We start from the raw sequence: 100,265 nt of genomic DNA, 5'->3' as shown, positions 1-100,265 counted from the left end.
CGCCGCCAGCGTTCATCCTGAGCCAGGATCGAACTCTCACGTTTAAATGTTTTGTTCAATCCGGCCAGAACTAAAAGCTTGGCTTTAATGTTCTGTCCGTTATTACTTTTGGTTTGTTAATTCTGAATAATTCTCTTGGAAATTTTCAGGGTTGCATTACTGTTTATTTGTCAAGGTGCAGGAGCCTAGAATCCGCTCCACTACTGCCTTTGCGAGCTTTTCGATGTGTCTTGTCCGCAGCGGCAACGTAGATAAATATATCACTGTGCAATATAAGTGTCAACACTTTATTTAACGATTTTTTTCACACTAAATATCAAACCGGTTTTTTCATGCGTTTTTCTTAATTACAATGGGCCATATAACCGTGGCAAACAGCGTAATAAGACTAAATGAGATCAGGTTCCCCCAATGCTTGCCAAAAGCAGCGGTTATAGTAGCACCGGCAAACCACTGGTTCCAGGCCAGCAGTATTCCAAGTCCTATGCATGTAAGGATTGGAAGATTAGTTGAGCCTTCAGGTATCTCATAATGAATATAATGGCGTTCAACGTAGCTACCCACCGACAATCCAAGCAGCAGTCCACATCCCTTGAAGGTATCGTTCATCATTTTCTGAGGATCAACCAGCAGCACTCCGTCTATGTAGTCCATGGGATAAGCCTTAAGCTGGATATATGCCAGCGTAGCGATGACCGCAACAATTCCTATAATAGAAAGAATATCCTGAGCCTTCTCGTTGCCTTCAACCTTTTTTCCAACTATTCCTATGATAAAAATCAGAAGTGAGGAATGAAGGAATCCCACCAAAACGTCCTGAGGAGTATGAACGCCAAGGAAATTCCTGGAAAATCCCGTCAGCAGTATCAGCACCGCACAGAGTATCGCTACGGCCTTGCGCTTATTTTTTTGCCATACGAAGGTTGTTCCGTACATGGTGGTGGCGCACATGGTATGGCCACTGGGAAAAGAGTACCCGGTCGCCGCTACTTTGGAATCCCCCGCAGGTTCTATCAGATCAGATCGGATCCAGGGTCTGTAGGCACATACCGTCAGCTTGATGATTCCGTTGATGACTTCGCCGCAGCTTAATGTAGACATGAAGCGATAGCCCCATTTCTTATCCACTGACCAGAAAATTATATAAGGTAAAAACGGTAGAAGATCCACCGCAAGTTTGGACAGCGCATTAAAGAATTCATCAAAAATTCCGCCTGATGCCCCTCTAAGGCCCTGCAGAAACAGCAGATACTGAATATCAAAGCTCATTATCATTCCCTCCTATAACATATCATTTGTTATAAAAATCAAATATTCTCTTATTAAAATCCCTTGCTTCGTTGTAGGCTTCGTGGCTAAGCCCTTTATAAATGTGGACCTCACAGCCAAGTTTCCTTGCTATTTCGGCTGAGGCTTCACCCGTAACTATTTTATCTTCGCTTCCTCCCAGCACCAGAACAGGGCATTTTATGGAGTCCAGCTTGTCATAGGTGTCGACGGACAGACAGGCTTTAGCCAAAGTGATGAAGCTCTCTTTTGGCATGAACCTCTGCGTTTTCAAAAGAAGAGGAAGAGCAATGCGGTATTTCTTCATATATTGCTCAGAATATCCTTTTTCAAGATAGTCCTTAACTATGTCTCTAAAACGCCCTGCCTGTGCCAGTTTTATCCAGCCACCTATGACCGCTTTCATGGTGTCGTTGGGCCTTGAGGCAGTTACGCCAAGCACCAGCTTTTTGACATATTCAGGGTGATTTATGGTAAGATCCTGGGCTATCATACCGCCCTGGGATGCGCCAAAAAGGTAAACTGACGAAAGCCCCAGCTTATCCAGGACTTTTTTCACATCTTCGGCCAGATCATGAATGGTGCAGCCCGTCGCCGGCGGAAACTTCCTGTCAATCACATATATCCGATAGCTTCGTCCGAATATGCGATAATACCAGGAAAGCGGCTGCGCCCCGCCGTCTATCGATGCAAACCTCAGCCCCGGAATCATGACAAGGGGCTTATCTCCTGTGCCGAAGGATATTACTGTTACCTTTCCATCTTCCAGTCTGACCGGAAAATCATTCGCATTGTAAGGCATCTTTTACCTCCGTCCGTCTTCTAGTATATCAAACATTTATGTGCTATATAAAGTGCATTTATGGATAAAAAAACTCCGAGCCGCTATATAAACGACTCGGAGCCGAAAAATATACTTGAATAATTACATGTTTTTGTAAGGATTCTCAAATCCATTTTCTTCAAGTTCAGCCGCCATAAGCAGATCCGTGAATCCCCTCTTTTGCGCTTCCTCCCCCATAATTTTGTTGATGATCGCTTTTCTTCGTATTCTCATTTTAATTCCTTCCCCAAGTAAACTTATAGCTCATGAACATGCAAATATTCTATCCCAAGCGGGCCATTACGGCGACATACAACCAGGTTCTTGTTCCGGATATTATCATATAGCCTGGGTGTTACATTACATTTATATCTGGTAAAATCCTTAAGCTGTACCGTTACATAATAATCGGGTATGAGATGATTCCTGTTGCCCCCCTCGTATGATCCGGATACATATGTGCACTCTTCATGGATTTCAGGACCACTCAGGCAATAACAGACAGTTACTACAGTAACCCCAATAACAGCTAACATGGTCATGCCATAATGGATGACCTGACTTACTTTATTCTCGCCTTTGATTCGAATACAACCAATCAGCACCATTATTATAAAAGCTGCTACAGTGATAATTGCGATTGTCTTGAATCCTTGTGATGTCTGCGCCTCAATCTTTAATGTGAGCAAAAGATACAACATCACAAGGACCTGAACAAGCATGTGCCACCTTTCCCAGATTCGTATATGAGTCTCTTCCCACAGCTTTTTCGATTCATCCGTTTTCCAATGTTCATCTTCGTCCCAGGAGGCTACTTCAGGATAGATCAATGCAAATATATGCTTGATCCAAGGAACAAGCGCCAGTGAAAGTAGCATAGCTATTTGCGAGGTGAGGATTTCCAAATGATATAGAACAATTATGAGCACTTCAACAAGTAGTGATATCAGCCGGATGGTCTTACCTATGGTAACAAGTTTCTTGGCTCTTTCAATATCATAAGAATCATTCATTTTAGATTTCCAGCTTCTCCTTTATGTAAGACAGTACTCAAGCTCTATGTCCCTGCCGATATTTTCCGGTGACCAGGGAATATAGTGGTCTACAGGAACACCTTTATGTGCAAGGCCTTTCCCATGATCAATTCTTATATCTCTCGAAGTTGGATAAACCAACTTGAAATCATCAAAGGAAATCATAGAACAGTTCGAATAATCCGTGATGCCCATGGTGGGCCTTCCTACTATAGTAACTTTGGGAGAAAAAGACATCACTTCCACAAATGAATCTCCTGAAGAAGCGCATCCCTCATCAGTTATGATAAATACCTTTTGAGGCTCCTTTCTTCCGACAATACCGGCCACGAATTCATCTTCCTCGCTGACAATGAAACCTTTTCCCATATTTTCCGTATTATCAGCAACCATTTTGTTCACCATCGGAGCCATATCCTCCGGAATGTTATCTCCAAAAATGGTCTTCAGAAGCTGTATTCGATCCTTGCAATTTCTGACAGAATAATTGATCTCAATAGGATATTCAGGTTTATAATAATCCGTAACGGAATGTCCTTCAGGAAAACAGTACTCCAGAAGTGGTACAAACGCAGAATCTGCGCCTCCTCCATTTCCTCGTACGTCCACAATCAGCTTTTTGCATGTATCAAGAGCATTTTTGCAGTCAGCATACAGCTGACCTATTGAATTCATGTCCACAAAATCTGCCAGCTTAATATAAAGAGTGTCCTCTCCATATTTCTTAAAAAAATATCCGGGCTCCTCTTCATCTTTGGAATCAGTAATAATGGAAATGTCTTCTTGTGTATCATCCTGATGGATTACAGTAATATGCTTATAAAACTTCAGCACAGAAGGCCACATTTTGCCTTCACGTTCAGAAGTTTCATTCATAAAGAAGCTGCTTTCCTTTTGCGCAATATCATTTACCGATTCCCCATCGATTCCAACTATTCTGTCCCCGGGAACAAGACCGGTATCAGCATTTGCTTTTACCACATACAATGTATCTTCCTGTCTCATCACTGAAAATCCTATTGTTCCAAGAGTTTCATCCGTAAAACTTAGATGTCCTTCCACTCCAAAGGCAGAGAGATACTCCTGTACCAGATGTAGGAACTCCATCCGATCCATACCATCAGTTATTTTACTCAGGTAATCCTTAAAATCTCCGGCTCCATAATCCTTGCAGGTTGCAGAATCCTCCTGCATAATCGCAACTATTTCTTTGAATATATCTGTATAAGTCATTTTTTTCCCCCTTCTAATCTATTAGGTTGATTATTTTACTTTTGTCCAGCCAAACTGCTCGTATACTTCCTCAATTTTCTCTATAAGCCGGGCTCCATACACCCATACCTCCTCTCTCCAGGGATGTCCTAAGTATCCAAAAGCAAAGTTTTCTTCGATAAAAAAGTAATAATCTCCGTCCGGAATAAAGCCTATTTTGGGTTCTTCGGGATGTCTCGGATCATAGAGATATGCCTCATGATGCCAGTCAAGGGCGTACATGCGCTGCCCTTCATTGGTTGTTTCAACAAAAATCTTTTTCATTATCTCAGGGACAAGGTCTATCTGATCGTCTGTCATATCGTCACAACCATATATGGCATAGGATTCTTCCAACTTAATGTACTTCGACCATCATATTACTGCATTATAGCATTGCATGACCACTAATAGGGGATTTTCTGACGAATGACATTTGAAATGGGATGAATGATACTTTGTCTCCTTGAGAATAAAAAAACCATCACTTTGCATAAACAAAGTGATGGCATAAATATACTCAATATGCTTTATCCCTTAGGGGTTGCTTCTTGCTTCATAATAGCCTTGATCTTGGGATTCTGCATCAGTTTAATTGACTCAACGGCACATCTGTAGATCATAGCCATTTCTCTCTGTGAACTGTTGGAAGCATCACATTTTTTCTCAAGCATCTCAAAATGCTGAATTGCCTTATCCGCTATCGACTTGGAAATAACCATTCCGTTGCAGTAAAGTGTCCCCGTTTCTGCATCAAATCTAGCTTCCTCAAGTGTCTTAGTTGCGAATTGTCCTGCTCCCATTGATGCTGCAAGCTGATTAATTAAATCTGATCTGTCTGCCATTTTCTTCACCTCAAAAAACTTTATTTTTGACTCATTTCTATTGTCGATGAAAAATTATAGTGTAATCATCTAAATCGTTCAATTTTAATATACACTAAAATCCAATATTTAAAAATGTTATTTCGAAAATGCCACAATCAAAATGAAACTAATTATTAATTCATAAAAGTCAAGACGTTAATTTTTTTTGTTCCGGTGATAGAATAAAAAAGATTTTGAAACAGGGGGGAGAACATGAATCAATCACACGCAGATGCAGAAAACATCAATAAGGAGAACAGCCTTAGCACCTTTGATCCGGATGCACATGTCATGCTGGACTACGACGATCAGCCCTATGGCGATGACAACGTGCTTGTTCGCTCATTCAAAAGAAGAGCATTTCTGTCAGATCTCTGATCATATGCCTTTCAGGCAGTTCTTCAAATAATCCATGTACTTATAATATTCCTCATCAGTACTTAGATGTTCCAGGATAATGGGCATATCCTTATATGCGCCGTCCCATATGGGGCCGAAGGCTCCCGCCACGTTGACGCAGCATCTGGCTCCGACGAAATCCGCCAGCCTTAGCTGCAGCACCGATGTCATTGCCTGAAGACAACCCAGTTGTGGGACCAGGGAACAGGGAGCCCAAACAAAGTTTTTACCTTGCCTGTGGGACAGCGATACCAGGAATAGTTCCAGCCGGCGCCCATGTCCATATATACCGCATTGGTGACGCCCAGCCTCTGCAGCTCTTCCATGAATTCGTCAAAATGCAGCATCTTCACTGAGTCAATGATGCACAGCTGCCCGTTAAGTTCCGCCAGAGTCCTGTAGCAGCGTGCTCTTGGCCTGTCGAAGTTCATGACCACTTCTTTGTCCCTGATAAGGGCAAATTGCATGAATCCGGCTCCTCCGGCATCCGCTGCCGTCTTCATAGCTTCTGTTTTATTCTCAAACTCGAACCTGAAATTCCCATCATAGAACACAAATGCGGCAAAAGCGTCCTTGTCGTAGGGGCTATCGTAGAATACGCCGCCCGATGCATGGTCGCCTTCTATGTCGTCCTCATCAAAGCCGATGCTTACAGTGTGCTGAAATGCTGCTCCCGAGCACCATGTAATGCTTTTGTCAGACTTGGATGGCCTGTCCTTACGCACAAGATCCACTTCAGAATACTTGGGGAAAAAGACATATACCGTCCCCGTGTTGTAGATCACTGTCTCATCCCCCGGGAGGATCTCCTCTACAGCCATATTTGACGCATCAATACTCGCCGGGATACTTACATGATACTGTGAGATCAGCCCCATGAAGATAAATATAAAAGCAGGCAGTACCAGTATAGACGACGCATATAACAGGTGATATAGCAGCTTCAAAGGCTTAAAAGCTATCTTTTCCGGTCCCCAGAGATACATTATAAGAGCTGCGATCTGCATCAACATAAGGCCAAGATATACCGCATGCAAGAGATTAAGCCACATCTGAGCTACAAAAAATGCGGTATAGGCTCCCAGGGACAATAATGTCATCCCCATGATCCACATTCCTTTTAGACGTTCCGATACCTTCATTTCTTCTTTCTCCTCCTGCGCTTTTGCTCCACAATCTCCTGCCGCAAAACCTTGAGGGAATCCAACTGGGATTCTATACATACTATAAGAAGCAAAATAGCTATGTCCGTCAGATACTGAAGCGCATTTTCCCACCTGATAGTGATATCAAAGGATAACATAGCATTTGATATTATTAGCGCAAAATATATGACAACCTTAAAAGAGATTGCCATCTGATTAAAGATAACATTCTTTGGATTGCCTTTTTTGGCGTAATTTATAAAAAAGTGATTGACGGTAATAATGATCGTAAGCAGAAAAGACATGCCTGCAGCCGCCAGATAGACGCTCCCCTGAACTCCCACCACAAGGTAAGTATCAAAGTCCTCCTGCCCCCAGAGCCTCTCCAGTACCAGATCTCCCTCCTGAAACATCAGACAAAAGAGTATTCCTCCCATGAGGCCCTTGGCCACGTCCCATCTGTAGTGATAATACGCAAAATACATTGAGATAATGGTGATGACCTTCACCAGAATGATAAAAAGAGTGAAATTGTCCCCCATACGTCTGTTAAGTATCAGCGCGCAGATGCTGGTAATAATTGCAAATATGCTGGCAGCGGCCATTAGATATTCACTTAAGAATACAGATTCCTTTCGATTTTCCATATATTCATTGTACCATCCTATTTCTTAACCAAATAATTAAGAATTGGTTAAGAATTGTGCAAGAGACAGGTTAAGACTTCCGTATTTCATTGCGGTAAAGTAACAACAGTAGCAAACATCAGCATAACGAAACGAGGGACATTAAAATGATCAGACTTTTAAATAACAAAAAAACTACAGCCGCAATAATAGCAACAGTTATTGCCGCAGCCGCAGGTATCGGAGGCTACTCCGTAAGCTCCAACGCAGCCATGGCGGTTGATGCCTACACAGTGGACTTTGGAGGTCTTGAAAGTGAGATTGAGGTAAACGGCACCGTGGAAAGTAACAAAGATATGGTCTGCTATTCAGAAATCGCAGCCCGTGTAGGAAAGATCCACGTCAAGGAAGGCGACTTTGTTAAAAAAGGTGATCTCATCATATCCTATGACCTTGAGGAACTTGAGCGTCTGGAAACAATGACAGACCTTCAGGCCAAAGCCGATCTCGGAAGCTATAACAACTCAGTTCAGACCGGCAACAGAACCGCAGGTCTCTACGGAGAGGCTAAGAGAAACCTGGCAACACTTGAGCAGCAGATCTCAGATACCCAGGAAGCCATCACAAGAACCCAGAACGCTCTCACCGAGAGAAAGGCCGCACTTGCTGATTTTGGAGCCAAGCTCCAGATATCTCTTATAGATTGGGCCGACCAGCCTGACTCAGATGAATACGAGAATCTTCAGAAGCTGGTTCAGACCAACGCCTATGAGCAGCAATACGCTCCCGACATCGTTAAGCTCCAGGAAGAGTTGAATGTCCTCAACGTTCAGCTGGCCAATCTCAAGGAGTACAAAGCCGAGATGACAAGCCAGAAAGCCAGCACCGTGATGAATCTCATGACGGAGGGTGCCAAGGAACAGCTTGAAGCAGTCAAAGAAGCCAACGATATAAGCAATAATGAAAAGCTTGCGGATTACGCCGCAGCCAAGGAAGGTATCAAGGCTGAATTCGACGGCATCATCACACAGATCGGCGTCATTGAAGGAAGCGATATTGCAAGAGGTACCAATCTTTTTACACTTAAGTCCTCTTCCGACATAATTATCAAAAGCACAGTAAACAAGTATGATATAGTTAATATTGAAGAAGGCCAGCCCGCCAGTGTCAACATCAAGAACAAGGACTATCAGGGCGTGGTTTCAAGGATTGAGAGAATGACCAAGGACTCGGGAACTGGCACCGGAATCGGCGTTGAGATAACTCTTCTAACTCCCGATGACGACATCATTCTGGGGCTTGAAGCCAAATCAAAAATATATACAGCCAGCCTTACACAGGTTCTCAGAGTCCCGGTGGAAGCCCTCAGTGAGGACGAAGAAGGCAGCTATGTATTCGTTGCCAAGGATGGAAAAGCAGAAAAAGTATTCGTTGAATGCGGCATCCGAAATGACGACATGGTTGAAATAACAGACGGTCTTGATGAGGGAACTCTCGTAGTCTGGAAGGATTCCGAAGAACTATCCGAAGGTATGGGCGTAAAGGTGAAATAATAATGATTACTGAAAAGAGAAGAATATTAAGCGCAAAGGATTTATCCAAGACATTTTCCAACGGTTCAGTGCAGCAGCACGTGCTGAAAAACCTGAATCTTTCCATATACAAAGGAGATTTTACCGTTATCATGGGAAACTCCGGCTCCGGCAAGAGCACTCTCCTCTATGCCCTGTCCGGAATGGACCGCCCCAGCATGGGCACCGTCACCTACTACACGGATCAAAGCGGCGCCGAAACAGAGATATCAACCTACAACAACGACAAGCTGGCGACTTTCCGCAGAGACCACGTGGGCTTCGTTTTCCAGCAGAATTACTTGAACGACAGCATGAGCGCCCTTGATAACGTCATGGTCTGCGGTCTTCTGAAAAACAGCGACAGAAAGGCCCTGGCAAAAAAGGCTAAGGATCTCCTTAGCAGCGTTGAAATCGAAGAAAACGACTACAGGAAGTTCCCCACTCAGATGTCCGGCGGCCAGCAGCAGCGAGTTGCCGTGGTAAGAGGCGTCATCAACAGCCCCGAGGTTCTGTATGCCGACGAGCCCACCGGCGCTCTTAACTCTCAGAACACAGAAAATGTTCTTAATATATTATCCAGCCTAAATAACGAAGGTCAGAGCATCGTCATGGTAACCCACACCATTAAGGCCGCTGAAAGAGGCAACAGGATCATTTACCTCTCAGACGGAGTCATCAGCGACGAAATAGACCTCGGTCCCTACGCAGGAGACTACAAAGATTCCGCCAACCCACAGCTTGAAAAGGCCAAGGAGCGCCACCAGCGCCTCAAGAATTTCCTCCAGGATATGGGCTGGTAATCAGAACCAGCAACTTGAAAGGATACTACCGTGTACAGATTTTTCTTTATCGCAAAGAATAACATAAAAAAGCAAAAGAGCGACATGATTACCTTCTTTATCCTGTCGATGCTCTCTTCTCTCTTTATCTTCATCAGTGCATCTTTCCTTGCCGATACCGGCAAAGTCATCGACACCAACAGGGAAAAGATCAATTCAGCAGACATCATGGTTCTTGCAACCTACAACGAATCAATGCTGAATAAACTGGAGGAAATCATCAAGGGTAATGTTTATCTTAAGAACTATGAAGTCCAGGACTACCTTAACTGCAATTCCAAGTACAGGAAAAAAGGTGATAAGAACTGGATTGAGTACTCCTTCCACCTCTACAGATATGAGCAGGAATGCAAGATTCAGACCATGAGTACCAAGGCAGATGGTCTTAGCGGCAATGCAGCGGTAGTCCCCATTTCACTTAGCAATGCCTATCCAAAAGGCTCTGTCCTGCAGCTCAAGATCGGCGACAATGTCTATGACCTTAAAGTGGCAGATTACAATGAGGACAACATCTTCTGCTCTCCCATGAATCTGGGAACCTACAAGGTATATATTTCCGATGATCTCTACGAGACAATACGTTTCGAAAATCCTATGGACGCCTACGATTCCAGGTGCGTGAAGACTCAGATCACCGACACAGCAAGGAAAAAGCATATCGACACCAATAAGCTGAATGATGAGCTGGGAGATGAAGTCCTTACCTGGTACAACGAATATGTGAAGGATCATCCCGATGCTGTCATAAACATGAATTTCCTTCCGGCGGAGCTTATGAAAACCGGGTCCATGATTCTTCCTTTGATCTTCGTTGCGCTGATATTCCTTTTTGCCGTGATAATTCTTGCAATAGCAATTGTTATTATAAATTTCAGTGTAAAAAACTTTATCATGACCAATATGAAAAACACCGCTATTATGGAGGCTTCAGGCTACACTGTCCGGGAGCTGGTACTGATCCTTTTATTCCAGCTGCTTCTGATATCGGGCCTGGGCGCAGCCATTGGCATTTTAGCAGGAGCTCTCCTTCTTGATAAGATTGGTATCATCATACTTATCACCCTGGGACTTAAATGGAATCAGCCCATCAATATCGCGGTTATTCTGGCTGTTTTCCTTAGTATCTGCCTGCTGGTGGCAATTCTCACCGTGATTCTTGGCAGGGAGTACAGCAAAGTCAGCGTTCTGTCTGCATTAAAAGGCGGCGTTAACACCCACAGTTACAAAAAGAACCTCTTTTCCTTCGACAAGACTTCTTTTTCAATACCTGTGACCCTTGCCCTCAAGGACACTTTTGGCAAATTCAGCAATCAGCTGGGCGTTATCTTTATCATGATGATCCTTGCGGTGTCTTCAATCGTGGCCTTTGGAATGGTTGATACCTACGGAAGTGATGAAGGCGTTCTGGAAATGGGCGGCTTTGACGTATACGATGCTTATTTTACCGGCGATGCTGCCATGGAAGAATCGGTTGCTGCCATGAAAACAGTAGCCAATACCCGCCGCGAGATATGGAATGGCCTTAATTTCTACAACAAGAAGATCAAGCAGTCCATCACCACCAGAGCCATTTCCGACACCTCCAATATCATCGGTGGTTCCGTCATAGAGGGACGCTGGCCCAAATATCCAAATGAGGTCATGCTGGCCACCAATTCTGCCGGTAAACTCGGACTGTCCGTGGGAGATGTGGTCACAGTAAGGAATGATATGGCCACCGAAACCTATATTGTCTGCGGTATCAGCCAGACCATGAACAATATGGGCATGATGGCTTACATGACCACCGAAGGCCTTGCCAAGGTATTCACCCTTCCCGATTCCATGAATGTCTGCATTAACTTCAAGCCCGGTGTATCTTTCGCAGATTTTGAAAAGGAGTTCAAGGATGCATATCCTGAAGTAACCGTTACTGACTACACCGAGGCAGCACACCAGACCGTTGGCCTTATCACAAGTGGTCTTAAGATGTTTGCATATTTCGTCGCTTTTCTTACGATCCTCATCGTTGCCTTTGTGGAGTCCCTCATCGTCAGGACCAACATCAACAAACAGTGGCGTAATCTCGGCGTCTGCAAGGCGCTTGGCTTTACCTCAAGACAGCTCATAGTTCAGGTCATGATGTCCAATCTGCCTGCAATACTGATAGGCGTATGCGTTGGTCTTTTGCTGTCTCCTTTCCTTGGCAGCAAGCTGATGATCTCAACAATGCTGATATTCGGCTTTAAAAAGATCAACTTCAGTATCGGACCTGTTTCCTATATCCTCACCGCTCTTATCATCTGCGGAGTGGCTCTTGCAACCGCAGCTTTTATGGGAAGAAAAATTAAAACACTTGAACCGGTGAAGATGATTACCGAAGAATAAGCCCCTGTGGTACAATAATCCATGTGGAGATGACATAACTATGCACTATAACTGCCTTATTGTGGATGATGAAATTGAACTTGCGAAGATGACCGCCGAATACTTCAGGATGTTCGACGTTTCCACCTGCTATGTGGACAGCGCTACCTCCTGCTACAACTTTTTTGACGAAGGTAACACCACAGACCTGGTGCTTCTGGACATTAACCTGGGTGACGGTTCAGGCTTCGAAGTATGCAAGAAGCTCCGCGAAGATATGCAGCTTCCCATACTGTTTATAAGCGCAAGACAGAGCGACGACGATGTTCTCATCGCCCTGTCCATCGGCGGTGACGACTATATCAAAAAGCCCTACAGCCTCTCTGTTCTTCTGGCCAAGGTCAAGGTTAACCTTAAGCGAATTGAGCAGATGAAGAATGCAGGCGCTCTGCAGGCACACAGCCCTGTAGCTGACACTGCAGATACTGATACCGGATTTCTTATGGACTATCCTACCATGTCCGTAATAATAGATGGAAAGAGCATTCCCCTAAAAGCCAAGGAGTATGCTCTTTTGGACTGTCTCTACAAGCACCACGACACCATAGTCAAGAAGGAGGTCCTCTTCGATGAAGTCTGGGGAGATACCTTTTTCAGTGACAGCACGCTAAACGTCCATATAAGGAAACTACGGGAGAAGATTGAAGAAAATCCAAATGAGCCAAAGCTCATCAAAACTGTTTGGGGAACGGGGTATATTCTGGAACTGTCATGAAAAGTCTAAAGCGCATCTTTATTTCTTTTACCATATTTATGATAATCACCCTTATCTTCTTCGGTAATCTAAGTCGCAAGACTGAATATGGCAAAAGAGACATTGTCTATTACAACGACCTTCTTCACCGGGTGGAGAAAGACCTTGAGGAGGGAGTGCCTGAAGCCGATGTGGAGGCCAGATACTCCTGTCTTATTGTCATGTCTACCAAGATCAATGATCCCGAGCTGGCAGATCTCTACACCAAAGGTGCCCTTGTTATGGACCTTGCGGTGAATGATGAATATGTGGGCAAGGTCGCCTGGAACGACAGAGAGGAGAACTTTAACAGCAGCAGATACAAGTTCCTGACAGCCTCTGTCCTTCTGTGGATGGCGGTTCTTGTCTGCGGATATCTGCTAATGCTCTATATGTATACAGTCTTTTTGAATCCCATTGAAGAACTTAAGGATTTTGCCTCTGATATCGCCAAAGGAGAGCTTGATAAACCTCTTCCCATTCACAAAACAAATATGTTCGGAAGCTTCGTTGAAGGCTTTGACATGATGCGCGAGCAGATAAAACTCTCCATGGACAGGGAGCGCAAGGCTGAGATTGCAAGAAAAGAGCTGATTCAGGGTCTGTCCCATGATATCAAGACTCCCCTTGCTGTTATCAATGCAACCTGCGAGGTTCTGGAACTCAAATTTTCAAGAAAACTTAAGGAACTGTCCTCTGCCCCGTCCCAAGACGCCTCCACGCAGTCGCAGATAGCAGAATGCGACGATACACTGGACAAAGTAAGGATCATCTCTTCCAAGGCCGCAAACGTAAGCAATCTCATGAGCGATGTTATGCATGCTAACCTCGAAGAGATGGAAAAGATTGAAATAAATGTAAGCGAAGAAAACACAACAATTCTTGAGGAGCATATAAAGAACCTGTCCACCTTCGGAAACATCATTCTGGAGAATCATATCTACCCATGCCTTGTCTACATGGACAGACAGCGTATGGAGCAGGTAATTGGCAATATCATCGATAACTCCGCCAAATATGCAGGCACCGATATCACTGTATCCTTCTCGGAGACCGAGGATATCCTCATGGAAAACGGCAAAAACGGCCGCTTCATCAAGATTAAGATCCGGGATAACGGCCCCGGTGCCGACAAGGATGATCTGCCGCTTCTTGCGGAAAAATACTACAGAGGCAAGAACGCTTCTAACAAATCAGGTTATGGCCTTGGCATGTATCTGTGTAAAACCTATATGAACAAGCAAGGCGGCGGTATGGAATATTACAACGACAACGGCTTTGTCGTGGAGCTGCTTCTTAGAAAGGTATAACTTTAAGATTTAAATCCGTATTCTTTTTCGATGATTGGCATGGATGTTACCTTCATAGACTCAATGGATATGAAGGTTCCCTGCTCTACCATCTGAAACACCTTATCTATCTGCGCTTCCGTCCCCTGGATCTCCATGGAGACGGAGCCGTCCGGGTTGTTTTTCACCCAGCCGGTGGCACCCACCAGACCGGCAGCGTGAATTGTTCTGTATCTGAAGCCTACGCCCTGAACCGAACCATAGACCGTTATGGCTTTTCTTATTATCTTTTCATCATAATCTGACATATTTTTTCCCTTATCATTTCGGTTTTTTTCCATTTTTGACGAATTTGCATTTTCTATTATATATAACATAAATTTTTTGTCCAAAAACCTCAACAAAATGGTCAATTATTCCATATTGAAAGGTTCCTTTCCTTGTTGTAATATACATTTCTGTGCATTTTTTGAGAAAAGGAAGATTAGACAAATGGATAACCAGTTATACTCTTACGAAGAAGTATGTGAGATCATTCAGGACAAAGGACTGAAGATGATAATGAAGCGTGATGAGGATCTTAACAAGATCTGCCAGTTCGGCGATCGCGGTTCAATTTTGAATGTAAATACACTTTTATATAACCGTTACCAGATTCATGCCACAGAAAAAGATTATAACGCCATCAAGAGAATGGCAGAATCCGAAAACCTGGCAATCGTCCTTAGAGAGAACGACAAGGACGAGATTGAAGATGTAATCTCAGGCTATGAAGAAGTAGGAAGCAAGGCTGTTCTGTTTATCAAAAACGGTAACCGTCTCCTGCAGCTAAATGAAACCGAGAAAAATCTGCCTCATGAGATAGTATTTTTTACCAATGAGAATCTTGTCCTTATTCTGGACTGCCTCTGCGAGAACGATACTTATAAGCCCAAGAGCAAATCCAAGGTAGCAGCTCCCGTAGTAGTTGCACCCAAGGTTGTGGAGCCTGAGCTGTCCGACGACGAGATCAAAGAGGTCTATCCCGAGGGTAGCACCGTCTCACACGTAAAATACGGAGAGGGCGTAGTTAAGACTGTTGCCGCAGGCAAGATCACCGTTGCTTTTGCTGATTCCGTAGAAAAGATCTTCGCAGCCAAGGTCTGCATTAAGAATAAACTGCTTACTGTAGTCTAATAAATATCAGCCATTATTTATAAATTAAAAGGGGTTCACACCACTATCGTGTGAACCCCTTTTATAATTGAAGTACGTATTTGGTTAAATTATGCTTTCTTCAGTTCTTTGAACTTGCGAATTGCCTTAAGCTCAAGGAAGATCAGAAGTGCAGCAAGGATAATATCCACAACAATGAAAGCAATCTGCCAGCTGTAGAGACCTGTGTGAAGGTTCTCAGGCTCGTAAGCACGGCTGTTAACAACAGTGTACATGATGTTCTTGGCTGCTGTTCTGAGAGCCTTGATTCCTGTAGCGCTGGTCTGATCGTTAACGGTGTTGTCGCCCATCTCATAAGCTACGAGCATAAGGTCGTTACCGTTTCTGATGGCAGCGTCTGCATCCATGAAGTTAGCGCCAAGGAAGTAGTCAGTGATAACCATTCCTCTGAAGCCCCACTCATCACGGAGAACCTTGTTAAGAAGGCTGTCATTTGCACCTGACCAGTGAGGTCCGATGTAGCTGTAGGAGCTCATTACGGCCTGTGCGCCACCCTCTTTTACTGCGATCTCGAAGGGCTTCAAGTAAATTTCTCTGATTGCCTGCTCGGGAGCCCAGATGGAAACCATGTTCCAACGGTTAGTCTCCTGATCGTTCATAGCAAAGTGCTTGATGTAGCTGTATACGCCGAATTCCTTTGCGGCGATAACTTCCTGTGCGATCATTGTTCCTGAGAGAAGTCCGTCCTCTGAAACATATTCAAACTCACGTCCGCCAAGGGCAGCTCTGTGGGTATTGATGGCAGGTGCATACCAACCTGAAGCATCCATCTCATCGCACATCTTACCCATGATATGGCCATATTCATAGCCAAGCTTTTTGTTGAAGGTGCAGGCAAGTGTTACGGATGATGGCATACCGATTGAATATTTGCCGGTAAAGTTGTTGGTGATTGATGCAGGGCCGTCGCAGTCTGTTGTTCTGGCCTTCTGTACTGAAGGAACCTCAAGAGTCTGGTAACCGCCAAGACCTACAAGAGATACCATCTCGGATACCTTGAGCTGATCAAGGAGCTGCTCCCATCTCTCATCATCGTAGGAAGCTCCTCTTAAGTCCTCAAGCTTAAGTCCGTTATCTGCGCCTGTTACAGGCATTACATCACTGTCGTTATTGTATGCTGTAGGATTGTAATTAAGATTGCATACATACTCAGCCTTAGCCTCATCTGACATTGAATAACTTGCAGGTGCAGCAGTTGCCTCTTCATAGTTGGCAAAATGATCTGCTCTTGATAAATATGTTGCGGTGCCGAGTGCTGAATCAAAATGGTTGGTTGCTGCCACGCTGTCTGAAGAGCGCTTGTTTGACTCGTCAAATACAACGGTTGAATCTACTGTATAAGTCTTTTCATCAATAACTGTATGAGCATCTGCTCTGAGTGAGATCACATAGTCACCTGCCTCAAGAACATAGCTCTTTGCGTTCTTGTCATCGTAGGATGCAAGTGATTCCTCAGTAAATGAAAGTGTAAGTGTCTGTGAGTTACCGGGCTGAAGAAGATCTGTTTTCTCAAAAGCAACAAGATTAACTGCAGCCTTCTCAATACCGCCGTTGGTATAAGGTGGTGTATCATAGAGCTCTACAGCGGATTTACCTGCAACAGAGCCTGTATTTGTTACTGTTACGGAAACAGAAATTGTTCCGTTCTCTGCTGTGAGGTCTCCCATCTTCTGCTCGAAGGTTGTGTAAGAAAGTCCGTAACCGAAAGGATACTGAACCTCCTCATCATAATTGATAAGACCTTCAACAGCAGCTGTCTCGTAGAATCTGTAGCCTACATAGATTCCCTCTACGTAGTTAACGAAGTGAGGCTTGCTTACTCCAAGGTACATATCACCTGAATCAAGTGTGAACTCATCAACGTTGTCAAATGCATAATCACCGAAGTTGTTGAACCAGGGTGACTTATCAATATGTCTTACAAATGTATCGGAAGTCTTACCTGAAGGGTTCTTCTCTCCGCTTAAGATATCGCCGAGAGCAGGGAAACCGCCCTGTCCAAGACCCTGGCACCAGATAAGTCCCTTGATGCTGGGATATTCATCCACAAAAGACATCTCGAAGGTGTTGGCACCTGTGTAAACAACAATTACATTCTCATAGCTTCCGCAAACTGTATCAAAGAGATCTCTCTCTGTCTTGCTGAGCTGAAGGATATGCTGGCCTTCTGAGAAATCGTTATACTCAGTGGAATTCTGATTATATGTAAGTCCCTCAGCTGTCATGTCCTTGGGAAGGTCTGCGCCCTCACCGCCGGAACGGGCAAATACAATAACAGCTGTGTCTGAATAATTCTTGGCATTTTCAAGCATCTGTTCCGGATAAGTTGAAAGTGCAGGCTCAGGAAGAGTCCAGTCCTGACCAAACAGTCCGATCTCAGGTCTGTCTGTTCTGTAAGCTGTGTAGAAATCAGAAAGCTCCTGGTTGGTTTCGAATCCTGCCTGATGAAGACCGTCAAGAAGTGATGTGGTCTCGAAATCTGCTGAGAATCCGCCTGAACCGGTTCCACCGTAATAAGGATTGGTTGAGGACCAGCCGAATACGTTGAGCTTTTTCTGGCTTAAAGGAAGAATTCCTTTATTCTCAAGAAGTACGATTCCTTCTCCTGCGACATCCTCAGATAAAGCTCTTGCTTCATCAATTGTCTTGTCGCTGATTTCACCGTTTCCGGTTGCAAGTGTGATCATGTTTGACATAGGGCCAAAGCAGATCAGGTTAGCTATTGCCACAATAGCAAGAAGGAGTGCGAGCAGAGACTGTCTGCGCATCATGAAGCGCGTAGCCTTCTCTCTTCTGCCGGCAATAATAACTACTGCAATTGCAGCTACCAGCACTACCCCTAGTGCGATCAGATATGGAGCGATCAGCTTGAGTACGTTGATCACGTCCGCCATGTTTACAGTTAACATTTTTATTACCTCCCTTTTTTCGATAAATCGCATTTTAGGCAAAAAAATTTTGAGTTTCAACAAAATGTCCTATCCTGTCATTTTGAATCCCTCTTTTGTCAAAATTCGAATTTTTCCTATGGTATAATCTTTTTGTAACGTAATTAAGGAGGTTTTCATGCTGAATATTGCATTGGTTGAAAACGATAACGCAGATGCCAAGCTGTTTACCGATATAGCCAGCTCTTATTTTAATGCAGCAGGTGAGCAGTTTCATATAGAGACCTATACCACCGGTGAAGCTTTCCTTGCAAGCTATCAGGGGCAGTTTCAGATGGTATTCATGGATATTGAGCTGGATGGTATTAACGGCATGGATACCGCCAAAAAGCTAAGACAAAAAGACAATAACGTCATCCTCATCTTCCTGACCAACCTGGCCCACTATGCCATCGCAGGCTATGAGGTTAACGCCATGGATTACATCCTTAAGCCGCTTAAGGCCGATGCCTTCAGGCTTAAGATTCCCAAGGTTCTGGCCCTTGTCCATCAGCAGGACAAAAAGACCATTACGATTCTGTCAAAGGGGCAGCTTCACACCTTCTCAACCGAAGAATTGTACTATGTGGAAGTTCTGTCTCACCGTCTCTACTACCATACGACCCGTGGCGAATACGACGTAAGAGGAACCATTTCCGACGCAGAAGAAGAACTGTACAAATACGATTTCAGAAGATGCAACAACGGATACCTGGTGAACCTTCGCCTTGTCACCGGAATAGAGGGAAATGACGTAAAAGTGGGGCCCCACGTCCTTCCCATCAGCCGCCCCAAACGCAAGCTATTTGTAAATGAACTGACGAATTACCTAGGAGGACAGCTATGATAGCCTTTCACCTTTCACCTTTTATAGTGCTGGTAGAGCTACTCGCCACCACCGGCATACTTCTTTTTTATCAGGAAAAAAGAAAATATTTCCCTCTGAGGCTCATCCTGACCCTCTTTGTTCTTGCCGGTTTTAACTTTCTGTGGGGACTTATCCCGGAGCAATTTGATACTTTTACCTATGTTCTGCAGTTTTTCCTGCTGGTTATCGGTATAACAGTCTGCTTCAAACTGAACTTCCTCTCCGCACTTTTTTGGGGCGCCGCGGGGCTTACCCTTCAGCATATGGGCTATTCTGCCATGACCCTTGTGGGCTCTGTTTTCCAGGATCTGAATTATTCCTTTGGCCTTATTATCGTGGTTTTCATCTTCGTATTTGTGGGTGAATACTTCCTGATCACCAAGAAGATCGGACTGAACTTTGAGCTTAAGGAAAACTATGTCTATCTTACGGCAATCGCACTTGTAGCCATGTTTTCCACCACATTCCTTAATTCCTACAGAATGAACTACGCATCGGATGTAAGACTCATAACCATCACTTCAATTTACTCAATCATCTGTTCTTTTTTGACTCTTGCTCTGCAGCTTGGCTTATTCGAAAAAACCAGGATGGAGCAGGAAGTTCTTGTTCTGGATCAGATAATCGCCAACGACAGACAGCACTACGATGATTCCATGAAGAATATGGAAATGCTTAACATGTATTGCCATGACCTTAAGTATTTCCTTAGAAGAAATGCCGACGAAGTGGGATCCTTTAAGCAACAGGCGGACAAATTCCTTCAGACCTTCGATGCGGAAATTGCCACCTACAACCACGCCCTTGATACGATCCTCACTGAAAAATCTCTGTATTGCAGCAGCCACGATATTCAATTCACCTGTATGGCGGATGGTCAGCTCCTTAGTCACATGGACACCGCGGATGTATACTCGCTCTTTGGTAATCTCCTGTCCAATGCCATAGAAGCGGTCTCTTCCCTGCAAAATAAAGAGCGCCGGATGATCTCGCTGACCATCAGACGCCGCAATGACTTTGTTCATATTTTGATAGAAAACTATTATGACAGCAGGCTTACGTTCAATAACGGACTTCCGGTTTCAACCAAGGAAGATGCACATCTCCACGGCTATGGCTTAAAAAGCGTGCGTTACCTTATTGAGAAATATCACGGTAACCTCACTATCAACGCCGATGAGGATGTTTTCCATGTAAATATCCTGCTTCCACTTAAAGAATCTCTATAGCATCACCGGAATGGATATATTCCAGCTGCCCGCCCATGATGTTTTTCATAGCTTCATAGGCTGTGATTCCTGTACAGTGACAGGTATAGAACTGCGACCTATATGCTGTAAGAGCCTCTGCAGTAGCAGTTATCTCGCGCATCTGCTCCGGTGAGTACTCGGTCTTCTTAACAAGATGAAAGCCGCTGATGGCTATATCCGGCTCCTCACCGTATTTTGCCTTATATGCTTCCATGAAGTTAATAATTCCGTTGTGAGCACAACCTGACAACAGCACAGTTTTGCCCTCTGATTTAATAACAAGCGCTTGTTCATGAGAGAAATCGTCCTGAAGAAATTCATTTTCTCTTTTTATCTTAAGTCTTGAGTTGGTAAAAGGAATGTCTCTCACTCTTTTATCTACAACAAATAATGAGAGTTCGTCATCAATGATGTAATCCCCCTCAACAAATCTTACCTGTGGAAGCTTAGCAATATTCTTATCAATACCAATGTATCTGTAGCCTTCGCTCCCCTCGGAGTAATAATCGCCGGTAGCTCCCCTCTGCATATAAATAGGTGCCTTACTGTTAAGCTCCGCAAAAGGAATTATTCCTCCTGAATGATCATAATGTCCGTGACTTAAGATTGCCACATCCACTGCTGCAAGATCAATTCCCAGTACTCCGGCGTTGGAAAGCGTAACCTCAGAAGGTCCAAAATCCATAAGAAGCCTATGCTCCCCGGTCTCAATGTAAAAAGATAGTCCGTGAGCACAGCTGCAGCCATTATTTCCCTCGGTATTCTCGATAAGATTAACTATTCTCATTTCTTTTTCCTTAATTCACGTACCTTGTCTCTGAGTTCATCGGTGATTCCAATAAGTGGAATACGGTTAACCTCAGGCTGCTCAAATCCGGGCTTTGGCATGAATTTCTTGATTCCAAGAAGAAGTCTTTTTTGGTTGAGGGACAATTTCTCGGCATAGGCCTTAACAAGCAGGTGCTGCCTTGCCTCTGCGTTTTCCTTCTCTTCCATGATCTTCTGCTCAAGGCGTTTGGGTGCGGAAGCTACCATCTCATAGCGCTCCTGGGCCTTTAAATTAAACTCCTCATGCATCTTCTCAACGTTCTTAAGAAGGGCTGACAGGCTGGCCTCGGTAAGAGCGTAATCTGCTCCGAATATCATGGCGAAAATAATGGCAAGAACCTCATAAACAACAGGGCTGACAACGGCATGAACACCTTCAACCGCAGGTATCAGGAACTTAACCACCGCTACTCCCGCAAGTCCGAATGCGATACTCACCGGAACACAGATCCTTCCGTTGATATTAAGAGGAATTGTGCTGTAGTCCCACCATCTGGCGTGGAATCTTTTTTCCAGGATCCAGGAAGTGACATATTCCGCAACGGCGCTTCCGAGATAGCATATGATAAATATCCCCCAGATTGGAAAATCCGGAGAAGACAGAAAATCAAGCAAACTAAATAACGCGGATGTTACAACGACGCAAGATCCATATATTGGACAGATAGGCCCGAACAAAAATCCTCTGTCAGCCCATTTGCGCTCCTTGGCGGAGCAATATATAGACTCCCATACCCATCCAAGAAAACTGTAAAAAACAAATTCTACAAAATACTGTGCGATTATCATCAGACTCTCCTATATACACATATTAAAGGTTAAGAATTTCCTTGATTTCTTGCAGATTTTTAATCTCATAGTCGATTCTTACGTCTCTGTCCAGCGGAAGTCCCTTTGGATTGTACCAGCAGCACTTGATACCTGCATTATTACCTCCTAGAATATCGCTGGTAAGCGAATCTCCTATTATTATCATCTCATCCTGCTTTATGGGTCCAAGGTATTTGCCCTCTGAATATGGCAGGTCGCTCTCATGCTCCTTGAGCCATTTATCAATCTCGGCAAAGCAGGGTGCGAAAAAATCTACGGAAGGCTTCTCTGCACCTATTTCCTCGGAAATAAACTTAAGATCGAAGATCTTGTCAAATCCTGAGTTTCCAAGCTTACCGGTCTGGGCCTTCTTGGTTCCGTTTGAGGCCATGCACTGAAGAATCTTACCTTTATAACCTGCAAGAAGCTCATAAGAATTATCCCTAAAGCAGATCGTCTCACCCAGAAGCACCTGATATCTGTCATTAAATGCCGCTGCTATGGAAGTATCCATTCCAAGAAGTGCAAAGAACTCACGAAAGCGCCCCTCAAGAACCTCTTGTTTCTCCATCTCGCCGCGCTCAAGGGCCTGCCAGCGCCTTCTGTTTATCACCATGTACTCCTGTAGCATTTCCTTGGTAAACTCTCCCAATCCGAATTCACGAAAATCGGTCGAAAGAGCCTCCCACTCAGCCACGTCAAAATCCAAAAGTGTGTTATCCAAATCCCAAAGTACTGCTCTTATCATAAAATCTCCTTACTTCTGACTATTGTTTAAGTATAATACAAAGACCAAAAAATGAAAAACTCACATCAAAAAATGATTTGACGTGAGTTAATTTGGTATGTATATTATAATGGTTTTGTATTCTTAAGGGAGGCTTAAATTTTTTTGTGCTATGACAAAGGGGTCAATTACAAAAAATCTGGTGACGTTTGCCATTCCGCTGTTTTTCGGGCAACTCCTTCAGCAGCTGTACAATGTTGTTGATTCTGTTGTTGTAGGCAACGTACTTGGAAAAGAAGCTCTGGCTGCGGTTAGTACAACCGGTAGCCTTATTTTTCTTATGGTCGGATTTATCAACGGCCTGTTCATGGGTAACAGCGTTATCATCGGTAAGAGCTATGGCGCTAAGGATTATAAGAGCGTAGAAGTGGCAACTCACACAGGGATAACATTTGCTATTATAATGGGACTTGTAATGACGGTATGGGGCTATTTCTTTACCCCTATCCTTCTTGGATGGATGGGAACTCCTGCCGATGTTATGCAGAATTCGGTTTTGTATTTCAAGATATATTTCCTGGGAGGCCTTGGAAACATCCTCTACAGCGCCTGCTGTGGTGTTTTTCAGGCTATGGGCGATTCCAAGCGTCCCCTGCACTACCTGATGGTTAGTACGGTTCTCAATACTATTCTCGATATCACCTTCGTTAAATTCCTTGGATTTGGCATTGGCGGAGCCGCCTTCGCAACTATTATCGCACAGTTTGTCAGTGCCTTTTTGGCATTTTCAAAGCTTACAAGAGTGGATGGCCCGCATAGGATCTACATCCGCAAGCTAAGGATCAACAAGGACGTCCTTGCCAGGGAGCTTCGGATCGGTTTCCCTACAGGAATCCAGAACAGCGTTATAGCTATAGGAAACGTTGTGGTTCAGTCCAATATCAACGCCTTCGGCTCCGTCGCCATGGCGGCCTGCGGCAGTTACTTTAAGCTCGAGGGCTTTGTATTCCTGCCTATAACCTGCATGTGCATGGCTCTTACCACCTTCGTAAGCCAGAATCTTGGCGCCGGTGAGATTGACAGAGTCAAGAAGGGAAGCATTATCGGAAGTGCCATCAGTATCGGCTGCGCAGAACTTATTGGCGTTCTTGTCTATATTTATGCACCTGTTTTCCTCAGGATGTTTTCCAATGAGGAGGTTGTTCTTGGCATAGGCACTACCCAGGCAAGGACCGAGAGCCTGTTCTTCTGTCTGTTAGCCCTTAGCCACTGCCTCGCAGGAATCTACCGAGGAGCCGGCAAGACAACCATTCCCATGATTGTTATGCTCTCCAGCTGGTGTCTTCTTAGAATTACCTATATCACCATAATCGTCAGGATCATTCCTGTGGTTAATGTGATATTCTGGGCTTATCCACTGACCTGGTCAGTTAGCTCCATCGTATTTATTATCTATTATTTCAAAGGAAAATGGCTCCGGGTCGGAACAGCAGTCTGATTCCCGGCCAAGAGCCATATGATTTAATAACACTTACTATTTTCTGAGAAAAAGTACCTTTTTTAACAGCTCTGTGGTCTTTTCCTTGCCGAATTTCTGAACAAATACGTCGGTTGCAGGGCCTCCGTTGTTCAAAAGGCCGTCCACGTAATAGTCAATTTTCTTAGCTTTGGCATCGTAGTCCGTAACCTTTGGTGCATCAATCTCAAGAAAAGTCTTATAGTACTCTCTGCAGATCTCATCAAAGGTCTCGGTATCTGCCTTTTTTCCCTGATAGCTCACTGTTTCCGGAAGTCTGACATCGTCGTACCAGGCAGGTTTTGCTTCCTCAGTAAATACGTATTTAAGATTCTTTTCCTTGATGGGATGAAGCTTATCCAGAGAGGTCTTTTCGACCATAGTATCGTAGAACTCAAGCATTGCCTTATCTTTTCCAAAGGCGAATATCCTGTCATAAGAAAAAAGAGGTAGATCAATAACAATTGGATTGATAATGAGCGTATCCATGCGAAGAAGTCCAAAGAATCCCTTCGCCACCATAGTGGAAACGTACCCCAATCCTTCTGCTTCATAGGAGTTCATGGTGAAGGTCATCCCCTTGACCTTGAGCCCGGAGAACCCCTGAGATCCAAGCTCTTTTAATTTGTGCTTCCCATTGATGATTTCAAGCAATTTGTCCATACTGCCTCCCAACAATTATGTAGTAATAGAATGCCTTGATTCAAACCAAGTATCATTATATTACAAATATATGGGAAATAGTCATTTTTACTGCTCAAAATCCCTGTTCATCCAGAAATTCATTAACGATCTGCTCATACCTGTCAGGTGAAGCGAATCGTGACATTGCATGTCCTGCTCCTTCAAAAAGTTCAATCCGCTTATATCCCTTTTGAGCTTCGTAGATGCGTCTTGCATTATCCGGAACAATGAAGTCATCCGCTTCGCCATGCATGATAAGTAGTGGCACTTCATTATCGGTGATTGCTGTTTCCGGCTTGACGCTTGTAAAGAAGTACCCATAGATAATACCGGCTGCAACAGAGGCAAAATACACAAGAAAAGGCGGCAAATGCATATTTTTAAGGCCAACCTTCTGCACATTGATAATGTCCGCAAAGCCGCAGTCTTCTACCGCAAAGGCAACATCCGGTTTGTATCTTAACGCAGAGATCGTAGAAGCGGCTCCAAGAGACTCTCCATGTAGTCCAAGAAGAATGTCCTTACCGTATCGCTCCCTTGTATCCCTTATAACACACAGAAGGTCCCGACATTCTTTTTTACTGAAAGTACATATATGTTTCCTGCCGATGCGTGCCGGCATCTTCGTGCTGTCACCAAACAGATTCTCGCCGTGTCCCCTCAGATCATAGATGATGCAGTCGTAACCTCTCTTGATGAATATGGGAACATACTTAAGTGCTCCGTGCCTGGTTGATGAAAATCCATGGGTAAGAATTACAAAATGCTTCCCATCCCCGCATTCCGACTTGATATGCTCAGCATGAAGAACATAGCCCTCATAACCATTTATAGTATATGGAGTGCCCTTACCTATAAATGCAGCTCCCTGTGGATCATCTTTTCTCTCTATTTCGGCAGTCTCCTCAAGACTACAACGCTTGCCTCTTACAGCATATGCCGCCAGAGCATAGGCCACAGCTATAATCAGGACTGTTATAATAACAGCAATTATCATAATCTACTCCCTTCATTTCGCCTACTTAACAATAAGAGCCTGACCTTGATAAGATCAGACTCTTTGGTCACAAATTACTTATATACTGCGACAGGTCTTATCGCTCCTTGCCATAGAAGAATAATCCCAACATATCAGGTCCAACATGGGCACCTGAAAATGGCTCGTGCTGAGCTATTGTAACAGGTACATTAGGAGTAATCTCCAGAACCAGATCCCTTAGGAGTTTTGCATCCTCAAGGCAGTCACCGTGGGAGATGCATACCTGCTGATCCGGTATATCCATCACCTTCTCCTCATATTTCTTAGCAAGAGTACGTATCGCCTGACTGCGGCCTCTTGCCTTGACGCAGGATACGATGTGTCCTGTATGATCTCCGTAGAGAATCGGCTTGATATTAAGAACATTACCGATTGTTGAAGCTACGCCGCTGACTCTGCCGGTTCTTCTAAGGAAATTCAGATCTCCTACAGTAAAATACTGGCACATATGAGGAACATCCTCGTCAAGAAGCCTTGCCGCTTCTCTTACATCAGTTCCGTTCTTGGCAAGCTTCGCCCCTCGAACAGCGAGAATTCCGTTGCCAAATCCGCAGCCATGGGAATCCACAATATGAATGAATCTGTCCGGAAACTCCTCCATAAGCTCTTCCGCAGCAATTCTGGCTGCATTATAGGTTCCGCTGATACCCGAACTCATGGAAATATAGATAATATCCTGTCCCTCTTCGAGAGCAGGTCTAAAAGAAGTCTCAAATAAATGTGAATTCAAAAGAGAGGTCTTAGCAACCTTCCCATTACGTAAATCCTCATAAAATGCATGACCATCAAAATGATCAATATCTCCTGAATATGTCTGTGGAATATCATCCAATAAATACTCATTCGGAATAAGCCTGATGCCTTCAAGCATATCCTTAGGAAGGTTCGCACAACCATCTGCGAACACCACAAAACTAAAGCCCATAAAAAACCTCCACTTTAAGCAATAATAACTAAGTATAACACAATTAATTAACTGCTGCTTTAAGTATTTTTTTGTTCTCGTACATAGCAACGTCAGCTCTTTCAAAAACGTTGGCTACATTTCTGTCCCCTTGATAGCGAGCCATTCCGCCTCCATGACTCCGATTATGGGATCACACCATCTTGCAAGTGCCTCCTCATCGCTTACTTTGCCATTGGCAGCACGAATAATAGGCTGGTTATACACCTGTATCCAGCCTTCCTTAAGCGTTCTGTCAAAATTCTCCAGAACGTACTCTCTATCATCATCATTGATTGGGGGGATGTAGTTTCTCTGAAATTTGCCCATGCACTAACCCTCAACGGATATAAGTAATAGCAATTTGCGTATTTCGGCACATTCCCATACTATATTATACTGCATTTAGACATTTTTTTATTAGATTTTTTTTATGAATACTTTATATGGGAAACAGATATTAGTCACAATTATGGTATAAGATATTCACCATATATGGAGGACAATGCCAATGGAGAATATCAGACCCTCAGATAACGATTACATTAAGAATTCATCAAAAAAGGTGATTGAGACCGTCAATTACAACGGAAAATATGTTGATGTCACGACCATCAGAAACAGGATCATATCCATGTCCATTGGAATTATTGCCCTTGTTTCCGTCGCAGTACTTATTTTTCTGTAAGAAACATGCGCCAATACGTGCATATAAAAAAGCTCTTATCCCAAGGATAAGAGCTTTTAATAATTCGCGTTATTTTTTAGTTCCAGGCTTTTCGCCCTCCTGAAGCTTCTTGATGCCCTCAATTGCCGTTTTGTATATCATTGCCATATGTCTTGAAGCCGGATCACTCATATCACATTTATTTTGCATCAGCTTAAAATGCTGTAATGCTTCATCGATCACACTCTTCGAAATAACATATCCGTCACAATACAAAGTACCGGTTTCAGGATCAAATCTGGATTCCTCAAACCTCGTCTTAGCATAATCTCCCGCACCCATACTTGCTGCCAGCTGATTAATAAGATCACTTCTAGAGTCCGCCATATAAACCTCCTTTTGGGGTTCAACCTCTCATTAGCTAAGGATAATTATATCATACGGACAGCCGGGCAAATATTAAATGAGTTTAAAAAATTTTGAAAGACGTTGAAAAAAACACAAAATATCATAAGTTCTTGACCAGTGTAAGCACATTCTTACCATCAAGTCTCTGATATTTCATATCATCCATGGTTTTTTTCACCATAAAAATACCAAGCCCGCCGATTTCTCTCTCTTCTGCGGACAAGGATACGTCAGGATCTTCCTTTGCAAGAGGATCATAAGGAATACCCTCATCTATAAACGTAATTACAGCCCGATCAGGATTATCTTCGTGACTGATCCTGATCACGGCATCTCCCGTGCCGGATTCGTAGGCGTAGCTGGCTATGTTCACGAAGATCTCTTCCACAGCTACATCCAGCTGTATCTGAATCTTCATTGAACATCCCATGCTCTCTAATTGCTCATCCAAAAAGGCTGTAACCCTGTCAAGATTGTCAGTTTTAGCTTCAACAATGAGCTCTTTCATTATTCTCTGCCTTTTATTCAATATTGAGAATGTCAACGAATCCTGTTACTTCAAATATCTCATTGATCTCTTCGCTTACGTTCTTAACCACCATATTACCCTGCTTATTCATAACCTTCTGAGCAGACAGAAGAACACGAAGTCCGGCTGAAGAAATGTACTCAAGCTTTGCCAGGTCAAAAGTAAGAGCATTTACGCCCTCAAGCGCAGTCTTAAGCTCGTCATCAAGAGCCGGTGCTGTAGTTGTGTCAAGTCTTCCCTCCAGACCGATTGTAAGAGCGTTTCCGTTAAGTGTTTTGTTGATTGTCATTTTTTCTCTCCTCTCATAGATAATCTCTGCCAAGCTATCATTTACCGCTTAATTCGCAGATAATTGTCATCTCGACAATATTCCTTTGTACGCCCACCTTTACATCTTTCGCAAGATTGGCCACTATTGACTTCTCAAGCTCATCCCAGGCCTCTTTGGCCGCAACGTTATCTTCTGCCTCTTCCTCCAGGGACGTTCTGTAATCGTACAAAGACCAGGCAAGCGCCGAGTCACCTATAACATCAACGCTTCCACCCATTCCCATTGTACCATAATCAATGTAACCACCGCCATATTCCTGCTGAAGTTTCATGACATTATCGTAATTAAGAAGGCCATTCTCAATGATTTCTGCAATTTTACCCATTAAGCCCTTGGCCTTGGCGTTGGTTTTCTCCGTAGAAACCTCTATAAGTTCCTTTTTACGGTTAATATCGATATCCTCGGCCTTGACCGTAACATCGATGCTCACTGTCTTCTCATCATCCTTATTAAGCTTAATGGCAGCGTCATAATCCCCCGCCATTGCCCTCAGCATCCCAAGGGTCTCCTCCACCAGAAGCCTTACATGAAGGCTGTCTTTTTTGGCAAGATTAAAACCTTCAATCTGTTCATCGATCCTGTCGAAGGAAATGTTCTGTTTCTTTTCGTCTCCCATGATTAACCTCCTAAAAATGTAACCCTATATCACAGCTGCTGATTCTCAACAAGTTCATAGAAGCTTCCTCTTAGCTCCATAAGCTCATCATAAGTCCCTTCTTCTATGATATTTCCTTCAGAAAGAACCATTATCCTGTTACAGTTCCTTATGGTGGAAAGCCTGTGCGCCACTACTATTCTCGTACATTTCAGATTATCAAGAGCATCCGAAATTTTCTTCTGAGTAATATTATCCAACGCACTGGTTGCTTCGTCAAATATTAGTATCTTTGGCTTTGACGCTATAGCCCTTGCAATCAGTATCCTTTGTTTCTGCCCTCCGGATATGCCGCCCTGCCCTTCTGCAATGACGGTATTCATACCCATAGGCATCGATTTAATATCATCTGCTATGCCTGCAATCTCAGCTGCTTCCCAGGCTTCCTCCTCGGTAAGGTTGTCTGAGGCAACCGCAATGTTCTCAAATATGTTCCCGAAAAAGAGCTTGCCATCCTGCAGTACGCTTCCTATTTTCCTTCGAAGTGCCTGGATATTCACTCTGCTGATGTCCATACCATCGATATACACAGCGCCCTTCCGGGGCTTCTCAAAGCCAAGAATAAGGCGGATCAGGGTTGATTTGCCGCAGCCTGTCTTTCCTACGATAGCTACATAATCTCCCGGCCTTATCTTCAGCGAAAAGTCGTTCAGCAGATAGGGTTCGTTGTCTGAATACCTGAAGGAAACCCTGTTGAACTCAATTGACCCTGACAGGCGCTTAATAACTCCCCTGTTTTCCTTTATCTCCGGCTCTGCCTTAAGAATCGGCTCCGCCAGTTCAAATACAGGCCTTATCTCAGCCAGAGACAGGGACACCTTAGCCATTTGGGAAAAGGCCTCGGCAACAAAGCCGTATACAATCGTAAACGCATAGAAATTGGCTGCCTTCACTCCCGCCTTAATGGCCAGATAATACAGCACAATGGTTCCGGTCAGCGATATCGCCATATTTATTACTTTGTTGAGTTTAAGGAACAGTGGCGGGTTATAAGTAAGACTTGCCTGCTCCGCATACTCCGATGCCCATTTGGCAAAAGCTCTTTTCTCGGCACCTGCCAGTCTTATTTTCTGAATTCCGCTTATAAGCGCATAGGTAAGACCATATTCGCTTGCCGCCAGCTCCATCTGCTTTTTGGTTACCTTCATCTGCACCAGAGTGGATATGATATTGTGCAATATCGTAACAAAAGTTATTAGAAGCGCCGGTACCACCAGCAAAGGAGTTATCGTGAAAATCTGTAGCACATACATCAGTGCGATAATCGAAGTAATACCCATGCTAAACAGGTCCCTGATGATCATCTCGCATATCGCACTGACGCTCCCTGCCCTTATGGTCAGTTCGCCTGCACTGTAATCCCTGAAAAAAGCTGTAGGGAGCGAAAGTATCCTGTGAATGACCGCTCCTTCCACCGGAATCGTAACTTTCCATTTAACTCTGGCGGTAATGACTTTTTTAACCGAATCCAGAATATTCGACAAAAGCTCGGCACTTGCTATTGCAATCGCCAGAACCAGAAGTAGATTAATGCTCTTTTCCTCAAGAACCATAGAGGTCATAACCAGGGATAACTGAGGCGTCACCATGCTGATGCCGGTAGCTATAAGGGTTACCAGAATGAAAAAAACAACATCATAGGAAGAAACGCAGCTTTTCATATAACTTACAAGTTCAGATATGCCCAGTTTCTTTAAGGGAAGCGGATTATAAAAGCAGTAGGCAGTTTCATCAAGAAGATCCAGCCGCTTTTTGTTTATCACAACCCTTTTGCCGGTCTCTCTGTCATAGAAATAGTAACCGGTAAAACCTATCGGAAACAGTACTACCGGATCTCCTGTCCCTCGCAAAAGAGTAAGCAGCGGGCCAAAGCTGTCCAGATACCACCTGCCTTCTAACGTGATCTTCCTCTTCATCATTCCCACGGAATTGGTACAAAAGTCTATCTTTTTGTTAAAATCCGTGATATACGCAGGAATTGCCACAGACTTATGCCCGTAAAAAGCAAAAATGTCCTCCAGCGCTGATTCCAGGGTATATTTGTGGTCGGTACGCCCTGAACCGGTCCTGTCTCCGAGAACCTTGCGGCTAAGCTTTTCAAAGGAACTCTTATAGAGCTCCTCATCGTTTTTATTCCGTTGTCTTATCTGATCGTCAAAAAAGCCCACCCGGTCTATGCTCCTTCACTTGATACCAGTTGTTTGTAATATCCGTCTTGTTCCAATAGTGCGGCATGGGTACCGCTCTCGGTTATTTTACCTTTGTTTAGAACTATGATATTGTCACAGTCTTTTATGGTGGATACGCGATGCGCAATAATAATAAGTGTTATTCCACGCTGCTTGATTGCCTCTATCACATCCTTCTCAGTCATGGCATCCAGAGCACTGGTGGCCTCATCCAGGATTATTACAGACGGATCCATCGCAAGAACTCTGGCTATTTCAAGCCTCTGCCTCTGTCCTCCCGACAGGTCCTTTCCCCCTTCTGTCAGAACATGCTGATAACCGCCGCTCTTTTGCATTATGTCATCATGAACCTGGGCATCTCTTGCCGCCAGGATCACTTCAAAATCTTCGATGGAGGAATCCCACATTTTAATATTGTTCTCGATGGTATCGGCAAAAATCGTGATCTCCTGATCAACCACCGCCAAGGAGCCCGTAAATACCCCCCTGTCGATCTCTTCAATCCTTTTCCCGTCAAAAAGTATTTCGCCGCCCCAGGGCTTATACAAGCCTGATATAAGCCTGGATATTGTCGATTTGCCGCTTCCGCTGCTACCAACTATGGCTATCCGCTGCCCCTTCTCGATCTTCAGCGAAAAATCATCTATTATTGGGGCTGAAAGCCTGGAATAACCGAATGAAACATTCTTTATCTCGATATTTCCCGAAAGCTTGTCATGATTATCCCCCGGACTTATAAACTCCCTGACAGCGCATTCGTCATCGGGGTAATTCATAACATCATCTATTCTCTCCATCCTGGCCCGCATCTCCTGAAGATCTGCCCCGGCATTCATTATTGTCTGAGCAGGCTCCATAAAGTTGCCCATGATACCCTGAAACGAAGAGATCATACCTATTGTGAATTCCCCCTTCATAGTCAGGTACACGCCTATAAACAGCACCATATGATTGGCCAGCGCAGCGATATATGTGGGAATTCCGCCCATATATGCGTTTATTCTAAGTGCTGCTACTTCTTTATCATCATATTCAGCCTTAATATCAGACCATTTGGAGAAAAAACCGTTCTCTGCACCGCTTCCCTTAATGGTCTCGATCATGCTTATTCCGGAAATAGTGGCGGTTTCAAGTTTACCCTTGTCCACCAGCATTCCCCTTGTCACATTCTCTTTTTTTATAGATACAGCCCTGGTGATCGACACATTGATAACCACCGTTATTATACCAATAGCCGCCAGAACCATTGATTTTCTGACCATGATTATCAGGTAAAATACCATCATAATGCAGTTCAGATACAGCGGAGCCAGCGTATTTACCATTGTCTTGGCTATTACTTCATTGGTGGAAAGACGCATGAGAAGGTCTCCCGAAGTCCTCTGAGAAAAGAATTCCATTGGCATCATCAGAATCTTCCATAGAAAAGAAGTGCTTCCGTTAACCGCAAGCTTGCCGTCAATCTTAAGGGATTTGACCGAATTCACCCACTGTGCGGCAATTTGAACAATAGCAAATAGTATTAAAAAGATCATCAGAACTTCAAAATGCTCATTTTTTCTTCCCGTCAGGAATTCATCTATAACATTCTCCCTGATAAGAGGATTAATAATGGTAAAGACATAGGATAGAATTGCCATAACAGTCGTAAAAATAACTGCTCCTGCAGCTCCTTTAAGGCGCTCCCCGGCGTAGTCCCAGGTACTTTTTCTCTTGCCACCCTTCTCGAACTGCTCCGTCGGCTCAAATACCATAGCGACTCCCGTATAGGATTTCTCGAACTCTTTTGCGGAGACAACCACATTGCCCCTTGCAGGATCGCATAAATAGGCTTTCTCTCCTTTGAATCCCTCCAGCACTACGAAATGATTGTATTCCCAGTGTATTATGCACGGAAAAGAGCCCCCTTCCCTTATGGAAGAAGGCGGAATTCTGTAGCCTGTGGCCTTAAGCCCATATTTTCTGGCAGCGATCAGTATATTTTTCGCATTGGAGCCGTCTCTTGATACTCCGCAATCTATACGAAGCTGTTCCAGCGCAACCCACCTGCCGTAGTACGCCAATATCATGGCAAGTGCAGCAGCTCCGCATTCCAGCGCCTCCATCTGCATCACTACCGGAACCTTGACCCTGCTTTTTTTCTTCACCAAAGCCCCCTCATGCCAATAGTTTCTGTAGTCTTCCAAGCGCCTCTCTGTGTCTTAATTTGGTTATACCATAGGAAAGTGACATTTTCTCAGCCACTTCCTGAAGCGTCAGACCCTTATAATATCTGAGCACTATAATATCCATCTGTTCCCTTGGAAGCTTCCTCAGAGCCTCCGCCAGCACCTCAAGGCTCTCCTGATTCAGATAATCCTCCTCGATGGTACTCTTTTCATCGGACAGATCCTCCGGTATTTCGGAGTGGATATGATTTGTCCTGTAAAAATCTATTACTGTATTACCGGTCACGGAATAAATCCAGGTTGAAAGCCCGGATTTCGTTTCATCGTAGGTATCAATTTTCTCAAAAATCTTTACAAAGACATCCTCACACAGATCCTCTGCATCTGCTAATGAATTCACATGTTTTCTGATGTAACCAAAGACCTTGTCCTTGTAGTCCCTGTAAATCTGTTCCTTTGAGAACTTTTCTCCCATTAATTATTTCTCCTGCTGATTGTTCCTATTCGGTGGAAACAGCTTAGCCAGATCAGGCCTTCCGGCTGCGGCGATCATATCCAATTCGTCGTCCGACAGCTCAGCCTTCTCAGTATCCGGGTATCTTTCTTCAACCTCATCTATGATGGCTGCAAGTTTGCTGTTCCCCGCATATTTCTGATAATCCATAAGCCTTGACAGTTTCTTTTCCATAAGAGTTCACATCCTTTCCACGTGACCACAATACTATTATACCCGCATTAACGCATTATTTCGACTTATAATATTCTTTTCTGCGATAATAATCAAAGTCTGTAGAGCATTTTGCCATTCATCATACGCTCTTCCTTCAGAAGTCTTCTCACATCTCTTGCCATAGTGATGGTAAAAGTCACATACATGCAGAAATCTCTGATCTTATCAATAACGTTGTTCATAGCTTTTTTACCTCCGCTTAATATGTTCTTCTGTTTATTTATACGAACATAAACATCACTGTGGCAAAAAACTTGAATCATTCTCTACATTTGTCTATTCTTTTAATATAAACATTTAGGGGGACAGTCATGTACATAAACATGAAAAAGCACATACTTTCCAACGCCATTATGATGGTTGCCGTGATCAGAATAGTTGCAGCAGCCCTGGAAGGTTTTTGCAGATTTATTATCAAAAAAAGCTCCGGCCTCAGCCCGGATATGATGGATACCTATTCATGGAATCTGCAGATGTGCATCTCAGTTCTGCAGATAATCGTTACCACCACGGTCTTTTTTGTTTCTTGGAAAAAATTGAATCACTATATGGAACTGGTTCCCAAAGATGATCAAAAAGAGATGGGTGATCTCCAGAAGGAATTCCTCGGGAAAAACATCGCATCTCTTTCTGTGTCTTCTATAAGCCGCCTCCTGCAGCTGTGGGCCGTGATATTCGTAGGTGCAGAGCTTATTTACGATTTTACTTCCATTATGTATCGCCGCTTTATTGCAGTACTTATGGATGCACTTGCCACCGGTACCGGGCTTTCTGACGGCACCTTTGTACTTCTGTATAACATGACCCACGGTTTCAAATATCTGGAGATCCTGACAGCAATCCTTTTGGGCGTTGTTATGACCGGAATCTTTTTAAATGACAGATTTTTAAAGGGATTCTGCCTGGCAACACTGGTTCTTTTTATGCTTGCCTTCGGTCTCCTCAGAATGCATACCGTGTCCCTTATGGGACGTGAGATAGGAATCGTGTGGACCTCCATTATCTATCACGTCACCGAGACACTTGGACTTGCTCTTTTCTCTTTTTATCTCGCAAACCGCTATAAGGGCCTGTGAGTTACCTTGCTGCCCTTCTTTCTCTTCTTGCCTTTCTTCTGTAATTAATAAGGCTTACGAAGCAAATGATTGCCAGAACAAGTGATATGCTTGCAATTATTAAGAATCTCAATATCAGCTTGTTTACATTAATGGCCTCATAGGCAATTGCATACTCTGAGAATCTGTCGGTCCTGAATCTTACTGTGTCAGGATCATCTCCGATATCCTGAAGGATATCTACCACTCCGTTGTGATTTCTTATAACGTAGAACTTGCGTCCGGCCTTACGGTACTGCTCAGGTATAGGAATCACAACCTCAAGCTCTGCATCGGTGTTGTTGATCACCGTACTGGTTCCGCCGCTGGTCTTCATTACAAGGAAGTCAAAATAGCTGACCGGCTTGTATCCAATCTTTTTCTGCATCACTTCCTTGATCCTGCTGTCAATTGTATCGGTATTCTCAGTGATATCCACGTTGAAGGAAATAGGCGTTCCGGTAAGAACCTGGTATTTCTCTTCTTCCGTAAGTGTAGCAACTATAACATCCTCGAAATTGATGGCTGTCGGCTGACTGTAGTAGGTAGTTACAGCTGTTTCCTGAGTGTCTGCTGCATAGGAATTATTAACGGTTATCTGCAGTGTGCCATCCTCAAATGCTTCTTTTAACATAGGTGTCACGGCGTTGTCGTTGATAAGCATTCTGAGAGTTTCTTCATCAAGATTATGCCTTGCCATGATTCCACCGCCTGTATAAGGATCAGCTGCTTGAGGAACTTCCTCTGCTTCAATGAAAGTATCCTCGCCGTATTCTTCCTCTTCAAGAAGCTCTACCTCTTCTAAAGTCTCTTCTTCGACAATTGTCTGCTCGGGAACTGCACCCTGAGTAGCTGTATCCTTGTTGTATTCGGTCTTCTTGGCATTCTGGGATGCTTTCTGAGTCTTGGTGTTATCAGCCACCTTTTTGCCGGTAGCTGCGGTAGTGGCTGTTGATTTCTGGGAAGGAGCAGGCGCAACCTTCTCAAAACTTGCAACAATCGAATGGGCACCTCTTACATTATTGAAGGTATAGCTGGCAACTGCGCCAATATTCTTGCCATCCACTACAACTGCTTTAATCTTATAGTCTGAAGCTGCTGCAATATTAAAGGTTGAGCTGCCGCCTTCTGCGACGATGATATCTCCGCTTGGAAGAATAGCACCTCCCTCACTTGAAATACCTGATGTTATTTTATAAGTAGCTGCTTCCTTCTTGATAAAGTTTGCAACCACATTTACATCATGCTCGATCTTGTCGATGGTATATGATCTGTCATAGCAGACAACCTGTCCGTTAATTGTCCAACCGGTAAACTCATAGCCCTGATATGCCTCTGCCTTGAGATTAACCTTGGAGCCCTTGTTATATTTACCTGCACCCTCATATTTACCGGTGTCCTGAGGATTAACCGTAACGCTTACTATGCATGTATCTCTTTTAAATACCGCTGTGATATTCCTATCTGTGGTGATATTGTTAAGCTCCAGTGACTGTGCGGTACTTATTGTCTTATTGTTTTCAACAAAACCTTCGAATCTGTATCCGTTCTTAGCTTTTGCTGTGATGGTGGTATTTCCGCCATAATTTACGCTGAGGCTCTTACTGATAGTTCCTCCATCCGCATCATTAACGGAAGTTTTGACATAACAGGTGGCTCTCTCAAATTTGGCTACAAATACTTTGTCGTCTTTGATATTGGTAAAAGTCGTCTGCTTCTCTGTAGATATCAGCGTCTTACCCTCATACCATCCCGCAAAATAATAATTGTTATTTGGAGATGCCGAAACAGTGCAACTTGCGCCGTCCACAACAGCTCCGCCTCCCGCTACGGCTCCGCCCTTGGCAGGCTCAGCCTTTACAGATACCACATGGTCAACGTTCGCAACCATAACAACTGCTCTGCTGACATAGCTAGAATCCTCTCTGGATGTAGCAATAACTACAAAAGAGGATGCTGTCTCATTCTCTCCTACTTTAAGCGTTCCGTCGGAATTCATGTAGGTGCCTGTGCTCTGATTGGCCGCAACCGACCAGCTAACGCCCGGATCATATCCGCTGCCGCCGGTGACATAGGCATCAAATTTATAGGATTTTCCTCTTGGCACGGTTGCGTTACCGGGAATTACCTCAATGCTTGAAACATAGGGCTCCTCAGCCTTTACCACCAGTGAAACCTTCACCACCGCAACGTGATGTCTTCTGTAGTCATTGGCAGAAAAGAAAGTATAAGTGGCATTATATTTTCCCGCAGACAGTTTCTTGTCTACATATACCTGATAAGTTGCGGAATCTCCGGGATCAAGATACTCTTTTTCTGAAACCATGGATAAAGAAAATGCGGTTGAAGGATCCACTTCCTCCCAGGTTATGGGGAAATTGGTATGTCCCACATTTACAACAGAGAACTGCTTGGTCTCTACATATTCGCCCTCATAGCAGGTTCCCAGACTTATGTTTGGAGTATAACAGGCAAGGTCATAGTCAAAAGGATCCGGCTCATCATCGTATGTCTGCTCCGGTTGCTGCTGTTCTTCCTGCTGTTCTTCCTGCTGCTCAGGCTCTTCCCAGCTTCCGGTATCCGAAGTGTCGTCCGTTGGCTCATAATCTTCATTTTCGGAGCTGTACTCTACTGCCTCCCCTTCCTCTGCATAAACCTTTGCAATCTGAACAGCGGAAGCACTGGTTACAAATAACGCTATCGTCAGTACGATCGCGTAAATCCTGATAAAAATATCCTGTTTCATAATTTTCCCCTCTTTTGAAAAAACATGTTTACATATCTTTATACGAAGCAAAATAAGTGCCGGCAAAAGAATTATTCAAGATCATAAACCAATGTCATGTCCACTCTGTTGCCCTTAACACCCACAAGCACATCCTTGGCTAGGCTGGCAACTATGGACTTCTCCAGTTCATCCCAGGCATATTCCGCCGCTTCGCTGGTCTCTGACGCATCCTTGAGAGCCTGTCTGTACTCAGCCAGTGACCACATGACCCCCGAATCCGCCATGCCCTCCACATGGCTGTAGATTCCCATACTTCCGTAGTCCACCATATTAAAGCCATACTGCTGCTCAAGTTTCATTACATTGTCATAATTAAGAAGACCGTTCTCAATTACCTCTCTGACCTTATCCATAAATCCCTTCACAAACATATTGTTATGGCGCTTGGATACTTCGATCAGGTGCTTCTTTTTATCGGCATCCATCTCGGTCTTGGCCGTAAGCTTGATACATGCCTCATTCTTGTATCGCTCCATGTACAGGGCCACATGGTATTCCCCCACCATTGCCTGTAACATTCCGACTGTTTCTTCAAATAACAGCTTCATATGAAGCTCGTCTTTTTTGCCGATTCCAAGATCCTCTATAAGTTCTTCCGCTCTGTCTGCGGCTTTTTCCATATTTATGTTGCCACTTGTTATGAACATATAATCAGTAACAACCTGTGGAACTCTCGAGCCCACAGTACACAAGGCTTCCGAGAAATCCTTAGTCACCTTCATATGAATCTTATCGAATTTAATACTGATTTCTATATCATCCGCCAGATTGGCGACAAGAGATCTCTCCAGATCCTCCCATGCCTCCTGGGAATATTTATCATCAGCTCTTTTTTGCAAAAGCTCTTCCTGATAATCCTTGAGACTCCACCTCTTTTCAGTGGGCGGATTGGCTATAAACATCGATAACAGCTTGTCAAAAAATCCGACTTTACTGCCTTCAGAAGCTGAACTTATGGATATAAGCTTGGCCCTCTGATTGGCATCAAGATCGTTGTCTGCAGTCAGATTTATATATGCAACCCTGGAATTCCCCTCCAACCACAGAATCACTGCTTCTTCCACAAGAATTGACTTAGCAAGCCTTAGTACCTCTTCGGTCAAAAGTCGTAGTCTTAAAGCATCTCTCTTCTTGATAAAGCTGTCCGCTATGAATTTGTCCATTGTCTGGTAAACTTCATGAAAATCAGATACATCGCCGATTTCGACGTGTCTAGACGTTAAATAACTCATTTTTCCCCCTCCAACATGTTATCAGATTAATCATAAAAGAAAGCCGGTCCAATTCTCAAGACCGGCTTTCTAAAGATTTTATAAATTTTTACTTTTGGGTATTCTCTTCAAGTTCTTTTTCTTTGCGCTTTTTGTACATCTCTTCGCCTGTAATTCCCAGTACAGCGATGATCAGGAGCCACCACCAGCTGATCTGTGAGTCTTTTTCTGCCTCAACAGGTATGCCTGCTGCAAGAGGTACCGCTTCTTCGCTAATAGTAACAGGCGCTTTGTTATTATCCTTCTTATTTGCTACCTTCATGGAAGGTGCTGCGATACTTTCAAGTTCTGTCTCAGTCTCTTTTTCTTCTGCAATATCGTTAACCAGATCAATGATGCTTCCTTCGGTCCATCCGGTGTTAGTTGTAACCGGACCGAGAACCGGCTGCGTAGGCTGAGGAATTGCTGCCTCATCCATTACAGTATTGTCGATGGTGTTAAATATGATTGTCCACTCCTGAGTGGGTTCGTAATTAAAAGCTACTGCGTCGGACTGTGTGTATGCTTCGTCAGAAGGAGCGCTGTCTTCGTTATTTTCAGCTGCAGGGGCAGGAGTTCTCTTCTTGGAGGTATCCTTCTTATCCTCTGTCTCAAGTACTTCTTCTTTCTCTTCTTCCTTTAGCTCTTCCTCTTTACTGGTATCTTCTTCGTCCTTTTCCTCTTTATTTTCTTCGTCCTTCTTATCTTCTTCAGTTTCTTTCTGTTCGTCCTCTATCTGGTTGTTGATCTCATTTATTACTACTGCAGGATTGATCTGACTTTCCTTAGCAAGATCATTTATTACCTGCTTAGCTGCTTCCTTCTGGGAGGTCAGGGCACTCAGATCCTGAATGGCATCTTCCATCTTCTCATTGGCCTTATCAAGAAGCTTATCAAGATATCCGATTGCTTCCTCGATGGTCATTGAATTCATATCAACTTCTTCAGGAACCTCAATTCCCAGGAACTTGGCTACATCTGTAACACCAAGTGCTTCAGCAGCGGTGAGTACGTAATTGTCACGGGTCTTAAGATCTTCAATAGCATCCGCAAGCTTTTCAACTTCTTCTTTTGCCTGAGCCGTTGCATCCTCTGCATTGGTAACTGCATCGGAATACTCTTTGTACTTCTCAACGTAGCTGTCTGCTTCCTTGATGAACTGTGCTACTTCGTTATCTGTTTCTTCCTCACCGGTGGTGATATACTGGGTATTTCCGATTATTGCCGGATTGCCATGAGTATTACTGTTCTTGTTCTGAATAACTTCTGTTATTACACAGCCGTCAACTTTAATGGTTCCGTCCTGGTCCACTTCAATTTTTCTTGTCTCAGGCTTATTACCATCGAGCTGTTCCTGTGCGATATAGTAAGTAACTCCGTCCTTCTCGTAGCTGTATACTCTGAAATCTCCCTGTCTCATCTTATCTTTGACAGTATTCAGCTCTTCGCTGTTTACACCTTTTACGACTCCCTTTTCATACCAAGTCTCATTGCTATATAGCTGTCTGAGATATGTATCTGCTCCTACCTCAAGCTCTGACTTTTCGAAGATCACTATCTCTTTGCTTGAGCCTAACTTGTTGTAGGGATCTGAACAAACCTGCTTGTCTACTCTGTCCAGGTTGAAATACTTGGTTACCTTGTTTCCGTCTTTATCGGTATAAGAGAACTCGTAATATGTATAATCCTGTCTGTCGAAGCCCTTAACCTTCTTTTCAAACTTAACGCTGGTCTCGTCGTCTGTTCCCAGCACCTGAGGAATATAATAATCTAAGATATATGCCTTAAGGAGTTCACCCTGCTTATCCCAGTTAGCCCAGTTCTGTCTGTTATTTTCAAGCTCGTCCTTAAGATCCTGAGCTGCTACTGATTCAGCTTCCAGCTTTTCCTGAGCTGTTTCAACGGCGTCTTTGAGGTTATCTGCTTCTACTTTGGCTTCTTCCAGCTTAGCCTTGGCTTCATTTAAATCTGCGGATGCATCTGCAAGTGCTTCAAGATAGTCTTTTTCTGCTTTCCTAAGCTCAGCCTTAGCATTTGTATAATCTTTATTCAGCTGTTCCAGCTCAGTCTGTCTTTCCTCAACCACTTCCTGAGCCTGATCTATAAGTGTCTCCAGCTTCTGCAGCTCTTCGTTTGCCTTCTCTTCGTTTTTATCTTCAACAGCCTGATCAATCGCTTGATTTATTGTCTCGGCTTCAGTCTTGGCATCCGCTACTGTCTGTTCAACAACATCGGCAGCGACCTCTGCTTCCTGGATTATCTGAACTACTTCTCTTGCTGCTTCCTGCTCAGCTACATCTGCTTTTTCTGCTACTTTGAGGTCTTCTTCTGCGTTCTGAATGTCGGCAACTGCTTCCTGTGCTGCCTCTTCGATGGCCTGCGCTGCTTCAATCACATCCTCAACTGCTTCTTCTGCAACTGCTCCGCCATCTTCTTCACTGGCTGCGGTCTCCTCGGTTGTGATCGGAGCGACCTCGCTGATTATATTCTCTATAGCCTCTTTTGCTACCTCTGCCTGTTCCTGTGCCGGTGCGGTTGTTACAGGTTCTGCTTCTGCAACTGCACTCTGCTGCGTTTCCGGCTCTGTAGGAGATGTCTCAGGTGCTTCCTCGCCTTCCGCATATGCTGTTATTGGTGCTGAAAGAGCCATCATAGCAGAAATTCCAACTACTAATGCGGATATTGTTTTCTTTTCAAATAAGTTATTCTTTCTCATCATATCACCCCTTTTTAAGAACCGATTATCAGTAACAAGTGCTTTTTAATCCAATGCTATATGTTCGAATAGATACTGAAGAACATCCTGGCTAAATCTCTTTGCGTTAAAGGCAAGTGTTCTGGTTCCGTCTTCTTCTTTGTCTTCTCTTACCACATCGGCGTACATTATAAGAGTTTCGGCTACTATGATCACGTCCTTGCCAATCATTGAAGGTGCATCTTCCTTTACTGTGATCGCCATACCCAGCGGACTGATATTTTTAACCTGTCCGTAGATCTTTTCCAAAGAATCTCTGTCTACTATCACGCTGTCTGCCTTGAATTCAATTCGATTGATTTTTCTACGTTCTTCCATATACCCACCTCATATTATTTGTTTCTTGCTACTATTATATCGGCAGTGCTCATCATAACTTTAATCATATTTGACAGTTATTTTGTCTTTTATGATTTTATTTATGATATGTTTATTGTTTTCATTTTTAGTTAAACATATCCTTCCTTATATAATAGATTTTCAATCGTATTACCCTATAATTTCGATTTAACCATTCCTAATTCGCCACCGAATGCTGTTTCTCACCTTTATTTCCCTAATTGAGATTTTTTTATCAAATTTTGCATCTTTGTAGTGATTTTTTTTCATTAATATGCTATGATTCAATCCGGTGGTTAACACTGAAAAAAGTTTATGTTTATTGGAGGATAAAAAAATGTCATTCGTAGATGCAATCAAATCTGTATTTTCACAGTACGCTAACTTCTCAGGAAGAGCACGCCGCAGTGAGTATTGGTACTATGTACTTTGCTATGCAATTATCTCAATTGTAATCAACTTACTTTCACAGGCATCTTCAGTATTTGCAATTGTCGGAACTGTCGTAGGTCTTGCTCTTATCTGCCCTACACTTGCAGTTGAGATCCGTAGACTTCACGATATTGGCAAGTCAGGCTGGTACCTTCTTTTCAACCTTATCCCTCTTGTAGGCGCAATCATTCTTCTTGTTTGGTTCTGCAAGGATTCAGAGCCCGGCGACAACATGTATGGCCCTAACCCTAAGGGAATCGGTGGTTTCCAGCAGCCCATGATGTAATTTCATCATTATTTTAACGTTTTAAACAGCTCAGGTTTTTTTAGCCCGGGCTGTTTTTTCTTGCACTAATTCCCCAGTAATCCTACAATAATTATCAGGGGGATAAATTTATGACTAAAAAAGTTCTTAATATCATACGAATCATTGTAATTCTAGCCTGTATTGGCGTGATCATCTACGAAGGAATCCACATTTATCTGGATCAAAAAGAATATACCGTGGCAGAGGATGAATATACTCAGCTCGAGATCAATGCAACCTCTGTAGCACTTCATAACGACGAGGACGCCGAGGTTGTGGACTACCCGCTCATATCCATTGACCATCAGCAGCTTTCTTCCTTAAACAAAGACTATGTGGCCTGGATATACTTCCCTGCCCTCGAAATTTCCTATCCTGTGGTCAAAGAAAATACCGTCAATGAATATCTTCACAAGACCTTTGACGGCACCTATAACAAGGCAGGTTGCATTTTTGAGGATATATTAAGCGATGAGAATTTCTGCGGAATGCACGACATAGTATTTGGCCATAATATGAAGAACGGATCCATGTTCGGTAAGCTCAAACAGCTCTATAACAGTGACAACAAGGATCTAATAGACAGTAATCCATACATTTATATATACACCAAGGATCACGTATATAAGTACAGAATATTTGCATATTACAAAACCGTTGTAGGAAGTAGCTCCTACTCCGTAGTCGAGAGTAAGTCAGATTATGAAGAATTCATCAAGTTCATAGAACCCAAGACTATATATAAAATACCAGACGATATTAGTTTTGCCGACTATCCCGGAATTCTTACATTGTCCACCTGTTCAGGCAAATCCGGAAGCGGTAGCAGGTTCGTAATTCACTCTGTTAAGATCGGCTCCTATGAGACTGCCGGCAATTAAGCACGCAAAAGATCCCCCGGGAATTACACTCCCGGGGGATTTACTTACTGATTATTTGGTTGCCGGGCTGTTAAGCCTCAACAAGAACCTTCTGATCAGCTGATACTGAAACATCAGCACCTGTGATATTCACATTCTTGTTAACCTTCGCATCATAAGTGTTTGCTCTCATGATCTCTGCGAAATCAACACCTGTTGCCTCGCTCATGGTATCAAAAACCTGTTTCATAACAATTGGCATGTTTCCTGAGATCCTTGAAGCACCGCTCTCGCCGCCTTCGCCGGTCTCATAAATATTGATCTTATCAATCTGTGAAAGAGGTTTTGCAATCTCAGCTGCGATCTGAGGCATTACCTTGATCATCATCTCAGCCATAGCTGCTCCGTTATACTTCTTATAAGCTTCTGCTTTCTTTTCCATTGCTTCTGCCTCCGCCAAACCTTTAGCTTTGATTGCTTCCGCTTCGGCGCGACCCTTAGCGGCAATACCTGCAGCCTCCGCATCCATCTTAGCCTTGATACCTGCTGCTTCCTGCTCTAAAGCATACTTTGCAGCTTCAGCCTGGGCTTTTCTTGCATCAGCCTCACGTTCTGTTTCATACTTTGCAGCCTCTGCTTTTTTCTGGCGCTGTACCAATTCTGCCTCAGCCTTTTTCTCAGCCTGATACTTCTCAGCATCAGCCTTTTTCTCAATCTCAGCAGCAAGTTCCTGCTGTTTTACCAGTACTTCTTTCTGTTTCAGTTCTGCTTCACGCTCTGCTTTAGCGATCTGAGCATTTACTGTTGCAGTTTCAATTGATTTCTGCTGTTCCTGCTGCTGAATTGCATATGCTGCATCAGCCATAGCACTTGCTGTATCAGCTTCTCTCTTAAGTTCTGCCTGCTTAATGGCAAGTGCGTTGTTTTTCTCTGCAATCTCTGTCTGAGCAAGTACTCTTGCATCGTTGGCAGCCTTATCAGCCTCTGCCTTGGCGATTGCTACGTCTCTGTCGGCCTGTGCCTTAGCAATTGCTGCGTCCTTTTTGATCTTAGAGGTATTATCCATACCAAGATCATTTATAAGTCCGTTCTCATCTGTTACATTCTGGATGTTACAGGAAAGAATCTCGATACCAAGCTTGTTCATATCCTTGGAGGCTTTCTCCATAACCTGATCTGAGAAGCTGTCTCTGTCGGTATTGATTGTCTTAAGAGCAAGTGTACCGATGATCTCACGCATGTTACCCTGTAATGAATCCTGAAGGTCCTCTGTTATCTGATCGGGATCCTTGTTAAGGAAGTTCTTGGCAGCCAGCTGAATGGCTTCAGGGCTTGTTCCGATTCTTACCTTTGCGACTGCGTCAACATTTACATTGATGAAATCATTGGTGGGAACTGACTGTTCTGTTTTAATATCAACTGTCATCTGTCCAAGATAGAGTTTATCGACTCTTTCAAAGAATGGAATCTTAACTCCTGCGCGTCCGATGAGAATTCTTGGTGTCTTTCTCATACCTGATATAATGTACGCTCTGTCCGGAGGAGCCTTCACATAACCGGCGACAATGACCATGATGATCACTGCGATCAGTGCAAATAATGAAATTGTTTGGATGTTTAACATACTTTCCTCTCTTTCTCGGGATGTACCCGTGAACCCTTGCGTGGTCTTGCTTATTGTTAAGACCGTTATCGCAAATATAATAGTTGCAATAAAAGTCTTGCAGTCTCACTTGATACGGGGGATTTCCCCGGTTGACGTTTTCAAGATCACCTTGTATAATCGGTGTTCTGCTACTCCCTTTTATCTTATGAATCCACTATATCAGTGTCAGTTAATGAAATACATTTCCGGTTAGGCGGGTTAAAGGAATGTATTTTTCCAATTTTGGATAATTGAACCATACGTGATAATTTGTTAACATTATATTGATAAAAGTAAATAAAAAAGGAAGCTTAAATAAAAGAATGAAAGGAAATATTTATGGATAGTAAGACAATAATTGAAGCAGTAGGTTACATAGGATCTTCATTGGTTTTGATATCATTTCTGATGGTATCTGTAGTGAAGCTGCGAGTTGTAAACACAGTAGGAAGTATCATTTTTACAGTTTATGCCTTCATAATCAAGTCCTACCCCACTGCAATAATGAACCTTTGCCTGATACTTATTAATATCTATCATCTGGTTAAAATGTATAACACCGAGAGGACATATGATTTTATTGAAGTAGATGCAGATGACAAGCTGTTTAAATATTCCATTGAGAACAACAAAGACGATATTGAGAAATGTTTTCCCGGTATATCTATGGATTTTTCGAATGCCAACACCGGTTATGTAGTGTGCCACAAAGGTACTCCCGCCGGCATTATTATAGGAAACCTGAAGGATGGTGTGCTGGATCTCTTACTTGATTATTCAACTCCTGAGTACAGAGATTTCTCCATCGGCAAATTCCTTTTTTCCAAGCTCCCTTCCAAGGGCATAAAGTCAGTAATCTACAGGGGATCCGACAAAAATCATAAGGAATATCTCGCAAAGACCGGTTTCGTAAATAAAGGAAATTATTACGAGAAAACATTTTGAACAAGAGATCTATAGAACAGAATAACAGTATAAGCAAAAACAAAAGGGAAGGCATAAGCGATATCACTCGTTATCCTTCCCTCTAAATCACTGACTTTTGGCATTCTTCATCATATTGATTGTCTCGATGTCGTTAGCAGTAAGCTTGATATTGGATTCCAGGGTCTTGCCGTCGGGAGTTGTGACCTTAATGGCAAAAACGGTTCCTTCCTGAACGGCGTTATTACCTACGGCCTGGAAAAAAGGCATTACCTTGGGATGATCCTGCTGAAACAGGCTTAATCTCTGCTGAAACTGCATAAGCAGCATTGGATTCATATTCATAATTCTGTAACCTCACTTTTAATGTATAAATTTGTGATACATTCTAATATAAGAATATTGTAAATGTCAAAAACAAATTAGTTAAAATAATATCAATCTTTCTGATAAAATTTAAGTGATTTTTACATTAAACTTGAGTCAAATCAATTTTTTATGCTTTTTATTGGTCTATAATCCCTATTGCGCATGAAATGTATGCGCTTACATTGTACAAAATTGCTACTAAAACCTGTAATTATTAAGGAGGATAAATAAATGTACGGATTTGGTGACATGATTCAGAGACTTAAAAACGATCCTAAGACTATAGTATTTCCCGAAGGCTCAGACCCAAGAATTCTTGAAGCTGCTTCACGTCTTCTTGCAGGAAATTTCTTAAAGCCAATTCTTCTCGGAAACGAAGATGAGATCAACAAGGCAGCCGAGAGCGCTGGCTACAATATCAGAGGCGCACAGATTATCGATCCTGAGAACTATGATAAGTTCGATGAAATGGTTGAGCAGTTCTGCGAGCTCAGAAAGAGCAAGGGAATGACTCCTGAGAAGGCTATTCCTATTCTTAAGCAGACCAACTATTTCGGAACAATGCTGGTTAAGATGGGCTACGGTGACTGCCTCCTTGGTGGTGCAACCTATTCTACAGCTGATACAGTTCGTCCTGCTCTTCAGATCATCAAGACTAAGCCTGAGAACAGCATCGTATCTTCATGCTTTATCCTTGTTCGTCCTTCAGCAACAGGGGAAAACGAGGTTATCGCTATGGCTGACTGCGGTATCAACATCAATCCCAATGAGGACGAGCTTGTTGAGATCTGCGGCGAGACCGTTAACTGCGCTAAGAGATTCGGCGTAGACCCTAAGGTTGCTTTCCTTTCATTCTCAACAAAGGGATCAGCTAAGGATGATTCAGTAACAAAGATGCAGAACGCAACCAAGAAGGCTCAGGAAAAGTATCCTGACGTTCCGATCGACGGAGAGCTTCAGTTTGACGCTGCAGTAGCTCCCAGAGTTGCTAAGCAGAAGGCTCCCGGTTCACCTGTTGCAGGTCATGCCAACACCTTCATTTTCCCTGACATCAACGCAGGAAACCTTGGCTACAAGATTGCTCAGAGAATGGGTAACTTCGAAGCATACGGTCCTATCCTTCTTGGACTTAACGCTCCTATCAATGACCTTTCCCGTGGATGTAACGCACTTGAAGTATATTCAATGTCTATTATCACTGCTTCTCTTGCATAATTACAGATATCAGTTTGAATTTTGAATATTAGAAAGGCTATCGCTTGATGCGATAGCCTTTATTTTTATCTTACAAATACTTTGCGATTATGATATCACTTGGTTTTTAATCCTTTTTTCTGCTGTCTTCGCTCATGACTCTCATAATATTCAACCTTGCTGCTATACATGTTTTCATCAGCTGCCTGAACAGCTTTGTTTATCTCGCTTGAATCATTTGTCCAGACATGACCTATGGCAACGGTAAGTTTCTTGGTTTTGCTCTCAAGCTTTTGTACAAGAGCGTTAAATTTTACCTCGTCGATCTCGGGAACAATGGCGACAAATTCATCTCCGCCTATTCTGTAACAGTATTTTTTCTTGAAAATACCGGCAAATATTGCTGCGGTATTCTTAATTACCTCATCACCATGAAGATGGCCGAATTCATCGTTAATCGCCTTCAGACCGTTTATATCCGAATAGCACACACCAATGCTTGTTGTCATACCGGATAGAAGCATCAGAGCCTGATTCAGTGCATACCGGTTGCCAAGACCTGTAAGGGCATCGTGACTACCAAGATACATAAGCTCCCTTGTCAAAGTATGATTACGCATCTCCGCAGAAAGGAAAAGTGCCACAGATTCGAATACCTCAGCAACATTGATCTGCAGATTGTTAATGGAATAGTTGTCAGCCACAAGGTACCCGATCACATCATTTTTGTCCTTAAGCACCGCTATCATATATCTGGAGACTCTGCCGGCGAGAATGTCATGATATACCGGCTCATTCACATCAATTAAATAACCGGTGTCATTTACCATAACAACATTTTTGCCCTGAAGCTGCTTATCCCACATCATTGGAATATCATATTTCTCAAAATATTTCAGGGTAGGAAGATCCCTGGTACTTGTATTGCTTACCCACTCATGGATATCGCTTATTGCTCTATCCTTCAGTTCAGCAATATAAACCCTGTCTGCCTCTATTGTCTGTCCCAGTTTGCGCAGCATGCGCTTAACGCCTCTGTTAAAATCCGAGCTTGTAAGCTCCTTGGCGCAGTCAATAATGACATTACTGGTATTAGTAGCAAAGACTTTGTTATCCTCATCCCTTTTTGCAGCTGTAACGTCATGGATAATGAATGCGCAAAAGCCCTTCTGATAAACGGGTACAGCCCAGAATTCATACCATTTGTCCATCATGGTATTGTATGTTCGATTAATAGATGACTGCCTCAATATGGCTGCCTGGTAACTGAATTTGATCCAGTCCTCATCCAAATTGTTGACAGTCTTATAGAATGTATTGCCAATCAGTTCCGCTATAGGTTTGCCGCACATTGCAGCATATTTTTCATTGGCAAATAAAAACAGCATATCCTTAACTGTTCCGAAAGGATCCGTTAAAACCTTGAAAATGCAACATGCATCAGGCAGATCCCTAAGCATGTACAGAATATCATTTGGTGCAAAATTGGCCTCTGATGAGTATCCTATCTTTCCGTCTCCAATCCCCTCATTCATAGCATCTCTCCCATAAAAAACGAAAGTTAACAGCCGCCTAGAGATTATTATACTACAATTTCGCAGAAATGCACGATTTATAAGGCTTTTCAGACAAAATCTTGAAAATATTCAGACATCTTGTGTTTTCACAGGGTCGCATCACCTAAATATGCCGATAATTTCTCCTTTTTAAGGTGCTCTCCTATAACAATTAGTATAGACCTCTCAGCAGTAACTGTTTTGGAGGTGATATTTTTTCGGTTTGCATTGATTTCATAAAAAGATCGATCTTCATTTTTGACTATTCCCTTAATCCGGTGAACATATCCGCATTCAGAATCCAAAAAGATTTTTTGTATGTTTTCCCGAAGATTTTTTTCGCTCATTTCAAAATCAAAATAAAATACGGTATCGAATTTATCACTGTCCAAAATTGGCAGTTTAGTGTAACTAACTTTATTATATCCACTTTTAACTATATGCTTATAGTCTGATTCTGCAAGGCTGTCCCAATCGAGTGCAATCAGACTAAATTTCTGATTTTCTCTTAGACATCCGAAATCTTCCATCGTTTTTTTGAGGAATTTTTCAGATGATTTGATGTCTTCTTCACTGCAAAAATTAATTTTGCTGAATAAAATAACACCAGATACTGCTGCTTCGGTTGCAAGAATATATTTTGAACTGTCGGAAATATTTTTATCAAGGGTCGGATCTACGATACAGATAACATTTCCTATTTCGTACCATCTATCCAAGGGTTCCTCATAGACAAGGTCAAAAAATTCATCAGGGTCAAAAATGCCCGAAGGCTCAATGATTATTCTGTCATAACCCTGCATAGCCATGGCGATAAGTTTGGTCTTAAGCCGCCTTCTGTGCGCTTCCTGGCCGTCACCTCCAACTATCATCTCAAGGTTGCAGCGTTCTCCCTCCAGGTCCTTTAGCATCACCATATCCACGTTGATTGCTCCGAAATCATTCTCGATAATACATATTCTCTCTCCCCGGTTCAGAAGATATCCGGCATATTTTTTAATAAAAGTAGTCTTCCCTGAGCCAAGAAATCCTGTAATCAAATCTAGCTTAATCATTGTTCTCCTCTGCTTCATCTATTGTTTTTTGATTATATTTTAATCTTAAAATTATTTTATTTTCATACATAACATATCGCTATATGGTAATATGAACTTGAATAACCACATGGAGGTATTCACATGAAATTGTCCAAGAAAGCTGCATCGGTGCTGTTGGCAGTTGCTATGACCGCATCAGTATTCGGCTGCGGCAGTGAACAGAATAATACTCCTGCAAACGCTGATATTTCCATAACGATAGCCGCCAGAGACGGTTCTTTTACTGATGTCCTAAATTCTGTGAAGGGTGAATTCGAAAAAGAGCACGGATGCACAGTAAAAGTATTCTCAATGTCGGCCGATGATATCAGAACCCAGGCAATTTCGGATTCATCAAACGAAGTAGCTGCCTATGACATAATTATGATCGATGACCCCCTTATGCCGGAATACATAGAAAAAGGCCTGCTATGCAATCTAACATCCCTCGGATATGCGGATGATGAAGATTTCGTTGAAAAATCAAGGCTTCTCGGCAAAGATCCATATCCTCTCGGCGCCACTTACTCATTACCTTTTTCAGGTAATGTACAGTTGTTATTCTACAATAAAAACCTTGTAGACACCAATGCAGATCTGACAAATTGGAACAGCATACTCAAAATATGCCAGGAAGCAAATGATACAGGCAAAAAAGGTTACGTGATCAGAGGACAGTCAGGAAACCCTATAGTATCCGATTTTCTCCCGATTCTGTGGGCATTTGGAGGAGATATCTTCGACTCCAACAATAATGTAATTCTCGATTCACAGGAAAGTCGCGATGCCTTGGAATTCTATTGTAAGCTGCTTGCCACCGGCGCAAATCAGGACAAAGATGATCTGGTTAATTCAATCACTTCCGGTGAAGGTGCATTGGCTCTGGGATGGCCTTCCTGGTTTATTTCAGGTAACGGAACCGCAGCAGAAATTGCTCAGATTCCCGGAAAAAGAATTGCCTCCTCCGAGGCTCTTGCTACCGGCGAGATCGGTAACTGGCTCCTTGGAGTTACTGCAAATTCCAAAAATAAGGAACTTGCCTTGGAACTTGCAATCTATCTCACAAGCGAGGAAGTTCAGCGAAAATCACTTGAATCCGGTGGGATTCCCACAAGAAAAAGTGTATTTCGGGATCCGGAAGTATTAGCCAAATATCCTTATTTCGAGGCTATTTACAGCGGAACCAACAACTCAAGAGTACGTCCAAGAACCACTAAATGGTCACAGATTGAAGAAGTATTCGGAAAAGAGCTTGTAAGCTGCATAAACGGTGAACAGACAGTGAATGAGACCATTAAAAAGTCCCAGGAAGAAATAAGCCTGTTGGCCAATAAATAGGTTTTAATGTATTATATAAAAAATATATCTACTCGATATAAAAAATACAGGCGCTGCATCGTATAATACAGCGCCTGTTATTTATTATGTTCATATTGGCCTACTTAAGGTCTTCTTTCATCTCTTTTTTCAGTTCAAAGATTGATTTGCCCGTACGCCTTGCAATACCTGAAATATCGTCATATTCAAGCTTTTCACGGCTTACATCATGCCCATATGATCTCTTAACCCTTACCTCACCGTAGGCTGTTTCTATCTTCTTAATTTCTCTGGATAAGACGTATCTGTTACATATATTCTCTCGTACTCCGATTGTTGTTGTATGCTTGAATATAAGTCCCAGCATCTTCTCGCGCTCATCCAATCTGCACATGCAGGTTATAACTGTTCCCGGGCGCCCCTTCTTCATGCCTATGGATGTTGTATAAACTTCTACCGCTCCGCCCTCAAACAGCATTTCAATCGCAAATCCTATCTCTTCCGGAGTCATGTCATCAACGTTACAGGATAACTCAACTATTTGCTCAGTATCTTCCATTGTGTCACCCATAACAGCCCTGAGACAATTAGCTTGAGAAAAATCCTTTTTGCCCATGCCATAACCGATTTTTTCAATCGACATTACAGGCTGATTGGCAAAATCAAAGGCAAAATACTTCACAAGTGCTGCCCCTGTAGGTGTACAGAGCTCTGATTCTATATCGCTCTGATATGATGGAATTCCCCTTAAAAGTAGCGCTGTTGCAGGCGCAGGAACAGGAAGAATTCCATGGGCGGTCTTAACCTTGCCGCCTCCGACGTTAATAGGGGATACTATAACCTTATCGGGATCCAATTTATGCATTAAATAACAAACAGCTACTATATCTGCTATAGCATCAAGATTCCCCACTTCGTGGAAATGTATCTCAGACACAGGAACACCGTGAACTTCACTCTCTGCTTCTGCCAGAAGTTCATACACTTCCCTGATATCGCTCTTGATTTCCTTGCAGGTCTGAAGACTCTCTATTATTTCCTCTATATCGTACAGAGACCTGTGTTCATGAGCACTCTCATGAATATGCTCATGATCATGTGCATTTCCTCCGCTGTGCCCATGATCATGCCCATGGGCGTTTTCATGATGCTCCTCATGCGGATTAATACCGGGTTCTTCTTCGGCACCATCAACCAGCACTGACATATGTTTTCCGATAATACCGCACTTTTTTGATTCTTCCAGGCAATATTGTACCTTAGGGATTCCAAGGGAATTCAATTCGATTAAAATATCATCCGTTTCATCAAAAAGGCCCATAAGTGCAGCTGTAAGCATATCTCCGGCAATACCCATCTTGCATTCAAGATATAGAGTCTTCATAAGTCCTCCGTTTTTTTGTATCAATCCTCAATTTCTACGTTTCTGAGAGCTACATCTCTTCCTTCGATTATCCTGGCCTTTCTGCCGCCGCAATGAGGGCATAAATACCTGTTTTCTTTCACAGGATAATACTCATTGCTGCATTCCTCACAGAAAGCCTTTACCGGTATCTCTTCGCAAACAAGCTCTGCGCCTTCAAGAATGGTTCCTTTGGATGCTTCAGGGTAATATTTATACATGTAATAAGGCATTACACCACTGGTTTTTCCTACATCCACCACTATTTTTTTGACTTTCTTTGCACCGTTTTCTTCGGCGATTTCAGCAGCAAGAGATATCACTCTTACCAGGTAACTCATTTCGTGCATACAAACCTCTATAGCTCTATATTTTTTATTTTATCATCATTTTATCGCAATTTAATTGATTCTGCGTATATTTAGTAAATAATTATTATATAAGGAGGTGGCCTATGTCCCACAATCTTGTTAAACAATGTATGGGCTGCGGCAGAACATTTACCGCCAGAAACAGTAATATGCCCTTCTGCTGTAAAGCCTGTAAAATACGGTATTCTTACCACTATACCTTCAGGTGCCGCGACTGCAGAAATGCCTCTTGCGAAGTCAGGAACGAGAGCCTTCAGGGCTGCGCCTATGACTGTCCCAATTTAAAATGGAATCCTTAAAGCATATGATAACGCGTGTTGTCGTATGCTTTTTTATTGTCCCAAAATATAATTGATAAACTGCTGGGCGCATCTTCCGGATATTCCTCCGTGATTGAGCTCCCATCTGTCCGCTGCTCTAAGCAGCTCTTCTTTCTCCATGGTGATATCGTGCCTTGCAGCCAGTTCCGTGACAATGTCATAAAATTCCTGTCTTGATGGCTTGTAATAGCCTATTGTTACACCAAATCTATTGGCAAGGGACAATTTCTCTTCCATTGTGTCAGATCGATGAATATCACCATCCTGCTCCACATCTCTTCTGTCTCTCCAGGTCTCTTTGATAAGATGTCTCCTGTTGGAGGTTGCATAAATGAGGATATTATCGGGCTTTGTCTCCACACCGCCCTCAATTACAGCCTTGAGGAATTTATAGTCAGATTCATCTTCCTCAAAAGACAGATCATCCATGTAAATAATAAACTTATAATTCCTGTTTTTTAGCTGAGCAATCAGCTGTGACAGGAGTCTGAACTGATACTTGTATATCTCTATCATTCTAAGGCCGTCGCCATAGAACTCATTTACGATTGCCTTGATGCTGGTAGATTTACCTGTGCCGCTATCGCCAAATAAAAGGACGTTATTTGCCTTTTTCCCTGCCACAAAGGCTTTCGTATTGTCTATTAGCTTTTTCTTCTGAATTTCGTACCCTACAAGGTCATTTAAGACCACTTTGTCCATATTATTGATGGGCGTGAACTCAACTTCGCCACTTGTACACTCCCTGATCCTGAAGGCCTTGTTAAGACCAAAGGAGCCGACACCTATTCTCTTGTAAAAATCAGTGATACAGTCAAAAAACTCTTCATCCGAGGTGGTTTTTTCCAACAACTCGCTTAGCCCACGGACTTTTTCACTGACGTTGGAGTTGTACATTAGCTCCGGCTTGTCTATTGACCTGTAATCCGTTATACAGGAAAAACAGTCTATGCCAAGCTTCTCCTCAAGCTCTGAAAAGTCATAATTAAACAATTCACGGTAAGCGTGAAAATCATTTTTGGCAAAATGATTGACACTGCCATCCTTACTTCCCACCTTCTCACAGGTAAGACTAAACGGGTTCTCGTCCATGATAAGAAGATAAGTCAGATAATTATGCCATAGATTCTTGTCAAATGCGCAGCTTGTTCCAAGAACCAGAAGCTTTTTTACCTCCTTGTATACCCTTGATATAAGCTCCTCTTTGTTATAATTATTGCTGTGAAGATCCCTACAGACTGTTGAAAGATTAAGAAGTATCGAATCCTTAGGAAGATCTCCGTATATTAAAAGTTTGGCTACAATCCTTTCCATATGCACCTCCGACCGCTTTACCTTTTATTATTTCAGACTTTTTGTTTTTTCTCTACTGCATTTTCAGTTGAATTTGTTATTATTTTTGCGATGATTTTGATTCAATACTAAATATAAGATATATAACAAATATAAAATATCAAATTTATATTGCAATATTATAAAGCCCGATAAAATCTACATTTTTGTCATTTGTGAATATACAAAATATCCTATATATGTTATATAACATATATAGGATATCCCTAATCTCTTAATTATCAACAAGCATTTTCTCCAGCGCTTCAAAATCATAATCCGTGCGCTGTTCAAAGTTCATAAATGAGTTATTGCTACCGGGTTTCTTGGGTTTAGCCTTGTTCAGGTAGTACTCATTCTTGATGCATTCCTTCATAAAGGCAATCGGAACCTCAATTTCTTTGTTGTAAGACTGCATATATTCATATGCTTTTCTGATTTTCTCAATGTCATACTCAGCAATCTCGGCTATTTCCCGGATTTCCTTAACCTTGAAATCCCCCATCAAAAGCTGGATTATTTCATCAAAAATCTCATCCTTATTAGCAGGTGTAGCCTTCTCTTTGGTAACAGCAACACCTTTTTTATTTACAAAGAATCTGATTCCTACGGTCTTTCTGCCGCTTTTTATTGGATCATAATCTACTTCGAGGCATGTCTTTTTGTTGAGCTCTTCCTTGGTCTTACTTAGTACATTACGGTTAAATATCTTGTATTCCTTGTACTTGGTCTGCCCCAGTTTCTCGGCAATTTCCTCAATTTTGTCATAATCGGGGTAATCCTTGGCCAGTTCGTTCTTGATCTCCTTGCTACCACCGGAATTGATGACTCCCAGATCAAGCTTGAGCTCTGTCAGATCATAATCAAATACCTGAACGCCGTCCTCTTTGGTGATATAAGCCTTACGGTCATAAGCTGAAAGAAGCATCTCATATAGCCTTAAGGAATATACGCTCTTAAGACTGAGAGTCTCGGATAAACTAAGGACTGTGTAACCTTTCTTCAGATTGACTATCTTATCAGTAAGTGAATTGTTATATCTTAATGTAAGAGTGCCATTTTTGAAGGATGCATCGGTTACCACCTGATGAGCCTCTATTTTGCCGTTTTCCTTGTCCTTCATAAGAAGATTCCAGTCAAAAATGGTTGATCCTTTAACCTGGCGATCGCACAACGCCTCGATGTGCTCATATAGTGAACCAGAACTTGACTTAAACATCTTGCGAAGCTCCGGGCCGTAAATAGTGGCCACTACGTTATTGGTATCATCTATTTCTATATGCTGCATACCAATAGCAAATAGCTTCTGGGAAAGGGCTGTGCCCTTTCCCATTGCATTGATCAATTCATTTGATTTATTATAGGTCTTGTGACTGACAATGAGCTGTTCTTTTTCTTCTTTTTGCATATCTCCCCCAATACTATTCCTTTTTTGTACACCTAAAGGGACGATAGAATCTTCCTTTTCCAGTCACCATTGAATATAATTCATTAGATAACATTCCCTTTTTGTAAACCTTATTAATTATTATATTCCTTTTATTGTCACTTTCAAGCAAAATTTCCCATATTTAGTGGGTTTCACTGCATCATTCCACTATTTCAAGTAAACCTTTTCGGTCAACGCAATTATTTCCCTTTTTATGCACCTATACAGATAGGGGCTCCCTTTTTGTATACCATTGACCAATTTGAATTGACTACTATGGTATATATTATTCCCTTATTGTTCACCTTTAACACCTATTTTATTCTCCTAATATCTAAAACCTTAACTTTTTCCACTGATATTTATTCATTTCCGTGCATTTAGCTCTATATTGCAGCGTAATTCGTTGTTTTATCCCCTCGAAAACTTCAAATACTTTCATCCAATAAGTGCTTTTAAACCATTGAATAGATCGAATTTCTATATTATTCAGGTCACCGGTGTACTTATCTCCTCTTTTGGGGACTTTAATTCTAAAAAGGTGAACAAAAAGGGATTTCATGTATTCCCTTTTTGTTCACCTTTATCATATTGAGAGACTTTTTCAACCTGTTACTTTCCTGGATGACAGTACCAGGCATATACTATTCCCTTTTTATGCACCATTATATTCCCTTTTCAGTCACCTATATTATGTTATTGTTTATTGGAAAGCGCATGTTTACTGGGGTTATGAAGCTTTTGTCACTAAGAAGTTTTATTAAAATTGCATTTCCCTTTTTAGTCACCTTTTATCCCTTTTTATACGCTTTTGGAACCTTTTTACTGCACTTTTATCGCAGTATGATTTATTCCCTTTTATATCACCTTATATCCCAGAAACTATAACCTTTTAATCCCTTTTATTTCTCTTTTTAACCCCATTTAAGTCACCTTAAAAGCATCAAATCCAGAGCTGGTCTGTAATACCTGAAGTTCTAATTAATAAATGAATTGTAGTTTATTAATAAAATTAAACAAACTACAGGCTGTCAAACCAGGTATTCAAAAGAATATCATTTGGATCATAACAATCATCTATAAGAAAATAAATGCTTGTATAGATAGATTATCAATATTTTTAATTAAATGCCTATTATGAAATAATAACGATGTAAATTGAAAAATAAAAGATTAAAAAAAGAAAAAAATGAAAGAAATTAAAATATAAGATCAAATTCAACTTTTTGAATACCATAAAAACAACAAAATGACTTGAATTTAATAAATTAAATCATGATTTACAATTTTGAATAATGAATGATTGCAAGACAAACATAAAATTAATTATAGATTTAATAAGATGAAATTATTTAGACTATTACCTTGGATGCTAAATATAGTTTTTGATTACAGGTATTATATTATATGGCTATTTATTTGATAACATTCATTTTTTACTTGCAATATATAAAGACAAATAATATGTTATATTGACCGTTTAAATCTCATAACTGACCAAGACAGTCAATAGTTAAGAAAATATAAAGTTTATAAACTGAAAATATCTAGAATTATTCAATCGAAACTTAATAAACAACGAAAACCTTGTAAATTGCAGGAATATTACATATGCTATTATATCATATTTGTGATACATATTTATTAAAATTGAAAGAAAAAATGCAAAAATATGTAATAAATTTGCATCCAAATACTATATAATTGATAATTTCAGCATTTTATATATAATTGAGTCTTGCAACATTCTGATATTGAAATTTATAAATTTTTACTTAAATTATTTATTCTTTTTTCAATGGCATCATCCCATCAATTGCACCAAAACTATAATTAAAACTTAATACATCAAATAATGATTAATATCGCTACAAAACTTGATCAATATTAATATTTTCATGATGTTAAGGCCTGTTCACTTCCGGTTTTCAGATCTGATTCTGGTAATCTGCGTTTCCAGGTGGGAATTGTTTGTTTTCTATGTTTAAATGAAAATGATTACATATAAAATATAAAGTATAAATAATATATAAAACGTAAATATTCTAATTAATACATATCAATTATATCAAATATTCATTTACTATTCAATATTTATATTAATTATAAAATATATAATATATTAAATATAGAGATTATTTTATATATTTGTATTAATTGAGATAAATAAAATATATATTATAAATGATTGCTATATTTGATATATAAGATATTGAAAATACATTAGATATAAAAAATACATAAGAAATAAAAGATATATAATATAGACGCATAATAAATATATAACATATATACATAATTGCGTACACATAATATATATAACATAAATATGGTAATAAATATAAGATACATAACATGTATATATTATTTATATATAACAATTATTTTAGATATATATGATATATATTTAGAGAATATAATAAATGTATATGATATATAATATATATGATATATGAGCTCAAATTTGAAAAACTAACAAATCATACAAAATATATTTAATATAGAAGATATATAACATTCTGGCGACATTGGGCCCATATCAGAAAGGTTGCTGATTTGAAATACATATATAACATATATAATTAATAATGCTTGGGCGTTTAAGATATAAAAGAACATAAGGCTACTATACCTGGCTTTCTACAGCAGAAAGCTATTAAAATGATGCTGGGATATAGCTATATAATATATATAACATTGCTGCTTTAGATTGCTTCAGGATCAAATCCAGAAAAAGATGTTATATAGAAAATGGGAATATAAAACATATAAGTTATATATATCAAAACAAAATTACACATGTATTTAGTATATATAACATTATTAATATATTTTGTATATAGATATAATAATACATATATATCATAAATAATAATTTTGAGATAATATAATATAGATTACATATATAACATATTTAATAGCTATATCATACAAATAATGTAGTATTATATTATTTATATAAGATATAGATATGATTATATACACATTATATAACTTATGTAGTACATAGATTATATAATGTGATTCTATTTAAGTTATTTGTGATATATAATTTATTTAAGAATAATATTTAAAGTTGTTTACATATATAACATGTATATCTTATATGATTATTAAATGAATTAAATATGTTATATATATTATTTTTAAAATATATTCGATATTACATATTGAAAGTAAATAAAAATAAGGATATAATAATTCAGGGAAAAAGTGAAAATAAATAAGATATATATGTTTTATAGGAGGAGATATGCGTATTATTGCTTTCAGTAATCAGAAGGGTGGTGTAGCTAAGACTACATCCAGTTATGCCATGGCTGTAGGCCTGGCAAAAAGGGGGTACAAAGTACTGGTTGTAGACGCAGATCCACAGGAAAACCTCTCAATGACAGCAGGAATCGACCTTAATGAGATTGATCCGGATCCTGAGGATATAGAGTCACTTACTGAAGATGAACAGAAATACTTTTACGATAATGTACCTGCCAAGCTTTTTGAAGTAATGAGCGGCGATAAGGACATAAATAAGGCGATTATTCCTATTCAGGAGAATCTGGACCTGATTATTGGCGGAATTGACCTGGCATCTGCTGATATGACCTTTAATATGGTGGCAAGAGAGAGACTTATCAAGAACGCCTTCAAGAAGATCAAGAAAGAGTATGATTTCTGCGTATTTGACTGCAGTCCGGCCCTAGGTGTGGTTCTTATGAACATCCTTACTGTGGCAGATGAAGTTATTATTCCCCTGGAGCCCGGTGCATACTCACTTCAGGGATTATCAAGACTCTACAAGTTCATTGACCAGATTCATGATTTCACCAATGATAAGCTCAAAGTAGCAGGAATCCTGGTAACAAAGGTTAGAAATACCTCAAATTCAAAGATTTGGATCGGTGATATAGAAGAGAAGGCAGAACTTCTGGGAACAAAGGTATTTGACTCAAAGATCAGGCTTAATGTATCGGTAGAAGAGGCACAGACAATGAAGATGGATCTGTTCTCATATGCAGGCGGATCTCAGGCAGCAAGAGACTATGATGACTTTATTGATGAGTATTTAGGAGGGGATGAGTAATGGCCAGTAAAGCGAGTATGTTGAAACAGGGCGCCAGGAAGACAGGAACGGGACTATTTCAGGGTATGAAGCCGCTTAGCGCAGCATCTGAAACTGAAGACAAAAAAGCTCCTGAAAAGGCAAAAGAAGAAGCAAAAGAAGAGTCTAAGGAGACAAAAGAAAAGGCTCCCACAAAAAAAGCAGAAGCGCCAAAGCCTGAGGTTAAAGAAACGGTTAAGAAAGAAGCTGAAAAGCCAGTAGCTGCGCAGGAAACAGTTGAATCTGAAAATGATAAGATATCAAGCGTTACTCCTTCGTCAACCGAATTAGTCAACGAAAAACAGGTCGCTGAGCCGGTTGTTCCACAGCCTAAAGAGCCAGTATTTGTCGAGGAGCCACAGCCTTCTCAATATGTTCAGCAGCCAAATACGCAGGATATGCTCCAGAAGGTCACAGAGCAGGCTCCCGCATATATGAATCAACCCATGAATCAGCCAGTGACTGCACCGGTTAATCAGCCTGTCAGTCAGCCTGTTCCAACGTACGTGCAGCCTCAGGAGCAGACTATTGCATATACTCAGCAGCTCCAGTATTCACAGCCTGTGCCGCAGCAGGTTCCTCAGTATATGAACCAGCCTGTTGTACAGCCTCAGTACAATCAATATGCAGCATACCAGCAGAGTGTTCAGACTCCGGCTCAGCCTGCAAGAAGAGGCAGAGCTGCAGCTAATTCCGGCGAAAAGAGCAGCAGATATGAGAAGGACAAATTCCTTCTTCTTGATATCAGGGGATACAGGGACTATGTAGAACATATGGCTAAAGCAGCCAATATGTCAGCCACAAAGTATATCAGAAGCCTTATCGAGCAGGATATGCTCAAGAATATGGATATCTATCAGGCTCATAAGGAACTGGAAGAAAGACTCAGAGGAAGACAGTAAGAGCATCTTTCAGAGTATAGATATAATAGTGATCAGATACAGCAAAAAAGCCTTGAGGCATATGCCTCAAGGCTTTTTATATAGCATATTTGAATTATTTCTTCTTGCCGTTAACAGCGTCCTTAAGGGCCTTACCAGCCTTGAATTTAGGAACTGTAGCTGCAGGAATCTTGATGCTGGCGCCGGTCTGAGGGTTCTTTCCTGTTCTGGCTGCTCTCTTAGCGGTCTCGAATGTACCAAAGCCTACAAGCTGAACTTTGCCTTTCTTCTTAAGCTCCTTAGAAACAGTGTCTGTGAAAGCCTTAACAGCCTTCTCGGAGTCCTTCTTGGAAAGACCGGTCTCTTTTGCGATAGCATCAACAAGTTCTGTCTTATTCATGGATTTTACCTCCCTCAAATAGAGTGTTTTCAACTACAAAAAAAATTTTACACCCATTTTATGCATGATACAAGACGTTTGGTTCGTAAAAATGCCAAAAATTATAGCGGTTTTTAGTGCATAATACTTAAAAACCGCTTAATTCAATACTTTTTATAAATTATTCTACCGAAAAACAGATGACATCACATGGTTGAAACTGTAGATTTGTAAAGCTTACGGAAATAGAAGCTTGAAAGTACCAGGGATGCCAATTCAGCAATAGGGAAGGCAAACCAGACATTATTAAGTACTCCTGTCTTGGATAAAAGCCATGATGCGGGGATAAGAACCACGAGCTGACGGCCTACTGAGATGATCAGTGAGTAAAAACTCTTGGAAAAGGCCTGGAATATAGATCCCATGGCTATACATATGCCTGCAAGAGGGAAGGATAAGCAAATAGTACGAAGGGCGGGAATACCGATTTTTACCATATCTTCCGATGCATTGAACATATGCAGCAGAGTCTCGGGAATAGCAAGGAAACATACTGTTCCGACACACATAATTGATAATGCAAGGATGAGAGCGAACTTAAGGGCTTCTTTAATACGCTCTTTATTTCTTGCGCCGTAATTATATGCAAGAACAGGTATAAGTCCGTTGTTAAGACCGAATACAGGCATAAAGAAGAAGCTCTGAAGCTTGAAATATACGCCAAATACAGCAGTTGCGGTTGATGAGAAGGTACCGAGTATCAGGTTCATCAAATAGGTCATTACGGAGCCGATTGACATCATCAAAATCGAGGGTATACCAACAAAATAGATATCTTTGATGGTTGATAAATCAGGTGTGATGATCTTTTTGAATGCAAAGTTGATCTCTTTGTTGAACTTCAGATTGCAGAATATTCCGATGCTACAGCCAACAAACTGTCCGAATACTGTGGCGTAAGCAGCACCCGCAACTCCAAGTTCGGGGAAGGGGCCGATTCCGAAAATCAGAAGCGGATCAAAAATAATGTTAATAATAGCGCCTGTTCCCTGAGAAATCATACTGTATATGGTCTTTCCGGTTGACTGAAGAAGTCTCTCAAATGTCATCTGGAAAAACAGTGCAAGTGAGCAGCAACAGATGATTCCGAGGTATTCTGCGCCGTATTCCCTGATCACAGGATTCGTAGTCTGAGTGTTGATAAATCTGCCGGCAAAAAATATTCCGATGATCAAAAATACGATGTAATTAAAAAATGTCAGGAGCAGACCGTTATTGGCGGCGGAATCCGATTTGTCAAAATCTTTTGCACCAAGGGATCTTGAAAGGAGTGCATTGATGCCGACGCCGGTACCGGAGCTCAGGGCAATCATAAGATTCTGCATAGGGAAGGCCAGTGTTACGGCAGTAAGAGCATATTCGCCTTCGCCGATCTGGGCTACGAAAATACTGTCAACAATGTTGTACAGAGCCTGCACAAGCATTGAGAGCATCATTGGAAGTGACATGCTGATGATCAGCTGCTTTACGGGCATAACGCCCATCTTGTTCTCTTTTGTGTTCATGATAATTCCTTTACTCTCTATTTCTCTTTTACAAAGTACACAGTATAACAGATTAAAAATATAAACATAAGACCTTTTTATGAATTATTATGGTTCAACACAGATAAATAAATATTTGAAATATTTATGGGTTTTTTCTTTGCTGTATAAATTAAAAAGGCTGATTGAATACAAGTCGGAACAGGCTTTTAATTTATTCTTTTGAATAAAATCTGTTATTTTTTCATAGGATTTTTCAATATTTATTTCTGAGTTGCCGTGATAACATATTACAGCCCTGGTGCTGGGGATTGGCTTACTTTGAAGGTCGTCTGCGGGAAGCAGCGATAAACTTACGATACTGTTGTAAACATATTTTTTATCTAAAAGATCTTCGTAAGAAATAGTTACACCGGTTGGAAAATTGGACAGGGCACCTTCTCCGGAGGTATGCCGCAGGTGCACGGATATATCTGAGGCTATGTCAGCGGTATGGAAAGCTCCGCCCTTATTGGAAATTAGCGTCTGAGTTATGCTTATTTCCGGAATCTGATCCAGCATGGGAATTCCGGTGCTGTCTGAATCATATTTTCCGAGGATCCACATTGCAAGGTGCAGGGAACTGATTTTTTTATTTATTAAATATAATTCCCGCTGCATATCGGTAATTTTGGAATTAACCATTCTTGTCAGGCTGTCCTTGGTGGAATTATGAATAATATTTTTGATTTCTTTGATTGAGCAGCCGGCCTGTCTCATGGTTGTGATAAAAAAGAATGAGCTGATCTGAGAAGCGGAATAATAATGATATCCGTTTTCTGGATCAATCCTTGGAACGAGAATATCCTGCTCATAATAATATCTCAAAGTGTCTCTTGTGGTCTCACAGAGCTTGGCGAATTGACCAACGCTGAGTGAATAATCGAGTTCATTACCCGAATAATCATTTTTGTCCATATTTGCCCCTAAATTTTGATTTTTGATTATTTAACGATAAACAATTCAAAAAAGTATTTTTCGCGCCTAAAACAGGCCAAATTTTGAGCCGATTTTAAAGCTGTTTTTTGGCGAAAAAAAATAATTGAATAAAATGTATTGACCTGGGGGTAACCCCCAAGTTTATTGTAGCAAAGAAAAGTACGAAATCAAGGCCAAATGTACATCGGTTACCTAAAAGGGAATGTAAGGTGTACAAAAAGGGAATACTTAAAAATGAATTCAAAAAAAGAAAAGGAGAATGAAAAAATGAAAGACGTAAAGGGAACAATCATCAGAATCATTGCAGAGTATCTTGACAAGGAGGAGTCAGAGATCAGTTCAAGCGCAACTTTTACAGATATCGGACTGGATTCACTGGATATCATGGAGCTTGTTATGCAGATGCAGGAGGAGCTCGATTGCAAGATTGAGCTTTCACAGGAGATCACAACAATCGACAAACTGGTTGAGCTGATTGAGAAGCAGTAATATCTCATAACAGACGATATTACATATTCGGAGGAGCAAAAATGGAAAAAAATCCGATTTGTGAGCTGCTTGGTGTCGAGTACCCGGTTATCCAGGGCGGAATGGCCTGGATAGCTGATGCGGAACTGGCAGCTGCAGTTTCAAATGCCGGCGGTCTTGGGCTTATAGCGGCAATGAATTCCAATGGGGAGCAGCTGAGAGAGCAGATCAAAAAAGCAAAGGCTCTTACAGATAAGCCATTTGGTGTAAATCTTATGCTTATGAGTCCTTTTATCGAAGAGGCGGTGGAAGTGGTCTGCGAAGAAAAAATTAAAGTTGTCACGACCGGAGCAGGCAACCCTGCCAAGTATATGGAGAAACTCAAAAACGCAGGAGTGACTGTTATATGCGTAGTAGCGAGTGTACCTCTTGCGGTAATGACCGAGAGAATGGGCGCCAGCGCAATAATAGCAGAAGGTTGTGAATCCGGCGGACATGTCGGTGAAACCACAACAATGGCACTTGTTCCACAGGTTGTAGATGCTGTAAATATACCTGTCATTGCAGCGGGCGGAATTGCCGACGGAAGAGGAATGGCAGCTGCATTTATGTTGGGAGCCAAGGCTGTGCAGATGGGTACAAGATTTCTTACAGCCAGGGAGTGCAATGTTCATCCCAATTACAAGGAAAAGGTTCTGAAGGCCAAGGACAGAGATACCATCGTTACAGGAAAAAGGCTCGGTCATCCTGTCAGGGCACTGAAAAACAGAATGACACGTGATTTTAATGAAATGGAGTCAGATAGCACTACACCGGCAGAAGTTCTCGAAAAAATGGGAGCAGGTGCTCTCAGAAGAGCCGCAATTGAAGGAGATGTGAAAACAGGATCTTGTATGTGCGGACAGATAGCAGGCCTTGTAAACAGTGAGAATACCTGTGAAGAGATCATCACCGGTATATGCAGAGATGCCCTCGCACTTATGGGGGCATGACGGGAGGAAGTATGGGAAAAATAGCGTTTTTAATGGCCGGACAGGGGAGTCAGTATCCGGGTATGGCCAGGGAATTTTTTGAAAACATCAAAGAAGTACATGACTTTTTCGGAGTTGCAGAGGCTATAAGGCCGGGAACTCTTGCTCAGATAATTTCTGGCACTGAAGAGGAACTTAAGCAGACAGAAAATACACAGCCCTGCGTCTTTCTCGCGGATATGGCCAGTGCTATGGCATTAAAGAACGAGGGAATTAATCCTGACGCAGCCGCAGGCTTCTCACTGGGTGAGGTCGCAGGACTTGCAATAACAGGCGCTATGTCAAAAGAGGATGCCTTTAAGCTTGTATGCACCAGAGGAAAGGCAATGAATAAAGCCGCAACTGAGCATGAGGGCGTCATGATAGCTGTTCTTCGCATGGACAAAGAGGAGCTTGAAAAAGTCTGTGAGGAAACGGGCGTATATCCCGTTAATTATAATTGTCCGGGACAGATCGTGGTTTCCGGCAAAAAGAATGAAATGAAACATCTGATGGAAATCTTATCCGAAAAAAAGGTGAGATACGTCGAGCTGGCCACATCAGGCCCTTTTCACACACCATATATGGGCGGCGCTTCCGAGGAAGTACGCAGCGTCTTGAAGGAAAAGAAGTTATATAACATAAATAGCACTGAAATACCGCTCTATGCCAATATGACAGGTACTCCTTACCCTTCGGAAGAAGAGGAAATAGCTGAAACACTGGCACTTCAGGCATCTAACAGCGTCAGATGGGAAGAAACCATCAGAAACATGGTAAAGGACGGAATCGACACCTTTATCGAGTGCGGCCCCGGTAAGACTCTGTCAGGTTTTGTAAAAAGAATCGCCCCGGAGGCAAAGATTTATAACGTAAGTGATATGGAATCCCTTATGAAGGTCAAAGAGGCTCTTGCAGGAGCTTAAGACTATAGGGAAAGAGGTGGATATATGATCTTAGAAGGGAAAGTCGCGGTAATTACCGGCGGAACAAGAGGAATAGGTCAGGCAATTGCCGGTAAATTCGCAGAAAACGGAGCTGACCTGGCTATTATAGCAACACGTGTTACCGATGAAGCAAAAAGCGTCGTTATGGAGCTGGAACAGACCGGAAGAACCGTAAGGCTCTATACCTGCGATATTTCTGATGCAGAGCAGGTTGCTTCGGTTGCAGAGGAAATCATGGCGGATTTCGGTAAAGTGGATATTCTGGTAAATAATGCCGGAATAACAAGAGATAACCTTCTTCCAAGCCTGGGAATAATGGATATTGACGATGTTATTAACGTGAATCTCAAGGGAACCATGTATATGACAAGGGCATTTATCAGAAATTTCATAAGGCAGAGAAGCGGAAATATCGTAAATATCAGTTCCGTCGTTGGACTTATGGGAAATAAAGGACAGACCAATTATGCCGCTTCCAAGGCGGGAATTGTAGGCTTTACCAAGTCTGTTGCCAAGGAATACGGAAGAAGAAATATCAGGTGTAATGCTATTGCACCGGGATATATCGAGACTCAGATGACTGAGAAGCTCCCGGAGAATATTCAGGAAGAGTTAAAAAAATCCCTCGCAATCGCAAGGCTGGGAAAACCCGAAGATGTGGCTAATCTGGCGCTTTTCCTGGGAAGCGACAATTCATCTTACATAACAGGAGAAGTGATCAAAGTTGACGGAGGAATGTATGTGTAGAGTAGTTGTAACCGGCATGGGAGTAATTACCCCTGTTGGAAATGATTTGGATACTTTTTGGAATAATCTTAAAAACGGTGTCTGCGGAATTGATAAAATCGGCCGTTTTGATGCATCAAGGCTTAAGGTAAGTCTTGATGCGGAGGTTAAGGGGTTCGAACCCAAATCCTGTTATGACACCATGCAGGAGATCAGAAAATCAGATCTGTTCATGCAATATGCCATGGGAGCAGCCAAGCAGGCAGTTGAGCAGAGTGGGATTCTCGAATCAGACCTGGATAAAGAGCGTTTTGGTGTGTATATAGGCTCAGGAATAGGCGGTATTAACACAACCATCAGAGAGACCAACAAGCTGGCTGAAAAAGGACCTGAGATGGTGTCTCCTTTCTTTGTTCCCATGATGATCAGTAATATGGCGGCAGGCGCAGTTTCGATCAAGTTCGGGGCTAAGGGACCTACACTTCCGGTGGTTACGGCCTGTGCCACATCAACCCACACAATTGGTGAGGCCTACAGAGCAATCAAGCACGGTTATGCGGATGCAATAATAGCAGGTGGTAGCGAAGCTTCGATAAATGAGTTGGCCATGGCCGGATTTGTAAACTGCCAGGCCCTTAATCTTGCAGAGAATCCCGATGAAGGAAGCCTTCCCTTCGATAAGAGAAGCGGCGGCTTTGTAATGGGTGAAGGTGCGGGAATCCTCATTCTTGAGGAGTATGAGCGCGCCAAGAAGCGCGGCGCCAAGATCCTTGCAGAGGTTGTCGGCTATGGAAATACCGCTGATGCATATCATATAACAGCTCCTGATCCTGAAGGAGACGGCGCAATTAGAGCGATCAAGAATACCGTAAAAGAAGCGGGAATAAGCGATGACAACGAGATCTACATCAATGCCCACGGTACAGGAACACATTTAAATGATGCAATGGAGACCAAGGCAATCAAGGCTGTTTTTGGTAAAAAAGCATATGATATTCATGTTAGCTCAACCAAATCCATGACCGGCCATATGATGGGAGCAACAGGTGCGGTAGAGGCAATTGCTTCTGTTCTTGCTCTCAAGGACGGAATAATCCCTCCAACCATCAACTACAAGGAAAAGGATGAGGAGTGTGACCTTGATTATACGCCTAATGAGGCTGTGGAGGCAGATATCGAATATGCTATCAGCACATCACTTGGCTTTGGTGGACATAACGCATGTATTGCATTCAGGAAATACACAGAGGAATAAAAAATGAATTCTTTAAATGATTACGGAGATCTTTTTGAAAGGCTTGGGCTAACGGAACTATCTGTAAAAGAGGGAGATTTTGAATTAACTCTTAAGAAAAAAGCTGATATTTCTGAGGCTGTTGTCGTAAGGGAAAATGCAGAAGAAACCCCGCAAAAAAATAATAATGTAATCAGCATTGACGGTGGCAAAACCAATCCCAAGGGACAGAGTAAGCAAGGTACAGAGGTTAAGGCCCCTCTCCTTGGAATTTTCTACGGTAAAGTTGGGGAGAAAGAACCCGTAAAGGTAGGCGACAAGGTTAAAAAGGGCGACTGCCTCTGCACCATAGAGGCCATGAAGATGCTCAATGAAGTGCTTTCCCCAATTGACGGCGAAATCGTGGAAATTTCCGCGAAAGACGGAGAGCTTGTTGAATACAATCAGATGTTATTTGTTGTTGCATGATTTTCTGAAAAATAAAAAGAAAAAGGAAAAAAATGAATAAAGAAGAATTGATGAAAATCCTTCCCCACAGAGAGCCCATGCTCCTAGTGGAGGAGGCCTTCGTAAACGAGGATGGGACGTCAACGGGGTATTACACCGTAAAGGGCGATGAATATTTCCTTCAAGGGCATTTCCCCGGAAATCCCATCGTACCGGGAGTTATTCAGTGTGAGATGATGGCGCAGTCAGCCTGCGTATTATTTGCTGACAAGATGACACAGGAAGGGTTCATTCCGGTGTACACAGGACTTGATAAGGTGCGCTTCAGGGGAATGATAAAGCCCGGAGATACAATCAGGATCGACACAAAAATATTAAGAGAGTGTCCACCTATGTTCATGCTTCACGGAGAGGTGTCGGTGGACGGAAAAAGATGTATGAGCGGAGATTTTTCTTTTGCAATCGTAAAAGAAGATAAGGAGAGCTGATATGTTTTCGAAAATTCTTATTGCAAACAGAGGCGAAGTTGCGGTCCGCGTAATTAGGGCCTGCAAGGAAATGGGAATAAAAACAGTTGCTATATATTCAGATGCCGACAGGGATGCGCTGCATGTTGAAATGGCTGATGAGAGCTATTGCATCGGCGGACCGCTGGTCAAGGACAGCTATCTGAATATGGCTGCGATAATTACCGTTGCCAAAAAATCCGAGGCCGAGGCCATTCACCCCGGCTACGGAATGCTGTCGGAAAATCCCGAATTTGCCAGAATTTGCGAAGAAAATGAGATAACATTTATCGGTCCCGGCTACGAGGTTATGGCTAAAATGGGGCAGAAGGAGCTGGCAAGGGAAATTGCCACAAAGGCAAATGTTCCGATCTGCCCCGGTAGTGATCTTATAAAAAATGTGGAAGAAGCAGTAAATATCGCAAAAGAAATAGGATACCCTGTTATTTTAAAGGCGAGAGCAGGAGGCGGAGGCAAGGGCATCAGAATCGTAAGAGAAGAGGCTGAGCTGGAAAATGCCTTCTATCAGGTAAAAAAAGAAGCAAAGAGCTCTTTTGCCGATGACGAAGTCTTCATGGAAAAATACCTTGAGGGTGTGAAGCACGTGGAGGTTCAGATAATCGCCGACAAATACGGGAAGGTTCTGGCGCTTGGTGACAGGGACTGCTCTGTTCAGAGAAAAAATCAAAAGCTTATTGAGGAGTGTCCTGCTCCGGTTCTTGCAGAGGACGTCAGAGAAAAAATGTATGAGGCCGCAAAGGGCCTGGCAAAGGCCGTTGGTTATGTGACCGTTGGCACTGTGGAATTTTTGCTCCATGGAAATGATTTTTATTTTATGGAGATGAATACGAGGCTTCAGGTGGAGCATTCGGTTACGGAGATGGTATGCGGGATCGATATTGTGGAATGGCAGATACGAACCGCTGCAGGAGTGGCCCTTGCCTTCGACCAGGATAATATTCTCAGGAACAGACATGCCATTGAGTGCAGGATCTGTGCGGAGGATTCGGCGACCTTTACACCGGCTACCGGTAAGGTTGAGCTCCTTCATGTGCCGGGAGGCGTGGATGTGAGATTTGACTCCGCGCTGTATACAAATTACGAAATCACACCATTTTATGATTCCATGCTGGGAAAGCTGATCGTATGCGCCTCCACAAGGGACGGAGCCATCAGAAAAATGAAGAGCGCCCTGTCGGAATTTGTCTTGGTGGGCGTCAGCAATAATAGAGATATTTTTATGAAGTTTATGAATAACAGTCGTTTTGTATCGGGTAATTATGATACCGGAATTTGTAAGAAAGTGCTGTGAAAAATGGAATTAAAAAAATTATTCCTAAAGGCGGATAATGAGCTGGAAAGTGCTCCAAACAAGCTGTTGGGAAGAAAAATAACCTGCAAAAAATGCGAAAATAAAATAAGTGTCAGCAAAATAAGAAAAAATTATTTTATCTGCCCGCAGTGCGGACATTATTTTACCGTAAGGGCCAGAAGAAGAATTCTGATGCTGACGGATAAAAGAAGTTTTATTGAGATGGACGCAGACCTGGAGTCCAAAAATATCATAAGTTTTCCCGGATATGAAGAAAAGCTGGCGGCTGCCAGGGAAAAGAGCCGGGAAAATGAAGGCGTTATATGCGGGACAGCAACCATTTGGGGAAGAAAAATATGTATTTTTTCCATGGATGCGAATTTTATGATGGGATCCATGGGTGCTGTTGTGGGAGAGAAGATCACAAGGCTCTTTGAATATGCCACGGATAATAAGCTCCCTGTTCTTGGAATTACTGTATCCGGCGGAGCCAGAATGCAGGAGGGAATGATCTCTCTTATGCAGATGTCCAAGGTGTCAGCTGCGGTTAAAAGGCATAGCAACAGCGGCGGCCTCTATATAGTGCTGATGACCAATCCCACAACGGGCGGCGTTGACGCAAGCTTCGCAATGCAGGCTGATATTACTCTGGCGGAGCCGGGGGCAAGAGTTGGTTTTGCAGGTCCCAGAATTGTTGAAAAGACCACCAATCAGCCGCTACCGAAGGGCTTTCAGAGGGCTGAGAGCGTTCTGAAGTGCGGGTTTATTGATGATATTGTGCCGAGAGAGGTTCAGATGGACTATCTTGGGAAGCTCTTGGAGCTTCATGGGGAGAAATAATTATGGATGCATATGAGATTGTTAAGGCGGCCAGGGAAGAGGGACGTCTTACCGCTATAGATTATATAAATGAGATTATTGAGGATTTTGTCGAATTTCATGGGGACAGGCTCCATGGTGATGATAAAGCTGTGATCGCAGGCATCGGAAGGCTGGGAAATACCGCGGTTACGGTTATAGGTGTAGAAAAAGGGAAGAATACCAAGGAACGCATAACTCATAATTTCGGAAGTGCCAAGCCCGAGGGTTACAGGAAAGCCCTAAGGCTCATGAAACAGGCGGAAAAATTTAAAAGGCCTGTTATCTGCTTTGTCGATACTGCGGGTGCCTACTGCGATCTATTATCTGAAGAAAACGGGCAGGGAAGGGCCATCGCCGACAATCTGTTTGAAATGTCTGATCTGAAAACCCCCATTTTATCAATTGTAATAGGAGAAGGCGGAAGCGGAGGAGCGCTGGCGCTGTGTCATAGCGACCGGATCTGGATGATGGAAGATGCTTATTTTAGCGTGGTTTCTCCCGAGAGCTGCGCAAACATCCTCTGGAAAACTACTGACAAAGCTCCTGAAGCTGCTGCAGCCCTGTCTCTTACGGCTAAAGATCTGTATAAGCTAGGGATAATTGACAGAATCTGTCCCAAAGGTGACCAAAAAGGGCTTAAAAAGGAAATGGAAAAAGAGCTGGAAATACTGATGAATACTGAGTTAACTGAGCTTATTGAAGGCAGGTACCGAAAATTCAGGACAATTGGCTACTGATGTTATTTATATTGTGAAGAAGAGGTGCAAAATGTCTGAAATATACGAAGATTATTACAAAGAAATAACAGGAAAAAACGGTGAAATAATTAAAATCGAGACTTCGGTGACCCCGCATTTTAATTTTGCCTATGATGTCATGGACAGGCTGGCGCTTGAAAATCCTGATGGAACTGCCATGGTACATGTAAGCGCCGAGGGAGCGAGAACAGTTTTTTCGTATGCTGATATTAAGCGACTTACCGATAAAGCAGCTAATGCATTTATGTCACTTGGAATAAACAGGCATGATAGCGTGATGCTGCTGCTTAAAAGAAGATATGAATTCTGGATCAGCATTCTTGCGCTTCATAAGATTGGTGCGGTGGCTATTCCCACATCTCATATGGTGTCTTCCGAGGATATTGAGGAAAGAATAAAGATTTCCGGTTGTAAAGCTGTGATCTGTGTTAATTCTGAGCATATATGTAAGAAAGTCGCAGATGCTGTTGATAAATTTGATGTAGTAAAAATCGCTGTTGGAGAAAAATATGAGGATTTCATAGAATTCAGCGGTTTGTTAGAAGGGGCAGCGGCCAACTTATTTCGCATAACTACGGATGCAGAGGATGACATGCTCTATTATTTTACTTCCGGAACCAGCGGATCGCCAAAAGCAGTTATTCACGACTTTTCTTATCCGATAGCACATATTTATACTGCAAAAAAATGGCACGGAATAAAAAAAGGAGGCCTGCATCTGACCGTTGCCGACTCCGGATGGGCCAAGACAGCCTGGGGCAAGCTCTACGGACAATGGTTCCTTGGAGCTTCGATCCTTGTATATGATTATGAGCAGTTCTATGCAGCTGATCTGTTAAAATTAATTTCCGAGGAGGGAGTAAATACTTTTTGTGCACCTCCGACGGTATATAAATATTTAATTTTGGAAAAAATAAATGATTTTAATTTAAATAACCTTTGTTATGTTACAACCGCCGGAGAGCCCATGCCTAAAGAGGTTTCAGCTAAATTCACAGAAAAAACAGGCCTTGTAATTCGAGAAGGTTTCGGCCAGACTGAGACCGCACTTCAGATATGTACACCGGAGGATGGAGTGCAGGTTCCGGGGTCAATCGGAAGGCCTTCACCACTTTATAACATAGCGCTGCTGGACGATGCAGGAAATCTTGCAAAACCCGGGGAAGAGGGAGAAATAGTGATAATTCCTGACTCCGAAAGGCGTCCTATAGGAATTTTCAAGGGATACCTGGGAGATGAGAAGCAATATGAGGAAGTTTGGCGCGGAGGCGTTTATCACACTAAGGATAAGGCTATAGGTGACCAAAAAGGGAACTTCTTTTTCCTTGGAAGGGGCGATGATGTAATTAAATCAAGCGGCTACAGGATCGGCCCTTCCGAGGTTGAGGATATCCTTATGAAGCATCCTGCGGTGTTTGAGTGCGCTGTAACAGGATTCCCTTCTAAGAACAGGGGAAATGTGGTTAAGGCCAGCATCATTCTTAAAAAAGGTTATGAAGCCAGCCAGAAGCTTATCACAGAGCTGCAGGATTTTGTAAAAAAGAGGGCAGCTATATATAAATATCCAAGAATAATTAAATTCGTGGACGATCTGCCCAGGAGTTCCAGCGGCAAGATCAGCAGAGCCATGATACGCAAACAGGATGAAGCAAACGTTGGATAAAGCTCTTTTTTATAGTGCCTTGAATCTCTGAGTTGTATCGCTTAACTGTTCGGTGATCTCATTATTCTTGACGATTGCCTGGGATATCTTCTTAATACCGCCTACGATCTCCGCTGAATTTTCAGCAGAAGAGGTAATGGCGATGGAGCTTTCTTTTATTGATGTGGTGATCATCTGAACGGATTCTACCATTTCCTCCATGATATTATTGAGGTTCTGGGCCTTTTTATCAAAGCTTTCAAGCATTTCATCCATTATATCTGCTGTATGCTCGTATTTTTCACCGGTGGTAACGAATTCGTCATAATCGCCAAGGACGGTTCCATTGATATAATCAAGAGCGGACTGGGCGTTCTGAGCAAGACTGTTAACGGCTTCCGTTACTTCGGTGCTGATTACCTGGATATTTGAGGCGGTTGAGCGGCTGTTTTCAGCAAGAGCACTGATCTCGGTGGCTACTACTGCGAAACCTTTGCCTGCTTCGCCTGCTCTTGCGGCTTCTATGGAGGCATTGAGAGCAAGGAGATTGGTGCGCTGGGCTATATCAAGGATCTGGTTGGTGAGTTCACCGATCTGGCTGACCTTACCGGAATCCTGTACGGACTGGGAAAGAACTGCGGAGAGCTGTGATACCTGATCGCCTGCCTCCGCTTTTTTGGCGGTTACGCGCTGTTTCAGTTCATTTGCTTCCTGCTTGATTGATATCGCGGTCTCTGTACCGCTCTGGGCCTGATCTGTGATCTCCTGTGCGGCGGATTTGACATCTTCAACCCTGTCATTGATTGAGGATACTGTTCCGGCAACGTTCTCCATATTGGCGGAGAGCTCTTCCAGAGCGGCTGAGGTGTTAGTAACGTTGTCATCCGCAATCTTAAGCTGACTTGCTACCTCTTCGGAGGCTGAGGTGAGGACGACGGAGCCGTTTTTCACATCCTTCATAATGCCCTGAAGGGTCTCTATAAAGTGATTGATACCCGTAGTGATAAAAAGAAGCTCTGAACGGGTCTTAGTCTGTATTCTGGCAGTCAGATCGCCGTTTCCTTCCTCAATATTGGTTATCATATCGTTAACTTCGCCGCTGACGGAGCGGATCTTCTTGACGATATTTATGTAGCAGATAAGGAAATTGATGATAATCAGAAGCAGGATTACAACGGTTCCGGCAAGAGCAATTATATTGCCGGATGCAAGATTGGCCTGCATCGCAGTGGTTGTTTTATTTGCGGAGGCTGAAATTGCCTTATCTATAGCCTTGGCAGAGTGGAAAATAGCCACCTTCTGGATTTCTGCTTTGTTAAAAAGTATATTGTAGGCAGAAGCCTGGTCTCCTGCGTCGCATTTTGCAATCGCAGAGTCTATAAGGGTCGACAATCTGGAATACTGTGCTGAGATCTCAGATAACTGCGCAGTTATCTCTTCATCGTCGTAGTCTGCAAAATCGCTGTTAAGAGTGGCGATATCTGTGGAAATAGCATCTCTTGCCACCTGGAGCTGCGGTAAAAGAGCTTCTTTGGTCTCTGCGGCATCTGCTGAAACATAACCTGTGGCCTGGTCAAAAAGCGACATTACGTCATTCTTGAGGGCGGCTTCATGCTGAGTAAGATTCATCATGGATCCAAACATGGAAATACTGCTGTTTGTGGAATTGACCATTGAAGTCATCACCAAAAGCATTACAATAACAAACGCTATTAACATCAGCAAATTTAGCGATGATAACTGGAATACAATGGAATCCTTGGTTTTAATCTTAAGTTCTGTAGGGTTATTCATAGGGCCACCTCCTTTCTTACAGCTTCTTGAACCAGTCGGTTGCTATCTGCTGAATCTTTTTGGTAAATCCCGCTGCATCCACCTCGCCTTTGGCAAAGGACTGGAAGGCGAAAGCAAAGCCTTTTTGTCCGAGATTTTCGGGCATATCCATCCAATGCCAGCTGGAGGTCTTACCTGCGGAAATATATTCCGAGATCGTGCTTGCAAAAGGATCTGAAGCCACATATTTACAATCCTTGAAGGGACTGATAAATCCGGCTTCTTCAACCATTACCTGTTGAGCTGAGTCCTCAGAGCACCACTGAAGGAACGCCATTGCTGCGTCCGCCTGACCTTCCTTAGGAACAGCCCACCAGGAAGGAGCGCTGGTTAAAATAGTGTCCTGGCCTTCCTCAAAGGCGTAGGGAATCATACCGACTTTGAAATTACCGGCAGCTGCATAGGAGGAGGCTTCGTCGCCTACAAGAGTTGCACCGATCCAGGATCCTTGTGTGATAAATGCGTATTTACCTGCAGCGAAATTGTGAACCTGGTCGCCATAGGTTCCGTTAACCAATAGAGCGGGATCAGAGTAATCTATGAAGAGGCCGATCATATTCGCATAACCAAGAAATCTGTTTTCATCCAGCTTAACTTCATTATTTAACTGGTCGATATATTTTGTGTCGGTTCTGGATAGGCCGGAATCGAAATATGCGCCCATAAGGTGATTACCACTGGACCAGCCTAGATTTTCAGGCTCAGCGCAGTAGCCTACCACAGCGGTAAGTCCAAGAGATGATTTCTGAGAATCAATTTTTTTGAAGGCTTCTTCCATTGAAGAGGGACCTGTGATGCTCTTTGGATCTATTCCGCATTTCTCAAGAATATCGGCGTTGTAAGCAAGGCCGATGGCCTCAGTGGTATAGGGAAAACCAAGAGTTCCGTAGGTGCTGTCAACGTAGGCCGCATCTGTCTTGGAGGCCCATCCCTGATCGGACATGTCCATGAGAAGCCCTTCCCAGTTGGAAAAACCTGAGGCTTCGCAGGCGATGATATCAGGCATCTGGTCTGAGAGATAATAGCCCTTCAAAGTTGCCTGAGCGTCTACTCCTGCGGCTACAGGGATAATCTCAACTGTAACACCTGTTTCCTTTTGGTAGCGATCTGCCAGAGCTTGAAGCTGCGTGTTAACTTCAGATTTAATATTTAGGAGTTTCAGTGATGTGACCTGAGATTGCGATTCATTTTCCTGGCTCTTTGATGAATTTTTTCCACAGCTGATTGATGAAGCCGCTAAAGTTATGACTAAAAAAATGGATAAAAGTATTCTTTTTCTCACAATAGAAATCCTTCTTTTCTGAAATATTTTGGGATAAAGCAATAATGAATACAATAGTGATAAAATATAATTAATATTACATATATATTATGACAAGAAAAATGACCGTAAGACATAAAAAAACTATGAAATTTCTATATTTTATAGGACTTTGAAGATTTATTTATAGGCTTTGCTAAGGGAAAAATATTCGCTTTTTATAAAAATTATTCTTCTATTAATACGAATATAGGTTTATAATCACTGTATATATTTATAGGGAGTAGTATGTCATCATGAAAAAGTTTTGTAATTCCAAAAATGTAAAAAAGAGCGCTGTTACTGCGCATTTTAAGAGGGGCCTGGCCCTTGCGGTAGCTGCATCTGTAGCTCTGACAGGCGCCGACTTCACATCCATGGCTGTGTCAGATCAGGCAGAGATAGATCCCATTGAGATAGCAGGTTTTGAAGATCTTGCAGAGGAAGTTGCATACCAGCAGCTTGAGGTAGGAGCTTCTGAGGCAGACATCGTTCTACCTAATACTCTTAGAGCAACCAAATCCATTAAGGAAGACAACATCATAGACGAAGTTGATGAAGAGGTTTCTGAGACACCTGAGGACTCACAGGATGACAGCAGTGAGGACAACGGATCAGAGAGCTCTGATAATAATGCGGAATTAAACGAAGTTCCCGTTGAAGTTATCGAAGAGGAGACTCCCGCAGAAGATTCACAGGAAGAAGAGATCACTGTTGAGGAAGAGAACATCGTAGCACGTATCATCGGCGGCCTCTTCAAAAATGTATTCGACAGCTTCTCAACAACTGCTTATGCAGCTGATTCCGAGGATATTACAATTACAGGAGTTGAATGGTCTCTTAGTGAAGAGCTCAGCGACAGAGCAGAGTTTAAGGCTGATGAGCAGTGGCTTAGATATGTATATGTTCCTGAGATTCCTTCCTGCTATGTAACTGATGCAACACTTCCTAATATTACTGTTGATATAATCGGCGGAGAGGTACTTGGCGAAGTCAGAGTTAGTGATGAGCCTGAGTATGAAGAATTAGAATTACTTGAGAATGATGAGTTTGAAGATGGCGATGCAGAGTTTGAGGCTGAGGAAGCTGAGGCTGAGGAAGAGCCCGGCGTAGATGAAGTTGCTCCTGAGGGAGAGTATTCATATATCTCTAAGGCTAATGAAACCAAGCTTATCATTGATATTTTGAAAGCAGCAATGACATCAGGCGGTTCTACTCCAATAATCGCAGATGAAGATTTGACTAAGGTTGAAGTTTCAGAGGTTACTCCTGCTGAAGGTACTTCAGAATTCTTCGAAGTTAAGAAGTATACAAAATCAGGTGAGACTCTTGTGGAGGATGCTACCAACGGTGAATATGGTATCCACGTGTTGAAGGCATTTAATGAGGAGAAGATAGTAACTGTTAAGCTTAAGGAAAAAGTAACAACGACAGGTGATACTACTACTCCTACCACACCTAAGGAATACACTTTTAAGATTAAGTTAACAGCAGACCCTGCTACTGAAGAAGTAGAAATAACTGTAGCTGATAAATACGTATATCATAATACGCTTCAGACATTGGCAAAGGCAGATGTAACTGTTACAAAGAAGTCTACTTCAACTGTGGTACCGGCAGATGAGTACGATGTTGAAGAAATATCACAGAAGGATGTAGGTGAATATTCATTCAGAGTAACATTCAAGGGAGCAAGTGCAGATCTTGTTCAGGCAACAGGTAAGTGGACTATTAAACCTGTTGAAGTAAAACTTGTGGCAGATAACAAAGCGAGTGTTATCACTGAGGATTTACAGACTCCTTCCTATAAGATTGAATGCATTAATACAGATGATGCTAAATATTTTACTAATGTTCATACTGATCAGCTCAAAGGAGTTACAGTAAAATATGTAACCGAGCCTGACAAGACTAAGGCAGGTACATATGACATAACATGTAGCATCGAGGGTACAGATCCTAATTACAATATTGTTAGTGCTCAAAATGTACATACTGCTAAGTATTATATTGTTGGTAAGATAAGACAGAGGGTAAAAGCAGGTTCAGCAACATACGATACAAGCTTTACTATTTCCAAAGGAACCTCATATTATGCAACTGTAGTAGCCAGTGCCAGCTCAAATATGATTGCGAAAGGTGCTAGTTTCTATTCTATTTATAAAGACTCTACCGGAGCAGTTGTTGCACAGGTAAGCGCTAACAGCACTGAGGGAGTACCGACTGAGATTGGAAAATACTCCGTAATATCGTATTACAAAATAGGCTCAATCAATACAGGAAGCGGATCGAATATTACCGTATATTCACCCGACTCAATAGCAACTAATGAGATTACCTACGAAATCGTTGATTCCAAAACAAAGATCACAGATTCTTCCGTTAAGTTAAATAAAACATCATTTACTTACAACGGAAAGGATCAGGGACCTACAGTAACAGTTACAGTAAACAATGTTAAGCTCGTGGAGAATACAGATTATACTGTTACCGGTGATGAAGAATTGGATGCAGATGATTATGAGGTAACTGTAACCGGTAAGGGCAACTATGAAGGTACCGTTACCAAGTCATGGAAGATTAATAAGGCATCAATTGCCAATGCTACAATTCCTTCCGGAACAAAGACATCTTACTCCTACACAGGTAGTGCTATTACACATGAGACACCTGAGACCATCAAATTATCAGGCTTCTCAGATGCGCTTGAGTCAGATGTTGATTTCGAGGTGGATACCAGCAAGTCAACAGTCAGTGCTACTAAAGCTGGCACATATACCGTATACCTTAAGGGTATCGATAACTTTACCGGAACCAAATCATACACTTGGAAGATCACATCATCATCAAGTTCTTCCTCAACAACCGGTAAGGCAACCTCAAGTGTTAACTTTAGTAATCCGGACAATGTAACTTCCGGCGTATCAAATGTTTCATCATCAGCGCTTTCTTCTTATGCTACATCCAAGAAAGAAGCCGGTAAGACAACAACTTATACACTTAATGTTAAGCCTATTTCCAAATCAACACTTAACTCTGTAGAGCTTAATGCAATCGCAGAGTATGGCGATGACTCAGTTGTAACAACAGACAGCCTTAACATTACCGTTCACAGAACTGTTAAGGATTCTGAAGGAAATGTTGAAGTTGATGAGGACGTAAGCGACCTTGGAGCATCTATTGACGTAGCTTGCTACATCGGAACATCTAATGCTTCCAAGACAATCAATATCATTCGTGAGCACAACGGACAGATCAAGAAGTTCGATAAGTTATCCGCCAGAGCATCAAGCGCTCCTAAGGACGGAACTTATTATGTAGATAAGACCAACGGCAGAGTATATATTTACTCACAGTATTTCTCACACTTTACTCTTATCTACACAGCAACAGATGCTGTTGTTAAGACTTCAAGAACCGGTACCGCTTCAAGCTCAAGCAGTAGCAGTGATCCCGATGCACTGGGAGCAAGAGCTCCTCAGACAGGTGATAACCTCCCTGTAGTATGGGTATGGGTGATCGTTCTGCTGGCAGGCGTTGCACTTATTGGCTTTTCAGCATTCGAGCTTAAAAGGTTTAAAAGAGGCGACTTCAAAAAAAAAAGATAAGCAAGATTGAACGTTACTTTATAATCTTCGTTCTGGTGGTCTCAACCGTATTTAAGTTCATCGGAAAGAAGATCAAAGAATACAGATATCATCTGCTGTTCGCTACCGGAGCAATTATGGTGGCAGTAGCTGCCGGAGTAATATTTGTTACATTGCAGGAATACAACAAGTCCAAGAGCCTCTACAATGAGACAAATGAAGAGTTTGTTTCGATAAATGAAGAGGCTAAGAGAAAGGTCGAAGCCATAGATACAATAATTCCCGAAGCCAAGGAGTCTGATACAGAGGCCCAGGAGCTTGGCTGGTGGAATGAGATCAGCGTAGATCTGACAGGACTTGAAGCCAGAAATTCAGATATTATCGGCTGGCTGTACTTCGAAAATGAGAGTATCAGCTATCCGATCCTGTATTCAGGAGATAATATCACTTATTTGAGAAAGACTTATGACGGTAAGGCTTCCACCGCAGGTTCCATATTCCTGGACGGAGAGTCTACACCTGATTTTAGTGATCCTAATGTTCTTATCTACGGTCACAACATGAGAGATCTCTCAATGTTTGGTAAGCTCCGTTATTACAAGACAGATAAGAATTACTACCAGGATCATCAGTACTTCCAGATCTTTACACAGGGCAAGGTATACAGATATCAGATCTTTGCCTATGCTGATGTTAAGGATAACGATCAGATATATTATGCTTATGGACCTAACCCCGATGATTTCGGCGGAGCTGTTAAGCATATATTGAACAAATCCTACATCAAGACAGACCTGTACAGTGAAAATGACAACATTGTCACCCTATCGACATGCACGTCAGCTTCTGACGACAGCCGCCTTGTAATCTGCGCTGTCAGGGCAGATGAGCACGATCTATAATATCTAAAATAAAACTGCTTACGAAAGTGAGCAGTTTTATGCTGTGTTCAATTAATTGTAATTTAATAAACAATTATTTGTTAATTTATTTGGGAAGATGTAGAATTATTGTACAGACGTTTTTGCCATGTGTAGCGACTTCCAAGGAGAATCTTATGAGAAAGAAGATACTTATCGTTGACGACACAACTTTTATGAGAGAGATGCTCAAAAATGCGCTGGATCCGGAGAAATATCAGATAATCGGAGAGGCTCTTAACGGCGAGCAGGCTGTTGCACAGTTCAAGGAAAAGGACCCTGATCTTGTAATTCTTGATATCAATATGCCCAAAAAGAACGGAATCGACACCCTTAGTGAGATAATGGAAGTCAATCCCAAGGCCAATGTGATCATGTGCTCTGACCAGAAATACGACAATATGATCATGATGGCTCTTAAGAAGGGAGCCAAGGATTTTATCATTAAGCCATTTACGGCTGCAGACGTCCTTAAAGCCGTTACAAAGGTATTTGGCGAGGATGAATAGCCTAAGACGATTTAGGGCAAAATAGAGCCAAATATAAGAGAAAAATAGCACAATATGACTATAACTATTAACCTCCGCTGTGGTATGCTTTTAAAAGAATGTCAGAGAGGGGGTTATTTTTATGCTTTTTACACAGGAAAATAATGCGCTTATAGCAAAAAGACAGGGTGAAACCTTAAGAATCGAGACCTGGGGGAAGGATTCCTTCAGAATAAGAAGTACCATGTATCCCGAGTTTACAGGAAGAGACTGGGCTCTTACAGAGGACGCAGATAAGCCTGCTCCGGTTATTAAGACAGGCGAGGATGAGAACGGAATCTGCGCCGAGATAGTAAACGGAAGGATCAAGGCTACGGTTAACAGCGCCGGAGTTATCTCTTTTTACAGGGATGACAAGCTCTTTTTGAGAGAATACTTCAGATCCTACGGCGGAACTATATCCAGGGAGAGCCGCTGCCTTAAGTATGTGAACAGAGAGTACAGGGCACATAACGGCGGAGATTACCGCTTCAGCGTGAAGTTTGAGAGTAACGACGGCGAGAAGATCTTCGGAATGGGACAGTATCAGCATCCTTACACAGATCTTAAGGGCTGCGTTCTTAATCTGGAGCAGAGAAATTCGCAGATCAGTGTTCCTTTTGCGGTATCAAGTCTCGGATACGGATTTTTGTGGAATAATCCGGCTGTTGGACGAGTTACTTTTGGAAATAATTACACCGAGTGGATAGCTGAAGCCACCAAGGAGATGGACTATTGGATCACTGTATCTGACGCTCCTGCAGGAATTATTGAGAATTACACCGGGGTAACGGGAAGAGCACCTCAGATGCCTGAGGATCTCATGGGACTGTGGCAGTGCAAGCTCCGTTACAGAACCCAGGAAGAAGTATTGTCGGTTGCTCGTAAGGCCAAGGAGCTGGGAGTTAAGATCGACTGTATCGTAATCGACTTTTTCCACTGGACGGTTCAGGGCGATTGGAAGTTCGATGAGAAATACTGGCCGGATCCCAAGGCTATGTGCGATGAGCTTCACGGCATGGGAATCAAGGTCATGGTATCTGTGTGGCCTACGGTTGATAAGAGGAGCGAGCATTTCTATGAGATGCTGGAAAAGGGTCTTTTACTCAAAAATGAGAGAGGAACCCTGCAGAATTATGACTTTGAGGGCGATTGTTCGGTTCTGGATGCGACCAATCCTGAGACAAGGCAGTATGTATGGGATGTTTGCAAAAAGAATTACTATGACCTCGGAATAGATATGTTCTGGCTGGATAATTCGGAGCCGGATCTTGCGGTATATGATTTTGACAATATCAGATATTATCTGGGGCCCGGATTAGAGTGCAGCAATATTTATCCTCAGTATTACAGCAGGCTCTTTTACGAGAACATGAAGAAGCTTACGAAGGAGCCGATCGTGAATCTTCTTCGCTGCTGCTGGGCAGGAAGCCAGAAATACGGAAATGTGGTATGGTCAGGAGATGTTCCGAGTACCTTCGAAGCTCTTAAGGATCAGCTGGCTGCAGGCATTAATATGGGACTTGCGGGAATTCCATGGTGGACAACGGATATCGGCGGATTTATGACAGATGACGTGAATGACCCGGATTTCAGGCAGCTCCTTATCAGATGGTTTGAATTTGCGGTATTTTCACCGGTTCTTCGTATTCACGGTGACAGGGGACCTTACAATATCCCTACTCTTGATGACAGGACCTTCGGCGGCGGATATCTTCATACAGGTCAGCCCAACGAGCTCTGGAGCTACGGAGAGGACAATTTCAAGATCATGAAGGATCAGCTGGCTCTTCGTCATGAACTCATTCCTTACATCAAGACCCTGTATGAGGAGACTTCCAGAAACGGAGCACCTCTTCTCAGAGCCCTGTTCTATGAGTTCCCGGAGGATGAGAAGTGCTGGAATATCTATGATGAGTATATGTTCGGCGACAAATACCTCGTTGCACCTATCCTTGAGCTTAACTGCTTCGAGAGAGAAGTATATCTTCCTGAGGGCAAGTGGGAGGATATTCGTGACGGCAAGGTATATGAGGGCGGCGCTGTGATAAGCGCCAAGGCTCCGATTGAGTCAATCCCTGTATTTAAGAAGATTTGAAAAGATATATAACATATGTGACATATATAGCAATTACTAATACAGGTCAGTTGCAGTAAGGCTCTGTGACCGTAGATTAGAGAGGCTGGAAACAAAGAAAATGGCAGCATTTGAGACAAAAACCTACAGAAATGTTTTTAAAGAGATCGGCAAGACCGATGCAGAGATAGAGAAGAGGCTAAAAGATGTGGTGGATACATTCTTTTGGGACGAAGAAGAGCGTATCTATCATGACGCCGGAGAGGACATGGGGTATCTCACAGATACCGGCAACAACGATGCCAGAACAGAGGGAATGTCCTATGGAATGATGATGTGCGTTCAGCTTGATATGAAGGAGCAGTTCGACCGCATCTGGAAGTGGGCCAAGACCTATATGTTCATGACTGAAGGGGACAATGAGGGCTATTTTGCCTGGTCCTGCGAGACTACCGGCAAAAAGAATGCCGACGGACCTGCTCCCGATGGAGAAGAGTTCTTTGCTATGGCTCTGTTCTTCGCATCCCACAGATGGGGCGACGGCGAGGGAATATTTGAGTATAGCAGACAGGCCAGAGAAATCCTGGAGGCCATGGTACACAAGGGAGAAAACGGCAGAAAAGGATGCCCTATGTTTAACAGGGAGAACGGACAGATTCTCTTTGTTCCGGGTATGGATTTTACGGATCCTTCTTATCATCTGCCCCATTTCTACGAGCTGTTTGCACTGTGGGCTGATGAGAAGGACAGAGAGTTCTTCAAAAGGGCAGCGAAGGTCAGCAGAGAATATTTGGCAGGTTGCTGCCATCCTAAGACCGGTCTCAATGCCGAATATGCCAATTTTGACGGAACTCCGATGGATAAGGAACTTCCCTGGGGATTCTTCGGAAATTTCTTCAGCGACGCCTACAGAACAGCAGCCAATATCGGGTTGGATGCGGAGTGGTTCGGTGAGGACAAGGGCCAGATAGGTGTGCCGCTTAAGATGATGAAGTTCTTTGGAACCAATATTGAAGCTGTCAGATGCGTATATGCCATTGACGGAACACCGATTGATAAGACGGTGCTTCATCCTGTTGGTCTTATGGCTACAATGGCCCAGGGGGCACTGACTGTGCCTTACAGTGAGGACCCTGAGAGTGATTTTGCAGTAGCAAAGCGCTGGGTAGAGTGGTTCTGGGATCAGCCTCTCAGAAAGGGCGTTCGCAGATATTATGACAACTGCCTGTACCTTTTTGCGATGCTGGCTCTGTCAGGCAATTACAGAATATGGTGAAGATAATTACATAGCTATAGCAGCCATTACAACTCCCACAATGACTATGACAACGCCCACCGGAAGGAGGGCCCATAGTCCTTGGGGAGTTTTTTTGAGCTCATCATTCAGATAAATATCCTTGGGATTGTAGGTATTGTAATGAACAACGACGCGGGTTCCCACCTGGAGAAGATTGTCAGAGTGAGAGACTACGTCGCAGTAATGGTTGTAGGTAACGCCGCCTATGGTATAGGTGATGATATTTCTGTACTTTGGGCTGGCGTGGGGAAGGGACTGGTAGCTTGTGTCAGCCTTGGCTCCGGAGACTACACCTGATGCGGTCTTGACGAAGTCTGCCAGTGGATCTTTTTTGTTTGTAAGAAAAAGGTGGCCTTGAAGGCACAGGGCAAGGCCAAGGCAAATAATATCCCAACTGATCCTTAGCCACCGGGTAGTGTCGATCAGAAGGATGCCGGTGATCAGGATGAAAACTGCGGTGAACAATCTGATGAGAAATCTTGCGAACATCAGAATTCTAAGGGTCTGGGAGATGTCAGACACCACATAGCCTGTCCCGGCCATGCTGAGCTTGTTCTCCAGATCCTTTTTTATAAAAAAGAACATTATATAAACAACGGCCGAGGCACACAGCCAGGGCAGAAGCGCCATTATTTTATCGTTATCCATTAAAGGGATCCTCCGCAAAAAAGCACTACTTTTATAATATATCATTATTGCCTGTTTGAAACGATGGGAAATGGAGAAAAAAGCATGTGTATAGCAACATAATGGCAAAAAAACACAATGAATGAGTAGTCAGACTGCTTAGGTTCAAATATAGTAATGGATAGCTGATTTTTTGGCTGAATTAAAGACTATATAATCGGAGGCATTTATGAGAAGGAAAGGAATTTTGGCAGGTATTGTTGCTCTGGCTCTGCTGGCAGGATGCGGGCAGGAGGCAGGAAGTATAGCCAGTACCGAAGGAACAGATGTACTTGTGAGCGAGGCAGGCGCCAGCGAGAGCTTAGAGGCAGAGGCATCGGGGGAAGCAACTGCAGACAGCGCAGCTACTGAGGCTACAGAGGATGTTCAGGAAGAGCCCGTGGACGACGGAGTGGCTCTTAAGGACCTGTGCAAGGACTATTTTACCCTTGGAGTTGGTATTAACGGAAGTACGGTGGAGAATCAGACACTGAATATACCTTCCTACAAGGAATTATCACTTAAGCATTTTAACAGCTGCACCATGACTAACCTCATGAAGAGCTGCTATATTCTTGATCAGTTCGGCTCACAGGAGAGCCTGTTAAACGGCGACGGAAGCCCCGCGCTTAATTTTTACTCCATCGATCCCACACTTGAGTGGTGTCAGGAGACAGGTATGAAGATGAGAGGTCATACACTTGTATGGCATACACAGGCACCGGAGTGGTTCTTCAGAGAGGGTTATAAGGACGACGGAGAGTACGTTGACAAGGAAACAATGAGTAAGCGTATGGAGAGCTACATTCAGCAGCTTCTTACCCATGTTCAGGAGAATTATCCGGGAGTTATTTACTGCTGGGACGTTGTAAATGAGGCAGTTGATCCCGAGAGCGCTGATCCGAACAGTGATTTCAAGTGCAGAACCACCTGCGGAGACCAGGCCAATCCCTGGTATGAGACTATTGGTCCCGACTACGTGGAGCTGGCATTTACCTATGCAAGAAAATATGCAGACAGCGATGTTAAGCTCTTTTACAACGATTACAACACCTTCCAGGTTCCAAAGACAGAGGGCATCTATACACTGTGCTCCTCACTTAAGGAAAAAGGCCTTATAGACGGCATCGGAATGCAGGGTTATTGGGGAATTGATTATCCCGAGATCTCAGAGATCAAGACTGCTATGGAGAAATTCGCAAGTCTCGACCTGGAGATTCAGATCACGGAGCTGTCCGTTGGTGTTGATAAGGAAAATGATGAGTGGTTCGAGAAGCAGGCCAACAAATACGAGGAAATCTTCGAGATGATATATGAGATGGATTCAGATAACGGCGGCCCTGCAAACATAACAAATGTTACCTTATTTGGTCTTGTGGATCATTACCGCAAGGAGGATACAACCAACACTCGTATCTTCGACAGAAACTATGAACCCAAGCCTTCCTACTACAAGATCAAGGCTGTAATGGAAGAACACGCGAACTAATATTTTGATAATAATTTAATAAATCATCGATAAGAAATCAGCGGTTTCTATGGTATTATTAATCATACGGGAGGAGCAGAACTGCTTTCATTGGTACATTGGATACAGGAGGTACCGTATGCAAAGACGTATGACTACAGAGGAACTGCTGGTTTCTTTTGATGATGCCATTAAACATGGCCATATTTTTGCGTATTATCAGCCCCAGTTCAATCATTCCACCGGCAGAATGACAGGTGCAGAGGCCCTTATGAGATGGGTGGATCCTGAGGCCGGTATGCAGTATCCTTCTGACTTTATCCCGGTGCTGGAGGAGAATGATCTTCTGTATTTCGCAGATATTCAAATGGTTGAGATGACCTGCCGGTTTCTGAGGCAGTGTATCGACGATGACATTCCCGTTATTCCCATTTCTTTTAACATGTCAAGAAACGATATCTTCAAGCATGAGTATGTTGAAGATGTTGAAAATATCAGAAAAAAATACGATATTCCCGTGAAGTACCTCAGGGTAGAGATAACAGAGACCTCCGCCATAGGCGGAATGGAGCTGATGTCCTCTGTGATCGGCAGATTCCATGAGCTGGGATATATTGTTGAGATGGACGATTTCGGCAGCGGGTATTCCTCGCTCAATATCCTTAAGGATCTGGACGTGGATATTATTAAGCTTGATCTGAATTTCCTGAACGGTAATGTGAGCGGCCGCGGCGGAATAATCATAAGGAGCGTCGTTCAGATGGCAAAATGGCTACGGACGCCTATTATCGTTGAGGGCGTGGAAACCATTGAACAGGCGGATTTTATGAAAAGCATCGGATGTTATTATATTCAGGGCTATCTGTACTCCAAGCCGCTTCCGGAGGAGGAATTCCTGGAAAAAATGAGTCTTGCTCACCATGAACCAACCAAGAGTCCCATTGACCTTCTCAAGACCTTTAATGCGGACAATTTCTGGGATCCGAATTCATTGGAGACGCTGATCTTCAACAATTTCGTCGGAGGAGCTGCTGTTTTTTCCTATAACGAGGGAAGGCTTGAGTTTATCAGAGTTAACAGGAAGTACATCGAAGAGATCGGAATGAATATATCCGAGAGGGATTTCATTGAATCCAACCCTTGGAAATACTTTGAAACTGACGGTAAAAAGCTATTCATAGATACGATTAAAAAGGCAATTGACAGCGCCGAAGAGGAGACCTGTGAGGTATGGATGACGCTTACCTCTGATTGCTGCGGCACTGACAGGATGTGTATCAGATATCACCTTAGGGTAATCGGAAATGCCGGGGATGAATACCTTATTTATTCAATAATCAGCAATATTACGGCAGAGAAAAAGAGCTATAGGGATCTGTATGAGAGCGAGCGTAAATTCGCATTTGCAAGTGAGCATACCAATACCTATGCCTGGGAATATACGATCGCCACGAAGGAGATGCGGCCATGCTTTAGGTGTATGCGTGATCTGGGGCTCCCGCCACTTATCAGGAATTATCCCGAGCCGGTGATAGAGAGCGGTCTGTTCCAGCCGGACTATGCGGAAATGTACAGGGAGTGGCACAGGCAGCTGGCTGCGGGAATCGGCAGCCTTGAGGCGGTAATGCCATTGACGGCGGCGAGGATAATGTTCAAGGTGAAATATACGACGGAATTTGACGAAAATGGAGTGCCGGTGCGGGCGTACGGGTCGGCGACTCCGCTGCAGTAGTAAGGGAGAAAACTATGTCGAGAGAAACCGGTAAAGAACTCAGAAACAAAGTAATGTACCAGATTTTTGTCCGAAACTTCAGCAAGGAGGGAACTTTCAAGGCTATCACACCGGAGCTTCCAAGGATTCATGACCTGGGAGTTGATATTGTGTGGTTTGCTCCGATCCATCCAATCGGCAAAAAGGCGAGGAAGGGGAGTCTGGGGTCTCCCTATGCAATAAGCGATTACAGGAAGATCAATCCGGAATATGGCACAATGGACGATTTTAAGGCCATTGTGGAGGCCATACATGAGCAGGGGATGAAGTGCATCATTGATGTGGTCTACAATCACACGTCTCCTGATTCTGTCCTTGCCAAGGAGCATCCCGAGTGGTTCTATCACAAGGCTGACGGCTCCTTTGGAAACAGAGTTGGTGACTGGACGGATATCATAGATCTGGACTATGCCAATGAGGGACTCTGGGATTATCAGATTGAGACACTTAAGATGTGGGCAGAGATAGTTGACGGCTTCCGCTGCGATGTGGCGCCGCTGGTTCCTATAGATTTCTGGCTGAGGGCAAGAAAAGAGGTTGAGGAGGTAAGACCCGACTGCATCTGGCTCAGCGAGTCGGTGGATCCCGGATTTATCATGACGATGAGAGATATGGGGCTGACAGCCCAGTCTGACTGCGAGATGTATCAGGCCTTCGATATTCTCTACGACTATGACATCTATGAGAAGATGACGGAATATGCCGCCGGAAAAGGGCCTTTACAGGCTTATTCAGAGGCGATAAACAGACAGGAGTATATTTATCCCGATAACTATGTAAAGCTCCGTTTTTTGGAGAATCATGACCAGCCGAGGGCACGTTTTCTTTTCCCGGATGAGAGGGCACTTAGAAATGCCACTGCCTTTTTGTATTTCCAGAAGGGTATGACTCTTATTTACGCGGGGCAGGAAAAGGGTGTGAGTCATCTGCCAAGCCTTTTTGACAAGGACGAAGTAGATTGGAAATCCAAGGAAAACATTGATCTTGGGGACCTTATGAAGCGCCTGTATGAAATCAAGCAGGATGAGCTCTTTACAGACAGTACCTACAGGACCAAGACCTACGAGGATAACGTTCTGAAGGCTATCCATAGCAGGGGCGGCAAAAAGATCATCGGTATCTTCTCTTTCAAGGGTGAGCCGGGAATAATCCCTATTCATGCTCAGGACGGATGCTATGAGAATCTTATAGACGGCAGCACCGTGGAGATAATGCACGGCTATGTCAGTCTCAAGGGCGAGCCGGTGATAATTGATATATCCTAAAGTGTCATTCGTCCGATTTCAAGTGTCATTCGTCAGAAAATCAACACTTATAGTCCAAAGTATGATATAAAAAGATGTATCTGTAACATATAAAAGAAAGTATTGGGAGAGGAAAAATATGTTTTACATTAATCCGACAAGTTGCAAGAGCAACGTGTCCACTTTTGAGAACGCCCAGGCAGAGCTCAAGAATCTGAGTGCGCAGATTGAACAGGTAAGGAATGATCTTCCTATGGAGACACGGTCATCGGGATCCATCGATGCCGCACTTCAGAGCTGCATAGACAACGTTCTGGTCTGCAGCGTGGCTATGGGGAAGCTTGGTACCGCACTTGGGGTTATCTGCGATACCTATTCCAAGACCGAAGAGGGTATCTTGGGGAAAATGGCGAAAAGCTCAGATTATACAAATGGCGAAAATTCATCTGCAGCAGGAGGAGATTCAGGTAGTGGAGAATCCAGTCCGGATCCTAATACGCCGTTTGATGACAACGGTTGGTATGGCGGTAAACAGGCCGGTCCAAAGAGTGCTACCGGAGATGAGAGAGATGCATTATATGACATAGTAAGGAAATATTATCCTGAAATGACTGATGATGAGATCAAGGATTATTTGAAAAAGCTTAATGACGAGGGCTGCGGATACGTAGCAATCGCCAATAGTATTTTTAAAGAATTCGAAGGCAAGGAAGAGCTATTCGAAAAGAAATTCGGATTCCCTATGGTTAACCCGGATACCGGAGAACTTAATTATAATATGCTTGTTACTGACCTGTACGCTGCTACAGATAACCATAATCTTCACGATGGATTCTGGATTTTCGACAGTGATGAGGTAAATCCTTCCGAAGATGCTTCAGCGACAGATGGATGGGGAACAACGGAAGGCTCCAGAAAGTATAGAGCGGAATTGTATTTGAAGGATAAGGGAATAAAATGCAATATTGATAACTCGATCGAAATTACACCCGAAAACTTCCATGATTATGATGACGGTTCTGTAATTATGCGTGCAGATCACTTTACTCTCATTGATGAAAAGGGGAATACCAAGTATGTTGAAGGTGGTCACGCCATGACTGTTACAGGAGTTACTGAGGATGGCATGCTGATAGTTTCTTCCTGGGGCAAGAAGTATTACCTTGATCCTACGGCAGAAGGATGCAGCTATAGTTACGCATATTATGATTATACGGTAAAGGGAAAATAATAAATGAACACAGAGCTTATACAGTTTTACAAATATCTGATAACTGATTATATAAAAGGCCTTGGAGTTTTTGATGAAGCAGAAAGGCATTTGAAAGAAGCGGGCGTAGCCACAGTAAAGGAAGAAGAGAAAGATGCTTATCAGAAAACCGATGTTACAGGCTACGATTATTTTTATCTTAGCAGTATCGTACGGGTCGATAAAATACCGGATGATATTAAAAAAGAACTGATCGCAGCCATGGAAAATAAGGCTGACAGTAGTCTCATGGAGCGGGCCAAAACGCTGGCAGTTTCTCTTATTCCCGAGGTTCTGATGGCAGACAGAAACAATAGCAAAAATTTTACTTTGATGCGTTATGATCTGGGAGATGACGGTTTTGTTGCGGATGATGAGATAGCCTTTGGCTTTGCAAGTGATGCTTCCTTTGATGAGAAGGGCTGCTTTGTTTCCAAGAAAAGTGAAGATGAGCGTGTGAATTATATGTTTGGCCAAAAGGAAGCAATACAAAAGGCATTCCTGGATAAAACGGGCTATAAATTAAGACTTTTTGTAAGAATCTGATAATAATAGGAGAGAGAAAAATGCGAAAAAAGTTTGTAGCAGCAGTGCTGGCGGGGATAACAGCACTTGCGATGCTTACTGCATGTGAGGATAAAAAGGAGGCGGAGAAGAGCTTTTTTGACAGAGAGCAGATAAGTTCGGTTGTCATTGAGGATGCGGTTAAGGGATATTATGAGGATGATCTGGAAATAGAGCTTGGTAATAATGAATTATCCGTTTTCATGTCGTTAGTTCCCGAACTTGAACTCAGAGATGGGCAGAGTGGACAATTAAATTGCCTAGGCGGATCCTACAATATTGTCTGCAGGAATGAGAGCGGAGACGCAGTTTATACCTTCACTGTAGACTCTTCTCATAACCTTAACATGGATGACAAATACCTGTGGCATAACGAAGCAGCAGATGAGTTCTTTGACAAGCTTGAGAACAAATACGGGCTTAAAACCTCAGAGAACTATAGTCGTAATCCCGGAGAAGGATATTTTAGTGTGACAGATCGTATAGCCAAGATTGATTTTAGGGAGTATACAGAGACGAATTTCGATGAAGGTGTGGAGTATACCTTGACGGAAAAAGAAGTTGAAGAGCTTAAGGACGGCGTAAGCAGTGCAGCATTTTCATCGGAGCAGACTGCAAATAAGGATGAGTTCCTGTACATGATCTGGACCTATGATAAGTGGGGAAGTCTTATTTATCAGATAGTGGTCAGAAGTGATGTAGTAGAGATCAATGACAGAGCAGTCGATTATGATTCTGTAAAAGACTGGCTGAAGAAGATTGAAGATGTAAGCGGATATGTAAGAGAATAAAAAAGCAGCCATGGGAACGTGATGTTGATATCGTTCCCATGGCTGTTATTTATGGGGCTTGAAGGTGTTATCGCAGCTAAAGTTTGCATCGGATATTTTCACAACCTGCGTGGCATTTGGCCTATTCAGAGCTAATCTATGGAAAGAGGTATTTTGATATCTTATGGATAATAAATCAAAAAACAGCCTGTGGTCGTATCTTCCGATCACATTTCTGACAGCATTATTCTGCTGCGTGTTATGGGGAAGTGCGTCTCCGGCGATCAAAATAGCATATGAACTGTTCAGGATACCGCCGGAGGATACAGCGTCGAGACTTATGCTGGCCGGGGCGAGATTCCTGCTGGCGGGGATAATGACGATAGCATTTGGCTCTGTCATTTCCCGGAAGGTTCTTGTTCCGAAGAGGGAATCCTTGAAATATATTGGGATACTATCTCTTTTGCAGACTATAGGACAGTATTTCTTCTTTTTCATGTCACTGGCCTATATCAGCGGAGTCAGGGGCTCTATAATCAATGCTTCAGGCAATTTCCTGGCAATCATTATTGCTGTGTGCATCTTCAGGCTGGAGAAGCTTACGGTAAAAAAGCTGGTGGGCTGCATCGTGGGATTTGCAGGAATTGTGCTGATTCTTGGCGGCGTGAGAGCCTTGGTAAGTGGAGGAAGCATAAGCTTTCAGGGAGAAGGGGCAATGCTGATGGCAGCGCTTTTCTATGCTTTTTCTTCCTGCTGCATCAAGATTTTTTCAAAGCATGAGAATCCTGTGGTGCTGAGCGGATATCAGTTCATGCAGGGAGGTCTGGTATTGTATATTATCGGCGCTGCAATGGGCGGACAGCTGGTATTTTGGAGCAGTGGATGCGCATACAACCTGATCTATATGGGATTTATTTCTGCGGGGGCCTATACGCTGTGGGGCGTTCTGCTCAAGCACAATCCGGTGAGCCGTGTTTCGGTGTTTGGATTTATCAATCCTGTTATGGGCGTGCTGCTGTCGGCATTATTCCTGGGAGAGAACAAGGAAGCGTTCTCAATTACCGGTATGCTGGCACTATTACTGGTCGCAGCAGGCATATTGATTGTAAATATTGAGATCAAGGAGAGGAAATAAGACCTCTCCCTATATGGTTTTGAGGATATCTCATTTTTGTTGTAAATGATAAAATAAGAATAAGAACCAATATACAATTGTTGACGTAAATAACTTTTGGAGAAGTGGTATGAAGAAGAAACAGGGCATTTTGTCATATTTTCTGATAATACTTGGGGCGGTCATGGCGAGCTTTTCCGTTGCTCTGATACTGCTTCCCAATGATGCGATAGATTACGGAACCGCCGGGGTTGCCATTATTATCAGCAAGCTCACGGGAATCCAATTGTCAATGTGCGTGTTGTTCGTCTTTCTGCCATTCATTGTGGCGGGTTATATCTTTTTGGGCAAAAAATTCACTGTCAAAGCCGCAGTGGGTTCAATAGTCTATATGGTTGGCCTTGATTTCTTTGAGAATATTCCCTTTGAACTAAATACGGAGCACTTCCTGGCTGTGGCCTTCGGAGGAGCAATTCTCGGTGCGGGGCTGGCGCTGATCCTAAGAAATGGCGGATGCATTGACGGCTCAGAGATACTGGCTAATATTGTGGTTAAGAAGCTCTCAGACAAGACTGGGCGAAATTACAGTCTGACGCCTATGCTGCTGGGCTTCAATGCGCTGGTGTATATCACGGTTTTTGCAGTTATTGATGCAACGGCGGCGCTACTTAGTCTGCTGGTATATGTGGTTGCTACTGCTGTTATCGACCACTATACCGATCACTTCGAAGCAATCAAGCAGGTAACCATAATAACCCAGGATCCCGACGGAATCATCAGAGATATCAAGGAGAAGCTGAATAAGACCTGTACCATCATGGATTCCCGCGGTGCCATTGCAGGAGAGAACAATACACTTATCTGCTATATCAGCTACTTTGAACTGCCGATGATGAAGGAAATAATTTCCATACATTCGGGTAGTTTCAGCACGGTTTCTACAATTGATGAGATTTTGAGATAACGTTTGATACCATAAGAACGGAGAGAATGTCCAATGATCACATATAATTCAGCGGTAATTACAGATGACTGCAGCGGGGCAGTGCAGCTCGCCGCAGCAGCGGTCAGAAGAGATATTGAGAGTACCTGCCTTGAAACCGATAAAAAGGGCGTTGATATTGCTCTTTTGCAGGATTCAGGGGTAAAAAAAGAGTGCTTCCGTATAAGCGTCCATAATGAGAACGAAGTTAAGCGTCTTATGATAGGCGCTTCTGATGATTTTGGGGCGATTTACGGCCTTTTTTATGTGAGTAAGATATTTCTTGGGGTAAAGGAATTCTGGTTCTGGAATGAGCAGAATTTTGCGAAAAAAGAAGGGTACCCTGTGCCGGAGGATTTCACCTATGAGTCCAGGCCCTTTAAAGTTAAATATCGCGGCTGGTTTATTAACGACGAGGTGCTCTTTGACGGCTGGATCAGGGATAAGGATCCGGAGATGCCCTGGAGAATGGCCTTTGAGGCTCTTCTACGCTGCGGCGGTAACATGACAATCCCCGGGACGGACTTCAATGCCCACAAATACAAGAAGCTGGCGGGAGACTACGGGTTATATATCACCCATCATCACGCAGAGCCCATGGGAGCGAGGATGTTTGCGAGAGCTTATCCGGAGCTTGAGGCTTCCTACGACAAGTATCCCGAGCTGTTCAAGGGGCTGTGGGAAGAGGCTATAGAAGATCAGAAGGGGCTTAAGGTCATATGGAACATAGGCTTCAGAGGACAGGGTGACAGGCCCTTCTGGATTGACGATCCCGCCTATGATACACCGGAGAGCCGCGGCAAGCTCATGAGCGATCTTATGCTGGTTCAGTACAATATGATCCGGAAAAAGGACCCTGAGGCCGTCTGCTGTATGAATCTCTACGGCGAGATTATGGAGCTGTACAGGGACGGATACATGGATATACCAAAGGACGTTATCAAGATATGGGCAGACAACGGATTCGGCAAAATGGTCTCCAGAAGGCAGAATAATCACAACCCAAGAGTATATGCTCTTCCTGACCAAAAAGATGATGGAGCCGGCGCCAACGGAATTTATTACCATGCAAGCTTCTATGACCTGCAGGCGGCAGCCATGATGACAATGCTGCCCAATTCGCCGGAGTTTGTGGCTTCGGAGTTGTCGCAGGTGTTCGAGAAAGGCGCAGATGATTTCTGGATCATCAACTGTTCCAATGTTAAGCCCCATACCTATTATCTCCAGCTGATATCAAGGATATGGAAGGGTGAGACTGATTCAGGCAATATTGAAGCTTTTACGCATGGCTACTGCGATGACTATTATGGTTTCGAGTATTGCTCGGAGATTTCGGAGTTGTATAAAAAGTGGCCTGAATATGCCATTTCCTACGGCCAACATGAGGATGACCACGCAGGAGAGCAGTTCCCAAATCATGGAGCAAGAATACTGGCCTGTGCGTTTATTGCAGGTTTCGACAGGAAGGATCCGGAGTATACGGATAAGACCCCGGAGCTTAACTGGCTGATAGAGGCGGATACGCTGCGGCAGCAGGTTGTATGGCTGCTTGCGAAGTATGAGGAAGGTGCTCGGGGATACAAGGAGTATCTGGAGAAGTGCCTCGCGGTAAAGGAATTCATTGAGAGTGATGGGGCAGCTCACATCGCGGAGCAGCTTGAGAACAACCTGATAATACAGGTGAAGTATATGTATTATAGCTATCTCGGAGCTTATCACATTTGTAGAGCGCTCCTTAAGTGCCTTGATCCGGATAGCAAAGACGCAAATGGCGAGAGTTTTATTGGAGCCATGGAAGAGACCGGTGAAGGCAGAACTATAGACTACCTCAGCGCCTTCTACGAAGCGGGGCTGGCACGAAAGGCCTTTTACGAGGGCTATCAGGATATGCGTGCTCATGAGCATGGAATCTGGGAGAATTTCTATGAGAACGACTGTGAAGCAGACATAAGACAGTCCTATCACGTGGCGGAGAGCCTTATGTCGTACCTGCGAGTCCTGGGAGATGGCCCGCATTTTTACAAGTGGCAGAGGCATTTCCAGCAGGGGGCCGGCGGAGACAAGGTACATCTGATACTCAGGATCAAGGCACATCTTACGGATCTTGAAGTGTGGGAACTGATGGATGAGGCAAATAAAAAATATTGATATTTTTTATAACGTTCACACATGAAATAACATGCGTTTGGCAAAGGCGTTACGATACTCACTGGGTGTAAGCCCGGTGAGTTTTTTGTAGGTGCGGGCAAAATTGTGGACATCGGAAAAACCAAGCTCGGCGGCGATATCTGTTATGGGCTTGTCATTGTCGGTGAGCATGAAGTTGGCGGCGTCGATTTTCTGGTTGAGAATATACTGCTTCAGCGGAATGCCTCTTATTTCGGCAAATAGATGGGACAGATACTTGGCATTATAGCCAAATTCTTCTGCTATCTCCGTGATCTTAAGGTTTCGGTGAAGGTTTCTCTGAATATAATCGATTATATCCCTGTAGATCTGCTTTTTCTCAAGAGTGTCGGCATTTGTCATGGAGTCGGAAAAGAGCTGACCGTAGAGCTCGCAGACAATGCTGGTCACCATGGCATTCAATGATACGGTGGGATAATTGTTTTTTACAATATCCTGCAATTGCTTCATCTGAACAACGATCTTCTCGGGCATGGGAATAGCGCCCTTTTGCGGAATGCAGAAGGAGCGGGAGAAGCCGGAATCCTTAACGATCTTCTCAGTGCTGTTGATTGTAAGAGGAAGGTCCGTTACGGGTACGCCAAAATGCATCCAGTAGAAGGAGCAGTAGGCCTCCTTGTAGCCGATCCTATAGCCGTTACTGGGCGGAAGGAGCAGATATTCCCCTTTTTTTACGCAGAAATTGTCGCTGCAATAGCTAAGATACAGCTCTCCCTCAGTCATAATGATGAGCTCATAGTCCCTAAGAGGGAACTTCTCGTGCTTCCAGTCCGAGGACAGGGCCTTAAATTTGCCGGTGTAGGAATATGTAAATTGTTGGTTTTCAGGAAGAACTATATGCTTCATGGGCGCTCCTTTTGATAATTACAAGTATAGCATGGAGGTAATTACAAATAGCAAAAACTTGCATATACCTCAAACTATGTTATTATTAACCCAAGAAAACAGAATAAGACGGAAGGTGCTTGTGGGCATTTGCTGCACAAGTGAAAAGGGAAGCGGGTGAGAATCCCGCACGATCTCGTCACCGTGTTTCGAGAGCTTTTTTCATTATGTCACTGGAGTGGTCCGGGAAGGCGAAAGAAGCGAGACTGTAGTCATATCGATCAGCCGGGAGACCTGCCTGTCGTCGTACATGGGAAACCAAGTCACGAGGAATTGACTGTACAAAGCTATGTAGGTAAATGCCCGAAATGAGCGTATCGGCGCATTTGCTTTGATTTTGTGCACATAAAAGTCTTCACCATCTTGGTGGAGACTTTTTTTGTTTAATAGACTAACTATTAAATGTCAAGTTAAAACGAAGAGGTTTGTTTAATAATCAGTACCTTGAAAATTGCATGACAAATAGAGCATCCTTATGGGTGCTCAAATAGAATGAGGGATATTAATAGCATTATG

The 100,265-nt window shown here is 42.8% G+C and carries 92 protein-coding genes and 1 riboswitch; of the genes, 45 read left to right on the top strand and 47 right to left on the bottom strand.

What is annotated here, in order from left to right:
• Nucleotides 1–330: 330 nt before the first annotated feature.
• The 7 genes from NXH67_RS02230 to NXH67_RS02200 form a co-directional block, all read right to left on the bottom strand.
• Nucleotides 331–1,269 (bottom strand): phosphatase PAP2 family protein, encoded by a 939-nt coding sequence (locus tag NXH67_RS02230; RefSeq protein ID WP_022778409.1) that lies wholly within the window; start codon nt 1,267–1,269, stop codon nt 331–333.
• Nucleotides 1,270–1,291: 22 nt separating this feature from the next.
• A complete protein-coding gene (locus NXH67_RS02225) occupies nt 1,292–2,089 on the bottom strand; it encodes an alpha/beta fold hydrolase (protein ID WP_022778408.1) in 798 nt (265 codons plus the stop codon).
• A gap of 123 nt (nt 2,090–2,212) precedes the next feature.
• Entirely contained in the window at nt 2,213–2,344 is a 132-nt protein-coding gene (locus tag NXH67_RS02220; RefSeq protein ID WP_022778407.1) for a hypothetical protein, read from the bottom strand.
• A 23-nt stretch (nt 2,345–2,367) separates the two neighbouring features.
• Nucleotides 2,368–3,123, bottom strand: coding sequence for a hypothetical protein (locus NXH67_RS02215; RefSeq protein ID WP_022778406.1), 756 nt, complete (start codon nt 3,121–3,123; stop codon nt 2,368–2,370).
• Nucleotides 3,124–3,144: 21 nt separating this feature from the next.
• Nucleotides 3,145–4,377: a S41 family peptidase gene (locus tag NXH67_RS02210; protein ID WP_022778405.1), complete on the bottom strand. Its 1,233-nt coding sequence runs from the start codon at nt 4,375–4,377 to the stop codon at nt 3,145–3,147.
• Nucleotides 4,378–4,407: 30 nt separating this feature from the next.
• Entirely contained in the window at nt 4,408–4,716 is a 309-nt protein-coding gene (locus NXH67_RS02205; protein ID WP_022778404.1) for a DUF2716 domain-containing protein, read from the bottom strand.
• A gap of 209 nt (nt 4,717–4,925) precedes the next feature.
• Nucleotides 4,926–5,240 (bottom strand): hypothetical protein, encoded by a 315-nt coding sequence (locus NXH67_RS02200; RefSeq protein WP_022778403.1) that lies wholly within the window; start codon nt 5,238–5,240, stop codon nt 4,926–4,928.
• Between the two features lie 234 nt (nt 5,241–5,474).
• Here NXH67_RS02200 and NXH67_RS02195 point away from each other — a divergent pair, with 234 nt between their 5' ends.
• Nucleotides 5,475–5,639: a hypothetical protein gene (locus NXH67_RS02195; protein ID WP_022778402.1), complete on the top strand. Its 165-nt coding sequence runs from the start codon at nt 5,475–5,477 to the stop codon at nt 5,637–5,639.
• Here NXH67_RS02195 and NXH67_RS02190 read toward each other — a convergent pair whose 3' ends face one another.
• The 3 genes from NXH67_RS02190 to NXH67_RS02180 are packed head-to-tail and all read right to left on the bottom strand — an operon-like array spanning nt 5,640 to nt 7,452.
• Nucleotides 5,640–5,831: a hypothetical protein gene (locus tag NXH67_RS02190; protein ID WP_022778401.1), complete on the bottom strand. Its 192-nt coding sequence runs from the start codon at nt 5,829–5,831 to the stop codon at nt 5,640–5,642. It lies immediately after the preceding gene.
• Complete coding sequence (locus NXH67_RS02185) at nt 5,828–6,802, bottom strand: hypothetical protein (RefSeq protein ID WP_272796219.1); 975 nt, start codon at nt 6,800–6,802, stop codon at nt 5,828–5,830. Before NXH67_RS02185 ends, NXH67_RS02190 begins: the two co-directional genes overlap by 4 nt.
• The gene (locus NXH67_RS02180) at nt 6,799–7,452 is read right to left on the bottom strand and encodes a hypothetical protein (protein ID WP_272796218.1); all 654 of its coding nucleotides are present in this window, start codon (nt 7,450–7,452) and stop codon (nt 6,799–6,801) included. Before NXH67_RS02180 ends, NXH67_RS02185 begins: the two co-directional genes overlap by 4 nt.
• Before the next feature lie 146 nt (nt 7,453–7,598).
• On the opposite strand from NXH67_RS02180, the gene NXH67_RS02175 reads away from it, so the two are divergent.
• The 5 genes from NXH67_RS02175 to NXH67_RS02155 all read left to right on the top strand — a co-directional run bounded on the left by NXH67_RS02175 (nt 7,599) and on the right by NXH67_RS02155 (nt 14,293).
• Nucleotides 7,599–8,984 (top strand): efflux RND transporter periplasmic adaptor subunit, encoded by a 1,386-nt coding sequence (locus tag NXH67_RS02175; protein ID WP_272796217.1) that lies wholly within the window; start codon nt 7,599–7,601, stop codon nt 8,982–8,984.
• A 2-nt stretch (nt 8,985–8,986) separates the two neighbouring features.
• The gene (locus tag NXH67_RS02170; RefSeq protein ID WP_272796216.1) at nt 8,987–9,805 is read left to right on the top strand and encodes an ABC transporter ATP-binding protein; all 819 of its coding nucleotides are present in this window, start codon (nt 8,987–8,989) and stop codon (nt 9,803–9,805) included.
• An 84-nt stretch (nt 9,806–9,889) separates the two neighbouring features.
• Nucleotides 9,890–12,211, top strand: a complete 2,322-nt coding sequence (locus NXH67_RS02165; protein WP_272796214.1) for an ABC transporter permease — start codon at nt 9,890–9,892, stop codon at nt 12,209–12,211.
• A gap of 61 nt (nt 12,212–12,272) precedes the next feature.
• On the top strand, nt 12,273–12,965 hold the full coding sequence (locus tag NXH67_RS02160; RefSeq protein WP_330676558.1) for a response regulator transcription factor: 693 nt from the start codon (nt 12,273–12,275) through the stop codon (nt 12,963–12,965).
• A 38-nt stretch (nt 12,966–13,003) separates the two neighbouring features.
• The gene (locus tag NXH67_RS02155) at nt 13,004–14,293 is read left to right on the top strand and encodes a HAMP domain-containing sensor histidine kinase (RefSeq protein WP_272796212.1); all 1,290 of its coding nucleotides are present in this window, start codon (nt 13,004–13,006) and stop codon (nt 14,291–14,293) included.
• Nucleotides 14,294–14,295: 2 nt separating this feature from the next.
• Here NXH67_RS02155 and NXH67_RS02150 read toward each other — a convergent pair whose 3' ends face one another.
• Nucleotides 14,296–14,580 carry an acylphosphatase gene (locus tag NXH67_RS02150; RefSeq protein WP_022778393.1) on the bottom strand — a complete coding sequence of 95 codons (285 nt, stop codon included), beginning with the start codon at nt 14,578–14,580 and terminating at the stop codon, nt 14,296–14,298.
• Nucleotides 14,581–14,764: 184 nt separating this feature from the next.
• On the opposite strand from NXH67_RS02150, the gene NXH67_RS02145 reads away from it, so the two are divergent.
• Nucleotides 14,765–15,448, top strand: coding sequence for a hypothetical protein (locus tag NXH67_RS02145; RefSeq protein ID WP_022778392.1), 684 nt, complete (start codon nt 14,765–14,767; stop codon nt 15,446–15,448).
• Nucleotides 15,449–15,537: 89 nt separating this feature from the next.
• Here NXH67_RS02145 and NXH67_RS02140 read toward each other — a convergent pair whose 3' ends face one another.
• On the bottom strand, nt 15,538–18,396 hold the full coding sequence (locus tag NXH67_RS02140; protein ID WP_272796211.1) for a glycoside hydrolase family 3 C-terminal domain-containing protein: 2,859 nt from the start codon (nt 18,394–18,396) through the stop codon (nt 15,538–15,540).
• Nucleotides 18,397–18,553: 157 nt separating this feature from the next.
• Here NXH67_RS02140 and NXH67_RS02135 point away from each other — a divergent pair, with 157 nt between their 5' ends.
• Nucleotides 18,554–19,261, top strand: coding sequence for a LytR/AlgR family response regulator transcription factor (locus NXH67_RS02135; RefSeq protein WP_272796210.1), 708 nt, complete (start codon nt 18,554–18,556; stop codon nt 19,259–19,261).
• A complete protein-coding gene (locus NXH67_RS02130; protein WP_022778389.1) occupies nt 19,258–20,511 on the top strand; it encodes an ATP-binding protein in 1,254 nt (417 codons plus the stop codon). Before NXH67_RS02135 ends, NXH67_RS02130 begins: the two co-directional genes overlap by 4 nt.
• On the opposite strand, the gene NXH67_RS02125 is transcribed toward NXH67_RS02130, so the two are convergent.
• From NXH67_RS02125 to NXH67_RS02115, 3 genes are read right to left on the bottom strand one after another with little or no spacing between them, the layout of a single operon-like run.
• Nucleotides 20,495–21,319, bottom strand: a complete 825-nt coding sequence (locus NXH67_RS02125) for an MBL fold metallo-hydrolase (protein WP_272796209.1) — start codon at nt 21,317–21,319, stop codon at nt 20,495–20,497. The genes NXH67_RS02130 and NXH67_RS02125 overlap by 17 nt on opposite strands.
• Nucleotides 21,316–22,149, bottom strand: coding sequence for a putative ABC transporter permease (locus NXH67_RS02120; RefSeq protein WP_022778387.1), 834 nt, complete (start codon nt 22,147–22,149; stop codon nt 21,316–21,318). The genes NXH67_RS02125 and NXH67_RS02120 overlap by 4 nt, the downstream gene beginning before the upstream one ends.
• 22 nt (nt 22,150–22,171) lie before the next feature.
• Nucleotides 22,172–22,918: an HAD hydrolase-like protein gene (locus tag NXH67_RS02115; RefSeq protein ID WP_272796208.1), complete on the bottom strand. Its 747-nt coding sequence runs from the start codon at nt 22,916–22,918 to the stop codon at nt 22,172–22,174.
• Nucleotides 22,919–23,069: 151 nt separating this feature from the next.
• Between NXH67_RS02115 and NXH67_RS02110 the strand changes: the two genes are divergently transcribed.
• The gene (locus NXH67_RS02110) at nt 23,070–24,395 is read left to right on the top strand and encodes an MATE family efflux transporter (protein WP_022778385.1); all 1,326 of its coding nucleotides are present in this window, start codon (nt 23,070–23,072) and stop codon (nt 24,393–24,395) included.
• Between the two features lie 36 nt (nt 24,396–24,431).
• Here NXH67_RS02110 and NXH67_RS02105 read toward each other — a convergent pair whose 3' ends face one another.
• From NXH67_RS02105 to NXH67_RS02090, 4 genes are all read right to left on the bottom strand, one after another.
• Nucleotides 24,432–25,076, bottom strand: coding sequence for a hypothetical protein (locus NXH67_RS02105; protein WP_272796207.1), 645 nt, complete (start codon nt 25,074–25,076; stop codon nt 24,432–24,434).
• A gap of 94 nt (nt 25,077–25,170) precedes the next feature.
• Entirely contained in the window at nt 25,171–26,094 is a 924-nt protein-coding gene (locus NXH67_RS02100) for an alpha/beta hydrolase (RefSeq protein ID WP_272796206.1), read from the bottom strand.
• 97 nt (nt 26,095–26,191) lie between these two features.
• On the bottom strand, nt 26,192–27,061 hold the full coding sequence (locus NXH67_RS02095; protein ID WP_022778382.1) for a DegV family protein: 870 nt from the start codon (nt 27,059–27,061) through the stop codon (nt 26,192–26,194).
• Nucleotides 27,062–27,175: 114 nt separating this feature from the next.
• Nucleotides 27,176–27,409, bottom strand: coding sequence for a hypothetical protein (locus tag NXH67_RS02090; protein WP_272796205.1), 234 nt, complete (start codon nt 27,407–27,409; stop codon nt 27,176–27,178).
• A 181-nt stretch (nt 27,410–27,590) separates the two neighbouring features.
• On the opposite strand from NXH67_RS02090, the gene NXH67_RS02085 reads away from it, so the two are divergent.
• The gene (locus NXH67_RS02085; RefSeq protein WP_022778380.1) at nt 27,591–27,767 is read left to right on the top strand and encodes a hypothetical protein; all 177 of its coding nucleotides are present in this window, start codon (nt 27,591–27,593) and stop codon (nt 27,765–27,767) included.
• A gap of 69 nt (nt 27,768–27,836) precedes the next feature.
• Here the strand turns inward: NXH67_RS02085 and NXH67_RS02080 are convergent, their stop codons facing one another.
• The 9 genes from NXH67_RS02080 to NXH67_RS02040 all read right to left on the bottom strand — a co-directional run bounded on the left by NXH67_RS02080 (nt 27,837) and on the right by NXH67_RS02040 (nt 34,938).
• Nucleotides 27,837–28,133 (bottom strand): hypothetical protein, encoded by a 297-nt coding sequence (locus NXH67_RS02080; RefSeq protein ID WP_022778379.1) that lies wholly within the window; start codon nt 28,131–28,133, stop codon nt 27,837–27,839.
• A 121-nt stretch (nt 28,134–28,254) separates the two neighbouring features.
• Nucleotides 28,255–28,662 carry an ATP-binding protein gene (locus NXH67_RS02075; RefSeq protein WP_272796204.1) on the bottom strand — a complete coding sequence of 136 codons (408 nt, stop codon included), beginning with the start codon at nt 28,660–28,662 and terminating at the stop codon, nt 28,255–28,257.
• Nucleotides 28,663–28,675: 13 nt separating this feature from the next.
• Complete coding sequence (locus NXH67_RS02070; protein ID WP_022778377.1) at nt 28,676–28,972, bottom strand: STAS domain-containing protein; 297 nt, start codon at nt 28,970–28,972, stop codon at nt 28,676–28,678.
• Between the two features lie 37 nt (nt 28,973–29,009).
• Complete coding sequence (locus NXH67_RS02065; protein ID WP_272796203.1) at nt 29,010–29,630, bottom strand: hypothetical protein; 621 nt, start codon at nt 29,628–29,630, stop codon at nt 29,010–29,012.
• A 29-nt stretch (nt 29,631–29,659) separates the two neighbouring features.
• On the bottom strand, nt 29,660–31,837 hold the full coding sequence (locus NXH67_RS02060; RefSeq protein WP_272796202.1) for an ATP-binding cassette domain-containing protein: 2,178 nt from the start codon (nt 31,835–31,837) through the stop codon (nt 29,660–29,662).
• A 5-nt stretch (nt 31,838–31,842) separates the two neighbouring features.
• On the bottom strand, nt 31,843–34,005 hold the full coding sequence (locus tag NXH67_RS02055) for an NHLP family bacteriocin export ABC transporter peptidase/permease/ATPase subunit (protein ID WP_272796201.1): 2,163 nt from the start codon (nt 34,003–34,005) through the stop codon (nt 31,843–31,845).
• 10 nt (nt 34,006–34,015) lie between these two features.
• Nucleotides 34,016–34,501, bottom strand: coding sequence for an RNA polymerase sigma factor (locus tag NXH67_RS02050; RefSeq protein ID WP_272796200.1), 486 nt, complete (start codon nt 34,499–34,501; stop codon nt 34,016–34,018).
• A gap of 3 nt (nt 34,502–34,504) precedes the next feature.
• Nucleotides 34,505–34,714 carry a hypothetical protein gene (locus NXH67_RS02045; RefSeq protein ID WP_022778372.1) on the bottom strand — a complete coding sequence of 70 codons (210 nt, stop codon included), beginning with the start codon at nt 34,712–34,714 and terminating at the stop codon, nt 34,505–34,507.
• 92 nt (nt 34,715–34,806) lie between these two features.
• Nucleotides 34,807–34,938 (bottom strand): hypothetical protein, encoded by a 132-nt coding sequence (locus NXH67_RS02040; RefSeq protein WP_022778371.1) that lies wholly within the window; start codon nt 34,936–34,938, stop codon nt 34,807–34,809.
• 129 nt (nt 34,939–35,067) lie between these two features.
• Here NXH67_RS02040 and NXH67_RS02035 point away from each other — a divergent pair, with 129 nt between their 5' ends.
• The gene (locus NXH67_RS02035; RefSeq protein ID WP_272796199.1) at nt 35,068–35,832 is read left to right on the top strand and encodes a hypothetical protein; all 765 of its coding nucleotides are present in this window, start codon (nt 35,068–35,070) and stop codon (nt 35,830–35,832) included.
• A gap of 1 nt (nt 35,833) precedes the next feature.
• Here the strand turns inward: NXH67_RS02035 and NXH67_RS02030 are convergent, their stop codons facing one another.
• The 4 genes from NXH67_RS02030 to NXH67_RS02015 all read right to left on the bottom strand — a co-directional run bounded on the left by NXH67_RS02030 (nt 35,834) and on the right by NXH67_RS02015 (nt 42,961).
• Nucleotides 35,834–38,596: an InlB B-repeat-containing protein gene (locus NXH67_RS02030; protein ID WP_272796198.1), complete on the bottom strand. Its 2,763-nt coding sequence runs from the start codon at nt 38,594–38,596 to the stop codon at nt 35,834–35,836.
• A gap of 71 nt (nt 38,597–38,667) precedes the next feature.
• Nucleotides 38,668–39,870, bottom strand: coding sequence for a hypothetical protein (locus NXH67_RS02025; protein ID WP_272796197.1), 1,203 nt, complete (start codon nt 39,868–39,870; stop codon nt 38,668–38,670).
• 88 nt (nt 39,871–39,958) lie between these two features.
• Entirely contained in the window at nt 39,959–42,607 is a 2,649-nt protein-coding gene (locus NXH67_RS02020) for a hypothetical protein (RefSeq protein ID WP_272796196.1), read from the bottom strand.
• A gap of 42 nt (nt 42,608–42,649) precedes the next feature.
• Nucleotides 42,650–42,961 carry a PilZ domain-containing protein gene (locus NXH67_RS02015; RefSeq protein WP_022778365.1) on the bottom strand — a complete coding sequence of 104 codons (312 nt, stop codon included), beginning with the start codon at nt 42,959–42,961 and terminating at the stop codon, nt 42,650–42,652.
• A gap of 358 nt (nt 42,962–43,319) precedes the next feature.
• Between NXH67_RS02015 and NXH67_RS02010 the strand changes: the two genes are divergently transcribed.
• Both NXH67_RS02010 and NXH67_RS02005 read left to right on the top strand, forming a co-directional pair.
• A complete protein-coding gene (locus tag NXH67_RS02010; protein WP_022778364.1) occupies nt 43,320–43,700 on the top strand; it encodes a DUF805 domain-containing protein in 381 nt (126 codons plus the stop codon).
• Between the two features lie 110 nt (nt 43,701–43,810).
• Nucleotides 43,811–44,602 (top strand): class B sortase, encoded by a 792-nt coding sequence (locus tag NXH67_RS02005; RefSeq protein WP_022778363.1) that lies wholly within the window; start codon nt 43,811–43,813, stop codon nt 44,600–44,602.
• A 70-nt stretch (nt 44,603–44,672) separates the two neighbouring features.
• On the opposite strand, the gene NXH67_RS02000 is transcribed toward NXH67_RS02005, so the two are convergent.
• The gene (locus NXH67_RS02000; protein WP_272796194.1) at nt 44,673–46,205 is read right to left on the bottom strand and encodes a flotillin family protein; all 1,533 of its coding nucleotides are present in this window, start codon (nt 46,203–46,205) and stop codon (nt 44,673–44,675) included.
• A gap of 360 nt (nt 46,206–46,565) precedes the next feature.
• Here NXH67_RS02000 and NXH67_RS01995 point away from each other — a divergent pair, with 360 nt between their 5' ends.
• Entirely contained in the window at nt 46,566–47,171 is a 606-nt protein-coding gene (locus NXH67_RS01995) for a YgjV family protein (protein WP_022778361.1), read from the top strand.
• 87 nt (nt 47,172–47,258) lie between these two features.
• Here NXH67_RS01995 and NXH67_RS01990 read toward each other — a convergent pair whose 3' ends face one another.
• Nucleotides 47,259–47,495: a hypothetical protein gene (locus tag NXH67_RS01990; RefSeq protein ID WP_022778360.1), complete on the bottom strand. Its 237-nt coding sequence runs from the start codon at nt 47,493–47,495 to the stop codon at nt 47,259–47,261.
• A 255-nt stretch (nt 47,496–47,750) separates the two neighbouring features.
• Between NXH67_RS01990 and pta the strand changes: the two genes are divergently transcribed.
• The gene (pta, locus tag NXH67_RS01985; RefSeq protein WP_022778359.1) at nt 47,751–48,734 is read left to right on the top strand and encodes a phosphate acetyltransferase; all 984 of its coding nucleotides are present in this window, start codon (nt 47,751–47,753) and stop codon (nt 48,732–48,734) included.
• 95 nt (nt 48,735–48,829) lie between these two features.
• Here the strand turns inward: pta and NXH67_RS01980 are convergent, their stop codons facing one another.
• Nucleotides 48,830–50,248 carry a sensor domain-containing diguanylate cyclase gene (locus NXH67_RS01980; RefSeq protein WP_022778358.1) on the bottom strand — a complete coding sequence of 473 codons (1,419 nt, stop codon included), beginning with the start codon at nt 50,246–50,248 and terminating at the stop codon, nt 48,830–48,832.
• A gap of 128 nt (nt 50,249–50,376) precedes the next feature.
• Nucleotides 50,377–51,342 (bottom strand): GTP-binding protein, encoded by a 966-nt coding sequence (locus NXH67_RS01975; RefSeq protein ID WP_272796193.1) that lies wholly within the window; start codon nt 51,340–51,342, stop codon nt 50,377–50,379.
• 105 nt (nt 51,343–51,447) lie between these two features.
• On the opposite strand from NXH67_RS01975, the gene NXH67_RS01970 reads away from it, so the two are divergent.
• Entirely contained in the window at nt 51,448–52,683 is a 1,236-nt protein-coding gene (locus NXH67_RS01970; protein WP_272796191.1) for an extracellular solute-binding protein, read from the top strand.
• A gap of 100 nt (nt 52,684–52,783) precedes the next feature.
• On the opposite strand, the gene larC is transcribed toward NXH67_RS01970, so the two are convergent.
• Nucleotides 52,784–54,046, bottom strand: coding sequence for a nickel pincer cofactor biosynthesis protein LarC (gene larC / locus NXH67_RS01965; protein WP_272796190.1), 1,263 nt, complete (start codon nt 54,044–54,046; stop codon nt 52,784–52,786).
• A gap of 20 nt (nt 54,047–54,066) precedes the next feature.
• A complete protein-coding gene (gene hypA, locus NXH67_RS01960; RefSeq protein WP_022778354.1) occupies nt 54,067–54,414 on the bottom strand; it encodes a hydrogenase maturation nickel metallochaperone HypA in 348 nt (115 codons plus the stop codon).
• Nucleotides 54,415–54,518: 104 nt separating this feature from the next.
• Between hypA and NXH67_RS01955 the strand changes: the two genes are divergently transcribed.
• Nucleotides 54,519–54,734, top strand: coding sequence for a hypothetical protein (locus tag NXH67_RS01955; protein WP_022778353.1), 216 nt, complete (start codon nt 54,519–54,521; stop codon nt 54,732–54,734).
• A 33-nt stretch (nt 54,735–54,767) separates the two neighbouring features.
• On the opposite strand, the gene NXH67_RS01950 is transcribed toward NXH67_RS01955, so the two are convergent.
• Nucleotides 54,768–56,069 carry an ATP-binding protein gene (locus tag NXH67_RS01950; protein WP_272796189.1) on the bottom strand — a complete coding sequence of 434 codons (1,302 nt, stop codon included), beginning with the start codon at nt 56,067–56,069 and terminating at the stop codon, nt 54,768–54,770.
• 253 nt (nt 56,070–56,322) lie between these two features.
• Entirely contained in the window at nt 56,323–57,495 is a 1,173-nt protein-coding gene (locus tag NXH67_RS01945) for a replication initiation protein (RefSeq protein ID WP_272796188.1), read from the bottom strand.
• Between the two features lie 3,274 nt (nt 57,496–60,769).
• On the opposite strand from NXH67_RS01945, the gene NXH67_RS01940 reads away from it, so the two are divergent.
• The gene (locus tag NXH67_RS01940) at nt 60,770–61,597 is read left to right on the top strand and encodes a ParA family protein (RefSeq protein WP_022778350.1); all 828 of its coding nucleotides are present in this window, start codon (nt 60,770–60,772) and stop codon (nt 61,595–61,597) included.
• Nucleotides 61,597–62,517 carry a hypothetical protein gene (locus tag NXH67_RS01935; RefSeq protein ID WP_272796184.1) on the top strand — a complete coding sequence of 307 codons (921 nt, stop codon included), beginning with the start codon at nt 61,597–61,599 and terminating at the stop codon, nt 62,515–62,517. The genes NXH67_RS01940 and NXH67_RS01935 overlap by 1 nt, the downstream gene beginning before the upstream one ends.
• A gap of 94 nt (nt 62,518–62,611) precedes the next feature.
• Here NXH67_RS01935 and NXH67_RS01930 read toward each other — a convergent pair whose 3' ends face one another.
• The 3 genes from NXH67_RS01930 to NXH67_RS01920 all read right to left on the bottom strand — a co-directional run bounded on the left by NXH67_RS01930 (nt 62,612) and on the right by NXH67_RS01920 (nt 65,376).
• A complete protein-coding gene (locus NXH67_RS01930; protein ID WP_272796183.1) occupies nt 62,612–62,896 on the bottom strand; it encodes an HU family DNA-binding protein in 285 nt (94 codons plus the stop codon).
• Between the two features lie 185 nt (nt 62,897–63,081).
• Nucleotides 63,082–64,440, bottom strand: coding sequence for an MATE family efflux transporter (locus NXH67_RS01925; protein ID WP_022778347.1), 1,359 nt, complete (start codon nt 64,438–64,440; stop codon nt 63,082–63,084).
• An 87-nt stretch (nt 64,441–64,527) separates the two neighbouring features.
• Nucleotides 64,528–65,376 carry a MerR family transcriptional regulator gene (locus tag NXH67_RS01920; protein ID WP_272796182.1) on the bottom strand — a complete coding sequence of 283 codons (849 nt, stop codon included), beginning with the start codon at nt 65,374–65,376 and terminating at the stop codon, nt 64,528–64,530.
• A 198-nt stretch (nt 65,377–65,574) separates the two neighbouring features.
• On the opposite strand from NXH67_RS01920, the gene NXH67_RS01915 reads away from it, so the two are divergent.
• Genes NXH67_RS01915 through NXH67_RS01865 form a run of 11 tightly spaced genes read left to right on the top strand, consistent with a single transcriptional unit; the run spans nt 65,575 to nt 75,329 of the window.
• Nucleotides 65,575–65,886, top strand: a complete 312-nt coding sequence (locus tag NXH67_RS01915; RefSeq protein ID WP_081644299.1) for an acyl carrier protein — start codon at nt 65,575–65,577, stop codon at nt 65,884–65,886.
• Between the two features lie 41 nt (nt 65,887–65,927).
• Complete coding sequence (fabK, locus tag NXH67_RS01910) at nt 65,928–66,857, top strand: enoyl-[acyl-carrier-protein] reductase FabK (protein WP_272796181.1); 930 nt, start codon at nt 65,928–65,930, stop codon at nt 66,855–66,857.
• 11 nt (nt 66,858–66,868) lie between these two features.
• Nucleotides 66,869–67,801 (top strand): ACP S-malonyltransferase, encoded by a 933-nt coding sequence (locus tag NXH67_RS01905; protein WP_026668670.1) that lies wholly within the window; start codon nt 66,869–66,871, stop codon nt 67,799–67,801.
• A gap of 24 nt (nt 67,802–67,825) precedes the next feature.
• A complete protein-coding gene (fabG, locus tag NXH67_RS01900; RefSeq protein ID WP_330676553.1) occupies nt 67,826–68,569 on the top strand; it encodes a 3-oxoacyl-[acyl-carrier-protein] reductase in 744 nt (247 codons plus the stop codon).
• Nucleotides 68,562–69,803 carry a beta-ketoacyl-ACP synthase II gene (gene fabF, locus NXH67_RS01895; protein WP_272796180.1) on the top strand — a complete coding sequence of 414 codons (1,242 nt, stop codon included), beginning with the start codon at nt 68,562–68,564 and terminating at the stop codon, nt 69,801–69,803. Before fabG ends, fabF begins: the two co-directional genes overlap by 8 nt.
• 3 nt (nt 69,804–69,806) lie before the next feature.
• On the top strand, nt 69,807–70,250 hold the full coding sequence (locus NXH67_RS01890; protein WP_272796179.1) for an acetyl-CoA carboxylase biotin carboxyl carrier protein: 444 nt from the start codon (nt 69,807–69,809) through the stop codon (nt 70,248–70,250).
• Between the two features lie 32 nt (nt 70,251–70,282).
• Complete coding sequence (locus tag NXH67_RS01885) at nt 70,283–70,717, top strand: 3-hydroxyacyl-ACP dehydratase FabZ family protein (RefSeq protein WP_272796178.1); 435 nt, start codon at nt 70,283–70,285, stop codon at nt 70,715–70,717.
• A 1-nt stretch (nt 70,718) separates the two neighbouring features.
• Complete coding sequence (locus NXH67_RS01880) at nt 70,719–72,047, top strand: acetyl-CoA carboxylase biotin carboxylase subunit (protein WP_272796177.1); 1,329 nt, start codon at nt 70,719–70,721, stop codon at nt 72,045–72,047.
• Nucleotides 72,048–72,050: 3 nt separating this feature from the next.
• Entirely contained in the window at nt 72,051–72,887 is an 837-nt protein-coding gene (locus NXH67_RS01875) for an acetyl-CoA carboxylase carboxyltransferase subunit beta (RefSeq protein WP_272796176.1), read from the top strand.
• Nucleotides 72,888–72,889: 2 nt separating this feature from the next.
• Entirely contained in the window at nt 72,890–73,645 is a 756-nt protein-coding gene (gene accA / locus NXH67_RS01870; RefSeq protein WP_272796175.1) for a carboxyltransferase subunit alpha, read from the top strand.
• Nucleotides 73,646–73,676: 31 nt separating this feature from the next.
• Entirely contained in the window at nt 73,677–75,329 is a 1,653-nt protein-coding gene (locus NXH67_RS01865; protein ID WP_272796174.1) for an AMP-binding protein, read from the top strand.
• Between the two features lie 9 nt (nt 75,330–75,338).
• Here NXH67_RS01865 and NXH67_RS01860 read toward each other — a convergent pair whose 3' ends face one another.
• Both NXH67_RS01860 and NXH67_RS01855 read right to left on the bottom strand, forming a co-directional pair.
• A complete protein-coding gene (locus NXH67_RS01860; protein ID WP_272796173.1) occupies nt 75,339–77,102 on the bottom strand; it encodes a methyl-accepting chemotaxis protein in 1,764 nt (587 codons plus the stop codon).
• Between the two features lie 16 nt (nt 77,103–77,118).
• Nucleotides 77,119–78,423 carry an ABC transporter substrate-binding protein gene (locus NXH67_RS01855; protein ID WP_272796172.1) on the bottom strand — a complete coding sequence of 435 codons (1,305 nt, stop codon included), beginning with the start codon at nt 78,421–78,423 and terminating at the stop codon, nt 77,119–77,121.
• A 275-nt stretch (nt 78,424–78,698) separates the two neighbouring features.
• On the opposite strand from NXH67_RS01855, the gene NXH67_RS01850 reads away from it, so the two are divergent.
• From NXH67_RS01850 to NXH67_RS01830, 5 genes are all read left to right on the top strand, one after another.
• Nucleotides 78,699–82,049 carry a hypothetical protein gene (locus NXH67_RS01850; protein ID WP_272796171.1) on the top strand — a complete coding sequence of 1,117 codons (3,351 nt, stop codon included), beginning with the start codon at nt 78,699–78,701 and terminating at the stop codon, nt 82,047–82,049.
• A gap of 35 nt (nt 82,050–82,084) precedes the next feature.
• Nucleotides 82,085–82,930: a class B sortase gene (locus NXH67_RS01845; RefSeq protein ID WP_272796170.1), complete on the top strand. Its 846-nt coding sequence runs from the start codon at nt 82,085–82,087 to the stop codon at nt 82,928–82,930.
• 155 nt (nt 82,931–83,085) lie between these two features.
• The gene (locus NXH67_RS01840) at nt 83,086–83,457 is read left to right on the top strand and encodes a response regulator (RefSeq protein ID WP_272796169.1); all 372 of its coding nucleotides are present in this window, start codon (nt 83,086–83,088) and stop codon (nt 83,455–83,457) included.
• A 121-nt stretch (nt 83,458–83,578) separates the two neighbouring features.
• On the top strand, nt 83,579–85,573 hold the full coding sequence (locus NXH67_RS01835) for a glycoside hydrolase family 31 protein (RefSeq protein WP_272796168.1): 1,995 nt from the start codon (nt 83,579–83,581) through the stop codon (nt 85,571–85,573).
• Between the two features lie 100 nt (nt 85,574–85,673).
• Nucleotides 85,674–86,828, top strand: a complete 1,155-nt coding sequence (locus NXH67_RS01830; RefSeq protein ID WP_272796167.1) for a glycosyl hydrolase family 8 — start codon at nt 85,674–85,676, stop codon at nt 86,826–86,828.
• A gap of 6 nt (nt 86,829–86,834) precedes the next feature.
• On the opposite strand, the gene NXH67_RS01825 is transcribed toward NXH67_RS01830, so the two are convergent.
• Nucleotides 86,835–87,497 (bottom strand): DUF3592 domain-containing protein, encoded by a 663-nt coding sequence (locus tag NXH67_RS01825; RefSeq protein WP_022778328.1) that lies wholly within the window; start codon nt 87,495–87,497, stop codon nt 86,835–86,837.
• 208 nt (nt 87,498–87,705) lie between these two features.
• Between NXH67_RS01825 and NXH67_RS01820 the strand changes: the two genes are divergently transcribed.
• The 9 genes from NXH67_RS01820 to NXH67_RS01780 all read left to right on the top strand — a co-directional run bounded on the left by NXH67_RS01820 (nt 87,706) and on the right by NXH67_RS01780 (nt 98,825).
• The gene (locus tag NXH67_RS01820; protein ID WP_272796166.1) at nt 87,706–89,004 is read left to right on the top strand and encodes an endo-1,4-beta-xylanase; all 1,299 of its coding nucleotides are present in this window, start codon (nt 87,706–87,708) and stop codon (nt 89,002–89,004) included.
• Nucleotides 89,005–89,122: 118 nt separating this feature from the next.
• Nucleotides 89,123–90,715, top strand: a complete 1,593-nt coding sequence (locus NXH67_RS01815) for an EAL domain-containing protein (RefSeq protein WP_272796165.1) — start codon at nt 89,123–89,125, stop codon at nt 90,713–90,715.
• A gap of 14 nt (nt 90,716–90,729) precedes the next feature.
• Nucleotides 90,730–92,019, top strand: a complete 1,290-nt coding sequence (locus NXH67_RS01810; protein ID WP_272796164.1) for an alpha-amylase family glycosyl hydrolase — start codon at nt 90,730–90,732, stop codon at nt 92,017–92,019.
• A gap of 118 nt (nt 92,020–92,137) precedes the next feature.
• Nucleotides 92,138–93,229 carry a hypothetical protein gene (locus NXH67_RS01805; protein ID WP_272796163.1) on the top strand — a complete coding sequence of 364 codons (1,092 nt, stop codon included), beginning with the start codon at nt 92,138–92,140 and terminating at the stop codon, nt 93,227–93,229.
• A 3-nt stretch (nt 93,230–93,232) separates the two neighbouring features.
• On the top strand, nt 93,233–93,793 hold the full coding sequence (locus NXH67_RS01800; protein ID WP_022778323.1) for a hypothetical protein: 561 nt from the start codon (nt 93,233–93,235) through the stop codon (nt 93,791–93,793).
• A 20-nt stretch (nt 93,794–93,813) separates the two neighbouring features.
• Nucleotides 93,814–94,602, top strand: coding sequence for a hypothetical protein (locus NXH67_RS01795; RefSeq protein ID WP_272796162.1), 789 nt, complete (start codon nt 93,814–93,816; stop codon nt 94,600–94,602).
• 163 nt (nt 94,603–94,765) lie between these two features.
• Nucleotides 94,766–95,716 carry a DMT family transporter gene (locus NXH67_RS01790; protein WP_272796161.1) on the top strand — a complete coding sequence of 317 codons (951 nt, stop codon included), beginning with the start codon at nt 94,766–94,768 and terminating at the stop codon, nt 95,714–95,716.
• A 109-nt stretch (nt 95,717–95,825) separates the two neighbouring features.
• Nucleotides 95,826–96,659, top strand: a complete 834-nt coding sequence (locus tag NXH67_RS01785; protein ID WP_272796160.1) for a YitT family protein — start codon at nt 95,826–95,828, stop codon at nt 96,657–96,659.
• A 33-nt stretch (nt 96,660–96,692) separates the two neighbouring features.
• Nucleotides 96,693–98,825, top strand: a complete 2,133-nt coding sequence (locus tag NXH67_RS01780) for a glycosyl hydrolase 115 family protein (protein ID WP_272796159.1) — start codon at nt 96,693–96,695, stop codon at nt 98,823–98,825.
• A gap of 15 nt (nt 98,826–98,840) precedes the next feature.
• Here NXH67_RS01780 and NXH67_RS01775 read toward each other — a convergent pair whose 3' ends face one another.
• The gene (locus tag NXH67_RS01775; RefSeq protein ID WP_022778318.1) at nt 98,841–99,710 is read right to left on the bottom strand and encodes a helix-turn-helix domain-containing protein; all 870 of its coding nucleotides are present in this window, start codon (nt 99,708–99,710) and stop codon (nt 98,841–98,843) included.
• 96 nt (nt 99,711–99,806) lie between these two features.
• A riboswitch (cobalamin riboswitch) is annotated at nt 99,807–100,005 on the top strand.
• The last annotated feature ends 260 nt before the right edge of the window (nt 100,006–100,265 follow it).

Source organism: Butyrivibrio sp. DSM 10294 (assembly GCF_028539135.1).
Lineage (GTDB): Bacteria > Bacillota > Clostridia > Lachnospirales > Lachnospiraceae > Butyrivibrio.
This window is presented reverse-complemented; position numbering and strand designations above follow the sequence as displayed.

Bases quoted from the DNA above. Each gene is read 5' to 3' on its own strand.
- NXH67_RS02080 (WP_022778379.1), bottom strand. From the start codon at position 28,133: ATGGCGGACTCTAGAAGTGATCTTATTAATCAGCTGGCAGCAAGTATG.
- NXH67_RS01920 (WP_272796182.1), bottom strand. From the start codon at position 65,376: ATGGACAAAAATGATTATTCGGGTAATGAACTCGATTATTCACTCAGC.
- NXH67_RS01860 (WP_272796173.1), bottom strand. From the start codon at position 77,102: ATGAATAACCCTACAGAACTTAAGATTAAAACCAAGGATTCCATTGTA.
- NXH67_RS01795 (WP_272796162.1), top strand. From the start codon at position 93,814: ATGCGAAAAAAGTTTGTAGCAGCAGTGCTGGCGGGGATAACAGCACTT.
- NXH67_RS02170 (WP_272796216.1), top strand. From the start codon at position 8,987: ATGATTACTGAAAAGAGAAGAATATTAAGCGCAAAGGATTTATCCAAG.
- NXH67_RS01935 (WP_272796184.1), top strand. From the start codon at position 61,597: ATGGCCAGTAAAGCGAGTATGTTGAAACAGGGCGCCAGGAAGACAGGA.
- NXH67_RS02145 (WP_022778392.1), top strand. From the start codon at position 14,765: ATGGATAACCAGTTATACTCTTACGAAGAAGTATGTGAGATCATTCAG.
- NXH67_RS02035 (WP_272796199.1), top strand. From the start codon at position 35,068: ATGTACATAAACATGAAAAAGCACATACTTTCCAACGCCATTATGATG.
- NXH67_RS02220 (WP_022778407.1), bottom strand. From the start codon at position 2,344: ATGAGAATACGAAGAAAAGCGATCATCAACAAAATTATGGGGGAGGAA.
- fabG (WP_330676553.1), top strand. From the start codon at position 67,826: ATGATCTTAGAAGGGAAAGTCGCGGTAATTACCGGCGGAACAAGAGGA.
- NXH67_RS01925 (WP_022778347.1), bottom strand. From the start codon at position 64,440: ATGAACACAAAAGAGAACAAGATGGGCGTTATGCCCGTAAAGCAGCTG.
- NXH67_RS02135 (WP_272796210.1), top strand. From the start codon at position 18,554: ATGCTGAATATTGCATTGGTTGAAAACGATAACGCAGATGCCAAGCTG.
- NXH67_RS01940 (WP_022778350.1), top strand. From the start codon at position 60,770: ATGCGTATTATTGCTTTCAGTAATCAGAAGGGTGGTGTAGCTAAGACT.
- NXH67_RS02130 (WP_022778389.1), top strand. From the start codon at position 19,258: ATGATAGCCTTTCACCTTTCACCTTTTATAGTGCTGGTAGAGCTACTC.
- NXH67_RS02200 (WP_022778403.1), bottom strand. From the start codon at position 5,240: ATGGCAGACAGATCAGATTTAATTAATCAGCTTGCAGCATCAATGGGA.
- NXH67_RS01885 (WP_272796178.1), top strand. From the start codon at position 70,283: ATGAATAAAGAAGAATTGATGAAAATCCTTCCCCACAGAGAGCCCATG.
- NXH67_RS01980 (WP_022778358.1), bottom strand. From the start codon at position 50,248: ATGAATGAGGGGATTGGAGACGGAAAGATAGGATACTCATCAGAGGCC.
- NXH67_RS02120 (WP_022778387.1), bottom strand. From the start codon at position 22,149: ATGATAATCGCACAGTATTTTGTAGAATTTGTTTTTTACAGTTTTCTT.
- NXH67_RS01785 (WP_272796160.1), top strand. From the start codon at position 95,826: ATGAAGAAGAAACAGGGCATTTTGTCATATTTTCTGATAATACTTGGG.
- fabK (WP_272796181.1), top strand. From the start codon at position 65,928: ATGGAAAAAAATCCGATTTGTGAGCTGCTTGGTGTCGAGTACCCGGTT.
- NXH67_RS01830 (WP_272796167.1), top strand. From the start codon at position 85,674: ATGGCAGCATTTGAGACAAAAACCTACAGAAATGTTTTTAAAGAGATC.
- NXH67_RS02215 (WP_022778406.1), bottom strand. From the start codon at position 3,123: ATGAATGATTCTTATGATATTGAAAGAGCCAAGAAACTTGTTACCATA.
- NXH67_RS01955 (WP_022778353.1), top strand. From the start codon at position 54,519: ATGTCCCACAATCTTGTTAAACAATGTATGGGCTGCGGCAGAACATTT.
- NXH67_RS01835 (WP_272796168.1), top strand. From the start codon at position 83,579: ATGCTTTTTACACAGGAAAATAATGCGCTTATAGCAAAAAGACAGGGT.
- larC (WP_272796190.1), bottom strand. From the start codon at position 54,046: ATGAAGACTCTATATCTTGAATGCAAGATGGGTATTGCCGGAGATATG.
- NXH67_RS01890 (WP_272796179.1), top strand. From the start codon at position 69,807: ATGAATTCTTTAAATGATTACGGAGATCTTTTTGAAAGGCTTGGGCTA.
- NXH67_RS02125 (WP_272796209.1), bottom strand. From the start codon at position 21,319: ATGAGAATAGTTAATCTTATCGAGAATACCGAGGGAAATAATGGCTGC.
- NXH67_RS02225 (WP_022778408.1), bottom strand. From the start codon at position 2,089: ATGCCTTACAATGCGAATGATTTTCCGGTCAGACTGGAAGATGGAAAG.
- NXH67_RS02010 (WP_022778364.1), top strand. From the start codon at position 43,320: ATGTCATTCGTAGATGCAATCAAATCTGTATTTTCACAGTACGCTAAC.
- NXH67_RS01915 (WP_081644299.1), top strand. From the start codon at position 65,575: ATGTACATCGGTTACCTAAAAGGGAATGTAAGGTGTACAAAAAGGGAA.
- NXH67_RS01875 (WP_272796176.1), top strand. From the start codon at position 72,051: ATGGAATTAAAAAAATTATTCCTAAAGGCGGATAATGAGCTGGAAAGT.
- NXH67_RS01850 (WP_272796171.1), top strand. From the start codon at position 78,699: ATGAAAAAGTTTTGTAATTCCAAAAATGTAAAAAAGAGCGCTGTTACT.
- NXH67_RS01880 (WP_272796177.1), top strand. From the start codon at position 70,719: ATGTTTTCGAAAATTCTTATTGCAAACAGAGGCGAAGTTGCGGTCCGC.
- NXH67_RS02085 (WP_022778380.1), top strand. From the start codon at position 27,591: ATGGAGAATATCAGACCCTCAGATAACGATTACATTAAGAATTCATCA.
- pta (WP_022778359.1), top strand. From the start codon at position 47,751: ATGTACGGATTTGGTGACATGATTCAGAGACTTAAAAACGATCCTAAG.
- NXH67_RS01825 (WP_022778328.1), bottom strand. From the start codon at position 87,497: ATGGATAACGATAAAATAATGGCGCTTCTGCCCTGGCTGTGTGCCTCG.
- NXH67_RS01810 (WP_272796164.1), top strand. From the start codon at position 90,730: ATGTCGAGAGAAACCGGTAAAGAACTCAGAAACAAAGTAATGTACCAG.
- NXH67_RS01970 (WP_272796191.1), top strand. From the start codon at position 51,448: ATGAAATTGTCCAAGAAAGCTGCATCGGTGCTGTTGGCAGTTGCTATG.
- NXH67_RS01995 (WP_022778361.1), top strand. From the start codon at position 46,566: ATGGATAGTAAGACAATAATTGAAGCAGTAGGTTACATAGGATCTTCA.
- NXH67_RS01820 (WP_272796166.1), top strand. From the start codon at position 87,706: ATGAGAAGGAAAGGAATTTTGGCAGGTATTGTTGCTCTGGCTCTGCTG.
- NXH67_RS02090 (WP_272796205.1), bottom strand. From the start codon at position 27,409: ATGGGCAAATTTCAGAGAAACTACATCCCCCCAATCAATGATGATGAT.
- NXH67_RS01800 (WP_022778323.1), top strand. From the start codon at position 93,233: ATGAACACAGAGCTTATACAGTTTTACAAATATCTGATAACTGATTAT.
- NXH67_RS02150 (WP_022778393.1), bottom strand. From the start codon at position 14,580: ATGTCAGATTATGATGAAAAGATAATAAGAAAAGCCATAACGGTCTAT.
- NXH67_RS02030 (WP_272796198.1), bottom strand. From the start codon at position 38,596: ATGAAACAGGATATTTTTATCAGGATTTACGCGATCGTACTGACGATA.
- NXH67_RS02040 (WP_022778371.1), bottom strand. From the start codon at position 34,938: ATGAACAACGTTATTGATAAGATCAGAGATTTCTGCATGTATGTGACT.
- NXH67_RS02105 (WP_272796207.1), bottom strand. From the start codon at position 25,076: ATGGACAAATTGCTTGAAATCATCAATGGGAAGCACAAATTAAAAGAG.
- NXH67_RS02045 (WP_022778372.1), bottom strand. From the start codon at position 34,714: ATGGAAAAGAAACTGTCAAGGCTTATGGATTATCAGAAATATGCGGGG.
- NXH67_RS01790 (WP_272796161.1), top strand. From the start codon at position 94,766: ATGGATAATAAATCAAAAAACAGCCTGTGGTCGTATCTTCCGATCACA.
- NXH67_RS01815 (WP_272796165.1), top strand. From the start codon at position 89,123: ATGCAAAGACGTATGACTACAGAGGAACTGCTGGTTTCTTTTGATGAT.
- NXH67_RS01950 (WP_272796189.1), bottom strand. From the start codon at position 56,069: ATGGAAAGGATTGTAGCCAAACTTTTAATATACGGAGATCTTCCTAAG.
- NXH67_RS01865 (WP_272796174.1), top strand. From the start codon at position 73,677: ATGTCTGAAATATACGAAGATTATTACAAAGAAATAACAGGAAAAAAC.
- NXH67_RS01945 (WP_272796188.1), bottom strand. From the start codon at position 57,495: ATGCAAAAAGAAGAAAAAGAACAGCTCATTGTCAGTCACAAGACCTAT.
- NXH67_RS01780 (WP_272796159.1), top strand. From the start codon at position 96,693: ATGATCACATATAATTCAGCGGTAATTACAGATGACTGCAGCGGGGCA.
- NXH67_RS02020 (WP_272796196.1), bottom strand. From the start codon at position 42,607: ATGATGAGAAAGAATAACTTATTTGAAAAGAAAACAATATCCGCATTA.
- NXH67_RS02155 (WP_272796212.1), top strand. From the start codon at position 13,004: ATGATAATCACCCTTATCTTCTTCGGTAATCTAAGTCGCAAGACTGAA.
- NXH67_RS02190 (WP_022778401.1), bottom strand. From the start codon at position 5,831: ATGACATCGGTGCTGCAGCTAAGGCTGGCGGATTTCGTCGGAGCCAGA.
- NXH67_RS02005 (WP_022778363.1), top strand. From the start codon at position 43,811: ATGACTAAAAAAGTTCTTAATATCATACGAATCATTGTAATTCTAGCC.
- NXH67_RS02015 (WP_022778365.1), bottom strand. From the start codon at position 42,961: ATGGAAGAACGTAGAAAAATCAATCGAATTGAATTCAAGGCAGACAGC.
- NXH67_RS02115 (WP_272796208.1), bottom strand. From the start codon at position 22,918: ATGATAAGAGCAGTACTTTGGGATTTGGATAACACACTTTTGGATTTT.
- NXH67_RS02075 (WP_272796204.1), bottom strand. From the start codon at position 28,662: ATGAAAGAGCTCATTGTTGAAGCTAAAACTGACAATCTTGACAGGGTT.
- fabF (WP_272796180.1), top strand. From the start codon at position 68,562: ATGTGTAGAGTAGTTGTAACCGGCATGGGAGTAATTACCCCTGTTGGA.
- NXH67_RS02140 (WP_272796211.1), bottom strand. From the start codon at position 18,396: ATGTTAACTGTAAACATGGCGGACGTGATCAACGTACTCAAGCTGATC.
- NXH67_RS02175 (WP_272796217.1), top strand. From the start codon at position 7,599: ATGATCAGACTTTTAAATAACAAAAAAACTACAGCCGCAATAATAGCA.
- NXH67_RS02205 (WP_022778404.1), bottom strand. From the start codon at position 4,716: ATGACAGACGATCAGATAGACCTTGTCCCTGAGATAATGAAAAAGATT.
- NXH67_RS02180 (WP_272796218.1), bottom strand. From the start codon at position 7,452: ATGGAAAATCGAAAGGAATCTGTATTCTTAAGTGAATATCTAATGGCC.
- NXH67_RS01805 (WP_272796163.1), top strand. From the start codon at position 92,138: ATGTTTTACATTAATCCGACAAGTTGCAAGAGCAACGTGTCCACTTTT.
- NXH67_RS01840 (WP_272796169.1), top strand. From the start codon at position 83,086: ATGAGAAAGAAGATACTTATCGTTGACGACACAACTTTTATGAGAGAG.
- NXH67_RS01905 (WP_026668670.1), top strand. From the start codon at position 66,869: ATGGGAAAAATAGCGTTTTTAATGGCCGGACAGGGGAGTCAGTATCCG.
- NXH67_RS01775 (WP_022778318.1), bottom strand. From the start codon at position 99,710: ATGAAGCATATAGTTCTTCCTGAAAACCAACAATTTACATATTCCTAC.
- NXH67_RS02230 (WP_022778409.1), bottom strand. From the start codon at position 1,269: ATGAGCTTTGATATTCAGTATCTGCTGTTTCTGCAGGGCCTTAGAGGG.
- NXH67_RS02065 (WP_272796203.1), bottom strand. From the start codon at position 29,630: ATGGGAGACGAAAAGAAACAGAACATTTCCTTCGACAGGATCGATGAA.
- hypA (WP_022778354.1), bottom strand. From the start codon at position 54,414: ATGCACGAAATGAGTTACCTGGTAAGAGTGATATCTCTTGCTGCTGAA.
- NXH67_RS01990 (WP_022778360.1), bottom strand. From the start codon at position 47,495: ATGAATATGAATCCAATGCTGCTTATGCAGTTTCAGCAGAGATTAAGC.
- NXH67_RS02185 (WP_272796219.1), bottom strand. From the start codon at position 6,802: ATGAAGGTATCGGAACGTCTAAAAGGAATGTGGATCATGGGGATGACA.
- NXH67_RS02210 (WP_022778405.1), bottom strand. From the start codon at position 4,377: ATGACTTATACAGATATATTCAAAGAAATAGTTGCGATTATGCAGGAG.
- NXH67_RS02095 (WP_022778382.1), bottom strand. From the start codon at position 27,061: ATGGGCTTTAGTTTTGTGGTGTTCGCAGATGGTTGTGCGAACCTTCCT.
- NXH67_RS02000 (WP_272796194.1), bottom strand. From the start codon at position 46,205: ATGTTAAACATCCAAACAATTTCATTATTTGCACTGATCGCAGTGATC.
- NXH67_RS01975 (WP_272796193.1), bottom strand. From the start codon at position 51,342: ATGAAGCAGAGGAGAACAATGATTAAGCTAGATTTGATTACAGGATTT.
- NXH67_RS02050 (WP_272796200.1), bottom strand. From the start codon at position 34,501: ATGGGAGAAAAGTTCTCAAAGGAACAGATTTACAGGGACTACAAGGAC.
- NXH67_RS02100 (WP_272796206.1), bottom strand. From the start codon at position 26,094: ATGATAATTGCTGTTATTATAACAGTCCTGATTATAGCTGTGGCCTAT.
- NXH67_RS02025 (WP_272796197.1), bottom strand. From the start codon at position 39,870: ATGAGTTATTTAACGTCTAGACACGTCGAAATCGGCGATGTATCTGAT.
- NXH67_RS02195 (WP_022778402.1), top strand. From the start codon at position 5,475: ATGAATCAATCACACGCAGATGCAGAAAACATCAATAAGGAGAACAGC.
- NXH67_RS02070 (WP_022778377.1), bottom strand. From the start codon at position 28,972: ATGACAATCAACAAAACACTTAACGGAAACGCTCTTACAATCGGTCTG.
- accA (WP_272796175.1), top strand. From the start codon at position 72,890: ATGGATGCATATGAGATTGTTAAGGCGGCCAGGGAAGAGGGACGTCTT.
- NXH67_RS01930 (WP_272796183.1), bottom strand. From the start codon at position 62,896: ATGAATAAGACAGAACTTGTTGATGCTATCGCAAAAGAGACCGGTCTT.
- NXH67_RS02110 (WP_022778385.1), top strand. From the start codon at position 23,070: ATGACAAAGGGGTCAATTACAAAAAATCTGGTGACGTTTGCCATTCCG.
- NXH67_RS02165 (WP_272796214.1), top strand. From the start codon at position 9,890: ATGATTACCTTCTTTATCCTGTCGATGCTCTCTTCTCTCTTTATCTTC.